The following is a 112,022-nucleotide window of genomic DNA, read 5'->3' on the forward strand; positions in this document are numbered from 1 at the left end:
GACCGCGGTCCATCGCGGCGTTGCGCCGTACCTGCCCAACAGCCTCGGGCAGGAGGGTGAGCCGGTCGCGGCCGAGGTGGATGAGGGCGCCTTCGTCCACGTTCCGCGTGAGGTCAGCGGGCCCAAGGTGCGGGCGAATCCCGCGTCGTTCTCCGACCACTTCTCCCAGGCCACGCTGTTCTGGGCGAGCATGACCGCGATCGAACGCGCGCACATCATCGAGGCCTTCACCTTCGAGCTGAGCAAGTGCTACGAGCAATCGATCCGCGAGCGGATGCTCGGCGTACTCGCGAACGTCGACGCCGGCCTGTGTACGGCGGTCGCCGCCGGCCTCGGCCTGCCCGCACCGAAGGGCACTCCGGCCACAGATCCGGTCCCCTCCCCCGCGCTGTCCCAGATCGTCACCACCTCCGGACCGATCGCCGGCCGCGTGATCGGCGTGGTCGCGACCGACGGAGCCGACCTCGCCGGCATCACCAAACTCCGCCGAGCCGTCGAGGCCCAGGGCGCCGTACTCCGCCTGCTCGCACCGTCCGGTGGCACGATCAAACGCGGCCGCTCGACCCAGACCGTCGATCGCACCTTCCTCACCACCCGCTCGATCGAGTACGACGCCGTAGTAGTTGCCGCAGGCAACCCTGCACTGAGCGACATCAAGCTGACGGTCCTGCTCGGCGAACTCTTCCGGCACTGCAAGGTCATCGGCGCCTGGGGCGACGGCGCCAAGGTCCTCACCGCGGCCGGCATCGACACCACCGCCCCCGGCATCATCCTCGGCGACACCATCGCCAAGCCGTACACCACCGGCCTCTTCGCCGCCCTTGGCCTTCACCGGGCCTGGGCCCGCTCAAAGCTGGTGATGACCGAGTAGAGGCGCGGTTCTACGTGGTGCAGACGGGGGCTGCGGCGGACCGCCTGGTGAGGAGGAACTGGTCGGTCGCGTCGCGGGCGCAAGCTGAGGTGTAGTAGGAGGTGTGCCCGTCGCCGAGGCGGGAGAGGACGCTGCTGCCATGGATCTGGGCGGCCAGGCCGAAGGCCCACTGGTAGGAGACGGACGGGTCGTGGGTTGCGTGAACGATGAGGGTGGGCACGCCTTTCACGTTCAGGCTGCGCTGTGGGTTGGCGACCTTGAACGGGTAGCCGATGCAGAGGCCGCCCTGCCAGAACTCCGAGCCACCTTGCAGGTGCGGCGCGAGCTGCCGACCCATCTCGATGCGTTGCTGCATCTCGGCGAAGGTGTGGATGTCGGCCACGTAGTCACCGCAGTGATTCGCGATCCGCGCGAACAGGAAGTCGGTCGGACCGCCAGGCGGTGGGAAGGCGAAGAACTGGGCGTCCCCGGCGACTGCTCGCCGGAGAACCTCCGAGAAGACCGGCCAGGACAGGTCGCCCGCAAGGACGTTGGGTGTCTTCGCGGCGAGCCAGTTCGGGGTGTTCATCCGGATGTCGTCGCCGCTGACGGGACGCAGGGCTCCTTCGACCGGAATCGGATTCTGGTCGGCGCTCTGGACGAGGTTGTCATAGACCGCACGGACATCCTGTCCCCGCAAGACGCAGTCGGGGGCGGTGTCACACCAGTCGGCGAACCGTTCGAATGCCTCCTCCACGGTCTTGATCGCATCAGCGGTCAGTTGCACCTCCGGGAGGCTGTGGTCGAGGACAGCGTCCAGGACCATCGCCCGCGTGCGGTTCGGGTAGAGCTGGGCATACTGCGCACCGACCTGCACGCCGTACGACAGCCCGAGCCAGCTCACCTTCGAGACGCCGAGGGCGATGCGCACGGCCTCGTGGTCGCGGGCAACGCTCACAGTGTCCGCATGCAGGAACAGCGGGCCGGTCTGCTGCAGGCAACTCCTCGCGACCGCGCGATTGTGCGCGACCATCGCGTCGAACTGTTGCTGCGTACGCGGGAAGAACGTGTAGTCGGGGGTCAGCGCCGGCACGCCGCACCTGATCGGGGTGCTTCCACCGACGCCCCTCGGATCGAGGCCGACGATGTCGAAGCGCGCTCGCAGCGTGGCGGAGAAGAAGGTATCGGCGGCGATGACGTTGTCGACGGCGCCGTCGCCCGGTCCACCGGGGTTGTAGAACAGCGTGCCGATCCGGTGAGCGGGGTCGTCCGCGGGACGGCGAGCCAGAGCCACAGTGATCTTCGGACCCTTCGGATTTGCCCAATCCGCGGGCACGCGCACCGTGCCGCACTGGACCACCGCCGATCCCGGACAAGGCGCGAAGTCGATGTGGTACAGCGAGGTCGCGGTGTCGGACTGCGCCGCCGACACGAACGTCGTCGAAGCGAGCACGCCGGCACAGAGGACGGCCAGGACCTTGCGAATACGTCGGATCTTCATCGGAAATCCCCACCCCCGCCTTCGACCCTCCTCGCGACCCGAGACAGAGTCAAGACGATCGTGCAGTCTGGTTAAGGCCTCGAACACTGTGAACCAGGGAGAGCTCTGATGGATGTTGGTATCGGTCTGCCGTCCACGATTCCGGGTATTCGCGGGCGGCTGGTCCTGGATTGGGCGCGGGCGGCCGAGGAGGCCGGGTTCTCGACCCTCGGGACGCTCGACCGGGTTGTGTATGGGAATCTGGAGCCGATCTCGACGCTTGCCGCCGCGGCGGCGGTGACCGGGCGGATCGGCTTGACGACAGCCATCATGATCGGCCCGTACCGCGGCAACGGTGCGTTGCTGGCCAAGCAGTTGGCCACCGTGGATCGCCTCTCCGAGGGCCGGCTGACGGTCGGCATCGCGGTCGGATCGCGCCCGGACGACTTCGAGGCGACGGCATCGCCGTACGAGAAGCGCGGAAAGGTGTTCGACGCACAACTCGCCGAGATGAGGGCGGTGTGGGCCGGTGAGCCGCGGGGGTACGCCGGTGCGATCGGGCCGGCCCCGATGCGACCAGGCGGTCCCCCGCTGCTCATCGGTGGTGGGTCTCCCGCCGCCTTCCGCCGGATGACCGAGTACGGCGCCGGCTGGATCCTCGGCGCCGGCGGGCCGGACGCCTTCACCGCGGCAGCTGACAAGGCCAAAGATGCGTGGCGCCAGGCAGGACGTGAAGGTGAGCCGCGCCTGGTCGCCATCGGATACGTGAGCCTCGGCGACGAAGCCGAGCAACACGCGCGGAGCTATCTCGGCGACTACTACAGCTTCGCCGGTGCGTACGTCGACCGGGTCGTGGCCAGCGCCCTCATCACCCAGCAGGCGGTCGCCGACACCGTCGCCGGCTTCACCGCCGCGGGCTGCGACGAGTTGATCCTGTTCCCGGCCAACCCCGACCTCCAGCAGATCGAGCTGATCGCCGCTGCGGCCGGCCTGAGCTGACTCAGGCCTCGGGGATCACGATTCGGCTGAAGTTCTCGCGGGTGATCTGCTCCGGCTGCGGCCCGCCGCGTACGCCGGTGTCGAGCGCGTCGATCGCGGTCAGCTGCTCGGCCGTGAGCTCGAAGTCGAAGACGTCGAGATTCTCCGCGATCCGCGCGGGGGTGACCGACTTCGGGATCGCCTGACGACCCTGCTGCAGGTGCCAGCGCAGCATCACCTGCGCCGGCGTCTTGGCGTGTGCCGCCGCGATCTCCTTGATCGTGGCGTCCTCCAGGGTGCTGCCGTGAGAACCGTCGCGGTAGAACGTGATCCCACCGATGGGTGACCACGCCTGGGACAGGATCCCGTGCTCGGCGTCGACCGCCAGCACCTCGGACTGGCGGAAGTACGGGTGCACCTCGAGCTGGTTGACGGCCGGCACCACGGAGGTTGCCTCGAACAACCGGGCCAGGTGGTCGGCCATGAAGTTGCTGACCCCGATCGCGCGGACCTTGCCGTCGGCCAGCAGCGTCTCCAGCGCCTTGTAGGCGCCGATCGTCAACTCGAACTCACCAGGAAACGCCTGGTGCAGGATCAGCAGGTCGATCTGCTCGATCCCGAGCTTGCCGGCACTCTTGTCGAAGGCGTGCAACGTCTCGTCGTAGCCGTAGTCGGTGATCCAGACCTTCGTCTCGACGAAGACCTCGGAGCGGTCGAGGCCGGAGCGACGGATCGCCTCGCCGACCTCGCGCTCGTTGAGGTACGCCGCGGCCGTGTCGACGTGCCGGTAGCCGGCGGCCAGCGCTGTCTCGACGGCGGCGATGGTCTCGTCCGGCGGCGTCTGGAAGACACCGAAGCCGATGGCCGGCATCTCCACGCCGTTGTTGAGCTTGAGCAGAGGAACGTTCATGCCGGCCACGCTAGTCAGGCTCACTCCGGCGCGGGAGTGACTGCCGAACCACGCATTGGCAGTACCTGGTTCAGGACTGTGGAGCCCGATCCGTCTGCTGCCGCTCGGTGGCGGACCAAGTGGCCAGGAGCTTGAGCTGGTCCTCGGCGTGGCTGCCCGCCTCGGCCGAGTACGCGACGACGATCAGGTCGTCGCCGGTGAGCTCGAGCGCGTCACCGGTCAGCTCGATCTCGCCGACGACGGGGTTACGCAGGCGCTTGCGGGCGGTGCTGTGAATACGGACGTTGTGCCGGGCCCACCGGCTGGCGAACGGATCGCTGCGAGTGGTCAACTCGCCGATCAGGTCGCTCAAAGCCTTGTCCTCGGGGTTGCGCCCCGCTTCGCGACGCAGAGCCGCGACCAGATCGTCGGCGACGGTGTTCCAGTCGGCGAAGAACCCCGCCGACCGCGGATCGAGGAACACGAACCGCGCCACGTTCACGGGCAGCGTGTCGAGAACGCCGTCGTACAGTGCCACGCAGAGGTCGTTCGCGGCGACGATGTCCATGCGGGCGTTCCGGACGTACGCCGGCGTACCGGTCATGCCCGTAATGATCGCGAGGATGCTGGGCCGCACTCTGGCCGGTGCCTTTTTCGACCTGGCGGCCCGGACCGGCGTCGACGCCGCGTGGGCCAGGTCGAACAGGTGCTGGCGCTCGGCGTCGTCCAGCCGGAGCGCAGCGGCGAGCGCCTCGAGCACCGGCTCGGACACCCCAGCGAGGTTGCCGCGTTCGAGCCGGGCGTAGTAGTCGAAGCTGACGCCTGCGAGGGAGGCGACCTCCTCGCGGCGCAGCCCGGGCACGCGCCGCTTGTCGTCGTACGTCGGCAGGCCCGCCTGCTCCGGCGTGATCCGGGCGCGACGGCTGACGAGGAAGTCCTGTACGTCCTTGCGGTTGTCCACGTCATCGACCGTAGAGGCGTCCGGCGCCACGGAACAGGCATTGCCAGTGCCTGTCTTCACTCCTCGGTCAGGACGATCAGCGCCTTCACGAAGCCGTCCGGCTTGGCGCGGAGGTCGGCGTACGCCCGGTCGAGGTCGCTCAGTGCATAGCGGTGCGTGAACAGCGACGCGTAGTCGATGCGGCCGCCGGCGGCGACATCGAGGCCACGGCGGATGCTGTCGGTGAGCCGCCGCTGGTCCCGAACGTGGCCGTTGACAACGTCGAGGGCCTTCCAGTTCCAGGCCTGCATGTCGACCGTACGCACGCCCTGGTGGTAGCCGACGATGTCGAGCGTGCCGCCCGATCGCGTGAGCCTGGTGGCCAGGTCGAGGCCGCCCTGCGTCCCGCTCACCTCGAACACCACGTCGAACGCGTCGGCCAACTGGGCCACATCATCAGGGTCGAGCGCGGCTGAGGCGCCGTACCCCACTGCGGCCCGCTTCGCGTCCTCTCGTACGTCGATCGCGACGAGCTCGCCAATTGCGCTGGTGGCGAGCAACTGGATCAGGCACAGGCCCATGAAGCCGGCCCCGACCACGGCAACGCGATCGCCGGTGTCCAGCCGGGCGCGCCGCAACGCCTCGACGACGCAACCGAGCGGCTCACCGATGCCCGCCTCGACGCTGAGTCCGGCCGGGACGACGACAGCGTCCTCGGCCGGTACGACGATCAGCTCGGCGAACGAATCCGTCAGCCGGCCGGTGACGACGTCGCCGATCGCGATCGTCTCGACACCGCCGCCGACCTCGACGACCCGGCCGACCGGTTCGTGCCCGAGAGTCATCGGAGCACCGTCGGTCGGACCGTGCGACCAGGCCGGTAGCTCACTGGCACACAGGCCGTTCGCGACGACCTGGATCAGGAGTTCGCCTGGGCGGGGCGCACGGACCTCGATCTTCTCGAGCAGCGAGGTCGCCGGTGCGACGACGACGCTGCGGCGGCGACGTACGTCACTTCACGGCTCCTTGCATCAGGGCTTTGACGAAGTTGCGCTGGAAGATCAGGAAGATCACCAACGAGGGCAGGATGATGAGCAGCGATCCGGCGCACAGCAGCACGATGTCGGTGCCGTACTGGCCCTGGAAGGCGCCCAGCCCGCCGGCCACGGTCCGCTTCGTCGGGTCGTCGACGAGGACGAGCGGCAGCAGGTACTGGTTCCAGCTGGCCAGGAAGAAGAGCACAGCCAACGCGGACCAGGCGGACGTGGCCAGCGGGAGATGAACACGGCGGAACGTCTGCCAGGTGGTGGCGCCGTCGACCTTCGCGGCTTCGGTGAGCGCCGGCTCGGCGCCGAGGAAGTGCGCGCGCATCCAGAAGACGCCGAAGGGCATCAGCAGTCCGATCAGCGGCAGCACGATCGCCAGCCTCGTACCAAGCAGGCCCATGCTCCGGATGTCGTAGTACAGCGGGGTGATCAGCGCCTCGAACGGCAGCGTGAGCCCGACGATCAGAAGACCGTAGATCGCCTTGCCGAAGGGCACGTTCAGCTGCGCGAGGGCGTAGCCCGCGGCGGTGGCCATGGCGACCGTGGCCGGGACGACGCCGAGCACGATCAGCGTGCTCGAGCGGAACAGGGCGAGGAAGTTCGCCGCGTTCCACGCGTCCACGAAGTTGTGCCAGTGCGGGTCGCTCGGCCAGGTCAGTCCCTGGGGCGAGCTGCCCGGCGCCGCGAGCGCCGTGGTGAACATACTCAGCAGGGGCACGATCGCGAACAGCATCAGCGCGAGCAGGATGCCGGTGCGCGTGACGCGGTGAGCCGTCATCTCTCCCTCCCGAGACGCTGGATCGGCCAGATGAGCACGAGGACGAGTGCGGCCAGGAACACGGCGAGGGCCGAGGCCTGACCGACGTGCTGCTGCAGGAAGGTCAGCCGGTAGATCTGCACGCCGGGCACCATCGTCTGGTAGCCGGGGCCGCCCTGGGTCGAGATCTGGATGATGTCGAAGCTGGCCAGCGCCGCGATCATCGTGAACGTCGTACAGACGACGAGTTCCCGCCGCAGCCCGGGCAGTGTCACGGCGACGAACTCGCTGATCCGCCCGGCGCCGTCCAGCCGGGCCGCCTCGTACAGCGCGGGATCGATCTTGCCGATGCCGGACAGCAGCAGCACCGTGCAGAAGCCGAGCATGACCCAGACCCCGATCACGCCGACCGCAGGCAGGGCGAACGTGAAGTCACCGAGCCAGGCACGGGTGTGGCGTTCGAGGCCGACCGCGCGCAGGACCTGGTTGACCAGACCGTTCGACGAATACATCCAGGTCCAGGCGATGCCGGCCGCGACCAGCGGCAGCACTTGCGGAATGAACAGCACCACCCGGGCGGTCGTGTTGAACGCGCTTGGCCGGAGTTCGCGGATGAGTGAGGCCGCGATCAGCCCGAGCCCGACCGGCAGGACCGTGTAGAAGACGATCAGGATGAATGCGTGCTCCACGGAGTGCAGCAACTCCGGCCGGGTGAAGATCGCCTTCCAGTTGTCCAGCCCGGCCGGCCTCGACGGGCCGATGCCGTCCCAGTCGTAGAACGAGTACTGAACGGACTGAAGCATCGGGTACAGCACGAACACGGCGTACATCGCGAACGCCGGCGCGACCCAGAGCAGCGCGCTCCACTGCCTGGGCCGCCGTACGTTCCGGGGTCGGTTCGCCACCGTCACTGCCCGAGGTCGCGCTCGTAGTCGGCCTGCACCTTGGCCGCGTACGCCTCGGGAGTCGTCTTGCCCGCCAGCAGCAGCTGTGTTTGCGGGATCAGGCTGTTGACGTGGATCGAGGCCGTCGCGTCAGCCATGAAGCCGACGAGCCCGTTGCTCTTCAGCAATTCCTGGAACGCGCTGACGGTGGCGGCAACCGCCGATCCCTCCGGCGCGGTCGGCGCCGAGGCATCCGATGGGCCTGCCGGCACCAGGCCGCCGAGGTTCACTGTGTCCTGCCGGGCCTTGTCGTTCGTCTGTACGAAGTCCAGGAATGCGGCCGCGACGTCGGCATGGGCCGACTTAGCCGGGATCCCCAGGTTGGCGGCGGCGGTCATCGCGTACGACGGTCCACCGACCTCACCCGACGGGAACAGGAAGAACCCGAACTGACCCGCCCCGCCCTTGTCCAGACCTGGCGCCTGCCAGTTGCCGCTCGGGAAGAACACGCCGTTGCCCTTGAGGAACTCGACCGGCGCGCGGGTCTGGTCGATGTCGTTCACATCGGCCGGCAGGTATCCCGCTTGTCCCCAACGCTGCAGCGTGGTGGCAGCCTTCACCGTCTCCGGCTTGTCGATACTCGCTCCGGGCTTGGCGTAGTTCCAGTCCTGGACGGCTTGCGCAGCCTCCGCCGACGACATCACCAGGTTCTGCAGTGGGTAGACGCTGCCGCCGTCCTTGCCGTTGATCATGATCGGCTGCAGCCCGGCACCCTTCGCCTTGGCGAGCAGCTGCTCGAACTCGGCCACGGTCGCCGGGGGCTGGGTCATGCCGATCTGCTGCGCGAGCTTCTTGTTGTAGTACACCCCGGTCAGGCCGAAGCCGGCGCCGGCAGCGTAGAGCGAACCTGTCCCCCGCTGCTTGCCGTCCGGCCCGACCCGGGTGGAGTCGAACTGCGACTGCGGCCATTTGTCCCATCCGTACGCCTTGGCATACGGATCGAGACTGGTCAGCAGATGGTCCCCGATCAGGTTGCCGAGCTGCGAGACGCGGACGAGGTCCGGAACGTTGCTCCCGGCAAGGATATGCGCGATGTTCGTGGTCAGGGTGGCGTAGTCCTGGTTGTCCACCTTGACCGTGACAGTGGGGTACTTGGCGTGGAACAGCTCGCCGAGGGCGGTGTAGAACGGCACGTCGACGCCGCTGTTGACGAGCAGCTTCAGCGTGACGGGCTCGGTGCCGACGCCGGTGGACACCGGCCCGGACGACGCCGGGCCGGCTTCGGAACTCCCACCGGGCGCGCAGGCGGCGAGGAGCAAGCTGGCGGTCGCGGCTACGGCGACCACCCGGACGATTCCGCGGTACTGGGTCAGCGATCGCACGAGAACTCCTTCGAAGGCTGGATGGATGGGAAAGCACGACGTACGGCGTCGCCGGCCACGTTGACGGCGCGCTGCGCGTCGGTCATGACGCTGAACATCTCGAAGAAGCCATGGATCTGGCCCGCGTACTCGGCCACCTCGACCGGTACGCCGGCTGTCCTCAAGCGCTGGGCATACTCCTCGGCCTCGCCGCGGAGGAAGTCGTGTTCGGCGGTGATGATCGTCGCCGGCGCGACGCCGTACACCGACTGAGCGTGCAACGGGGACGCGTACGGCGCCTTGCGGGCCGCTGGGTCGGGGACATACGTCTCCCAGATGTGCTCGAGCCGCCGGTAGCTGTTGGCGCCGAAGCCCGGCCGGCCCGCGAAGGTCGCGTACCGCTGCCGGAACGCGACCTTGTAGTCGGTGTCCTCGGTGCTGTCGAGCACCGGGTAGACGAGCAATTGGGCCGTCAACTCGACACCTTCGTCGCGTGCCTTGAGCGCCGCCGCCGCGGCGAGATTGCCGCCCGAGCTGTCGCCACCGACTGCCACGCGGCCGAAGTTGCGCCGTGCCCAGGCGATGGCGGTCCATATGTCGTCGAAACCGGCCGGGAAGGGATGCTCGGGCGCGAGCCGGTAGCCGATCGACAAGACCGCACAGGCAGCCCGGTTCGCCAGCGCGCGGGCGACACAGTCGGCGGTGTCGAGGTCGCCGTGCATCCAACCGCCGCCGTGCGCCCAGACCAGTACCTCTCGCTCCGCACCCGCAGGCCGGTAGAGCCGAGCCGGTACGCCGTCCACGTCGATCGACTCGACGGACGCCACCGGCGCGGGCTCGCCGGACACGGCCAGGACCTTCTCGCGCGCGTCCGCCCGCACGATCGCGATCTCAGCGCTCCACGGGTCGGGCGACGGGCCGGAGCTGTCCAGGAACGCCTGGACCTGCTCGTGCGGCCGTGGCGTCCAGTCCTCGTCATGGCCAACGTCGCGCATCGAATCCGCCTTTCGTCATTCCAGACTGAGTACTCAGTCTGTTTGCAAAAGCTACCGAGTACTCAGTCGGTTGTCTATGCTTGGCGACATCCGTCCCGGCCACCGCGAGGAGATCGACCGTGCCCGCCACCCAGAAGCCCAAGACCTCGGCCAAGGGCCTCGAGACGCGGGAGCGCATCGTCGACGTCGCCGTCCGCTTCATCGCCCGCAACGGGGCGCGCGGCACGAGCCTGGCCGACATCGCGGCCGAGGCGGGCGTGTCACAAACCGGTCTGCTCTATCACTTCGGCAGCAAGGAGGCGCTGCTGAACGCCGTCCTGGACCGCCACCTCGCCTTCACCGAGGAGTGGCTGTGGAGCGACGGCCCCGACCCCGGCATCAAGATCGTCGACATCATCGCCCGGCACATGGTGAGCTGGCCGAGCCAGCACGACGACAAGGTCTACAGCCTGCTCGGCATGAACACCGTCGTGCTCGGGGAGAACGTCAGCCCCGAGACCGACCTCCATCCGCGCCTGGTCGAGGGCTACCGGACGACGATCGAGCGCGTGACCGCGACCCTGCGGTCCGCACAAGAGCGCGGCGAGATGCGCGACGACCTCGATCCGCAGCTCAAGGCGATGGAGATCATCGCCTTCTGCTACGGGCTCGAGGCCGCCTGGTTGGTGAACCCGACGATCCCGGTCGCCGACGCCGCCACCACCTGGGCCGCACAGCAGACGGCACAGATGGCAGCAGGCTGATCAGCCGCTGCCCTCGCCGCCGTATCAGAATCACAGCGGTGAACGCTGCCCACCGCCAGGCCGGATATGGTTTCGGCAACGTTCTTGCACAACTAGGTGGGGGCTGATGCTCGACCGGTCCGAATCTGCGCTGCGCGTTGTCGTCCGGTCGAAGTTCTATCGCTCGGCGTTCCTGGCCTTGTTGATCGCGGGGATCGGGTTGTCGGCCGCGACGCCTCAGCTGACCCTCTTCCTGGTGCGTGACCTGGGTACTCCCCTGCCCGTGGCCGGGTTGTACTACGTCACCAACCTGGCGGCCCCGGTGGCGGGCTTCCTGGTCGGCCGGCTGTCGGACCGGAGCCATGATCGACTGCTCTGGTTCCGGGTGTGCGCGGTGATCGGGGGTGTCGGTTGGCTCGCCATGGCGGCTGCGAAGACGGTGTGGCTTCCGTTCGTCATCAGCACCGTGGCGCTGAGCCTGGCCGGGGGGTCGATGGCACAGCTGTTCGCGGCCTGCCGGGATGAGCTGAGCCGACACCCGACGAAGGCCGAGAACCGGGTCATCGCGACCATCCGGATGGCCTTCACGGTCGGCTGGATCCTCGGACCGGTGCTGGGCAGCTGGTTCGGCGGTGTCTTCGGGCTGCGTGCACTGTTGGTGGCGACCGCAGCCTGCGTCTTCGCGCAGATGCTCCCGCTCGGTGGCCAACGGGTGGAGCGCTACCAGGATCCGGCGATCTCCCCGCACCCCGAGGGCCGTCGACGGCTCGACCACATGATGCCGTTGCTGGTCTTCACCGCGATCTGCGTCCTGGCGATGACCGGTGACACGATCAAGTTCGGCTATCTGCCGATCTACATGGCCGAACAGCTGCATGCCTCCGACGCGGTGCGCGGTGCGGTGATCGGAATTCAGCCGCTGCTGGAGCTGCTGATGCTGCCGGCGGTGGCCCGGCTGGCCGACCGTTACGGACCACTGCGGATCATGACAGTGGGAGCCGCGCTGGGCCTGGCCGGGAACCTCGCCTACGCGACCAGCAGCTCGGTCGGCGGACTGTTCCTCGGACAAGCGCTGACGGCCGGCTTGTGGGCGTGCGTCGGTGCGCTCGGAGTGTCGATCGCACAACAGCTCTACCCCGAAGGCGTCGGCACTGCGTCCGGCATCTTCCTCAGCTCCATCCCACTCGGCTCGGCCATCGGCGGCGCGATCGGCGGCATCGGCGTGGCGATCATCGGCCTCCCCCATGTCTTCTTCGTCCCGGCCGGCCTGACCACCGTCGCCCTGGTCGCGTTCGTCGTACTGACCGCCCGGCTCAGCCTGCGCATGAAGACCTGACGGATCGCAGGCAGGGCACTAGGCTCCGACGATGGAGCGAAGTGAGGCGGCGGAGACCCGCGTGCGGGGTGATCGGCGGTCACTGTTCGACCGGTTCGTGCAGGCGGCGTACCTCCGGGTCAGCCAGGCGCCGTTCTTCTTCCTCTGCGTCGGCATCGTCGTCCTCTGGGTGGCAAGTCTGCCGCTCTGGGTGGATCTGAAATCCTGGCAGGTCGCGATTCACACGGTGGCCAGCGTCGTCACCCTGCTCCTGCTGGTGCTGCTCGAGAACGCCGCTCGCCGCGCCGAGGAAGCATCCCAGGAGAAGCTCAACGTGATCGCCGAGGCCCTCGCGGACTTGATGACCTCACACGCCCGCACAGACCCAGACCTCGCCGACGCCACCCAGAAACTCCGCGACGCCATCGGCCTCGAAGCCCGCCACTGACACTTCCGGGGATACGGGCACGAGGGCTCCTTCAGGTGCGCCGGGCGGGTGCGGAAGTTCTCGGCGTTGGAGCTGCGCGAGGGACTGACCGCGGTCCCGGGCGATCGGGTTGAGGGCCGCGGCGCGCTCGCGGTAGACGTCGTCGATCTGCTCGGGCGAGAGGAAGGTGCTGTTGGCGGCCCGGGCACCGGCCGGGATCCGGCCATCGAGGTACTTGTCCGTCAGCAACCCCTGAGCCAAGGGGCTGTAGGCAATGAGTCCGAACCGGTCGGCGGCGGCGAGCTTCAGCACCCGGACTTCTCCGGCCCACGATCGAAGATCGAGTACCTCGGTTGATGCGCGAGCAGCGGTACGCCGGCCGCACGCAACAGCTCGGCGATCGCATGCGCCTGCTCGGTCGGGTAGTTCGACACTCCGACGTACAGCGCCTTCCCCTGCTGGACCGCGCTCACCAAGGCACCGGCCGTCTCCTCCAGCGGAGTCGAGGGATCTGCGCGGTGGTGATAGAAGATGTCGACGTACTCGGTGCCGAGGTCGCGCAGACTGCGGTCAGCGGCAGCGCGGTAGGTCGTCACACCGGCGATTCTTCCCGATGTCCCCTGTCCGATGGGCCCTGTCCGCGATGCGACCAGGTGGTTCAGGCGTCGGTGGCAGTTTCCCGGCGGAACGCTTCGACCGCGGTGGGAAGCGTGTAGAAGATTCGGTGCGGGCCGAGCCGCTCGAGGAACCCGGCTGCTTCGAGGTCGTCGCGGAGGTCCTGTTTGACGCGCGCCAGGGCGAGGACGATGCCGCGTCCGGCGAGCTCTTCGCGCAGCGAGTCCAGGGCGTCGAGGGCGGTGATGTCGATCTCGATGTTGGCCTCGGTGTTGAGGAGCAGCCAGCGGACCGGGGGCTCGGCGGCGTCGACGGCGGCGATCGCTCGGGTGCGGAAGTTCTCGGCGTTGGCGAAGAACAGCGGTGAGTCGTAGCGGTAGACGACCAGGCCGGGGACCGGGCGCGCGTCCGGATAGTCGTCGACGTCGTGCATGCCGGCGATCCCCGGCACATACCCCAGGATGCCGTCATGCGGCCGCGCGACTCTACGCAGTACGTCGAGAACCGACAGCGCGACCGCGACGAGTACCCCGGACAGGACGTCCAGAGCGATCACACCGATCGTCGTTGCCACCGCCAACCACAGCTCACTGCGGCGGAAGGCGGCGATGCGGCGGAACTCGGCCACCTCGATGAGCCGGAGGGCCGCGTAGACGACGAGCGCGCCCAGCGCGGGGATCGGGAAGGTCGCCAGCAACGGGCCGGCGAACAGCAAGGTCGCGACGATGACCGCGGCGGCCACCAGCGAGTACACCTGGCTCTTCGCGCCGGCCGCCTCCGCGACCGCGGTCCGGCTGCCGCTACTGCTGATCGGGTACCCATGCACCAGACTTACGGAGAGGTTGCCCAGCCCGAGGACGAGCAACTCGCGACCCGGATCGAGCGGCTCACCACCGCGCGTCGCGAACGCGCGACCGGTCAGCACGGTGTCGGTGTAGCCGACCAGCGCGACACCCAGCGCGGGCAACGCCAGCAACCCGATGTCTTCACCCGTCACCGACGGTAGGTGGGGCACCGGGAGGCCACTCGGCACCTCCCCCACGACTGCCACTCCCTTGTCCGCCAGCCCAGCTGCCCACGTCACCACCGCGGCCAGCGCCACCACGATCAGCGGCCCGGGGAGCCACGGCGTCCAGCGCGCCGATGCGAGCAACAGCGTCAAAGCGGTCACCGACAAGAGCACCGGTGCCAACTGCCATTCGCCGAACAACTGGATCGCCGACCGCACCAGGGCCCGCGGAGAATCACCATGCACCGGGGCGCCGGTCAGCCGCCCGAGCTGACTGGTCATCATGATCACCGCGATACCGGCCAGATAGCCGATCAGTACCGGCTTGGACAGCAGATCCGCAAGGAACCCCAGCCGCGCCAGCCATCCCACCACACAGATCGCGCCGACCAAGAGCGCCAGTACGGCGGCCAGCACCGCATAGCGAGCCGGGTCACCAGCAGCCAGCGGACCGATCGCCGCCGCGGTCAGCAGTGCCGTGGTCGACTCCGGGCCAAGCGACAGCAACCGCGACGACCCGAGCAGGAAGTAGAGAACGAGCGGCCCCAGCGACGCCCACAACCCAGTCACGGCGGGTAGTCCGGCCAACTCGGAGTAGGCCATCACCTGCGGCACGAAGTACGCCGCCACCGTGATACCCGCGATCAGGTCCGACCGCAGCCAGCCCCTGTGATAGCCGCGCAGAAGGGTGATACCGGGGGCAGACAACGACCAGCCGGCCACCCCGCACCTCCCCTCGCAGACCGCTCCCTGCTCATAGTGTCGTGGAGTCATGGACTTTTTCGGTGCTACAGCGCCGTGCAAGCCGGACGTGAATGCGAGATGGTTCAGAGATGAGCAGTGCGAAGAAGATGAGTGGTGCGCAGAAGAGGTTGCCGAAGAAGCTGTACGAGCGGGAGCTACTGCGGCTGCAGGCCGAGTTGGTGAAGCTGCAGGAATGGGTGCGCGTCGAAGGCGCCCGGCTGGTGGTGGTCTTCGAGGGCCGGGACGCCGCCGGGAAGGGCAGCACGATCAAGCGGGTGACACAGTTCCTCAACCCGCGGGTCGCGCGGATCGTGGCACTGCCGGCGCCGACCGAGCGGCAGCGGTCGCAGTGGTACTTCCAGCGGTACGTCGAGCTCCTGCCGGCCGCCGGCGAGATCGTCCTGTTCGACCGCAGTTGGTACAACCGGGCCGGCGTCGAGCGGGTGATGGGGTTCTGCACCAACCAGGAGTACGCGCGGTTCCTGCATCAGTCCCCGATCTTCGAGCGGCTCCTGGTCGAGGACGGCGTACTGCTGCGCAAGTACTGGTTCTCGGTCAGCGACAGCGAGCAGGAGAACCGCTTCCGCCGCCGCCTCGAGGACCCGATGCGCAGCTGGAAACTGTCCCCGATGGACCTCGAGTCGATCACCCGCTGGGAGGACTACTCGCGCGCCAAGGACGAGATGTTCGTCCACACCGACATCCCCGAGGCGCCCTGGTACGTCGTCGAGAGCGAGGACAAACGCTCGGCGCGGATCAACATGATCGCCCACCTGCTGTCCACCCTCCAGTACCACGAGGTCCAGCGGCGACCGATCGACCTCCCACCCCGCCCACCGCAGAAGGGCTACGAACGCCCGCCCCGCGAGATGCAGACCCAGGTCCCCGACCACGCCGCCGCCCTGCGCCGCTGACGGGGGATTGACCTTGGTTCGGCCGAGGAGGACTGTCGGAAGCAACAGGGGGGTCACCTGCCACAACTCTCGCGCCACCGGCCTTCGATCATCGATGCCGCCTGCCCTGGCCCTGGACCGCGCCCTCCCTCGCAGTGGGAAACCGGCGTTACCGAGGAGGAGACATGGCCAGAAAGGTGTTTGAAGACAGCGTTGTCCCGTTGCCGCCCGATGATGGACTCGTGGCCGGCGGGCTGGTCGTCCAGGCGGCGGCGCCGCGCAATCGGGCCGAGACGATGGAGGTCATGTTCTCCCTCGCGCTGCCCGCCGATTCCCAGCGCAGCCTGGAGGAGGCGGTCGCCCGCGGCGACGTCGTACCGGCCGGTGAGCTCGCCGCGATCCGGGCAGCGGATGGTGAACGCACCAAGCTCGAGACGTGGTTGGAGGGGCACGGATTCTCCGTCGAGCATGTCTCCGAGGACGGGACGAGCGTCTACACGACCTCCACGGTCGCGAACCTGGCCAAGCAGTTACAGGTCGACATGGTGCAGGTGACGAAGGACGGGATCACCTTCACCGCGGCCCGCAATGCGCCGAGCCTGCCGGAGGCCGTCGGCGAAGGCGTCCAGGCGATCATCGGGTTGCAGCCGTTCCGGCACGCCAACAAGCACTTCCGATCGGTCGTTCCTCCCATCCCGGCCGCGGAGGCGGCGAGGGTCCTGAATTCGCCGCCGTACCTCGTATCCGAGATTCTCGCGGCGTACGGCGCCGGTGGCCTCGCCGTGGACGGCACCGGGCAGACGATCGCGATCCTGATCGACACAGTCCCGAAGACGTCGGACATCACGGCCTTCTGGAAAGCCAACGACCTGAAGACCAAGGCGTCGCGGATCAAGAAGATCAACGTCAGCGGGGCGGCCCTGGGACCGCCCGAAGGCGAAGAGACACTCGACGTCGCCTGGTCGAGCGGCATCGCGCCAGGTGCCAAGATCCGGGTCTACGCCAGCGGATCGCTGTCCTTCGTCGCTCTGGACCGCGCGCTCGACCGGATCATCGCCGACCTCCCGCGGAATCCGGGCCTACGGCAACTGTCCATCAGCCTGGGCCTCGGTGAGACCTTCCTGGGCGGTCCCCAGGGTGAGGTCGCCATCCAGCATCAGAAGTTCCTCCGGCTCGCCGCGGCCGGCGTCAACGTGTTCGTGTCGAGCGGCGACGCGGGTTCGAACCCCGATCAGACCGGTCACGGCTCCCACGGACCGTTGCAGGCCGAGTACGAGTCGTCGGACTCGGCGGTCATCGGTGTCGGCGGAACCTCGCTGCATCTGACCCCGCAAGGCGCGGTCAGCGCCGAAACGGGGTGGGCCGGCAGCGGTGGCGGCGCCAGCATCTTCTTCGGCCGGCCGGTCTGGCAGACCGGCGCCGGAGTGCCCGCCGGCGACCGCCGCCTCGTGCCGGATGTCAGCCTCGTCGCCGACCCCGGCACCGGCGCCCTGCTCATCCTCAACGGCGCGGCGACTCAGATCGGTGGAACGAGCTGGAGCGCACCCGTGTGGGCAGCGTTCTGCGCCCTGATCAACGAGGCCCGCACCCAGGCCGGGAAGCCGGCGCTCGGATTCCTGAACCCGCAGCTCTACCCACTCGCGGGCGGCCCCTGCTTCCGAGACGTCACCGCCGGGACGAACGGCGCGTTCCAAGCCGGCGCCGGGTACGACGAGGTCACCGGCCTCGGCGTCCCCAACGTCGGCCGGCTCATCGCGGCTCTCACGACCTAGCTATCTCGGCTGACCACCTGCGCGGCGAGCGGTCAGCGGAAGAGGTCCAGGCTGTTGCCGATCATGACGGTGGCGAGGACGGCCAGGAGGATGACGGTGATGGTGTTGAGGTTGGCCAGGAGCCAAGTTTCGACGCTCTTGAGGGTCGGGACCGATCGGTCCGGGCCCAGGATCGCGACCGCCAGCAGTGGGGTGAGGACTGTTGCCGAGGCGGCGAGGACGAAGATGGCCGCGGCGATGACCGTAGTGCCGGGGGCGAGGCCGGCGCCGCCGATGTAGCTGGCCGCGCTCACAACGAGCGGGAGGTTCTTCAGGTTCGCCAGGGCTGCGCCCGCGCCGGTCAGGACCAGGGCGGGTGCGGCCATCGTGGCGATCCGGTCGACGATCGCCGGGCGGGGTGGCGGCACGCCAGGCTCCGGCCGTTTGCGCCAGTACCGGACAGCCAGTACGGCGAACAGGACGCCGACCGCGAGCTGGATGAGGTCGACCCCGTCACGCGCCGCCTCCCCGTTCTTCTCCGCGACCGCGTCAGTGAGCCACGCGACGAGTCCGACCGCGATCGCCAGGGCGCCGACCCAGCCCGCGGCGAAGCTCAGCCCGGCACGCACCGGGTGGCGCGACATCAGCACCAGCACGATGCAGACCATCGGCACGGGACTCAAGGCGATCGCCATCGCCTGGGGAAGCACCGCACCGACGACGGGCCACAACCTCACCACTCCTTCGAGAGCTCAGGCACTCTTCGGCGGCCGGGTCGGCGGGACCTGCATGACCTCGAGGATGTCCACCCCCAGCATGTCGAGGTGGTTGAGGATACCGGCCAGCGCCGCCTGGTCGTCCAGGTATCCATGCAGGACGGTCTGCGCCGGTTCCGAGTCGGCGGCCAGCGAAGGAAACGCGTCGGTCAGGTCAGGTGACAAGGTGCCCTTCACCCGGATGACGTAATGGCCCATAGGAACGCCCCCTTTCACGGCCCCTCGACACGACTCTCCAGCGTCCGGCGCCGGGAGGCATCACCCTTCCTGGACGACGAGCCGTCCGACTGGCGAACGCTCACCCAACTGGGCCGGGGCGGTTTGCCCGTCGTACGGTCGAAGCAAGCATGGACCCGGGCAGTCAGGGGGAGGGATCACCTGGATCGGGTGACCTGGCCTGTCTCGGTGAGTCGGAGACGGATGGTGCGCGGACCGCTTCGGCGTGCGCATGCTGTCGCCATGACGGCCCGCGCTTGGAGGAAGGCTCTGCCGCTGGTGCTGTCCGCAGTGCTGGCAGTGCTGCTCGCCGGCCGCGCCGATGCGGCCGTCGCCGCGGGTTCCCCGGAGGATGCAGCCGGGCAACTGCTGGCCGACCGCTACTCCCCCGTCGTCCGGCTGCAGCTGGATTCGTCGAGATGCGAGGACGGCGAGCAGTTCCAGCCCACCGACGTCGAGGCCGTCCTGGGTGACCAGCAGGTCGCGCTCCGTGGGCCGTGGCGGCCACCCGACCTGGTCAAGACGCAGCCGCGGGACCAGGACCTCGGCCGTGGCTACCCGGGTCACTTCCTGGACTTCCCCGGCGATCCGCTGCGCCCGGGGTGCGACTATGCCGAGTGGTCGGCGCGGATCAACGCGGTGCATCCGGCGACCGTCTATGCCCATGTGGCCACGGACCCCAAGTTCCCCAGGCAGATTTCGCTGGAGTACTGGTTCTTCTACGTCTTCAACGACTACAACAACACTCACGAGGGCGACTGGGAATCGATCCAGCTCGTCTTCGACGCGCCGACGCCCGCCGCCGCTCTGGCCACGCACCCGACCGCAGTCGGGTTCAGCCAGCACGGCGGCGCCGAGCGGGCCCGGTGGGGCGACGCCAAGCTCGAGATCGTCGACGGAACCCATCCGGTCGTCTATCCGGCCGCGGGTTCGCACGCGAACAAATTCGGTCAACGTCTCTACCTCGGTCGCGGCTCGGAGGGGCTGGGTTGTGACGACACGACCAGGCCGAAAGCCCCGATGAGTCCGTACGTCGCCTATGTGCCGATAGCCACCGCGGACTACGTGAAGGAGTATCCCTGGCTGGCGTTCGAGGGACGGTGGGGCGAACGGCAGCGGTCCTTCTTCGACGGACCCACCGGGCCGAACATGAAGGACTCGTGGACCGCTCCCATCCAGGATGCCGAGACGACCTGGCGGGACGACAGCGGTGTCGTCCCGGCCGGCTCCCTGCTGGGCCCGAGCAGCACCGGCGCCTTCTGTGCGGCGGTCGCGGCCGGATCGAACCTGGTCCGCGAAACCCTCGACCGGACCTGGCTGCTCGGCCTGATCCTCGCCGCGCTCGTCGCGTTGATCTGGTTCGCGGCGAGCCGGACGCGGTGGAGCGATGCCGAACCGCTGCCGGCCCGGAAGCGGCGGGCCTGGGGGCAGGCTGTCACCGCCGCGCTGCGGTTGTTCCGGCTTCGGCCGATCCTGTTCGCGGGCTTCGCGGCGGCGTTCGTCGTACTGAGCCTTTGCACGGCCTTCCTGACCGAGTTTCAGATGGCCCGACGCGACGCTCCCACCGACCTCGGCGCTCCGACCGAGAACGCGCCCGGTCTGTGGGCGTCCCTGGTTGCCCTGGCGGTCACGATCCTCACGATTGCGACGTACGGCGCCCTGCTGGCGACCGTGACGACGACGCTCGACCAGCTGGACCGGAGCGTCCAGGTGACAGCCGAGCGCACGGTGCGCGAGGTGGTCTCGAACCGGCGGCCACTGGCCCGCGCGGCTGTGCAGTACTGGGTCGTGTTCACCGTCCTCGCACTGTTCATCGCGACGATCCCCGTGGCCATCTACTACGCGGTCAGCCGGGCGTTCGCCGTACCCATCGTGATCGCGGAACAGGTCTCCGGACGTACGGCGCTGAGACGCAGCCGGATGCTGGTCAAGGGCCGGTGGTGGCGAACCGCGGTGCCACTCGCGATCATCATCGGGCTCGGCCTGGCCGCCGGCCCGATCGCCGGGATCGTCCTGCTGCTCGCCACCGACCTGGCCCCCACGCTGATCAACCTCGTGACGTCGATCATCTTCGCCCTCGCGATGCCGATCACCGCCGCGGCCGTCGCCTACCTCTACTTCGACCGCGCCGCCTTCGCGCTGGAATCACCCGGATCGGGTGAGCTCCCGGACGCGGGCGAAACCTATTCTCAGGGTGGCGACGGGAGCGTCGAGCAAGACCTACCCTCGGTGCGCTCCGACTCCTGAGCGGACCGGAGGAGGTCCACATGGTCCAGGCCGACAGCGAACCGCCGACGCCGGCACCCACACCGCCGGACGATCGGCGCCACGTGCTGTGGATCGCGATCGCGACCGGCGTGATCGTCGTGGCCGCGCTGATCATCGTCGCCGTGCGGAGCGACGACGATACCTCCGGCGCGTCGTCCTCGGCTGATGCCGGTACGGCGATGTGCCCCGCGATCCCGCTGGCGGACCAGGTCCTGCCGTCGATCGTGACGATCGCGGCGAGCCGCGGCGCCCAGGCCGGCACCGGGTCCGGCCAGATCTTCCAGGACGGTGGGTACATCCTCACCAACGACCATGTCATCTCGGTCGCCGCGGGTGGGGGCAACGTCTCGGTCCGGTACAGCGACGGTCACAGCTCCGACGCCACGATCGTCGGCCGTGATCCCAGCACCGATCTGGCGGTGCTCAAGGCCGCCGACGGCGCGAAGGACTACCCCGTGATCACGCTCGGGTCGTCGGCATCGCTGCGGGTCGGCCAGCCCGTCGTCGCCCTCGGCGCTCCGCTCGGCCTCGCCAGCACGGTCACCTCCGGCATCGTCAGCGCACTGGATCGCTACGTTCCGGTGCCGGGCGCGGGTGTCACCCACCATCTGATCGGCGCGATCCAGACCGACGCGGCCATCAACCCCGGCAACAGCGGCGGCGCCCTGGTGGACTGCTCCGGGCGTCTGGTCGGAGTCAACGCGGCGATCGCCACGGTGCCGAACGAGGCCGGGGTCAGCGGCGGCGGCAGCGTCGGCCTCGGCTTCGCGATCCCGGTGGACCTGGCGAAACCGATCGCCGACGAACTCATCCGGACCGGCCAGCCGGGTCACCCGACGACCGGCCTGCAGGTCCAGGAGATCCCGCCCGCGGTCGCCGAGGCGGCGGGCACCCAGACCGGCCTGTTCGTACTCGCGGTCGACCCCGGCGGCCCGGGTGCCGAGGCCGGCCTCCAACCAGGCGACATCATCACCGAGGTCGACAACGCACCGGCCGTCAGCAGCGAGCAGATCGTGGTCGCGACGCTGACCCGCAAGGTCGGAGACACCATCGAGCTGACCTACCTGCGGGGAGGCAACTCGGCCACCACCACCCTCACCCTGGGCGCCCCGTAGGGCTCAGGCGGGCGGGACCGTCTGCGAGGCCAACAGGTCGAAGCCGAGCCGGCGCGCGAGAAACTCCGCGGCCAGCTGACCTTTGATGCTGTTGCCGGCCTGATCCAGCCTGTCGGCGTTCGGCACGTCAGAACGGCCAGACCAGCGGGACGATGACCAGGGCCGTGAGGAGCCACCAGGCCATCACGACGAGACCGAGCTTCCAGTAGTCACCGAAGCGGTACCCGGCGGGACTCATGATCATCATGTTCGCGGGCGTCGAGATCGGGGTCAGCAGCGACGCCGCTCCGGCCACGGCGATCAGCATCAGGACCGGCTTGACGGAGGTCCCGGTCCCCTGGGCGGCAGCCACCGCGATCGGCGCCACGATCAGGACCGTCGCGGTGTTGCTCACCATCTGTCCGAGGGCGGCGGTGAGGGCGAAGAGTGCCAGCAGCAACAAGTACGGCCGGCCCGGCCCGATCGCGTCGATGATCAGGTCCGCGATCCGGTCCGCGCCACCGCTGGACTGGATCGCGGCCGACAACGGGATCAGGGCTCCGATCAGTACGACGATCTGCCAGGAGATGGCGCGATAGGCCTGTTGCGGTCCGACCACCTTCGTCAGCACCATGGCGGTGGCGGCGAGCAGACCCGCCATCGCGGGCGGGACCGCGCCAGTGGCGAGCAGGACGACCATCGCACCCAGGATCGCGACGGCGATCGATGCCTTCGGCCCCCACGGCACCGCTTGGCGCCGGACGAGTTCCGGCGAGTCCACGAGCAGGAGGTCCCGGTCCCTGGTCAGCTCGTCGAGCGCCGGCCACGGGCCGTGGACGAGGATCGCATCGCCCTCGGCCAACTGCGTCTGCCGGCTGCCGCGGTCCTTGCCCATCCGCTGCACGGCGATGATGACGAGGTCACCGCTGCGGCGCATACCCGGAAAGACTGTCTCGCCGACGAGGGACGATCGCGGTGGGATGACGACCTCGACCACTCCGGCTTCACGAGTCATCAGGTCGTCGACCGGCGTCGGCGCCATTCTGACCGCGAGTGCCGAGTCGGCGGTCAGGCTGCTCACCTGCGCCGTCGGACCGGTCACCACCAGGACGTCACCGACATCGATGGCCGCATCCGCGCGGTACTGTCCCTGCCCGTCCTGCACGCCGACGATCACCACGTCCGGGTATGCCGTGAGGTCGAGCTCACCGACCCCCCGTCCGAGCAACGGCGAGAGCTCACGCACCTGGAGCCGGTAGAAGCCGTCCGCCCGGTCGTAGTGCTCATCGAGCGTCTGAGCATGGACGGCGAAGTCGACAGCCGGATTCGCGGGCCGGGCCGCCGGCAACAGCTTGGGGCCGAGCAGGACCGAGATCGCGATGGTGCCGACGACGAGCGGAACACCGACCACCGCGAACGAGAAGAACGGGAAGGCGCCCGCGCCGGCATCGCTGGCCGCCTCGGAGACGATGATGTTGACAGGCGTGCCGGTCAGCATCAGCAGGGATCCGGCGCTCCCCGCGAAGGTCAGCGGCATCAGCATCCGCGACGGTGGCTGACCGATGCGCACGGCAAGCATCACGACGAGCGGCAGCAGGGCCGCGACCGCTCCGTTGAGCGTGATCAGGGCCGCCAGCAGAGCACACAGACCGGTGACGGCGATCAACAGCCGCGCTCGCGTCGTTCCGGCGTACCTGACGATCGCCTGGCCGGCCCAGGCGGTCACCCCGGTGGAGTCGATGCCCTCGCTCACCACGAACAACGTGGCGATGAAGATGACGACCGGATCGCCGAACCCCGCGAGTACGGCGGTGAAGCCCAGGACTCCGGTCGCCCACAGGGCCAGGGCGACGAGCACCGCGACGACGTCGACGGGCAGCCTGTTCCACACGAACAAAGCGACGGCGAGCCCGAGGATGATCAGGCTCACCGTGCCGTCATCCATGACGCCTCCTAGCCAAGATGCACCGGTGCATCCGGGCCCCACGGAATGCCGATGGCGTACCACGCGATGTAGAAGAGAGTCCACGTGACCAGGACGATGAACGTGTACGGGAGCATCATCGACACCACGGTGCCGATCCCGGCCTTCTTCCGGTACCGCTGACAGACCAGCACGATGAACGGCAGGTAGACCATCAGCGGGGTGATCACGTTCATCGGACCGTCGCCGACCCGGTACGCCGCGATCACGGTCTGCGGCGCGATGCCGAGCCGGTAGAACAGCGGGACGAAGATCGGCGCCAGGATCGCCCACTTGGGAATCACCCCGGGCATGATCAGGTCGATGATCGCGACGAGCAGGATGAAGCCGATCAGCAGCGGCAGGGCGCCGATGTCGGCCCGCTCGAGCAGGTCCGCCAGGCCGGTCGCGGCCAGCGTCGAGATGTTGCTGTAGTTGAAGTAGGCGATGAACTGGGCGATCAGCAGCATCAGGAAGATCAGTCCGCCCAGCCCGTTGAACGTCTTCACGATCGCGTTGATGACGTTCGTGCTGCCGGCCAGAGACTTCGCGCCCCGGCCGTACCCGAGGCCGGCCGCGAGGAACAGCATCGAGATGATGAAGAGCAGACTGCTCATGAACGGCGAGTTCCCGAAGATCTCGCCGGTGTCAGGGTTGCGCAACGGTGCGCCCGGGATGAAGGTCAGCGCCGAGACGATGGCGACGGCGACCAGCAGGTAGTAGACCGACCAGCGCAGTCCGCGCGACTCCAGCGCCATCTCCTCGTCGGTGGGCTGGTGATCGACCGGTGCGTCGGACGGGGCCTCGGACGCGTCGTACTTACCGAGCCTGGGCTCGAGCAGGCGCTCGGTGATCACCGTCATGACGAGCGCGCAGAAGATCGTCGAGGCGATGCTGAAGTAGAGGTTCTGCGTGACGTTGAGATGCACGTCGGGGGCGACCAGCGCGATCGTCTCGTTCGTGACCTCGGTGATGATGCCGTCGGCCGGGGTGATCAGGATGTTGACGAAGAAGGCCGCGCTGACCCCGGCGTACGCCGCGGCGATGCCGGCCAGCGGATGTCGTCCGAGGGACGCGAATGCGGCCGCACCCAAGGGAATCAGGACCAGATAGCCGGCATCGGAGGCGACGCTGGAGATCCCGCCGAGTAGCACGATGATGAAGGTGATCGCACCCCTGGGCGCCACTTTCACCATCTTGCGGATCAGGGCCGCGATCAGGCCCGCCTCCTCGGAGACACCGACCCCGATCATCGCGACCAGGATGACCGCGACGACACCGAAGTCGTTGAAGTTCTGGACGGCCGTGGTGAAGATGAAGCGGATGCCGTCGCCGTCGAGCAGGCTCTTGGCAGTGATCGTCTCCTTGTGCACCTCGAAGTCTGGCACGGCCGGCGCCGGAGGCGCGTCGTTGCCCGGGACACTGGTTCCCCCGGGGTACTCCGGCTCGACCTGGGCCGTCCCGGGCTCGGCGACCTCGGTGGTCACGCTCGTCCCGGACCAGGCCAGGATCTGCGAGGCGACGATGACGATGACGATGAGCCCCAGGAAGATCAGCGCCGGGTGCGGAACCTTGTTGCCGGCCTTCTCGATGCCGTCCAGAACCTTCTGCATCCCGCCCTTCTTGACGGGCTTCTCGGGGACCGCCTCGGCAGTCATGACGCCGCCGCGGCAGAGTCGGCGTCCGCGGGGCGGGCGAATCCGAGCGCGAACTCGATCAGCAACTTGGTGCCGAAGCCGGTCGCGCCCTTGTTCCGCCAGGTTCTCGGCGCCGGCAGCTGAGCCGTGCCCGCGATGTCGACGTGGGCCCAGGGCCGGCCGTCGACGAACTCCTCGAGGAACAGCGCGGCGGTGATGGATCCGGCGTTGATGCCGCCCATGTTGGTGAGGTCCGCGATCGAGGAGTCGAGCTGGGACCGGTACGGCCGGTGCAGCGGGAGCTCCCAGACGGGCTCGTCGACGACGTCACCCGCGCGCCTCAACTGCTCCACCACTGCCGAGTTGTTGCCCATGACACCGGCGATCTCGACACCGAACGTCCGCAGGCAGGCGCCGGTCAAGGTGGCGATGTCGACGATCGCGTCGACCGGTTCTTCGGTTGCCAGCGCCAGCGCGTCGGCCATCACGAGACGTCCTTCCGCATCGGTGTTCAAGACCTCGACCGTCGTACCGTTGCGCATCCTCAGCACGTCACCGAGCTTCATCGCCGACCCCGACGGCATGTTGTCGGTGCACATCAGATAGCCGGTCACAGCCGCCGTACATCCCAGCGCCTGCAGGGCGGTCATCGAGGCGAGCACGGCCGCGGCACCGGTCATGTCGTTCTTCATCTGGGCGTGCGACTCGTCGCTCGGCTTCAGGCTGATCCCGCCGGAGTCGTACATGACGCCCTTCCCGACCAGTGCGATCCGGCCCGTCGGGTTCTCGGGCTGGTAGCGGAGCCGGATCATCCGGGGCGGCTCCACACTCCCCCGGTTGACTCCGAGCAAGCCTCCGCAGCCCAACTCGATCAGCTGGTCCTTGTCGAATATCTCGACCACGAGACCGGCCGGCGGACCGACTTCCTGGGCGACCTGTGCCATCCGGACCGCCGACAGGGTGGTCGCCGGGCAGTTGGCCAGATCGCGGCCGAGGCAGTAGGCCTCGGCGATGATGCGACCGCGCTCGACGCCGCGGCCGATCTCCTCGGCGTCCTCGTCGGGTGCGACCACCAGCAGCGATTCGAGCGGAGCCCGGTCAGCGCCCTTGCCGACGAAGTACCGCCACCGAGCCAGCAGCACGCCTTCGGTCACCGCCTGCGCGAACTCGGCCCGAGAGATCCCCAGGTCCCGGGACGGGACCTCGATCGCGAGGCGCATGTGCCACGGGACGGCGCGGGCGAACTCCGCGGCCAGGTCGCGGGCGAGCGTGGCGTCGATCCGCTCCGGCGCACCGGTCCCGACGGCGACCCGGACCGGACCGTCCTCCCGGGTCCGGACCAGGGTCTGGCCGCGCTCACCGGTGAATCCGGCAGACGCCAGCCCGGCCGCGTCGGTGCCCAGCTCGTCCGGAGGCTCCTTGCCCAGGGCAACCGGCACGGCGAGCGCGTCCGCCGCCTCCTCGGCCTGCTTCAGCGAACCGACGCCGACCGGTATCCGGTGACGCGTCGAAGGGATCGGATCGAAGTCGTCTCGGGTCGTGTTCACGTGATCTCCTCCGGCCGGAGCTCGGCAGCGGCCGTGGACGACGCGCCCACCGTTCCGCGACGCTCCATCCCATCAACCGGGCGCGCCCCTCGTCCTCCTCCGATTGAGGTGACCTGAGAACGCCGCAGCGGCCGTCGGAAAGCTACCGGGGTCACCCGGTGCGGGGGATGAATCAGCCGAAGGGCTGTCCGCCGCCCTGCGTCAGGCCGGCGGCCCGGGCTACCCGAAGGGCCGCCGAGCGCTTCTCCACCCCCAGCTTGCGGTAGAGCGACATCAGGTGGGTCTTGACGGTGTTCTCGGTGATGTAGAGCGCCTGGGCGATCTCGGCGTACGAACTGCCGAGGGCGAGCTGGTCGAGCACATCCGCCTCGCGGGCGGTCAGCCGGATCCGGGCACCGTTGACCACGGCGTCCAGGCGGCGCGGCGGCGGGGCATGCCCGTCCGGCCGGGTCCGCGCCAGCAGGGTCAGGCCGCGGGACTCGCTCGACGCGGCCAGGTAGTCGGTCAGTTTCCCGAGCGCGAGAGCGGCGAACGGATGCGGGTTCGGTCCGTCGACGTGCCTGCGCAGCTGGTCGAGGAACCCCGGTTCACCACTGGCCGGGACGAAGGCTTGCAGAACGCGTTGCGGAGCCACCCGGTTCAGAGTGTCCACCAGCGAGACATCGGCAGCGGGCACATCGCCCATCCGGGCCAGCAGGACGGTGCGGAACGCGGCCGCCGCGGACGCGATCGGAGGATACGGGTCGGGTCGATCGAGGATCTGATCGATCCTCGCCACGGTTGCCTGCAGGTCGCCCCGGCCGATCGACAGCATGGCCCGGAGCAACTCGGCCTCGGTCGCGCTGCCGGTCCGGTCGAGCTCCCGGAGCTGCGCCTCGATGCCGGCCCGGTCCCCGAGCAGAATCGCCAGCCGGACCCGCAGGAGTGCGAGGTCCCGGGACAGGAACGACGGCAGCGGTCCGGCCCCCGCGGGATCGGTGGTGAGCGCGGTCAACGCCTCGTCGAGGCGACCGGCCTCGATCAGGAGCTCGGCGTGCAGGATCGAGCGCAACGCCGTGACCACGGTGTCGGAGTCGGCCAGGTCGGTCGCGACCAGGAGCTGGTGCCAATGCCAGGCGCTGTCGAGATCGAGCTGGCTCATGGCCGCGAACCCCATCACGACGTGGGCCCGGACGGCGTACTCCTGCGGTAGCCCGTCCTCGCCGACCACGTCGAGGGCGGCCTGCGCCGACCGGGCCGCATTCTGCAGCTGGCCGCGCGCATACTGCACGACGGCCCGGTGCGCGAGACCACCCGCGACCAGCCGCGTGTGGCCGGCCATCCGAGCCGTGACGAGGGCTTCGTCCAGGTGGCTGAGCGCGGCGTCGAGTTCGTCGGCCCAGGTCTCCGCCGCCGCAAGCTCGATCAGCAACCACGCCAGCCGTTCGGGCGCGAGTACGGCGCGGCGCCCGGGGTCGCCATCGATGGGCTCCAGCGCCAGCATGCACCGTGCCCGGCCGATCGCGGCGTGGACGTCCTGCCAGCCGTAGCGGGATTCCCACAGCTGGAGCAGTACGGCGTCCGCCTCCAGGGCGTCGTCGTCAGGTGTCACCGGCTGCCGCGCCGTCGCGCCTACCAGGTCGTCGGCCGAGGCTGCGTCCATGACTGCTCCGGTGACGTCCCCGGACACGCGTCGCAGCAACCCGCGGACACCGATCAGGTGCGGGTGAGCGGCCAGATAGCCGTCCGGGAGAGCCTCGAAGCCGGCCGTGACGAGGGCGAGATCCCCGGCGGCCAGGATCTCCGGCCCGTGCCCGAGCAGGATCCGGGCGACGAGTGCCGGGTCGTCGGCGCCCAGCGCGCTCCGCAATGCGGTCCCGCCGTCGCCCCGGTTCTCGTAGTACAGGGCCGACCGGCGCTGCGCCGCGACGACCGTGCGCGCGTCTTCGTTGCTGCCGGCAACCCGGCGGCGGAGCAGCTCGACGAGCAGTGGGTGGTACCGATACAGCGGGTCGCTGCGCTGGCCGTCGGCGTACGCCGTCACCAGTAGTCCGCTGCCGGCGAGATCCGCGAGCATCGCACCGGCGTCCGCGTCGCTGCTGAGCATCACCGCGAGGTGTCCGGTCACCGCAGTGGCTCCGAAGGTACTCAGCAACATCGCCTGGACCCGCGCGTCGAGCGTGCTCAGGGTCTCGCCGAGGAGCAGGTCGAGCACCGGCCGCTGGTTGGCGAGCGGCCAGACGACGGCGCCGGACGCGGCGAAGGCCCGGGCCGCGAGCACCAGCGCGGCCGCCCAGCCGGCCGTCTGCTCCTGGAACAGGGAGATGTCCTCCGCGGTGGCATTGCTCGCATGTGCCTGCACGAGCGCGGTGGCCTCGGCGTCGTTGAAGCGCAGATCCCTCGAGCGCAGGGTCAGCGCCATACCGCCCAGCTCGAGCTCGGGCACCGGCAGTGGGAGGTCGTACCGGGTCGCCAGCACGAGCCGGACCGCGTGCGGCGACTTCTTCAGCATCTGGGACAAGTCGGCGACAGTCTCGGCCGGGAGCAGGTGAGCGTCGTCGACGACGACCGGATCGGGAGGCCTCGTGCCGTCGGCGCCGGCCGCCTCGTCGATGGTTTCGGCCAGCGCACCGGCCGCCTGACCCGGCACCCAGACCACGGACTCGCCCGCCTGTCTTCGGCGTGCGACCCAGTCCGACAGGAGGACCGTCTTGCCGGTGCCGGCGGGCGCCACCAGCATCGTCAGCGGTGCTCGCGCGCCGAGGTCGAGAGCGGAATGCAGCCGCTCACGAGTCACCAGCGTCAGCGGCGGCCGCGGGACGCGACCACCTGACGAGCGCTGGATCTCCTCGCTCGTCTGGTCTGGCGTCGGGGTCGTCACCCTCGTCGCCCTCCCCTGGCCGACGTGTGCTGCTCTGCTCGGGTCCTGCTCCTTCTACGCCCTTAAAATAACGAGACTAACCGGTTCAGCACGGTAACGGCAGGCCCATTCGACCCTTTGTCACCCTTTTGGTCCCTCCTGGTCGCGCTTCACGCGAGGCGTCTTGGCCCCGATCCACACCGCCACGCCGATCAGCGCACCGATGCCGAGCAGCCAGCCCCACAGTCCTTCGGCCACCGGCCCGAGCCGGCCGAGACCGAAGCCCCCGGGGTCTTCCGACTGTTGCAGACTGACGAGGTAGGCGATGACAGCGCGCTTGTCCTCCGGGGTGAACACGCCATCGGAGAAGACCGGCATCTGCTGCGGACCGGTCAGCATCGCCTGGTACATGTTCTTGGGCGTCGTCTCCATCAGCGACGGTGCATAGCGCCCGTTCGGCAGCGCACCACCGCGCCCGGCGAAGTTGTGACACGCCGTGCAGTTCGTCCGGAACAGCTCACCGCCGCGGACGACCTCCTCCTGTGTCGCCTTGCTGACGTCGTACGACTCCGCGGCCGGAATCGCGGGTCCAGGGGCGAGGGAGGCGACGTACGCCGCCAGCGCCGCGATCTCCTCGGCCGTGTACGCCGGAGGCTTCTGCGGCACCTGGGCACCGGTCTGAGCGGCCGGCATCCGTCCCGTGCTGACCTGGAAGTCGACCGCGGCCGCGCCGACGCCGATCAGCGACGGCCCGGTGATGTGTCCCTCGCCGTCGGTTCCCCCCTCGGCGTGCGCACCGTGGCAGCTCGAGCACCCGACGGCGAACAGCTTGCGTCCTTCCTCGATCTGCTGGGACTGCGGCCCGTCCGCACCGGCCGCGCCGTCCGGCACGAGTACGGCGTACGCGAGGCCGACCATGACCAGCGCCGAGCCCACCACCAAGGTCCTTGCGAACTTCGTCCTTCGCATCTCCGCACCTCCCGTCGCGGGACAAACTGACATGACCGCAAGCCGGCTGGGATCCCCCGATTCGGGCGAGCCCTCAGCGGGCGTCGCGCTTGGCCTGCCTACGCGCGCCGGTGGCCCGGGTGGAGGCATCCTTCTTCAAGCCACCCGTGGTCTTGGTTGCCCGCGCCCTGGTGCGCGCCTCCGGCTTCGGTTGGTCGACGGCACGCATCGTCGGCGCACCGGCACCCGACTTGGCCGCCCGTGCCGCCTCGAGCCGCTCGCTGCGCAGCTCCATCGACGCCCGGTTGGCGACCACGGCGACCTCGCGGCTCACCCTCGCCAGGACCGACTCGAACAGCTCCGCCTTGTCGCGGTCGCGCTGGTTCTTCGGGTAGGACATCCCCCGGCCGCCGGTCTGCGCGACGGCGGCACTCGCGGTGCGCCGGTAGTTCTTCACGTATTTGGTCCGTGCCCGTCGGATCCGCTGGTGCAAGTCCAGGAGTTCGTCCTCGTCCAGGCGCTTCAGCTCGTCGCGCTCGGTCTCGGCCACGAGCAGCCGCTCGGCGTCGGTCAACGAGTTCAGCAAGCCACGGTTCATCGCAGTCTCCTCCCCGCTGACGGCAGACTACGTGAGGTAACTCAACCCTGGTAGAACCGACGCGTCCCGATTAACCTTGAAATCAGGGCCGGGTGGCCGGCTGTGGCCGGCGGCGGAGGGGCGTGGACCCAGGCTCTAACGGGGTTCTCCCGGGGGATCTGATGACGTGGGTGCTCGACCTTGGCGGAGGTTCACGTACCAAGGCCATCGCGCGCGCGATCTGCGGTTCGCACCCGGATCTGCGGTCGGTGACCGCTCCCGAACCGGGCGAACTCACCGGCGTCGTCGTGTGCTCGGCCTTCTCCCGCGATCTCGAACACACGCTCGCGCTGGCGGCGTCCACCAACGCCCACGTGATCGTCGTATCCGAGGCAGGACATAGCCTCGAGCCCTGGTCGCTGCTCGCCTGCGGTGCGACCGACCTGATGATCTGGGCCGGCGATCCGCTGCCGATCCAGGCTCGCCTCGAGCGACTGATCGAGGTCGAGAACGTCGTGAAGTCGGCGCCGGTGGCCGACGTGATCCGGGGTACCAGCCCGGCCTTGCGCCACGCCTTGCGGGATCTGGTCACGGCCGCCAAGTTCGGCGGTGGACCGATCCTGATCACCGGCGAGACCGGGACCGGGAAGGAACTGGCCGCGAAAGTGGCGCACACGGTGAGCGCGGCGGGCCGGTCCGGGCACCTCGTGGTGGTGGACTGCACGACCATCGTGCCCACGCTGTCGGGCTCGGAGTTGTTCGGCCATGAGCGGGGAGCGTTCACGGGCGCGGTGAGCGTGCGGACCGGCGCCTGCGCCGCCGCCAACGGCGGGACGCTGATGCTCGACGAAGTGGGTGAGCTCCCCCTCGAGTTGCAGCCGGAACTGCTGCGCGTCGTCCAGGAGGGCATGTACAAGCGGGTCGGCGCCGACACCTGGCAGCACACGAGTTTCCGGCTGATCTGTGCCACCAACCGCGTCCTGGAGGACGACGTGATCGCCGGACGGTTCCGGGCCGACTTCTACTACCGCATCGCGGCGTACTCCGTGCAGTTGCCGCCCTTGCGGGACCGGCCCGGCGATCTGATCCCGTTGTTCCGCAGCTTCGTGTCCGAGGCCCAGGGCCAGGCCGAACCGGCCGAGGTGACACCGGAGGTGGAGATCGCGTTGCGGCGGCGGGACTACCCCGGCAATCTCCGCGACCTGCGGCAGCTCGCCCATCGCGTCGCGTCGCGGCACGTAGGCCCGGGCCCCGTCACGCCAGGCGATCTCCCGCCCTCGGATCGCCCGGTGACCGCGGACGGTACGGCGGACAGCCGGGCGCCGACCCTGATGGAGTCGATCCGGCAGCAGCTGCGGCAGGGCATGACGCTCAGGGAACTGCGCGACCATGTCGCCGATCTGGCGGTCACCGCGGCGATCGAAGAATCCGGGGGCAGCGTCCGCGCCGCCGCCGCGCGTCTCGGCGTCACCGACCGGGCATTGCAGCTGCGCCGGGCGAAACGCCGTACCGGTGAGTGAGCTAGGCGGCCATCGCCTCCAGCTCCGACGCGATCTCGGCGTACAACGGATCCCGCAACTCGTGCGCCAGCTCCCGATAGAACTGGGCAAGCTCGCTGTACTCGATATCGGGGCCGCGCCCTGGACCTCCCAGCGGCACCCACCTCCGGTTCTTGGTCTGCAAGTGGGCCATCTGCATGACCTGTCGCTGGACGATCGGCTCGACGGCCCAGCCGAAGGCGGGTGCGTGATCCACCGGTGGGTGGTCGACCTTGGGAGGCACGGGAGCCAGGCCGAGGTAGAACCACTGCGCGGGCCGGCTGTACTGCGCCGTCGTGGGTACCGGTGTCGTGCCCAGGTCCACGAGCGTCGCGTTCACCCGAACGAATCCCGGCCGGCCCGTCCGGATCGGGCGGCCGCGGGCGTCGACGCCGAGGTAGGTCGCGAGGACCCCGACCGTGCGTCCTGCCCCGCGGAGGCGGCCGGCGAGTTGGGTCAGGCCGGACTTGATCCCACTGGCCGTGTGGGGCTTGATCTCCACGAATCCCGGCGCCGTCAGCACCAGCCGCGGGTGGGGCTGGCCTGGCCGAGGTGCGGCGGGGCCCAGCGGGGACCACGTCCGGGCCTCCGATTCCTGCAGTGTGGTCATCGTCAGTACCTCCGGTTCCGGGGTGTCGCTGGATGAGGCGGCGACGGCCGAGCCGAGCGGCGGGCGGTCCGGGTCAGTCGCAGGAGGTTGCCGCCGAGCACGAGCGCGGCGTCCGCCGGGGTCAGGTGCAGGGCGTGGATCTTGCTGATCTCCACCACGGGATGGAGGAACGGGCCGTCGGAGCCGAAGAGCACCTTGTCCGGTCCGGCCCGTCGTACGGCATCAGCCAGTACGTCGAAGTAGCGCACGCCGGCGGTGTCGGTGAAGAGGTTCGGCAACCGGACGAGCTGGTCGACGAAGGCGATCTGGGCTTTCCAGTCGTCGGAGAACGACGACAGGTGCGGGATGATCCAGGCGACCTCCGGGTACGCCGTCGCCGCCATCTCCACGGTGGCGGTGTCGCCGGCCGGGTCGTACAGGATCGGCAGCTTCCGGCGCCGGGCCACCTCGGCGATCTCCCGGGTGATCCGGCCGTCCTTCCAGTGCACCTTGATGCCGCACGCACCCCAGGCTCGTGCCTCGTCTACCATCACAGCGATCCGCCCTCGATCGGTCACCGGATTGACGAAGGCGAAGCCGAGGTAGCGTTGCGGCTCGGCGGTCACCATCGCGCCCACCGCCCGATTGGCGGAGCGGTAGTCCGAGGTCAGCGGAGCCAACAGCACCGTCCGGTCGATGCCCGCCTCCAGAGCCCGGTGCCGATACTTGCCGAGCGATGCGTCCGTGTCCCACGGACCGGTGAATCCGTCGCCAAGGCCGGCGTGGCAGTGCGAGTCGATGATCGGGGGCCGTCTCATGCCGCACCTCGCCGTCCAACCAGCCCTCGCAGCGCCACGGCGAGCCGGTCGAGATCGGCAGGCGAGTGATCGGCACGCACCAGGACGGTGAGCATGACGCCGCGCCGGCACCGTGATTGCTGGAGTACGGCGCGAATGCCCGCCGACTGCAGATGCGACCACCAGCTCTGGGCATCTGATCCCGGCAACCGGATGCTGACAACAGGAAACGGGAGGCCGTTGACCGACAGGCCGATGTCACGCAAGCGGTTGCGCAAACGCAGTACATGCCCTTGCAGCGTCGTACGGCGAGCCCGGTTGTCGCTCCCATCTCGCAGAGCGGTGCTCGCAGCCCCGAGGTCGGCAGCCGAGGGCGGGCTGCTGTGCACCCGGTTGCCGCCATCCGCAGCCAGTCGCCTGATGGTGGACGCGTCGCCGGTCGTCACCGCCAGCGGCGCCCCGTAGGCCTTGGCCAACGACGCGACCCAGACGATCGCCGGGTGATCCAGCCCGCACCATCCCGGCGTACCGCTGCCGTCTCCGAACACCTCACCCCGAAGTTTGTTGCCTAGGACACCGAACGCCAGTGAGTCGTCGACGATGAGTTCGCCCCCCGTGTCGCGGGCTAGCCGCCGCAAGTCCGGCAGCGGCGCCGGCCGGTTGCAGCCGGGGCACCACCCGTCGGTCAGCACGAACAGCCGTCGCCCGGGCTCGGCGACGATCGCCTCCGGACGGTGATGCGGAAACCTGCGCACCACAGCACCGTTGGCCGCTGCGCGCAGTGCGGCCCACTCGGCGAGCGAGTAGGCCGCCGCGTCGATGGCGACGAGGTCGCCGCGTTGCGGGATCATCCCCATCACGTCCATCAGCGCATGCAGCGCGGAACGGCCGACCACGCCGGCCGGCGCACCCTGCGCTGCCGCGACGGCGGCAGCGACCCGACGCGCGACCGGCGCCTCGTGCAGCACCGCGGGTACGCCGGTCGTGAGCGAAGCCCATGGCGGCAGCGAACTGCTGCCATGCTGCAGGCCGAGGAACAACGACGACGTGAAGTCGAGCCTCGGGTCCGTCGCGACATGACCGGTCACGCTCGTCGGATTTGCCGCGCACCGCGGCGAGCCAGCAGAACCGAGGGCATGGTGGCGTCGACCGAGGTCTGCAGATCGACCCCGGTGACGGTCCGGTAGGCGTGGATGTAGCGCTGGATCTCGTTGCGCCACGTCAGTGCCCAGTTCGCGGCGTCCTCGCGGGTCCGGCTCGACTCGTTCCAGCGGCCGTGCCGGATCGAGAGCAGGATCTGCTCGCCGTGGACGGCCAGCTCGAAGAAGTGCGTGATGCTGGCCTCGGGCCACCCCTGGATGCTCTTCATGGTGTCCACCCGGTCCATCCAGTCCTCTTCGTACGGGACCATGGTCGGGCCGCCGAGGAACTCCCGCATCTCCGGCTGGGCCAGGATCCACTGCATCGTCAGCATCTCCGCGCGCGCCACCAGCGGCAGGTCGGCGAACTGGTTGTGCGCCCCGTGCGCCAGCACCAGATGGACCTCGCGCAGGCTGCTCAGCAACGGGAACGCGTCGGCGTCGACGGTCTTGTCGTCCCGCTCCTTGTAGAACTCGTGCGCCGCGTGCAGCAACGCGTGGAAGCCCTCCAGGAACTGCGTCCGCCGATCCACCATCGTGTACGGCGGTGGCACGGCACGACCGACCAGCGGCAGACCGTACTGCACCATGTACTCCGCCGCCCGCCGGCGCACGGTCAGCCGGCTCTGCTCGTCCTCGGTGAATCCCCAGAGCAGGTTGCGCAGTGGCAGCAGCGGATTCAGGTCGAACCGGGCCAGAGCGTCGTACTGCGGTCCGATCCGGCGGTTCTGGAACCGGGCGAGGATGTGGTTCATCGTCTGCACGAGGCCGCCTTCCTCGTGCCAGTAGTTCCAGATCAACTCGACGAACGGCACGTTCGGCAGCGGGAACTGCGCGGCAGGTCCCCCGCCGCCGCCCCTGGCCGCCACCCCCTGGTCGTTCCGGAACTGGACATCGGGGGCGAACCGCAGGAACGGCTGCGCCAGGTCGTCGCGCTCGCTGCTCACGTACGACCGCTCGAGCCCGCCGGTCACGGTTCCCAGCGAGATCTCGTCCTTGAGCAGCCGCCGCTTCTCGATCGCGCGCAGCGGGTCGGCGGCGGCCTCGACGAAGGTCTCAGCGGCCCGGAAGAGCCGGCGGTAGGCGTCGGTGCCGAACCACTCGGGCCCGGACAGGCCGGTGAGCTTGGGCTCGACGAACTCGTGGAACTCCTCGAACCGCAGTTGCCCGGTGAGCTCACGGATGAAACTCCAGAGCACCTCGTCGGCGCTCTGCGGCGGGTCGCCCGCCACCAGGGCGACCGTCTGGGTCGGCACCTGCGGCGTGAGCGTGGCGAGCACCGGGATGACCACTTCCGGGTCTCCCTCGTTGGGGCCCTCCTTTCCCCTGGTGATGGTCAGCGTCTTGTTTCCCTCGACGGCGAACAGCACCTCGGGTTCGAAGTCCAGGCCGCGCCGCATCCGATGGGTCTCGCCGGTGCCGAAGGGGTTGACGTCGTCGGCCGCGACAGTGAGCCGGAAGGTGTAGTCGCCCGGGTCATCGGTGTCCTCGAGCAGGATCTGCAGGACGGCCCGCTGGCCGGCCCGGATGGGATCCGGTGTCCACGAAACGTGCACGGTCGTGTCCTTTCGATAGTTCGTTATGACGCCCGTCGCGCGGGCTGTGCGTGGTTGGTGGTGGGCCGCTGGACGACGTCGAGACTGCTGCGGACCGCCCAGGCCTGGAGCAGGACCGACAGCAGTCGGCTCTCCTCCTCCGGGCTGATCAGGCCGGCCAATTTGGCCTGGCCGATGACCGCGAACACCAGCGACGGGGGCTGGCGCGCCATCACCGCGATGTCGCCGGCCCAGTCGTGGTGCAGCCGGATCAGCCGCGCCGGGTGGCGTTCCCGGCTCGGCCAGATGTCGCCGAGCCGGTGACCATGCAGAGCGGCCGAGCGGTGTCCGAGCAGCAGCCGGACGAAGTCCGGGATCGCGGTCTCGAGCCGCTCCAGTTGGGTACGCCGGCCGGCCGGCAGCTCGCTGGTCGGGTACAGCTGCTTCCAGGTGTGCCGCATCGCGGCCCACTGCGGATGCGGATAGACGGCCTCGCCGATCGTTGCGCTGACCAGGACCCGCAGGTACGGAACGGGATGCGGATCATTGCCGGACGGCCGGAAGACGAAGAACGCCGGCAGGCTGACGACGGCGAGCAGACCGATGGTGGACGTGATCCCGAGCTTCCCGACCGACCAGCAGTCGGCGACGATCTCACTGATCCACTTGTCCCACGTCGGCCAGCAGCCCTGCGGGTCCTTGCTCGCCGCCCGGGCGAGGTCGCCGCGCAGCGACTCCACCAGCCCCAGTTGCGCAGCTCCCTGATGCCCCACTTCGTGCACCAGTGAGCTTGCGATACCGCTGCCCACCATGCGTTCCCTGGGGACCCGGATGATCGCGACCGGGTTCGACTCGCCGCCCGGCAACCGCGTGCGGGCCCGACGGATCGCGGCGCCAGGTCCCCGGGCGAGGTAGCACACGGCCGGCACCTGCTCGTAGCCGTCGAGGTCGACCCGGAGCGCGTCCCGCGCCAGTACGTCGAGGCCGGACAGCCAGACGCCCGTCTCGTGTTCGCTGCGCTGGGTGATGACCTCGGTGAACAGATCGAACTGGGACAGTACGTCGTTGAACCCCAGCCGGATCAGCACGAACCGCCGCTGCTGCTCGGCCGCGCCGGCGTGCCGGCCCTGGCCGTGCAGCCAGTCGAGGTACCCGTGGACTTTCTCCCGAAGGCGGCCCCGGCTCGCGTGCAGGAAGCGCTCGATGATGAGCTGCGCGTCGTACGGGAGGGCCGCGGCGGGCACCATCGTCTCGTGCAGAGCGAAGGGCCGCACCTGGTCCAGACGGGTCAGCAGCCCGCGCGCCTCATGCTCGAGCAGGCGAGTCGCCAAGCCTCCGGGATCGGCCATCGGAACCCCTCAGGCACCGAGGATGACGATGCGGCCACCCCGGCGGACCCAGCGCCCGGACATGGCTCGCGACCCGTTGCTGCTGGGCGGACGGCCCTGGGCCTCGCCCTCGCCCTCGCCGGACTCGTAGTCGTCGCCCTGCCACCACAGATCGGGCTCGCCGTAGCTGCCGCCCGCGTAGTCGTCGCCACCGCCGAACCACGGCACCGGCTCGGTGAAGGCCCACGGCGGTCGGGACCGGCCGCCGCCGTACGACCGCCGGCGCGAGCGCCACGGAGACATCCGCTGGTCGGAGCCGAGCAGGCTGGGCGCGTACCGCCGGGCGGCGCTGATCCCGGCCGCCCGGACGGCTGCCCGGGTCGGGATGTTCTGCGGCGCCCGCGCAGCGTTGGAGTAGGCGCCGCGCGCGAAGCGGACATAGCGGCTTGCGGCCTCCCACTCGGCCTCGACCTCGCCCATCGACTCGGCCTCCTGCGCCTCGAGCAGGCCACCTGCCATCGATCCCAGCTTGGCGCCGATCGCGGTCCCGGCCCCGGGCAGCACCAGCGAGCCGAGCGCTCCGCCGACCATCGGCAGCGCCGTCTTGGCGACGTTCTTCAGTACGCCGCCCAGCGCCTTGCCGATCGGCGACTTGACGAACTGGGACGCGCCTTTCATCACGCTGCTGGCCAGCTTGCCGAGGAACCGGTCCAGCTCCGCCTCGGTGGTGATCTCCAGCAGTTCCTGGACGAGTTCGGCTTCCATCGTCTCGGCTTCGCTCTCGTACGCCTCGCCCGATTCCCACTCGGACTCGGCCTCACCAGGAAACTCGTAGCTCTCCCCCGGGATCTCAAATGCCTCGTACATGCCGCTGTCCCTTCTCTCTTGGCTGTGTCACGCGTCGAGGACGATGATTCGGTTGCCGCGACGGATCCAGCGGCCCTCGGTGCCGCGACCACCGCCTGCTGCTCCTTGGGCTCCCACCAGTCCGGGGAGATGGCGCTGTGCTGCGGCGAGGGCGGCCCGCTGGGCAGCCACCGCGGGCGGCACCGTGGGAGGCGCCTGCGCCGCCCGCCGCGCCGTCTCGTCCGCGAACCGGACGAACGCGCGCGCGACCTCGTACTCGCGGTCCTCGGCCGACAGCCCTTCGGTCTGCAGCCCGAGCTCCAGCTTGCCGCCCAGCCACTGCCCGGCGCGCTGGCCGATCGCGCCGCCCCGGCCGGGGGCCACAACGTCCCCGACCGCCCGCCCCAGTTGCGGAAGTGCCTGCTTGGCCGCCGATTTGAGGATCCCGCCGACGGCCCGGCCGGCGTCGGATCCGGCGAAGCCGCGGGCCGCGGAGATCGCGCCGCTGATCAAGCTGCCGAGGAACCGGTCGAGCTCGGCCTCGGTCGTGACTTCCAGCAGCTCGGAGGCCAGCGCCAGTTCGCGTTCCGACGTCTCGCCGAACTCCTGGTATTCGTTCTGCTCACCTTCGCCGAAGGCTTCGGACTCGAACAGTGCCCGGTCGATGTCGTGCATGGATGTCTCCCTCTCGCGTGGTCTCACCCACCTACTGCACAATTCATGCCAACTCGGCGGAGCGCACGCAGCCGAAGCACTCTTCGCATGGCGGGGCTGGAGCGACCCGCGGCCGAAGTCAGGTTCGGCGCAGACCGCCGGCGGCGATGCCCAGCTCGGCGCGGTACTTCGCCACCGTCCGGCGCGCGACCTTGTGTCCGCTGTCCGCAAGGGCGCGACACAGTCGGGCATCGCTGACCCGGCCGGCCGCGGCCAGCTCCGCGATCCGTGCCTTGATCGCCACCGCGCCACCCAGCAGATCGGCCAGTGCGACGATCTTCCCGTCGGGGCGGCGCAGCAGCTTGCCGGCGACGCAGCGACTGACCGTGGAGGGGTGCAGCCCCAGCTCGACGGCGACGTCGGTCCGGTTGAGCGGGACATGCCCCGCCGGGCCGCGCTCGAAGTAGCCGGCCTGACGATCGACCATGTACGTCGCCACCCGCCGCAACACACTGCCACGTGTGTCGAGCTGGCGCAGCAGCTCTCGGGCAGCCCGTTCGTGTCCGCCGAGCCAGGCGACTGCTTCAGAGTCGGCCCGCACCGCAGACGTCACCTCGGCCACGCGCAGACCGAACCAGTCACTGTCCGGCACCTCGACCTCGAAGGCACCCGAATCGGTGCGATAGACGAACACGTCGGGGATCCCGGACGCCTCCGGCCGTTGCGGCACCTCGACGACAGCGACCGGCCGCAACCGGGCCCGGACGAGCCGGAACGCATCTTCTACGTCCTCCCGCGAGACCCGGAGTGCTCGGACAACGGTGGCGGTATCCCCCGTGGCGACGGCCTCCAGGTGATCCCGGACCAGGTCGACGATCCAAGGCTCGGCGGCACCGGCCGCCACGAGTGCGCGGGACTGGGCGACCAACAGGTCGACGACCGAGGTCTCCGCGACCCCGACCGGTCCGGCCGCCTTGATCGCTCGTACCGCCTCGTCGACAGCTCGCGGCGCAAGGCCGTGCGCTGTCGCGATCTGGTCCGGCTCGGCGTCGAGCAGCCCACGACTGGTGAGGTGCGCGATCACGACCGGCAGCACCTCGCGGCAGTCGGACCGGATCTCACAAGCGGCCGCTGCCTCCAGGGTGTCGAAGGGCATCACGGCCGGGTCGTTGCCGGCATACCGGAGTACGCCGGAGCACCGCGGGCAACTGTCCGACGTACGGTGACGCCCGCACCCCGGGCACGGGGACCCCGGCGTTCGCTCGAGCATCGGGTTGTCGGCGAGCTCCCGCTCCACAGTCCCGGTCAGAGCGTCGTACCCGAGCGGCAACAGCCGCAACGAAAGCAGCAGCCCAGGAACAGCCCGAAGCTCCGCCCGGACCCCCAACTCCAGCCCCACTGCCGGGCCACCCGGCCCCATCCCCACCTGTCAACAGTAGCCATCCGCCCGGTACGCCGGAACCCAACCGCGTGCCGTCCTGAGACGTCGGTGTTCGCCGAAGCGACGGGCGGATAGCGTCGTACCGAGCCTAGAGAGAGAAGGACCTGTGACCGAGCTTCTGGTGATCGCCAGGCACACGATGAAGAAGGGCGAGGAGGACGCGGTGCTCGCCGTGCTACCCCGGCTGATCGAGGCGGCACGGACCGAACCCGGGAACCTCTCGTTCGTCGCCTATCGCCAGCTGGACGACGAACGCACGTACGTGCTGCTCGAGCGGTACAAGTCCCGCGAGGCCTTCGCCGCGCACCAGCAGACCACCCACTTCAAGGAGCTCGTCCTGGGGCAGATCGTCCCCCGCCTCGACAACCGCGTCCTCGAACTGCACGACGTCAACGATTGATGCAGGAAGGTGATTGCGGGCCCGCTCCCCCTGCCCCCTCCGGAGAGGGACGGGCCCGCAATCGGACAGTGGGTGAGGGATCACGCCACGCAGGACAGCTGCAGGCGGCGACGGCGCAGTTCGCACAGGGTCGAACGTTTGCGTCGGATCAAGGCGGTCAGCTGATCGAGATCGGCGGTGCAGCGGGCCGCGCGCAGCTCGGCCTCGACGGCGTGGAAGGCGGCAATCAGTTCGCGGACAGTGCTGGTGTCAGCATCGCGCATAGAAGCCTCGGCAGGTCGACGAAATCGGTGCCCGGCTGTCTGAGGCTGAACCACTATGACCGCTGGAAGCGCTTAGATCAACCCCAGTGCTCGAGCAAATCGCCAAACCCCTGGACTGGAGTGCCTCGCGGTGCTACCCAGGAAAGCAGGAGTGCTCGTGGCCGATCGCCGCAGTTCGGGGGGTCTAGGGCCGGCACCGCAAGACACTCAGTCGGAGCCGGGCCAGCTCGCCCATGCGCTGAGCGAACTGGCCCGGGAACTTCACGAAGCCGATGATCCTGATGCGGTACTGCGAGAAGTCGTGCAGGCGGCCATGGATCTCGTCCCCGGGGCAGAGGCTGGTTCCGTGACGGCGCTCGTCGGTGGCAACCGGGTGGAGCACAAGGCTGAGTCGGGCGTGCTGCCGGCCCGTGTCGACGCCGTGATGACGGAATTCGACGAGGGGCCGTGCCTGGACGCTGTGCTGCACGAGCGCCGGATCATCCGGGTCGACGACATGCGCCGGGAGGTCCGCTGGCCGCGGTTCGCTCCCCGCGCGGCCGAGCTGGGAGCCCTGAGTGTGCTGGCCTTCCCCATGTTCGTGAAGGACGACAGCCTGTGCGCGCTCAACCTGTACGCCCAAGAGGCCAACGCCTTCACCGACGAGTCCGAGCATGTCGGCAGGTTGCTCGCCGCCCACGCGGCCGTCGCCTACGCGGGTGCGCAACGGGAGGAGAACCTGCTCGCCGCCATCGAGACCCGCGACCTGATCGGCCAGGCGGTCGGCCTGCTGATGGAGCGCTACTCGATCAGGTCCGGCCGTGCCTTCGACACTCTGATCCGCTTCAGCCGCCAGACCAATCGCAAACTCCGCGACGTCGCCACCGAGCTGATCCGCGATGCCGAAGCCGGGGCGAGCAAGTAGCGAGGGTTCAGCGGTAGCGGCGCGAGTGGTTGGAGGCCTTGGACTCGCCCGGTTGCCAGGCGGCGATCCAGGGGCCGGTGCCTTCGGACGGGTCGATCACGCCGTCCTCGAGCCAGGTGTACCTGCCGTCCAGCACTCGATCCGCCAAGCGCCGATCGCTGTCGTCGGTGTTCGACCACAGTTGGTCGAACAGGTGATCCACCCGCAACCGCGCCTGCTCGCAGAACGCCCCTGCCAGCTCGTACGCCGCTTCGCCGCGGACCGGATCGTCCGTCCGGAGCATCTCGGCCCGCGAACACGAGGCCGCCATCGCGAACAACTCCGCACCGATGTCCACGATCCGGCCGAGGAATCCCTGCCGGTATTCGAGTTTGGCCTGCCACCGGCTCATCCCGTAGAAGGTCTGCCGGGCCAGCCGGCGGGCCGCGCGTTCGACGTACCGGAGCTGATTCGCCAGCGGGCCGAACTCGGCGTACGACGTCGGCACGGATCCCTTGCCCACGGCAAGTTGTGGCAGCCACTTCGCGTAGAACCCGCTGGCCTTCACGGCGGCTCTGGCCTTGGCCCGCAGATCCGCGTCGGCCGAGGCGAGGTCGCCGGCCGCAGCCAGGTGCGCGTCGACCGCCTCCCGCGCGATCAGCAGATGCATGATCTCGGTCGAGCCTTCGAAGATCCGGTTGATCCGCACATCGCGCAGGATCTGCTCCGCCGGTACGGCGCGCTCCCCGCGGGCGGCGAGTGAGTCGGCCGTCTCGTAGCCACGGCCGCCGCGGATCTGCACCAGTTCGTCGGCGACCTTCCAGGCCATCTCACTCGACCACAACTTGGCGAGTGCGGCCTCGATCCGGATGTCCTTGCTCCCCGCATCGGCCAACTGCGCCGACAGGTCGAGCACCGCCTCGAGCGCGAACGTGGTCGCCGTGATGAACGAGAGCTTCTCGGCCACCGCCGCGTGCTTGCCGACCGGACGGCCCCACTGGACCCGCTCCGACGACCATTCGCGGGCGATCTTCACGCACCACTTGCCGGCCGCGGCGCACAGTGCGGGGATCGACAGTCGTCCGGTGTTCAGCGTCGTGAGAGCGATCCGGAGGCCCTCCCCCTCGCGGCCCAGCCGGTTCTCGGCCGGCACCCGGACCTGATGGAAGCGGGTCACGCCGTTCTCGAGCCCGCGCAGGCCCATGAACGCGTTGCGGTTCTCCACCGTGATGCCGGGCGAGTCCGCCTCGACCACGAACGCCGTGATGCCGCCGCGCTGACCGTCGTGCTCGGGAACGCGAGCCATCACCACGACGAGTTCGGCGATCACGCCGTTCGTGGTCCACAGCTTCACCCCGTCGAGCAGGTAGGCCTCGCCGTCGTCGGTCGGCGTCGCGGTCGACGCCATCCGCGCCGGGTCGGAGCCGACATCAGGCTCGGTCAGCAGGAACGCGGTCACCGCACCACCCGCACAACGCGGCAGGAAGCGCTGCTTCTGCTCGTCGGTGCCGAACTGCTTCACCGGTTCCGGTACGCCGATCGACTGGTGCGCGGACACCAGCGCACCGAGAGTCGGGTGCACCGACCCGATCAGCATCAACGCGCGCCCGTAGTACGACATCGGCAGGCCGAGTCCGCCGTACTCGGCCGGAATCTTCAGGCCGAACACACCCAGGTCGGCGAATCCCTGCAGATACTCGTCCGGGACGCGGTCCTCGCGCTCGATCAGCAGGCCGTCGAGGGTCTCGCAGTACGCCGCGAGCCGGCCGAGGAACTCGTCCCCGCGGACGGTGTCGTCGGGCGTGGCGCGTGGATGCGGATGGATCAGCGACAGGTCGAAGTCCCCCAGATACAGCTGCTTGGCGAAGCTCGGTCGCACCCACACCGTCTCGCGGGCCGCCTCAGCAGTCTCCCGAGCCTCTCGCTCACCAACATCCCGCACGACCCGCTCGCCAGTAGTCACACCACACCCCTTACTCCGCAGTAGCCTCCTCTAGGCCTGTACCCGGACAGGCGCAGTCCACACCCCGACTGGCCGCCGCTAGGTGCTGTGGAGCTCTTCCGGGCCGCTAGACCGAGGCGCGGGTTGCGGTGTTCTTCGCGCGGCTTTCGGCGTGGGTGGTCGTGCCGGAGCCGTGCTGTTCGTGCGACGGCGTCCTCGGAGCAGGACACACCGGGCCGCGGCGGATCGGTCCGCCGCCGAGCCTCCGGCTCTTCCACTGCTTCTCGTCGTAGTCGTAATAGGTGTCGACGCCACCAACCGCCATCATGTCCCCCAGTCACCCCGGCTGCTGACTCCCCAACAGCCCGCCAACCGCAGTCTGCCACCGCCCCCCGCACCGCACTACCCCCTCACCCCATCAACCGGATTACGGACTCCGCTCACCAATCCGTGCCCTCGGGCAACTTCAGCGGCGGCCAGCACCCCGTAAACGCCCGAGGGACCGCATCTGGCTGGATGGGGTCCCTCGGGATGCTGAGGTCAGTCCTTGAAGGCGTCCTTGGCCTTTTCGCCGGCCTGCTTCAGGTCGGCCTTCGTCTTCTCCGCCTGGCCCTCGGCCTGCAGGTCGCGGTCGTCGGTCGCGTCGCCGACCTTCTCCTTGGCCTTGCCCTTGGCAGCGTCCGCGACGTTCTTCATCTTGTCTCCGACACCCATCGGTCTCTCCTTTACGGGTTCGGGGTATCCAACCCCGTCCGGGTGCCCGCGATCCCCGGATCCATGCGTTGGACCGGATCTGTAACGACTCGTGCTCTCCACGCGATGGGTGGGGAGAGGGGTCTCGGCGTTCAGACCTGCAGCGCCGTCCACTTCGTCTGCTTCGAGCCGAGGCACGGTTGAGACGGCGGCTGGGATCAGGAAGCTACGACGCTGGGCGGAGGGACGATCATGTGCGAGACGACGCAGCGCCTGCTCGCTCTGCTGCGCATCGTCGAGCGGGGCCCGGCCCTCTTCGACGTGCTCGGCGACGACGCCGTACTGGACGCCTGGTTCGGAGCCCACTCGCGGCTCGCCAGGTCCACCGACTTCATCCCATCGACTGAGCAGGAGGCGGCGCAACCAGCCTCACTCTGACTGTGTGTTCGCCGAGCGTCCGACTGGCGTGCGTACCGCGTGCGATCGTGAGGCCATGAGCATCGAGATTCGCCCGGCTGCGGTCTTCGAGGATGTTCGTGCTGTCCTCGGCCCGAGATCGCCTGGGTCCAACGTCTGCTGGTGCCTGAGCTACCGGATCCCGTCCAAGCTGAACAACGAACTGCGCGGTCCGGCCCGAGGCGAGTATGTCGCCGAGCTCTGCCGAGCCGAGCCCGCTCCGGGAGTACTCGCGTACGACGGCGACACCCCGGTCGGCTGGGCCGCGATCGCACCACGCTCGGCGACCTCCTTCGCCCGCAACCGCAAGATCCCGCACGTCGACGATCTGCCGGTCTGGTCACTGTGGTGCATCCGCGTCCGCCCTGGTCATCGCAAGCGGGGCATCTCGCACACCCTCATCACCGGCGCAGTCGACTTCGCCCGCGACCACGACGCGCCCATGATCGAGGCCTATCCGCTGGACAATGGCGAGGCCAAGGTCGACCTGACCATGGCGTACGCCGGACTCCGCAAGAACTTCGAACACGCCGGCTTCACCAAAGCCGCCGGCACCACGTCCGTCCTGGCCGGCCATCCCCGCATCCTCATGCGACTCGACCTGCGCTAAGCGTGCGGAGTCGTCCCGCCGGCATTCATCCGTTCGCCGGGGCGGCCGAAGATGCTGAGGATCTCCGCGGGCTCGTCGCCGGTGCTGCCGAACCAATGCGGCTCCTCGGTGCTGAACTCAGCGACCTCGCCGGGTCCGAGCACCGACTCCTCATCGCCGAGGATGAGACGCAGGTGGCCGGACAGCACGTAAATCCATTCGTGGCCGTCGTGCGCCCGGAGCTCCGGGGGCGCCTTGCTGGCCGGAATGACGATCTTCCAGGCCTGCGTACCGTCGGGCTCTTGGGTCAGCGGGATCACCGTCCGCCCCTTGACGAGACTGGGCTTGAGCCGGATCCGCGGATCGCCCTGCGCCGGCGCCGCGACGAGGTCGTCCAGTGGCACCCGATACACATTCGACAACGCCAGCAACAGTTCCAGGGTCGGCCGCCGCTGCCCACTCTCGAGCCGCGACATCGTGCTCTTCGAGATCCCCGTCGCCGTCGCAACATCGGTGAGCGTCAGCCGGCGGCGCGCGCGGAGTTGCTTGAGCCGTCCCCCGACCCGTTCGAGCACCACGGCGATCTCCGCCGCTGAGGCGTCCTCCATGACTCATCTGACCCCCATTTCCCACAAACAGCAACCTTCCTAGGCGAACCCCCCACCCACCCCCAGCCTTGGGGCATGACCACACGAAGCAGGACTGTCGATCACGACGAACCACGCGGACCAACCTCCAGCACCTCTTTCGACGAAGGGCTGACTACCCGGCAGCTGAATGTCATGCGGTTCGGGTATGCGTTCATGGGGATCGGGCTGGTGGTCGTCAAGTGGCCGGTCGTGGTTCAGGACGCTCGATCGCTCCCGGTGATGGAAGGGGTTGTCGCCTGTCTGCTGACGGCCATGTCGCTGCTCGCGTTCCTCGGGCTCAGGTACCCCGTGCGGATGCTGCCGATCCTGCTGTTCGAGGTGATCTGGAAGGTCATCTGGATCGGTGCGGTCGCGATTCCCCAGCTGGTCTCCAACGACCTGAACGCCGAAGCGCGGGACGTGCTGTTCAGCTGCTCCTTCATCGTCGTCATCGTTGCCGTCATCCCGTGGCGCTACGTCTGGCGACGCTACGTCCGGGCCCCTGGGGATGCCTGGCGCTAACGTTCGACCATGAGCACAGGCCAGGCGGGAGTGATCCTCGGGTCGAAGCTCCACGTCCCGTTGCCGCGCCGCGAACTGGTGGCCCGCCCGCGACTGACCGCATCGCTCCGGATGGACCAGGGATCGCAGCCCCGACTGGTCTTGGTGTCTGCGCCGGCTGGATTCGGCAAGACAACCCTGATGAGCCAATGGCTGACCGCGACCGGCCGCGAGGCCTGGCTGTCGCTCGACAGCGAGGACAACGACCTTCGCCGGTTCCTCGTCCACCTTGTCGCGTCGCTGCGGCACCTGGAAGTGGGCACCGACGCTGCCGCGCTGTTGAACACCGACAGAGCCCTGCCCACCGAGGCGATCCTGGTCAGCCTGATCAACGATCTGGACCTGCTGCAAGGATCGACCGTTCTCGCGCTGGACGACTACCACGTGATCGAAGCGCCCGAGGTCCACGCAGCGATGACCTTCCTGCTCGACCATCTTCCACCGCGGGCCACGATCGCCATCACGACACGCGCCGACCCACCGCTGCCACTGGCCCGCCTGCGCAGCCGTGGCGAGCTCATCGAGCTGCGAGCCGCGGACCTTCGCTTCACCCCGGCCGAGACCGACGCGTTCCTCAACCAGGTGATGGGACTCGACCTCGCTCCCGCGCACGTCACCGCCCTGGAGAACCGGACCGAGGGCTGGGCCGTCGGCCTCCAACTGGCCGCCGTGTCAATGCGTGGTCAGGACGATGCGGCTGCGTTCATCGAGGCGTTCGCCGGCAGCCACCGCTTCGTCCTCGACTACCTCGTGGAAGAGGTACTGCGCGGCCAGCCGGACGAGACGCGCGAGTTCCTCCTCGGCACCTCCGTCCTGCGAGAGTTGAGCGGCCCGCTGTGTGACGCACTGACCGGCCGCACCGACGGACAGAAGACGCTGGAAGCTCTCGAGCGAGGCAACTTGTTCCTCGTTCCCCTTGATGCGTCGCGCCAGTGGTACCGCTACCACCACCTGTTCGGCGACGCACTCAGTGCACGACTCGCCCAACAGCATCCAGCCAAACTGCGCGAGCTGCACCGGGCCGCAAGCCAGTGGCACGCCGAGAACGGCACGGTCGCCGACGCGGTGACGCATGCGTTGGCCGCCGGCGACTCCGAGCGAGCAGCCGATCTGGTGGAGCTGGCCATCTCCGAACTGCGACGGCACCGCCAGGACCGCACCTTGCGTGGATGGCTCCAGTCCTTGCCCGACGACGTCGTACGCCGACGTCCTCTCCTGAGCGCGTATCTCGCCTGGACGCGGTTGTCCGAAGGCGATCTCGACGGTGTCGACGCCTGGCTCGACCACGCCGACGCAGCAATTGCGTCCGGACAGTCGTCGACAGCGCCCGTGGAAGGGACGGGATCCGAGGACGCGCGCCTGGACGAACTGCGGCTCCTGCCGGCCACGATCACGATCTACCGAGCCGCGGTCGCGCAGGCGCGCGGTGACGTCGACGGCACGATCGCGCACGCCCGGCACGCACTCGACCTGGCCGGACCGCAGGACCATCTCACCCGCGGCGGCGCAGCAGGCTTCCTCGGCCTGGCGGCCTGGGCGTCGGGCGATCTCGTCACGGCAGTCGACACGTTCAGCGAAGCGGTGAGCAGTCTGCAGGCCGCCGGCACCATCGCCGACGCGCTAGGCGCGACCGTGGTGCTGGCCAACATGTGGCTGGCTCGTGGGCAACCGATCGAGGCACGCCGTCTCTACGAGCGAGCGCTGGCAACCGCGGAACGTCGTACCGGTCCGGTGCTGGCCTCCATCGGTGATCTCCACGTCGGCCTCGCCGACGTACTTCGCGAGCAGGGCGACCTGGACGCCGCCGAGCACCATCTGCGGCTGGCCAGGGAGCTCGGAGAAGCAGCGTCCCTGCTGGAGAACCGGCATCGCTGGTACGTCGCCATGGCCGGACTTGTCCAGGCACGCGGCGACCTCGACGGCGCACTGGACATGCTTGAGCAAGCCGAACCGCTCTACCTGCCTGGGTACTTCCCGAACGTACGCCCCATCCCGGCCGCGAAGGCCCGGCTACGGATCGCCCGGGGACAGCTGGCCGACGCCTGGGACTGGGCGCGGGAGCATCGGGTCGCGGTCACCGACGAGCCGGCATACCTGGCCGAATTCGACCAGCTCACCCTCGCCCGTCTCCTGACCGCCCAACACCAGCCCGAGGATGCCTTGACCCTGCTCGACCGAGTGCACGGCGAGGCGCAAGCAGCCGGTCGCGGCGGCGGCGTGGTCGAAACCCAGATGCTGCGAGCGCTCGCCCACCACGCCCGAGGCGACGCCGACCAAGCGCATGCCGCGCTGGCGCCGACTCTCGCCCAAGCCGTCCCGGCGGGCTACGCGCGGCTGTTTCTCGACGAGGGCCCAGCCATGCAGGACCTACTTCGGGCCGCAGAACAGCGGCCGGACAGCGCTGAGCACGCGACCCGGCTTCTGCGGACAGCCGTGCCCGACACGGGAGCTGCGACCATCACCAGCCCGTACGGCGAAGCCCTGAGCGACCGTGAACTGGACGTCCTGCGGCTGCTGGCGACCGACCTGACCGGTCCGGAGATCGCCCAGCGGTTGTTCGTCTCGGTCAATACGTTGCGGACCCACACCAGGCACATCTTCACCAAGCTCGACGTGAAGACGCGGCGAGCCGCCGTACTTCGCGCCACCGAACTCGGCCTGCTGTAGCCGCCAATCACCAACTCGGTCGCATCGCTTGGTGATGTGTGGTCATCACCGCGATTCCTACTGTCGTGGTCATCGCCAGGCTCTCCGGGCCCGGCCTCCAGAACCCCAAGGAGCTCGTCATGACCGTGACCACCACCAGCCTCACCCGGGCCGCCGGCCTTTCCGCCGCGGTCGCCGGACTGATCTTCTGCACTGTGCAGATCAACCACCCCGCGATGGAGGTAGCGTCCGTCACCACTACCGAGTGGGTCGTCCGCAACGGCCTGAAGTTCGTCATGGCCGTGCTGGCACTCGCCGGGATCACCGGGATGTATCTGCGGCAGGTCCGGCAGATCGGGATTCTCGGGCTGATCGGCTACCTCGTCTTCAGCGCCGGCTACATCGTCATGCTGGGGATCGAGTTCGTCGCTACCGTCGTGTTCCCAACGCTGGCCGACACCGCGCCCGGCTACGTCAACGACGTACTCATCAAAGCCGCGGGTGGTACGCCGGCCGGCGACATCGGTCTGATGCAGACCGCACTCTCCGCCGAAGGCGTGGGCTACCTGGCCGGCGGTCTCCTCTTCGGTATCGCGTTGTTCCGCGCTCGCGTCCTCGCGCGATGGGCCGCCGCACTCCTCGCCATCGGCACGCTAGCGACGCTGGCTCTCGCCGTCCTGCCGGAGTCGTTCAACCGGCCGCTCGCGATCCCGACCGGCGTGGCTCTGATCGGGCTCGGCATCTCCCTGTGGCGCAACCAGCGACACCCGCAGACCGCCAACGCCGACCGTACGACGGCCGCACTCGACCAAACCGCAGTCCGTTGACCAGTGGCCGGCGCTACCAGTTCACAGTGGCCGGGCACCTCGACGACCACTGGCCGGCCTGGCTCGGCGACCTCACCATCACTCGTCAAGATGACGGTACGTCGACCCTCACCGGGCCGGTCGTGGACCAGGCGCAACTCCACGGAGTCCTCGCCGGCATCCGCGACATCGGCGCCACCCTCCTGTCCGTCCGCGCGCTGCCGACCGAAGAGCCCCCGCGGGCTGGGTGATCTCCCAGCCCGCGGGGGCCGCGGCGCTTACTTTCCTGTCGTGTAGCGGATCAGGTCGTTGCGTAGTACGTCGCCCGAGACCTTCACGATGCGCAGAGTGTGCGAACCGTCCTTCAGGCCGGACTGGGTGAACACCGGTTGGGTCGTGACCCGCGCCGGGTTGGCGAGGTTCACCCGCTTCACGAGCTTGTTGTCGATGTAGACGTCGGCGTCGCCCTGGTCCGGGCCGAGCGCCGTGACCCAGTCGACCGCCGTGCCCTTGAAGGCGAACTCGATGGCCGCGCCGTTCGCGGTCGCCGCGTGGACGTCGTCGCGGTAGTCACCGTGGAAGCTGAAGTCCAGCTTGGTGCTGCCGGTCGGCTGCGCCGCGAGGTACGCCTGCTTGATCGTCACGACCTTGCCGTCGACGGTGTAGTCGGTCCCCTTGACGAGAGCCTTGCCGGCGTTGGCGATCGACACCAGCTCACCGGGGTCACGCCCGATCTCGGTCGTGACATCGGCCGGCGCTGCCTTGTCGAACGCCGCCGTACCCGGGTTCAGCAGGCTCTCCTGCCGGATGACCAGCTTGTCGACCAGCATGAACTGTCCCGACTTCTTCACGCCGCGGATCGTGTGGGTCCCGTTCGGCAGGTCCGAGATGCTGTAGACCAGCTGCTGCGCCGAGCGCGAGTCGGCGTGGGTGTCCACGGTCGCCTTCAACGCACCGTCGACGTAGATCTCGACTTCACCCTGTGACGGGTCCTTCTCCGTGATGTAGTCGACGCCGTTGCCGACGAAGCTGTACGTGAAGGCGTCGCCGTTGGTCTCCGACCAGTGCACGTCGTCCTGATAGTCGCCGAGCCCGCGGCCCGCACTCGCGCTCCACGAACCGGTGTAGACGATCCCCGGGTCGTTGTCGTTCAGCTCGACAGTCCGCACGCCGGAGGTGGCGGCCGCCTTCGGAGCGGCGGCACCCGAGTCGGTGACCGCGACCGTCAACGGCTCCGACACTGCCGGCACCTCGTTGTTGCCGTTGCGCTGCCAGGCACCGTCGTACCCGACGCGCAGATCGTCGTCGTTGACGCGGATCGTCGCGCCCTTCTGCGGCGTGACCTTGAACAACCGGACGCCGTGCGGGGGAACGGTCGCCGCGGTGTAGCTGGACGTGAACTGTCCCAGGTCCTTGCGGGCCCAGAGGTCGCGCACCTTGGCGGAGCCGTCCAGACCGAGGTCGGCGAAGTTCGCCGTCATGTCGGCCTCGGTGGTCCCGAGGTTGAACATCGCCACGGTGTACGAGCTGTCTGCGTTCAGCGAGTACCACACCTGCCGGTTGGTCTTGGTCGACACCGGCTGCGCGGGACGCCCGGCCTGGTTGACCGCGATGACCTCGGGGTTCGTGAGCAGCTCCACGCCGTACGAGTCGAGCTTGGTCATGTCGTTGCCGATGTAGAACGGAGCGGCGGAGACGGCCCACAGCGTTGCCGCCGTACGGCGCTCGTCCTTGGTCAGACCGTCCATCGTGCCGTTGCCGACATCGAGGGAGTCGAAGTCGTTCCAGCCACCGGGCCCGGCGTGCCTCCACCAGTCGGCCGCCTTCGGGAAGAGTCGCGCGATGTTCGGCCAGGCCGTGAGCGCCTCACCCGGGCAGTAGCACTCGACGTCCCACTCGACCCGCCAGCCGTTCGCGACCGACTTCCAGTAGTCCGCGTAGTTGATGTCGAGGGCCCAGGAGAGCTCGAGCCAGATCTTGTGCCGGGCGAGCGCCTGCGACCAGCCCTTGACCTCCTCGCGCGCATCCATCGACAGGTCGTTGTGACCCGAACCCGGCGTGACGCTGTCGAACTTCAGGAAGTCGACACCCCACGACGCGTAGAGATCGGCGATCGAATCGATGTATGCCTGGGCGCACGGGTTCGCCATGTCCATCCGGTACCCGAAGCCCCAGTAGTCGCCTTGCTGCAACGGCTGCTTGGCCAGGTTCGCCGTCGTACACCCCGGGTGGCCGTAGATCGGGTAGGCAGCGTCCATCATCCCCTTCGAGATGCCCGGGATGCTGTAGAGCCCGACCTTCTGGCCGTTCGCGTGGATGTGGTCGATGACGGCCTGCAGACCGTTCGGGAACAGCTTCTTGCTCGGCACGGGCCGGCCGTACTCGTCGGTGCCGCCGTTCCAGGCCGCGTCGATGTTGATGTACTTGTAGCCGTACGGCTGGAGTTTCTTGTGCATCGCATCCGACTGGGCGATGATCTGGTCCGCCGAGATCCAGTTGCCGCCGTCGTTCGAGTACACCTGCATGCTGTAGCTGCTCCAGCCCATGTAGGGCTTCGCCGCGGCGTCACCCGCCGGCCCGAGCGACGGGCTCGCACCTGCAGTGACGGTCGCCGGGGTGCTGATGCTCGCCGCGCTGGTCTTCGTGGTGACTGCTGCACCCGTCTTCGTGGCGACGCCGCGCGGCCCCTGCGGTGGCCCACTCGCGCCAGGTACGGCGGAAGGCGTCGCCGCCGCGCCCGCCGGGAGCAGCGCGCCGACGGCGACAAGCGCGACGACGCCGCGCGTAGCCCTCTTGCGAAGGGATCTGGTCATGAGCGGTGACCTCTCTGATCATCTGACAGCCGAGACCCCTGATGCGCGCGGTCTTCGCCACACGCTCCCAGGAACACGGATCCGATAGGATATTGGAGCCTTTACTTAACTCTGTCAAGATTTCGAGGGCCCGCAGCTCCAACCTGTCAGCCGCGCCTCCCCCTGACGCCCATCACGACCACGACCAGACCGATCACGAGGATGACCGGACCGGCGATCGCCCAGAAGGTGGTGCCACTCATCGCGCTGCCGCCGATGACGTCCGTGCCCTGCAGGGTGAACAGCAGCCCCAGGACTGCTACTACCCCACCGACGACAACCCACAGGGGTTTCTTCATGTGCCGCTCCCTTGCATCACTGACCACGAATGGATGAGTTCAGCATCCCCGGTCGAGTGGATCAGTAGCCGGAGTTCCCGGAAGGGGTGCTCGACGACGCCTGGGTGGTGATCTTCTGGCCGTTGGCACCGTCGACCCACCAGGTGCCGCCGACGGCCTGACCGGTCGCATCCCCGGGCTTGGCGTCGTTGGCGTAGTAGTAGAGCGGCCAGCCGGCGAGAGTGACCTGCTTGGTTCCGTCCGAGCGAGTCACCGTACCCACCAGCGAGGCGGACACCCCGCTCACCTGCGTCGTACCGGTGCCGGCCAGCAGCGGTGGCCAGGCCGTCGCGCACGCGCCGTTGCAGTTCGACTTCGAGGGCTTGGCGGTGTCCACGTCGTACACGTACAGCGTGCGCCCGGCGCCGTCGACAACCACCTTGCCGAAGTTCCCCACGGTGGCCGTGGACAGCTTGGCCGCTCCCGACGTGGCCGGCGCCGACGAGCTGGGACTGCTCTGCGGGGCGCTCGACGAGGCGTTGGAGTTGCCGCCGCAGGCAGTGAGAGTGGACAGCCCGATCACGGCCGTACCGACGAGGAAGGCGAGGCGTTTCATCTCAGGTTTCTCCTTGCTGTGTTGACCAACTGACACCTCGCACACGAGGGTTTGCGACAGCCGGGTTCAAGCAGCAAGAAAGGACTACGGTTCACCCCCAGGAAGGATTCCTGCTAGCAGGTAGACCGTTCGCCAAGAAGATCGTTTGCGGCCGTTCAGATGATGTACCGATCACCAGGGCGTACGACGCGGAGCCAGCGGCAACCGTAGGGCGCGAGCTGGAGCGACAGCAGGCCGTCGCTGCCGACGTCCGTCGTACCCTCGCAGAGCAGATCGACCGCGCGGAGACCGGCGCCGGCGCCTGCCACCGCCAGGGTGATCTCGGCCGGCTCCGCCGCGAAGTTGTGGACGGCAACGATCGTACCGTCCTCGTGGTCGGAGCGATGCGCGAACACCGACTGTGCTTCGGTCTCCAGGATCGTGCACTCTCCCCAGGACAACTCAGGGCACTCGCGGTAGCGCTCGATGAGCAGCTTCATCCAGTTCAGCAGCGAGTCCGGATCGTGCCGCTGCGCCGCGACGTTGACGTGCTCGGGCCCGTATTCGCCCTCGACGACCGGCGTGGCCAGCTCGTCCGGATCGGCCATCGAGAAGCCGCCGTTCGGGTCTGTCGTCCACTGCATCGGCGTCCGCACGGCGTACCGGCCTTCCACGGCAAGGTTCTCCCCCATGCCGATCTCCTCGCCGTAGAACAGCACCGGCGTGCCCGGCAGCGAGAACAGCAGGCTGTAGACCATCTTGAGCTGGGCCTGGTCGTTGCCCAGCATCGGTGGCAGCCGCCGGCGCAGGCCGCGACCGTAGAGCTGCATGTCCTTGTCCGGGCCGAACGCGTCGAAGACCTCCTGACGCTCCGCGTCGGACAGCTTGTCCAGGGTGAGCTCGTCGTGGTTCCGCACGAACGTGCCCCACTGCGCGTCCTCCGGCACCACCGGACGCGCGCGCAACGCCTTCACCAGCTCGGCCGGCTCGTGCCGCGCCAGCGAGAGGAAGAGCCGCTGCATCCCGATGAAGTCGAAGCACATCGTCAGCTCGTCGCCGTCCTCGTCCCCGTAGAACCGCCGGACGTCCTCATACGGCAGGTTGACCTCGCCGAGCAGGATCGCCTGTCCGTACCGCCGGTCCACGAACGCGCGCAGGTCGCGAAGGTAGTCGTGCGGTTTGGGCAAGTTGGCCGCGTCCAGCGCGCCGGCCGTGTCGATCAGGAACGGTACGGCGTCCACCCGGAACCCGGACAGCCCGAGCTCGAGCCAGAAGCCGATCACGCGCTCGATCTCCTCGCGCACCTCCGCGTTGGCGATGTCGAGATCCGGCTGATGCTTGTAGAACTGGTGCAGGTAGTACTGCTTCGCCTCCTCGTCGTACTGCCACAGACTGGTCTCCTGGTCCGGGAAGACGACGCCCTTGTCCGCGTCCGCCGGCGGTTCGTCCCGCCAGACGTACCAACCTCGGTACGGCGACTCCCGCGAGGCCCGCGCACTCTGGAACCACGGATGCTGGTTGGAGGTGTGGTTGACGACCAGATCGGCGATCACCCGGATGCCACGATCCCGGGCGAGCGTGATCAGCTCCACCACGTCCCCGTGCGTACCCAACCGCGGATCGACCCCGTAGAAGTCGGTGATGTCGTACCCGTCGTCGCGGTCCGGCGTCGGATAGAACGGCATCAGCCACAGGCAGGTCACCCCGAGCTCGGCCAAGTGGTCGATCCGCTGGCTCACTCCCCGCAGGTCGCCGCGTCCGTCGCCGTCGGTGTCGAAGAACGCCTCGACGTCGAGGCAGTAGATCACCGCGTTCTTCCACCAGATGTCAGCAGTCTCCGTCAAGCGCATACCTTCCCCGTGCCCATCGGCATGCGTCGTCCGGCTGTTGACGGAACGTCAATCCGTAGGCACGTAACGTATGTGCTGTGGTGGGGCCGACCTGTCATCGTCGACTCGTTGTTTCCGCCCCGAGGTCCCGCCGTACGCCGGCCGGACCTGACGTTCCTGAAGGAGCGATGCATGCCCGAATCCGCCCCGCCTCCGCCACGCCGGCGTCGCGCCAAGCGCCTGCTCGGCGTAGTGCTCGCCACCACTGCGCTGATGGTCACCTCCGCCGCAGCCGCGTACGCCGCCCCGCCGCCGAGCCTCCCGCAGAATGCGAACGGGTACGAGCAGTCGTTCTCACCGGCGTACGACTACGACACCGACGGGTGCTACGCCACGCCGGCCATCGGCCCGGACGGCACGCTCAATCCCGGCCTCAACCCGACCGGCGCCGTGAACGGCAACTGCCGGGACCAGTCCGACCTCGACAACTCCCAGACCTACGCCCGCTCGAAGTGCAACAACGGGTGGTGCGCGGTCGTGTACGCCAGCTACTTCGAGAAGGACCAGGCCGTGCCCGGCAGCAGCCTCGGCGGCCACCGGCACGACTTCGAGCACGTGATCTCCTGGATCAACCAGTCGACCAACCAGGTCGAGTACGTGACCACCACCCAGCACGCGAGCCAGGTGACCTACGCGCGGTCACAGGTGCGCTTCGACGGCACGCATCCCAAGGTCGTCTATCACAAGGACGGCGCCAGTACGCACTTCTTCCGGCTTGCCAGCAGCAACGACGAGCCGCCGGAGAATCACTACCACGACTGGCGCTACCCGCCGCTGGTCGGCTGGGACGGCTGGCCCAGCACCTCGCTGCGTGACACGTTGATGAGCGCGGACTTCGGCTCGGCCACGATCAAGATCACCGACAAGGACGACCGCTTCCGGTCCCTGCTGACCAACTCGAAGCCCGCCGGGATCCCGTTCGACCCCTCGGCCTGACCCGGCGGTGCGCGGCTCGGTCAGCTCAGGCCGGGCCGCGCACCAGCCGCGGCGTGGTGAGTGACTCGGCGATCAGGTCGATCATCGCCGCGTGCCGCTTCACCGCCGAGTCGGCCTCGCCGAGCGCGACGATGTCGAGGAACACCCGGCTGACGACGAGCTCTGCAGCGGTCCGCACCCGGGCCGGGTCGGTGACGATGTCGTCGGCGCCGCTGAGTACGTCGGCAACCGTGGCGGTCGCTTCGGCGAACAGTTCCGCGGCCCGCTCGGCGATCTCGGGACGGGCCTGAGCCTCGCGGAAGACGATGATCCGGGCCGCGCGGTTGTGTTCCAGCTCCTCCGCCATCATGGCGACGACGGCACGCAGCCGCCCGCGCACCGAGTGGCCGCGCGTCGCGGATCGTAGTACCTCACTGGGCGTCGGCCGTTCGTGCACGATGGCGAGCAACAGATCCAGTTTCGTCGCGAAGTGGTAGAACACCAGGCCGGACGGTACGCCGGCCTCGTGAGCGATCCGCGCCGTCGACGTGGCGTCGTACCCGTGCTCGGCGAACAGGCGCTCGGCGGTCTCGATGATGGCCTGACGCTTGGTACTCCGCGCCGCGGCCTGCGCGGTCACGGTTCACTCCGTCCGGCGGTAGGCCGGTGTCCCCCCTTCAGGTTCGCGGCTGCCCTGGCGGCGCGCCGAAGTTCCTTGAAGACGTAGTCCGGCACGCGCAGACCCTGCCGGTTCGCCCACAGCAGTTCGTGCTCGACCCGTCCGACCTGGCGGGCGTAGTGCCGCAGATCCGCATCGCCACCGGTGCTGATGCCCAGCGCGCGCATCAGCTGACCGAACTGGGCGCGTTGCCGCTTGTTGTACACGCCGACCGGCTCGAACGACTGCCGCCGCAACGTGCGAACCAGCCACCGCTGCCATGACGACAGCTGCGACCAGAGCTCGCGGGCTGCCATCTGGTAGTACGCGAAGTGCCCCGGTTCCTGCCGACGGATCGGCGCGACCACAGTGGCGGCGACGGCCCGTTCGCCGAGCTCGACCAGGCCGGCGTGAAGCTTGTTGTAGGCAAGCACAGCCGACCGTTCGGTGGTCAGTCCGGTCAGGTAGTAGAGCATCCGGCTCACATCCTGTACGCCGTGCACCCGGCCGAGAGCACCAAGCAGCTTGAGCTTGAACGACACTTCGGTCAGGTTGGGCTCCGTGGGTGGGAGACCGGCCAGCACCTGCAGACGATCGAGGATCAGGCCATGATGCGTCTCCTGCGGGAGCCACACGTCGGCATAGAAGTGCCGATCGACCTCCGGCGGATCCGGCATCAGCAGGTTGAGCTCGATCACGTTCCGCTCGACCTCGAGCTCGACCCGCGACATGAAGTTCAGCACCGTGCCGAACCGCTCGGCCAGCAGGCCGGGCTTGTGCATGGTGTAGTCGACGCTGTCGAGCGGGATCGGCGGATGTTCCGCCCCCAGCCGATCGACATGCTCGGCAAGCCTCGAATCGTCCCGCCGGCGTCCCCTCCGGCGGGAAGCGGTCGTATCCGTGAGCGCCATCCCCGGCACCTCGCTCCATCGAAAGGGATGCCCGATCGATCCCCCTACCTGATCGTAACAAGGTAACTGACTGATCAGTCAGTCAACGCCTGTGACCTCGCCGACAACGCGGCGACCGGTCACCCTCGGTGTCACCTTCCCAAGCGGGGGAAGGTGACTAGACTTGCGGGATGCCGTGGGCGCCAGAGTTGTTCAGTGCGCCGGCCCTGGAGCGCCTGCTGGAGAAGCGGCGCAGGGCCGAGCTGCTGGCTGTGCCGTTCTTCTACGGGTTGACGGCCGGCGAGCTCGATGCGCTGATCGACTCGTTCGCGGACGAGCCGGTCGTGCACGACCCGGTCCGGGGCAGGATCAGGGGCATTGCGGAGTTCGAGGCCTTCGTCATCGAGATGAAGGGCTGGCTGGCGGAGCACAACGTCTCCGTCGAGAACGTCGACCACGTCATCCTCCCGGCCCGCGGCTTCGAGGAGGTGATCCTGCACCTGCACGGCGAGAGCGGTCCGGTCGATCTGCCCGTCGCGATCGTCGCGGATCGCCGTAGGCGTGGGCGGATCCAGGAACTCCGGATCTACTACAGCGGCTGGCAGCTGACCGGAAGTCACATCAACCGCCCACCGCTGCTGCAGCCCGACCCCGCGCTGCGTCCGCCCGACTACGTGACTGCCTATCTCAGCGCACTCGCGGCCGGCGATGTAGACGCGATCGTCAGTGCCTTCGAACCTGACGGCTACGCCCGCGAGCCCGCCGGCGGATCGTTCGTCCACCGAGGCCACGAGCAACTGCGAGCCTTCTACGAGCAGTGGTGCTCCAACAGCGGCGGCATCCCCTTGGAGCGCTGTGCGCTGATCGAAGGCGGAGACACCTGCGTACTGGAGTACAACATCGTTCAGTGGGGCGCCACCAAACTGTCCCCCCAAGCCGGTGTTGCGGTCTTCACGCGGGGCCCCGGCGGCAGACTGTCCGCCGCCCGCATGTACGACGACTCCGACCCGCCCACTCGACCGTAGGTTTCGAAGGAGTGAGCTGGCGATGGACAAGGTTGCCAAACAGCAGGTCAAGGACGCGCTGATCGCCCAGGCCGAAGCCGAGCTGCGGACGTCTCGCGCGGACGTCGCGGAACACGACTCCGCGGCCCAGCTGGACCAGGACGTCACGGACTCGGTCGACGCGCTGTCCCAGTCCGACGAGGCAGGTGACCTGGGCGGCCTGCTCGACGACGTCCACGACCGGCAGAAAGCAACCCTGACCCGCATCGAGAACCTCGACTTCGGCGTCAAGGACGCGGTCGCACCCGGGGCGCTCGTCGGCTTCGACGGCGCCCGCTACGTCGTCGGCGTCGTGGCCGCAGCCTTCGACTGCGACGGCGTCACCTACGAAGGCCTGTCCGCCGACTCACCGATCTACGCCGCGCTCGAAGGCCTGCGACTCGGCGACAGGTTCACCTTCGCCGGCCACGAACACCGCATCGACTTCCTCGCCTGAGCCGGCCGATCCTCAGGACGTCAGTACGACGCTGGACTCCGCCGTCAGGGCCAGGAACGTCAGCGACTCCTGCAGGTAGAGCTCGACCCGCTCGGCGTCGTGCGACAGGTAGCCGATCGACAGGTCCTGGCCGAGGTGCAGCTCGTAGTCGCCACCCCGCGTCGACACCAGCAGCGCGCCGTCCAGAGCGGGCGCCCAGATGATCTCGCCGTCGTGCAGCAGCCGGGCGAGGTGGTCGCGGATCGGGTAACCGTGGTCGGTGGTCTCCGCGACGGCGGTGTACAGGTCGGCGGAGAGCAGCAGGCTGTACGGTCCGTCGACGCCGGCGAGCCGGAGCGCCCGCAGCCCCTGGGCGATGGTGTCGGGAAGGTTCCGGGCGTCGCCGGGCAGCGGCAGGGAGTCGTTCGAGCTGCTCGGCGCGAGTCCGAGGATCCCGGCCGGGCCGGAGCCGTGGAAGACCAGGCTGTCCTCGGCGAACGCGATCTGCTTGGCCGCGTCCTTGACCGGCTGCCAGTCGGAGTCCTTCGCGCCGCGCTCGACGTCGTCGACGGCCTGCCGGGTGACGGAGAACGGCACCCGCAGCTCGATCACCGGCTGGGCCTGGCGGCGTCGCGCGATCACGCCTTCGGCCGCGAACTCGACGGGCTCGACGTGCCCCGTGCCGACCGCGGACAGTTCCGGGCCGGACGGGCCGACCAGGTCGACCACGCGGCGGCCCGCCACGTCACGGGTGAAGGTACGCCGGGCCTCCTGCTCGATCTCGACCCACGCGGCGTCGGAGACCGGGGCGAGCTCGCGGTGCAGGTTGTTCGTCATGTGCGACTCCTTTTCAGGCTGCCGATCCCCAGCGAGCCGTCCGCAGTCGACGGACGGCCGGGACGAGTCGTGGCCGCGGCGGGTGCCGCGGCCGGTGCTGCTGACACGGGCGGGTTCTCGAGGAAGTCCGCGGCCGGCACGAAGAACAGGGTGCCGGTGATCGCGGTCGAGAAGTCGAGGATGCGGTCATGGTTTCCGGGCGGGTCGCCGACGAACATGTTGCGCAGCATCCGCTCGATCACGTCCGGCATGGCGGCGTACCCGATGAAGTAGGTGCCGAACTCCCCCGCGCCCAGCTCGCCGAAGACCATGTTCTCGCGCACGATCTGCCGCTCGGTGCCGTCGGTGTCGACGATCGTGGTCAGCGCGACGTGCGAGTCGGACGGCTGCTCCGCGTCGTCCAGCTCGATGTCGCTGAGCTTGCGCCGGCCGATCACGCGCTCCTGGTCGGCGACGGGTAGCGCCTGCCAGGCGTCGAGGTCGTGCAGGTACTTCTGCACGACCACATAACTCCCTCCGGCGTACGTCGGGTCCTCGCCACCGATCGTGATCGCGGCGACCGCGGCCGGGCCCTCCGGGTTCTCGGTGCCGTCGACGAAGCCGAGCACATCGCGCTGGCCCAGGTACCGGAATCCGTGGACTTCGTCGACGACCTCGACGTCGCCGGCGAGCCGGGACAGCAGCCGGCGGGCCAGCTCGAAACACAGATCGATGCGCTGGGCACGCAGGTGGAACAGCAGATCACCGGGCGTCGCGGGCGCGGTGTGCCGCGCGCCGGTCACCGCCCGGAACGGATGCAGACCGGCCGGCCGCGGCAGCCGGTAGAGGCGGCCCCACACGGAGGCGCCGATGCCGACCACGCAACTCAGCTCGTCGTCCGGCGCCTTGAAGCCCACGGAGCGAGTCAGCGCGGCCACGTCGGCGAGGACCGCGCGGACGGCCTTCTCGGCGCCCGGACGCACGGTGAGGACCAGAAAGATCGCGCCCTTCGGCGGCGCCCCGAGGACCTCCTGCGCCTGAACTTCCTGCGCCATGCACCCCCCTGCCACCCGTGGCCCGGCTCCGTCGACCGCCAGCCTAGCGCCACCGCCGGCCGCGGCCGTCAGAGGACGTAGAAGCCGGTGATCGCGGTGGGGAGGATGCCGGCGACGAGCCACAGCGACAGCACGGAACGGCGGAAGATGGCCAGCACGCCCGCGACCGTGAGGAGGCCGATGACGCCGGACATGATCCACAACCCGACGCCCTTGCCGTAGTCGGTGCCGGCGACGCCGATGCTGTAGACGGCGAGCGTGACGGCGGGCACGCTGCCCACGTGGATGAGGATGACGGACGCGACCCATCGCTGGACGGTCTCGATGTTCATAGGCTTTCTCTGGCGCCTAGACCGGATTCCTGCGCTCACGTTCTCCATCGTACACGAACGATTAGTGCCCTAACTATTCGCACGGTGTGAGACGTTGGCCTCATTCGCGGCGCCGATCACGCGGGTCAGCACCTGATGCAGGTGCTGCAGCTCGGACACCTCCATCCCAAGCCGGCCCACGATCGCCGCAGGGATCTTCTCGGCCTCGTTGCGCAGCCGCCAGCCCGCCGGTGTGAGCGTGACCGCCAGCGAGCGCTCGTCGGTTCGCGCCCGTGGACGTTCGACGTACCCGCTGGCCTCGAGGCGCTTGAGCAGCGGCGACAAGGTGGCCGGCTCGAGCTGGAGCAGCCGGCTGAGCTCCTTGACCGACAGCGGCGCGTGCTGCCACAGCGCCAGCATCACCAGGTACTGCGGATGGGTCAGCCCCATCGGCTCCAGCAACGGCCGGTACACGGCGATCACGCTCCGCGAGGCGACCGCGAGCGCGAAGCAGACCTGGTTCTCCAGCTCCAGCGGATCGGCGATCTCACTCAACGGGACCTCCAAGAGACGTCGTACACAACGAACCATTAGTACAGTAACCGACCCATCCACGCCGTACGGCAGCGTCGAAGTGCTGGTGTCCCTGGCACCCGATGGATGGAGTCGTTCGCGATGATCACGCTGGCTCTGATCGGACTTCTCGGTGGGCTGATCACCGGCGTCTCGCCGTGTGTGCTGCCGATGCTGCCGATCATCTTCTTCGCGGGAACGACCGGACGGCCCGTCGCGGCGGGCGGTGTGCTGGTCGAGACCGAGAGGACGACGCGCGATCTGCGGCCGCTCAAGATCATCGGCGGGATCGTGGTCAGCTTCAGCCTGTTCACGCTGGCCGGCTCGGTGATCCTGTCCGCGCTCGGTCTTCCGGACGACTTCCTGCGCTGGGCCGGGCTCACGGTCCTCACCGTGGTCGGCCTCGGCCTGATCTTCCCGGCGCTGGGCCACTGGATCGAGAAGCCGTTCTACCGCCTCCCGAAGGTGAACCGGAACGGCAACAGTGCGTTCGTCCTGGGCCTGGGGCTCGGCACGCTGTACGTGCCGTGCGCGGGCCCGGTGCTGGCCGCCATCACGGTGGCCGGTGCCACGGGCAACGTCGGGTGGCGGACCGTCGTACTGACAGTCTCGTTCGCGATCGGTGCGGCGCTGCCGTTGCTGATCTTCGCATCCGCCGGTTCGCGGATCTCGCAGCGGGTGAAGGCCTACCGCGACCACGCTCGCGGGTTCCGGATCGCCGGTGGCGTGGTGATGATCGCACTGGCGGTCGCGCTGGCGTTCAACATCACCGACGTGATCCAGCGGGCGCTGCCCAGCTACACCAGCGGCCTGGAGAAGAAGGTCGCCGAGAACAAGACCGTCCAGGGCGCCCTGGCCCCAGCGATCGGCACCGGCAGTGAAGAACTCGCCAAGTGCACTCCCGGCGCGGCCCAGCTCGCCTCCTGCGGCGCCGCCCCGGCGTTCCGTGGCACGCAGATGTGGTTCAACACCCCCGGCGGTCGGCCGGCGACCCTCGCCGGGCTCAAGGGCAAGGTCGTCCTGGTCGACTTCTGGGCCTACTCGTGCATCAACTGCCAGCGCGCCACCCCGCATCTGCTCGCCTGGGACAAGGCCTACCGGTCGCTGGGACTCGAGATCGTCGGCGTCCACTCGCCCGAGTTCGCGTTCGAGAAGTCGGCGGCGAACGTGCGGTCGGCGATCGCCAAGGAGCAGATCACCTATCCCGTGGTCCAGGACAACAACCTGGCCACCTGGACGGCGTACCGCAATCAGTACTGGCCGGCGAAGTACCTGGTCGATGCCGAGGGCAACGTTCGGTCGATCACCTTCGGCGAGGGCGGCTACGGCCGGACCGAGGACCAGATCCGCGAACTGCTAACCGCCGCGAACCCCGAGGTGAGGCTGCCCGCTCCGGTGGACGGCACCGTCCACACCGACTCGATCGGCGCCGACGGCACCACGCCGGAGACCTACCTGGCCTACTCCCGGTCGACGAACCTGAAGGGCACCGGGGAGCTCACGCCGAACAAGACGGTTGCCTTCGGCCTCAACCCCGCCCAGCCCGACGACAGCTACAGCCTCGGCGGCGACTGGGCTGTCGGCACCCAGAGCGTGACCTCCACCCAGGGATCCCAGGCACGGCTCAACTTCCAGGCGGCGAAGGTCTACCACGTCCTGGCCGGCGAAGGCATTGTCACCGTCTCGGTCCCCGGCGAGCCGGACAAGACGATCAAGGTCTCCGGTACGCCGAACACCTACCAGTTGATCGACACCCCGGCAGCGCAACGCCGGACGATGACCCTGACCTACTCCCCCGGCATCTCCGCGTTCACTTTCAGTTTCGGCTGAGCCACTCCAGACTCGGTCCATGACGGTGATCACGGCCGAGGGACTCCGCAAGTCTTACGGGCAGCACGAGGCGGTGCGCGGCATAGACCTGGAGGTCCGGGCGGGCGAGATCTTCGCCTTCCTGGGCCCGAACGGCGCCGGCAAGACGACGACGGTCGAGATTCTCGAGGGCTACCGGAACCCGACGGCCGGCAAGGTCCAGGTGCTCGGCGCCGACCCCGCCCACGCGGACGGCGGGTGGCGCGCTCGCATCGGCGTGATGCTGCAGACCTGGCAGGTCGAACCGACGCTGACCGTGCGCGAGTCACTCGCCCAGTTCGCGGGCTACTACCCACAGCCGCTCCCGGTCGAGGAGGTGATCCGGCTCGTCGGTCTCGAGGCGCAGCGCGACACTCGCGCCGGCCGGCTGTCCGGCGGTCAGCAGCGCAGGCTCGACATGGGCATCGCGTTGGTCGGCGATCCCGAACTGCTGTTCCTCGACGAGCCGACGACGGGATTCGATCCGGCGGCCCGGCGAGGGGCTTGGCAGATCATCGCGGCGCTGCGGGACGCGGGTAAGACCGTGCTGCTGACCACTCACTATCTCGACGAGGCGCAGGCGCTCGCGGACCGCGTCGCGATCCTCGTGGACGGCCGGATCAGGACCGAGGGACCGCCCGATTCCCTGGTCGCCGGCCACGCGACGCGGATCACCTTCAAGCATCCCGACGGCGTCGAACTCCCGGCCCTGCCCGAGCCCGTCGAGGTCTCCGACGGCCGGGTCGAGCTTCGCTCGCACGAGCCGCTGCCGCTGGTCCACACGCTCACCACCTGGGCCGTGCAGAACGGTGTAGACCTGGCCGACTTCGAGGTACGGCGGCCCAGTCTCGAGGATGTCTACCTCGACCTCACCACGGCACCCCAGGCGCAACCGTGAGTACGGCGAATCTCGTGCGGCACCAGGCCCGCTACGACTGGAAGACGTTCTGGCGCAGCCCGAGCACCGTCTTCTTCGCCTTCGTGCTGCCGATCATGTTCCTGATCATCTTCGTCACCGTGTTCGGCAACCAGCGGATGGAGCTCGCCGACGGGCAACTGGTCCAGGGCGCGACCTACTACCTGCCGGGGATCGTGACCCTCGGGGTGATCCAGACGACCTTCACCAACCTCACCGTGTCGCTCACCGCCTCCCGCGAACGTGGCCTGCTGAAGCGGCTCCGCACCACACCGCTCCCGACCTGGACCTTCATGGCCGGCCGCATCATCACGGCGGCGATCGCCGCGTTCCTGCTCGTCGTCATCCTGGTGGCGATCGGGCGCCTCGTGTACGGCGTCGCCGTGCCGACCACCACGATCGCGGCCGGGCTGGTCACGCTCGTCGTCGGCACCTTCACCTTCTCCGCCCTGGCGTTCGCCGTGTCCACAGCGATCCCGTCCCAGGACGCGGCCGTGCCGATCACCAACGCGATCACCCTCCCGCTCTACTTCATCTCCGGGATCTTCATCCCCCAGGAGCTCATCCCGTCCGGCGTCCGCGAGGTCGCCCAGCTCTTCCCGGTACAACGGCTCTACGACGCGTTCCTGACGGTCTTCGACCCGGCGACCACCGGCGCCGGATTCGAGTTCGCCGACCTCGGCGTCGTCGCCCTCTGGGGCGTCGCAGCCACGATCATCGGTACGACGACCTTCCGCTGGGCACCGCGGACAGGCTGAATCACCTGGCCTCGAGGATGGCCATCCGAGTGGGAGTGTCGACGACCCGGGTCAGGTGCAGGCCGGCGGCGTCGAACAGCGCGGCGTACTCAGCCTCGGTGCGTTCCCGCCCGCCAGGCAGCACGAGCATGTTCAGATCGGAGAACGCCGCAACAACCTCGTAGCCTGGGCGGTCGAGGACCAGCTCGACCACCAGAACGACGCCGTCCGGGTTGAGCGCGGCGGCGCAGGTGCGGAGGATCTCGACGCAGCGGTCGTCCGGCCAGTCGTGCAGGATCGACTTCAGCAGGTACGCGTCGGCAGCAGGCAGTGATGCGAAGAAACTCCCCGCCACCGCCGACCACCTGGACTCCAGAGCGCTCGACTTCGGTTCCTTCGCGACGACATGCGGAAGGTCGAAGACGGTTCCGGTGAGGTGTTCGTGCCGAGTCAGCACGGCCTCCAGCAAGGCGCCCTGACCTCCGCCGACGTCGACAACACTCTGCAGCCCGGAGAAGTCGTACGCCTCCGCTACCGGACCGGCGACCGACCAACTGAGCGCGGCCATGTTGTCGTTGAAGATGGCGTTCTGCTTCGGGTCGCCCAGCCGATGCGTCCACACGTCCTCACCGTGCAGATCCTGGAACGCGTTCTCGCCGGTCCGGATGCTGTGACCGAGATGTCCCCAGGCTGCCCACAGCGCCGGATCCTGAAGGGTCCGGGCCAACGGGCGCAGGCTGTCCGGCCGATCGGATCGCAGCCCTTCACCCAAGGGCGTGTTCTCGACCAGGCCTTCCTTCTCGGCGTACACCCCGACCGCGACCAATGCCCTCAGCAACCGGCCCAGGCTGTCCTCATCCACCTCGAGCGCGACCGCCAGGTCGCCGACCGTGCGCGGTCCGCCCGCCAACTCGTCGGACAGCCCGAGTTCGGCCGCAACACTGAGCGCCGCCGAGACGCGGAAGCCCGTCACCATCGCCTGCAGACCACCCGGGTTGCTCATGGCCCGATCATCCACGCGACCGGCCGCCGGGGACAGACCGCGGCCCGTGCTGGACTTTCGGCAGGTTCGGCAGTTCCCTGGAAGGGTGGATTCCGTCGACCGGTGGCTGCACCGCCGACACGAGGAGTTCCTCGACGGTGGGGGCCGGAACGTGCGGGGCCTGGTCGCGGCCTCGTGGGGGCGATCGATTGCGGCCGGGCTGCAGTCCGACGCCGCGGCGCCGTTCGCCTTCGAAGCCGACGAACTCGCGGCGTACCGGGCCGAGCACCCACTGTCCGCGGTCTTCCCGATGCTGTACGACGTACTCGGTCGAGCCGCCGAGGACAGTGACTACGTGATGGCTGTCGGCGACAGTGACGGCCGGTTGCTGTGGGTGTGTGGACGGCCCGAAGCGATTCGCGCGGCGGACGGCATCCACTTCACCGAAGGCGCGTGGTGGGCCGAGCGGCACGTCGGCACCAACGCACTCGGCACGTCCCTGGAGGTCTCCGGCGCGGTGCAGATCCGGTCCGCCGAGCACTTCACCACCCTCGTGCAGCCGTGGTCGTGCGCCGCGGCCCCGATCTACGACCCGGAGACCCAGCGCGTGCTCGGCGTCGTCGACATCACCGGCACCGCCGACGCCAGCTCGCCGCAGTCGCTGGCGATGGTGCGGGCTGCCGCCCGGATGGCCGAGGCCGAACTGGGCCGGTTGATGATCCTTCGCAAAGTCGCCGGCGACTCGACCCGCCGGATGCGAATCGCCGCTCTCGGCCGGCCGGACGCCGAGGTGCGGGTCGACGGCCGCGATCTCCGGCTGAGCCGCCGGCACAGCGATATCGTCGTACTCCTGGCCTCACACCCGGAGGGCCTGAGCGCCGAGGAGTTGTCGGACGCCCTGTACGGCGAGGACGACCACCGTTCCTCACTCCGCGGCGAGGTCACCCGCCTGCGCGCCCTGCTCGGCGCCGACATCGTCGAGTCGCGTCCGTACCGCCTGCACCCGGACATCGCCGCCGACTGGCTCGAGACCGCCGACGACCTCGACTCCCACCGGTTGTCGTCGGCCCTGCGTCGCTACGTCGGCCCCTTGCTGCCGCAGTCCGACGCGCCCGGTGTGGTCGCCTCCCGGAACCGGCTCGAGAACCGGATCCGGGCCGCTGTCCTGCAGACGTACGACGTAGACCTGGTCGCGGCGTGGACCCGCTCGTACGCCGGTGTCAACGACCTGGCCGCGTGGGAACGCCAACTGTCGCTGATGTCGCCCACTTCACCGCTGTGGTCCGCGGCCCAGTCCGAAGTACGCCGGCTTCGCGCGGACTACGGACTGGGCTCCGCCGGGACCGAAGGCTGACCACTCAGAAGACCCGGATCGCGATCTCCGCCGGAGCATCGAGCAGGCGGTTGATCTCGTCGTCGAGCTTCACCAGGGTGACCGAGGCACCGGCCATGTCGAGCGACGTGCAGTACTCCCCGACATAGTTGCGCCGTACGTTGATCCCCCGATCGGTGAGCACCTGGTGCGCGTGACCGTAGAGCAGGTAGAGCTCGCTGATCGGCGTACCGCCCAGCCCGTTGATCATCAGTGCGACGTCGTCGCCGGACTCGTAGGGCAGGTCGGACCGGACCGCCTCGAGCAACGTGTCGACGATCTCGTCGGCCGACGCGAGCTTTTCGCGGCTGCGACCCGGCTCGCCGTGGATGCCGACGCCCATCTCCATCTCGTCGGCGCCGAGCTCGAACAGCGGCGAGCCCTTCGCCGGCGGCGTACACGCGGTGAGCGCCATGCCCATCGTCCGGGTGACCGAGTTGACCTTCGACCCGATCCGGACGAGCTCGTCGAGATCCGCACCTTCCTCGGACGCCGCTCCGACCGCCTTCATCACGAAGAAGTTGCCGGCCACACCGCGCCGGCCGACGGTGTACGTCGAGTCCTTGACCGCGACGTCGTCGTCGATGATCAAGGTGCGGACGTTCAGCCCGTCGGCCTGGCTCAGCTCCTGCGACATGTCGAAGGCCATCCGGTCACCGGTGTAGTTGTTGACCAGCAGGAGCACGCCCTTCTCGGACGCGAGCAGCTTGGTGGTCTCGTACACGTAGTCCATCGGCGGCGCCGCGAAGACGTCGCCAGGACACGCGGCGTCGAGCATGCCCTTGCCGACCGTCATCACGTGGGCGGGTTCGTGTCCGGACCCCGAGCCCTGCACGATCGAGACCTTGTCGTCGCGGGGTGCGTCGGTCCGCATGATCAGGTTGTACTCCGGCACGTACTTCAGCGTGTCCGGGTTGGCCAGCGCGATACCGCGCAGCATCTCCGGCACGTAGTTCTTCGGATCGTTGACGAACTTCTTCATCGGGACTCCCTTGTCTTCCAGACCTCTGCGATCTGCTCGATGATCACGGCGACGGCGGTGGCCCCGGCGTCGACCGATCCACGGCTCCGCTCGCCTGTGTAAGCGGCTCGGCCACGCTTCGCGACCAGCTCCGCGGTCGCGTCGGCGGCTGACCGGGTCACGACCGCGGCCCGGTCGACGATCTCGTCACTACTGGCCCCGGCCGTGAGTGACTCCTCGATGGAGTCCGTCGTCGGTACCAGTGCGTCGAGCAGGGTCTTGTCGCCCAGCTCGGCACCGCCGCGCGCCATGATGCCTGCCACTGCGGCACGCAGCATCGCCACCACGTCCGCCCCGTCCAGGGAGGTGGTCGCGCCGGCCGTCATCCCCGCGCGCAGGAACGCGGTCCCCCAGATCGGTCCCGAGGTGCCACCGATCCGTGACGTCACCAGCATCCCGACCTTCTTCAGGAACGTGCCGATATCGGTCCGGTCGAGTTCGCCGTACTGCGCCTGCACCTTCTCGAAACCACGGGCCAATGAGTAGCCGAAGTCGCCGTCGCCGACCACCGAGTCCAGGTCGCCGAAGTACTTCTCGTTGTCGAGGCAGGTGGTGATGATCGTGGTCATGACGAGGTCGACCTCGCCCCAGCTGTCCGTCATGTCTGACCTCCTTGGGTGTCGTGCGGTGGCCGGCCGGCCAGCCGGGAGAGCTCGGAGAGGCCGAGTGCGTCGACCGGCCGGACTCCCCAGGGGTCCGCGAGTACCTCGAGCCGCTCTCCGTCCGGGTCACCCAGGCTGGTCAGGACCAGGGCAGCTTCGGTGAAGTCCTCGTCCCGGGTGTAGCCGCTGACCGTCACCACCGTCGCGAGCCCGGCGCCGAGGGCGGCGAGCAGGCCGTTGCGCGAGTCCTCGATGACGACCGTCCCGGCGGGATCCAGCGCGAGCTGGTCGACGGTCAGCTGGTAGACGGCCGGGTCGGGCTTCTTACGCGGTACGACGTCGCCCGCGAACACCGGGATCGTGGCCGCGACCTCGTCGCCGACCGCCCCGGCCAGCACGGCCCGGACCGACGGCTCCGCCGACGTCGACGCCACCGCCACCGCCCATCCCTCTCGCAGTGCGTCGGTGATGACCCGTCGTACGCCGGGACGCGGGGGGACGACGCCCGCGGCGACCAACTCGGTGAAGGTCTTCGTCTTGGCCTTGTGCCACGTCGCCACGACCTCGGCACGATCCTCCGCCGTTGCCGGGGACCCGGCCGCCCGCCAGACCTCCGGATCGTCCAGCACGGTGGCGAGGCGTTCCTTGCCACCACCGATGCGGAGCAGGCGGCCGTAGTCTTCGACGGACCAGCGCACCGGCAGGCCGAACTGCTCGAAGGTCGCGTTGAACGCCGGCAGGTGCCCGTCCCGCTCGGTGTCACCCAGCACGCCGTCGCAGTCGAAGATGAGTGCTGTCATGCGTGACCGCCGCTACCGAAGATCTCGATGTACTCGGCAGCCATGGCTTTCACGGCCGCGTGGATGTGGTTGAACAACGACGGCGGATCCCACTTGTCCGTGGCCTGCGCCTGCTCGAGGTGCTCGAGCGACGACTTCATGTAGGCGACCTTGAGCGCGGTGGAGATATTGACCTTCGCGCAGCCCCGCCCGATCAGGTCCTGGAACTGCTCACGGGTCAGTCCCGAACCGCCGTGCAGCGCCATCGGGATGCCGGTCGCGGTCACCAGGTCGGTGATGCGCTGGTTGTCGAGGTCAGGTGTGGAGTGGTAAATGCCGTGGGCGTTGCCGATCGCCGGCGCGAAGACGTCGACCCCGGTCGTCTCGATGAACCGGGTGGCGACCTCCAGGGACTGACGCTGCGACTCCGCGTCGGAACCCACGCCGTCCTCGACCCCGGTGATGCCCTCGATCTCGCCCTCGACGTTCGCGCCGTACCCCTTGGCCTCGGCGACGACCTCGACGGTCTGGCGCTGGTTCTCCTCGACCGGGAGCGCCGAGGCGTCGAAGAGGACCGAGTTCCAGCCCGCCTCGAGGCAGGAACTGATGACCGCGCGGTCTGGACAGTGGTCGAGATGGAGACTGACCGGCACCGGAACCGGGGCGACGGTCGCGTCGAACATCGCCTTGAGTACGTCGCGGCCGACCGACTTCACGGTCTTCACGGAGGTCTGGACGATCAGCGGTGACCGCAGCTCGACCGCGGCGTCGATGACCGCCCGCAGGCTGAGCTCGTCCACCACATTGATCGCCGGGACCGCATACCCCTTGGCCAGTGCCTCGTCGACCAGTTCCTTCAGCCGTGCGACAGGCATGATCTCCCCTCTCCGCGGCCCGAACACCGCTTGGAGTCAGCCTGCCTCGCCGAACGCTGCAAGAATGCTGCACCGCCGTCCGGGCGAGCTACGCTCGGTGAGGTGGCTGAGACGCGGGTGGCGATCGCGGATGACGACGTACTGCTCCGCGAAGGGCTGGCGAGCTTGCTCGAGCGGTCGGGCTTCGAGGTCGTCGGCCAGGCCGGCAACGCCGCCGGGCTGCTCGCGCTGGTCCGGCGGGATCTCCCGGATCTCGTCGTCATCGACATCCGGATGCCACCGGGCCACTCGACCGAGGGGCTGGAAGCGGCGCAGGTGATCCGCCGGGAGCGCCCGGACACCGCCGTCCTGCTGCTGTCCGCGCACGTCGAGGTGGAGCACGCGATGCAGATCCTCGCCAGCGGGCACGGAGTCGGCTACCTGCTCAAGAGCCGGGTCACGGACGTGGACGAGTTCATCGAAACCGTGCGGCGGGTCGCCAGGGGCGGCTCGGTGGTCGACCCGGGGCTGGTGAAGGAACTGGTGGACGCCCGCCACCGGCACGACCCCCTCGCCGCGCTCACCGAGCGCGAGCGGGAGGTCCTGGCGCTCGTCGCCGAGGGCCGCTCGAACGCCGGGATCAGCCGGCAGCTCTGGGTCACCGAGGGGACGGTGGAGAAGCACGTCCGCAGCATCCTCACCAAGCTCGAGCTCCCGGAAGCAGAGGACGACCATCGGCGCGTCCTCGCGGTCCTCACCTACCTCGACGGCCGGTAGCAGTTCCTTGCTGTCAGCCCCTATCGCGCAAGTCACCAGCTAGCGGGAATGCGATCGGCCGGTCACTTTGAGAGTCTGGGCACATGCTTCGCTGCCTGATCGTCGACGACAGCGACCGCTTCCTCGCGGTCGCGCGGACGCTATTGGAACCCGACGGCATCTCGGTGGTCGCCACGGCGTCGACCGGAGCGCAGGCGCTGAGCCTGGCCGCCGAGCTGCGACCCGACGTGACGCTGGTCGACATCGACCTCGGCGGCGAGAGCGGGCTGAAGCTGGCCAAGCGCCTGGCGGACCAGGCCGACGGAGCTCCCGCTCCGATCATCCTGATCTCCATGCATTCCGAGGAGGACTACGCCGATCTGATCGCCGCCAGCCCGGCGATCGGGTTCCTGCCGAAGACCGCCTTGTCCGGTGCCGCCATCCGAGGGACCCTCGATGGTGTCGGTGAACCGTGAAAGACCTGGGCTGACCCTGCGCACGATGATCGCGAGCGGCCTGCTCGCGGTGATCATCGGCGCCACGTTCGCCGTCCTGTTCTCCTCCGTCGCGGAGCTGCAGGAGATGGAGCACCGGGCCCAGGACTCCGAAGACGTCCTGGTGGCCGCGAACCGGCTGGAGCGGCTGGTCGTCGACCTGGAGACCGGCCAGCGCGGGTTCCTGTTGACCGGGTCGGATCAGTTCCTGCAGCCGTGGATCGCGGCCCGGGCGGCGTTCCCGCAGCAGGCGGCCGGCTTGGAGAGCCTCGTCGCAGGCAATGCCGAGCAGCACGCCCGGGCTGTGCGTCTCACCGAGGCCGGGACCTCCTATCTGAAGGACTACTCCGAGCCGCTGGTCGCCGCCGCCCAACGGAACCGGAGCTCTGTCGACGTGCTGGCGGCAACTCAGGAGGGCAAGCAGCGGACCGACGCGATGCGGATCCAGTTCGATCAGCTCATCGCGGCCGAGGACCAACTCGCCACTGCTCGGGAGGGCACGGCCGACGCTGTGGCCCATCGCGCGATCGTCGCCGCCGCCGCGGGGCTGACCGGTTCGGTCGTGCTGGTGGGGCTGTTCACCTGGTACCTGAACTCGAGAATCCTTCGCCCCGTGCGCCGAACCGCCGCCATGGCCGGGCAACTCGCAGCAGGCGATCTGGGCGCCCGGGTTCCCGACGATGGCGTGGGCGAGATCGGCGTACTGCAGCGGAGCTTCAACACTATGGCCACCGCGGTCGAGCAAGGACGGCGGGAGCTGGCTAGTTCGCGGGTCCGGCTTGTCGCGGCCGCCGACCGGGCCCGGCAGCGGATCGAACGCGACCTGCACGACGGCACCCAGCAGCGGCTGGTGTCGCTCGCACTGCAGCTCAGGGCGGGCGAGGCGGCGGCGCCACCCGAGGTGCGCCCCCAACTCCGCAACGCCGCGGACGAACTGACCCTCGCGCTCGAGGAACTCCGTGAGCTGTCCCGGGGGATCCACCCTGCGATCCTGACCGAGGGTGGTCTCGGCCCGGCCCTCAAGTCGCTCGCCCGGCGTTGTCCGGTCCCGTCGGAGGTGACCGTGGACGTGCCGGGCCGACTGGCCGCACCTGTCGAGGTCTGCGCGTACTACGTCGTGTCCGAAGCGCTTGCCAACACGGCCAAGCACGCGGGCGCGTCGGCGGTGTGGATCGACGCCCGGGTCAGCGACGATCGCCTGCGGCTGTCGGTCCGCGACGACGGCTGTGGCGGCGCGGCACCCGATCGCGGGTCCGGCCTGACCGGGCTGGCGGATCGTGTCGAGGCGCTCGCCGGCACGATCTCGGTGACCAGCCCGGTCGGCGCGGGAACCACCGTGCTGGTCGACCTTCCGATCGAGCCGCACGACGAGGTATGAGGGCGATCGCTCACGCCGTCCGCCCCCGGCGTACCACCGCGTCGAAGCCGGCGGCGAGCAGGAGGACGGCGCCGGTGACGATCCATTCCCAGCCGGCGGAGTTGGCGCCCTGGATGAGGTCGCTCATGCCGTTGATGATGACGGCAACGACCAGGCCGCCGAGCACTGCGTCGATGATCCGGCCGTGCCCGCCGAACAGCGAGGTGCCGCCGATGACCGCCGCACCGACGGCCAGCAACAAGGTGTTGCCGGCGCCGGCGTTGGACTGGACCGACTGCAGCAGCGAGGCCGCGACGAAGCCGGAGATGGCGGCCATGCCCGAGCAGATGACGAACACCGAGATCCGGATCCGGGACACCACGATGCCCGCGCGCCGGGACGCCTCCTCGTTGCCGCCGACGGCGTACACGTGCCGGCCGTAGCGGGTGCGGCTGAGGACGAAATGCCAGACCGTGAACAGGATCACCAGCAACACCACGACCCACGGCATGCCCTGCGCCTTGTTGCTGAAGAACGCGTTGGTGGTCAGGTTGCGGTTGACGCCCATCTCGTAGGTGAACGCCGCCCCGAGCACCGCGAGTACGACGACCTTCGCAGCGATCACGGTGAACGGCGGCCGGGACAGCCCGGCCCGCCGGCGTCCGTTGGCCGCGCTGATCTTCATCGCGGCGTACCCGATCACGACCACTGCCAGCAGGACCCAGCCGAGCCACAGCGGCACGAAGCTGTTCTCCAGCTTGATCAGCGGTGAGGTGTCGGGGAGGATTACCGACCCCTGGCCACCGATCAGGATCAAGGTGATGCCCTGGAAGGCCAGGAACGTCGCCAGCGTGATCACGAACGACGGGATCCCGACCCGCGCCCGCAACCAGCCCATCCCGAACCCGATCGCCACACCGGTCAGCAGCCCGACGAGCAGCGCCAGCCACCACGAGACCCCGTGCCGCAAGATCAGCACCGCCGTGATCGCCGAGCATAGCCCGCCCGTCGTCCCGGCGGACAGGTCGATCTCGCCGAGCAGCAGCACGAAGACCAGCCCCATCGCCATCACGATGATCGGCGCCGCCTGGATCACCAGCGCCTCGAGGTTGTAGGCGCTCAGGAAGCCTTGGTGCACCAGCGCGAACACCACGGTGATGACGATCAGCCCGACCACGGCCGGGATGGAGCCGAGTTCGCCGCCACGCACCCGCGCGAAGTAGTCGCGGATGTAGGCGCCCAGCGCGCCAAGACCCTCGCTCGGCTGGTCCGGTTCGGGCTGGTCCTGCCTGACCAGATCGTCGGTCGCGGCGCTCATACCGTCGCCCCCGACGACTCTTCGGGCGACAGTCCCATCGCACCGGAGCGGCCCGCGGTGATCAGCTCGACCACCTGCGTCTGGGTCACGTCCGCGCGTCTGACCTGGGCCGCCATCCGGCCCAGGAACAGGACGCCGATGGAGTCCGCGACCCGCATCACGTCGTTCATGTTGTGCGACACCAAGATCACCGCGACGCCCTGCTCGGCCAGCCGGCGGACCAGGTCGAGCACCTGCTCGGTCTGGGCCACGCCGAGGGCCGCCGTCGGCTCGTCCAGGATGACGACCTTCGACTCCCACAGCACCGACTTGGCGATCGCCACCGTCTGGCGCTGGCCGCCGGACAGGCTGGCAACGCGCTGCCGGATCGAGCGGACCGTCCGCACCGACAGCGAGTCCAGCGCCTGGCGGGCCAGCTTCTCCATCGTGTTCTCGTCCAGGGTCCGGAACCGGCTGATCCGCTCCCGGCCGAGGAACATGTTGTCGACGATGTCGAGGTTGTCGCACAGCGCCAGGTCCTGGTACACGATCTCGACCCCGAGCGCCGCGGCGTCGCGGGGACCGCCGACCGAGCGGGGCGTGCCGTCGAAGATCAACTCCCCCGCGTCGACGCGATAGATACCGCCGATGCACTTGACCAGGGTCGTCTTGCCCGCCCCGTTGTCGCCGACCAGAGCGGTCACCTCACCGGCCGTGGCCGTGAAGTTCACCGACGACAACACATGCACCGGGCCGAAGGACTTGTCGACGCCCCGCAACTCCAACGTTGGCTGTGACGTCATGGCATCTTGATGCCGTTGGCCGTGCACAGCGCCACCAGCGCCGGGGTGGGGCAGACCGCTGCCGCGCCCACGTAGCCGTCCGTTACCGGCAGGGCGACGTTCGCCTTGGTGATGACGGTCGGGTCGGCCAGGTACGACGGGACCTCGCGGCCACTCGTCGGGTCCTTGATCGTCGTCGGTGCGGTCGGCTTCTGACCCGCCAGGATCTGGCCGGCGAGCTTGATCGCCACGTCCGCCTCACCGGCGACCGGCTTGTAGATCGTGAAGGCCTGCGTGCCCGCCATGACGTTGTCGAGTCCACCGGCGGTGGCGTCCTGCCCGGACACCGCGACCTTGCCCGCGAGGCCCTGGGCCTTGAGCACGTTGATGACCGACTGCGCCATGGTGTCGTTGGCAACCATCACCGCGTTGATGGTCGGGTGCTGACCGAGCATCGTGGTGAACACGGTCTGCGCGGTCGCGGCGTCCCAGTTGCCGGTCTGGTCGGCGAGCTTGTGCCAGCCAGGCTGCTTCGACAACACCGAGTTGTAGCCCTGGGCAAACAACGCGGCGTTGTTGTCGGTCGGCGCGCCGTCGATCTCGACGTAGTTGACCGAAGACTTGCCCTTCACCTCGGGCGCCTGGGTCAGCGCGGTGCCCTGGTCCTCACCGACCTTCACGTTGTCGAACGACACGTAGTACGACGCGGTGCCGCCCGCGGTCAGCCGGTCGTAGTCGATCGTGACGACGTTGTGCTGCTTGGCCAGCGCCTCGATCGCCTTGCCGGAACCCGAATCCAGGTTCACGACCAGCAAGACACCGACGCCCTGGTTGATCAGCGCCTGCGCCTGCGACTGCTGAGTCGTCGGGCTGCCGTTGGCGTTGTCGATGTAACAGGTGAGCTTGTTGTCGGCGCACTGCTTACGCAGTTCGGTCGGATCGGCCGAGACCCAGCGCGGCGAGGTCGCCGTGTCGGGGAGCAGCACGCCCACCTTCGTGTTCGCGGGCGGGGCGCTGCTCGACGACGACGCGCTCTTGTTGTTGCCACAGGCGGTGAGTCCGGCCGCCGCAGCGACGACTCCCGTCATCGCCACGGCCGTACGGAGTACGTGCAAAGAAGATGCCCTCATACTCCACAACAATCGACCGACCCACCGCGCAGATCATCCCGGCAAGCGCCCATCTCCCCCACCTGCTAGCGCCTATCCCGCCGTACCGGAGAACTGCAATGGCCTGCTAGCTGTTCGCGGCTTGCTTGATCAGCTCGGCCACTGCCTGCGGCTGCGACACGTAGATCGCGTGACTGCCGGGGACCTCAACGACCGTCGAGCCGGCCCGCTCGGACATGGCTCGCTGCGCCGGCGGCGGGATCATTCGGTCGTCGCTGGCGACCAGGTACCAGCTCGGCTTGACCCGCCACGCGGGCTCGGTCACCGTGCCACCCAGCGCGTCCACTCCCCACGGCACCTGCGCGTCGGCCATGAACGCGGCCAGCTCGCTCGGTACGTCGGCCGCGAAGGAGTGGGCGAACTTCTCCCGGTCGAGGAACAGGAAGCCGTCCTGGGGCGGCAGGATCGGCGGCACGGGGGCACCCGGCGGCGGGTCGGCGATCAGCGTGTTGACCGACTCACCCTTGTCCGGGGCGAATGCGGCGATGTAGCCGAGCGCCACCACGTTCTCGTGCGTGCCGGCCTCGGTGATGACCGCCCCACCGTAGGAGTGCCCGACCAGAACGGCCGGACCGTCCAGTTGGTCGAGGACCCGGGTGGTGACGGCCACGTCATCCTCCAGCGAAAGGGTCGGGTTCTGCACGATGCTCACGCGGTACCCGTCCCGGACGAGCAGGTCGTACACGCCCTGCCAACCCGAGCCGTCGACGAAGCCTCCATGCACGAGGACGACGTTGCGTACGGGCGTATTTGTCATGATCATTTCTCCTTCGGTCACCGGATTTCGGTGCCTCGAAGGTAGGTCGGCGAGGTCGTCGATCGCTTACGTCATCTGACTGGTTCCTTCGGGTGGATGCTCGGCCAGTGCATCCCGGAGCGCGGCACGCGACGTGACGCCGAGCTTCGGGAACAGCTGGTAGAGGTGAGTTCCGACCGTCCGCGGCGACAGGAAGAGCCGGTCGCCGATCTGCTTGTTGGTGAGTCCGGCCGCGGCGAGCAAAGCGATCTCGCGCTGCTGTGGCGTGAGTACGTCGATCTTTCGCGCGGCGTCCTCGTGAGTCGACGGCAGACCGGTGGCCCGAAGTTCGGTGCGGGCCCGCTTCGCCCACGGTTCAGCACCCAGGCGATCGAAGATGTCGCGCGCGGCGGCGAGCTGACTGCGTGCCAGGCCGGCGCTCTTGGCCCGCCGCAGGCGTTCGCCGTAGGCAAGGTGTACGCGCGCCAACTCGAAGGGCCACCGGTCCGCGCCGGGAACGGCCAGCGCTGCTTCGAACAGCTTGCCGTCCTCCGGCTGACCGGCCACCAGGGCAGCCGCCGCGGTCACCACGAGGGCGAGCCGTGGCGAGATCCGGTCGATACCGGCGGCCTGGGCCGCGGCAACGTGTGCAGCTGCCTCCGCGTGCCGCCCCGTGCGACCGGCGGCTTCGACGAGGTCCAGGATGACCCACAACGCATGCGCCGCATGGGGTACGAGCGTGCCCGCCGGAGAGATCGCGGTCACCTGCTCGAAGGCGGTCTCGTAGTCAGCGTGGCCCAGGGCTGCCAGGGCCTTGGCGTGATACGCGTAGTTGAGAACGAACCCGCTCCGGCGCGGTCCGGCCCACTGGATCATCTGGTCTGTCAGAGCGGTCATCGTGGACTCGTCGCCGCGGGCGGCGGCGATCAGCGCGTGCTGGAATCGCAGCAGATACGAGAGCAGTTCGTAGTTGTGCTTCTCGCACAGGGCAATGGCCTCGTCCGCCAGCCGAGTGACTTCGTCCCACTCCCCGGCGAGCAGGCCGTCGCATCCCAACAGCAGCAGCGCCTCGATCCCGGCCGTGATCGCGCCACCGGCTCGGCCATGCTCGACCGCCCGCCACAGAGCAGCTCGGCAGGCCGGCAGCCGATCGACGTACAGCGCGGCGACGCCGACGCGGATGATGTGTCCCGGATCGGACTGCTCGGTCAGCCCGGCGACCATGGCATCGAGCCGGTCGAGCACCGGCAACGCCAGCCGCGCGGGCTCGATGTACGTGCTGCCCAGCAGATCGATGAGCTCGGGAGGTCGCGGCCGCAGTCGTGCCATCACCATGTGGAACGACTCGACGAGTTCAGGCCGCGAACCGAAGGAAACAAGTGCCTGCAGGACCCACAGCGCCTCGAAGAGAATCTCGTCCGTTGCGTCGCTGGGATCCGGCGAGGTCTCGATCGCGGTCACGATCAACTGGTGGGCTGTATCGATGGCGCCGTGGGCGTTGAGCAGGTACGCCGCGCCTGCCAAGGCAACTGCGAGTGAGGGCGGCTCGCGCAGTACGCCTGGCTCGAGAACGTCCTGCATGTTGCGGAGATCGCCGGTGACGTCGACGCCGATGTAAGCGGCCATCACCGATCGCCGCCTGCGGTCATCTGGCCTGGGACTCAGGTCGGCAGCGCGGAGCAACAGAACCATGGCACCGACGGGGTCGCCGCGCCGTTGCACCCTGGCAGCGGCCTGTTCGAGCAGGATCGCGACGTCCTCGTCGGGGCCGGTGGTGGCTTCGGCCAGATGCCAGGCATGCCGCTCGGAGTCGTCGGCATACTGCTCGGCCAAGGCTCGGTGGGCCTGGCTGCGTTGCTCACTGGTCGACAGTTCGACCACGGCGGCGCGGGTCAATGGGTGCCGGAACATCAGTCGTCCCGCTCCGCTGTCGACCTGGATCAGCCGGGCCCGTTCGGCCGCGTCGAGCGCCGGTCTCCCCCACTGCGCGGCTGCGGCGTCGCGCACGATGCGTAGATCACCGGCACCCTCCAGGGCGGCCAGCAGGAGGGGGCCACGCGTCTCGTCCGGCAGGTTGCTGATCCGCGATGCGAACAGGGACTGCAGGCGCCTGCTGAGTGGCGGAGGTGATGCCGGAGGTCCACCGGGCCGGTGGCCGCTGAGGGAGATCGGCAGCTCGAGCAGGGCCAGCGGATTGCCTTGCGCATCCTCGAGCAGACGCTGCCGGACCCGTGGTGACAACGTGGGAAAGTGGTCATCGACCAGCGCGGCGGCAGCGTCGCTCGCAAGTGGCTGCACCTCGAGCTCCGGCAAGCCGCCGCGATCGAAGAAGCTGACCTCGTCGGAGCGGAACGCGGCCAGGAACCCGACCCGGCTGCCCGCCAGCCGACGGGCGACGAACCCCAGTACGACGGCGCTGACGCGATCCAGCCACGGCATGTCGTCGACGATCACTACCAACGGCCTGTCCCCGGCCGCAGCTGTCAGCAGGGCGAGCATGGCGCTCGAAACCGTCAACTGATCCGGCGGCGTCTCTTCGTTCAGCCCGACCGCGGTCTCCAACGCCCGGCGGTATCTGGCGCTGAGCCGCGGGAGTACGTCGACGAGCGGATGAACCACCTGGTGGAGTCCCGCGAAACTCATGTCCGCTTCGAACTCGACCCCGGCGGCCCGCAACACGCGGGCTCCTTGCGCTGCCGCCCGTACCGCCGTGGCATCGAGAAGCACGGACTTGCCGACGCCGGCGTCGCCGGTGAGCAGCAGACCCCCGCCACTGACAGCTGCGGTAGCGACGAACGCGTCCAGCTGCTCGAGCTCGGCGTCCCGGCCGAACAGTTTCTCAGCGGCTCCCCCACGAGTCACAGCACCGAACTTTACTCTCGGCCAGTTTGACCGAACCCTGCAGCGCGTCGGTCGGCGCCTACAGGTGGCGGCGGGCGAGGTGGGCGGTGATCTCGGCGTTGAGTTCCACGGTTTCGGGGAGGACCTGGAGGATTCGGCGGAAGACCTGGTCTCGGTCGGCGGGCGGGAGCATGACGTACGCCGAGATCGTCGAGAGTTGTCCGATGTAGTCGTGGGCGCTCATCGTCAGGCGCCGTTCGATCACCGACTGCCGCACATCGGTGAACCACTCGGACTGCTGGAGCTCCGTGCCGGGCCATTGCATCGGGCGATTCGCGGGCGTGCCGTCGGGCGACGGGACGCCGTCGGTCTCCAGGTACGGCGCACGTGCCGCGCGCACGGCCTCCTTGAGGTCCGGGTCGGCCAGCTCCATCGGTCCACCGAACGAGGCGAACACACCACCTGGTTGGGCGAGTGCGGCCATGCGGGCCCACCGGCCTTCAGGGTTGGTCCAATGGAGCGCGGCAGCCGAATACACCAACTCGTACGACGAATCCGTCGGCAGGTCCTCGAATGCGGCTCGCACGGTTATGACGTTTGCCGGCAGGTGTTTGCGCAGCTCCGCGAGCATGGCCGCGTCAGGGTCTGTCGCCGTGACCGCGATCCCTCCCTGCGCGAACAGGCGCGTTGCCTTGCCTGTCCCGGCGCCGATCTCGAGGGCGGTCCGGATCGGCCCACCGGCGTACGCCGTCACCAGATCGAGGAGTTCCACGGGATACCCAGGCCGGAACCGTTCGTACGCCTCCGCCACCGCCCCGAAGCTCAACGCGCGCACAACCATGCCGCGCATCCTGGCACCTTCCACGCCCCAGCGCTCGCCATTTTCCCCGCCGACGTTCAGTAGAGCTCAGCGGCTCGTTTGGGCTCGGAGAAATTCGACGACGCGATCCATGAGCTCGGCGCTGCTCCACATCTGCGGGGTGTCCGACAGCTCGCCGTGTCCGCCGCCCTTGAGGACATAGCGGGTGCTGTCCACGCCGGCTGCTCGCAGTGCCTGGTGCAGGCGAGCCGTCTGGGCCGGCGCGATGATCCGGTCGTCATCGCCGTGCAGGATCAGGAAGGGCGGGGTCTGCGCGGTGACACGGTTGGCCGGATCGGCTTCGCGCATCTCTTCGGGATGATCAGCCGCCGCTCGACCGGGGCCCAGGATGTACGCCGGAATCGCGGACTTGGGACCCGTATAAGCGGCCACGGTCGGCGGGTCGAATCCGGCGGCGACTTCGGCGAGGTTGGACGCGCCGAAGAAGTCGACCGCGGCGTTGATCTTGTTGTCCGGCTCGGTCGCGGCCATGGACGCCATGTAGCCACCGGCCGATTCACCCCAGACCGCGACCCGGTCCGGGTCGACGCCGTACTCACTGGCGTGGCCGCGCAGGAACTGCAGCGCGGTGGCCACGTCAATGAGCCCGTCCCGGTAGGTGGCGCCGACGCTGGTGGTGCGGTAGTCGATGCTGGCGACCACGAACCCGGCGTCCGCGACGTACCGGCGCTGTTTGGCCGCCATCATCCGGCGCGCGGACACGAATCCGCCACCGGGCAGATAGAGCACCAGCGGGTGTGGACCCGGCCCTTGCGGAGTCAGGATGTCCATGCGCAGCTTGGGCGAGTGGTCGGCGTACGCAATGCCCTTGTAGGAGCGGCTGTTGCGGCTGGGCCTGATCTTGGCGCGGGGATCCGGCGCGATGACGATGCTGTCCGGATCGATGTCGGGGGCAGCCACGCTCGACATCCGGATCGGCTGCCCACTCAGCGCCGCCAAGGCCCTGATGAGCTGCATCGTGAGCTTCACGTCAGCATCCTTCCGACGAACTGGCCGCCCCGAACCGTCTCCGCTCTGGAAACAAGGTAACTCGACGATCGGTCAGTGGGCGGAGTGGCCGCCGTCGGCGTTGAGGATGTGTCCGGTGATGTAGGACGCCCGATTCGAGGCGATGTAGAGGATCGCGTCGGCGACCTCCTCCGGGCGGCCGAGGCGCTGAAGTGGGACCTCCGTCACCAGGGCCGCCTTGTTCTCCGGCGTGCCGGTGAAGCGGGTGAGCATGCCGGTGTCGGTCGGTCCGGGCGCCACGCCGTTCACGCGGATCCCGGCGCCGGCGACCTCCAGGGCCACCGACTTGGTGATGCCTTCGACAGCGTGCTTGCTCCCGACGTAGATGGAGGCACCGGCCGCACCCTCGTGCCCGTAGGTCGAGGAGATGTTGATGATGCTTCCGGAGCCTTGCCCCTGCATCACCCGGACCTCGTGCTTCAGGCTCAGGACCACGCCGAGAACATTCGTGTCGAAGGTTTGGGCGTAGGTATCCGCGGTCTGGTCCGTGATCGGGCTGGGCCGGCCTTCGGTGCCGGCGTTGTTCACGGCGACGTCGAGCCGGCCGAACAATTCGACCGTCCGGTCGACCAGGGCGCGGACGTCGTCCTCCCTCCGGACATCGGCGTTGACGAACTCGGCCTCCGCGCCGAGCGACCGGAGTTCCTCGGCGAGCATCTTGCCGACCTCGTCGCGGCGGCCGGCGACGACCACGTTCGCGCCCTGCTTCGCGAACGCGATGGCACTGGCCCGCCCGATGCCGGTGAGGCCTCCGGTGATCAGAACGACCTGCTTCTCGGACATATCTTCAACTCCTCTGAGGTATGACTTGATAGGTATGGAACGACCTCATCAACGTAGGCTCACCTGGTTGAATTGAAAAAGACTTTGTACGGTGGGGGCATACCTCACAAGCATGGGAGCGCCATGGAGCTGCGGCACCTGCGGTATCTCGTCGCGGTCGTCGAAGCCGGCAGCCTGACCGAGGCGGCCCAGCGACGGCTGCACACGTCCCAGCCTTCGCTCAGCCGGCAGATCCGCGACCTGGAGAAGGAGGTCGGGGTCGAGTTGCTGTCGCGCAGCGTTCACGGGGTCGCGCTGACGCCTGCGGGCGAAGGCTTCATCGATCATGCCCGCCAGGCGCTCATGCACGTCGACGCCGCGGTCGAAGGCGCCCGGAAAGCCGCGCAGCCCGCCCGGAAGACCTTCGCCATCGGCTTCCAGACCGGCCACGAGATGAATTGGTTGCCGTCGGCAATGAGAGTGCTGCGGGACGAACTCGCGAACGTCGAGGTCACGGTCGTCAGCGACTACTCCCCCGACCTCGCCGGCGCGTTGGCCCGCGGCCGGCTGGACCTGGCCTTCCTGCGCGTCGAGCCGGGCTACGACCTCGAGTACGTCGTGGTGGACCGGGAGCCACTCAGAGTGCTGATGCCGAACGACCATCGCCTCACCGCACGGGACGCCGTCCGCCCGGAGGATTTCGTCGGCGAGATCTTCATCGGCGGTTCGAAGAAGGCCACCGTGCTGCACGCCGTCACCGACGAGTACTTCCGCGGACTCGGGCTCGACATCCCGCTGGATCACGGCGTCGACAACATGGCGATGGTGATGTCCCTGGTCGCCTCGACCCGCGGCCTGGCGCTGATGCCGGCGTACGCCGAGAACCTTCTGCCGGCGTCCGTCGTCAGCCGCCCACTCGACGGCGAGGCACCGACGATCGAGGTCGCGATCGGCTTCAGCCGGTCGAACACCTCGCCGACTCTCCAGCTGTTCCTGTCGCGCCTGCCCGAACTGACCGCCTGACACCAGGGGTGGGCCAGGGGGTCCCACTGGTGTGAGCGGTGGCTTGGTGGCGAGACGGTAGGGCCAAGGCACAAACGGTCTTGGAGGCGTGGGATGAGGTTGTTTCGCGGGTTGCAGGGGGCGAGGGACGCGTCGCGCGCGGTCGTCGGCCGGGACTCGTCTCGGGATGGGCCGGATAACGGGCCCGTCATCGTGCTGGTCGACAGTCCCCGCGGTGATGCGGACACGCTCGAGTGGGCCGCGGCCGAGGCTGCGGCGCGGGGGTCCGAGTTGCGGATCGTGCATGCGTTCCGCTGGCCGCACGTCTTCGACCCGTTCGGCAATCTGAGCGTGGATCTGCAGGCTCGCGGAGCGGCTGAAGGGGTCGTCGTCGCGGCCATGCGCCGCGCCCGCCGGATCGCGTCGTCGGTGCGCATCACGACCCGCGTGTATCCGGGCGGAGCCAAGGCCGCGCTGGTCAGTGAGGCCCGGAAGACCACCCGAGCGCTCGTCGTGGTCGGCCGTGACCGCCGCGATCGGTCGCTCAGTCGGCGGCTGGCTCGCCGTACGTCGGCCTCCCTTGCGGTGATCGGGTTGTCGGACCAGGCCGCCGTCGGGCCGTCGCTGGGCCGAGTGGTCGTCGGCGATGGCGGCCCGCAGGCACTCGAGTTCGCCTTCCGGGCCGCGAGGCGCCGCGGCACCGGAGTGACGATCGTCGACGCCACACCCCCGAACGGCGACCTCGAGGACGTGGTGCGGCTCTGGCGGATGGCCTACCCCGAGGTCGACGTACGGTGGCGCGTCGCGCGCGGGCCGACCGACGGTGCCGTGCTAGCCGAGTCGGCAGCGGCCGCACTGACCGTGCTCGGGCCGGTCCGGCGGCGGCGGATCAGCGGCTCCAAGTCGGACGACGTCCTGCGACTCGCCCGTGGCCCAGTAGTCATGGTCGGGACGGGAACCGCCTGAGCGGTCTCAGCCGAAGGTGAAGGCGAACACCTCGGCCCCGCCGTCCAGGAAGGTGATCTTGAAGGTGCGCTCGTCGATTGGCCCGCGCTGGCGGATCAGCTGATGCAGGCGCTGCTCCGTCAGTGTCCCGCGGCCGTCGGCATCGACATCGAGACCGTGGTCCTGGCCCGGGGGCCGGTCGTCGACGGTGACCTGGAAGCGGATCTCGGCGCCACGGGCCGCAGGTCCCATCACCAGGTGGAGGTCACGCGCGCGGAACCGGTCGACGAGATAGCCGTGCGGTGTGTTCAGGCGCGCGGCCTGTTCGCCGACGGTCCACTCACCCGCCAGCGCCCACTGGTTCAACGACAGCTTCGACGGGACCGAGTACGACGCGTCACGCCCGGACCGCAGTCCACCGGGTGAGGCGAAGTACTCGGACCGCCCGGAGCCGGTGTAGTTCTCCGGCGACCCGAGTGAGTTCCAGTCGGCCTGCGCCTCGAATCCGGCCGCGGACACGGCGACGAGGTCGGAGCCGACCTCCACCCCCGCGTCGGTCAGCAACTCCTGGATGACGGTCTCCGACCGCTCGTAGTCACCCTCACCGAAGCTATGGTGGCGGATCGCGCCCTCCGCGTCGACGAAGTACAGCGCCGGCCAGTAGTGGTTGTCGAAGGCGCGCCAGATCGCGTAGTCGCGGTCGACCGCGACCGGATACCCGACGTTCAGGTCTCGCACAGCTCGTACGACGTTCTCCGGGTCCTGCTCGAATCCGAACTCCGGCGTGTGCACCCCGATCACCGTCAGCTCGGCGTACTTCTCGGACCACGCCCGCACGTACGGGAGCTGACGCAGCCAGTTGATGCAGGTGTAGGTCCAGAAGCTGATCAGCACCGGTCTCCCCCGCAGACCCTCGGTGGTCAGCGGCGCCGAATTCAGCCAGCCGGTGGCGCCCGTCAGCGCAGGCATCCGGCCCTCGAACGATCGTGATGTCATGATGTGTCCTCGACCTCCGAGCCCGGTCCCTGGGTCCGGATACCCGGCCAGGGACTCTCACTGGTGCGAGGTAGGCCCGCAAGCGCGATTGTAGGTGCGTACCAATCACAACGCGGAGGGGTCACACTCTGATGGGCGACGAACTGCAGGGCCAGACGGTCGTGGTGATCGGCGGTAGCGCCGGAATCGGCCTGGAGACCGCGCGACAGGCTCGAGCCGCCGGAGCCGCTGTCATCCTGACCGGCCGCGATCCAGAGCGGTTGAAGGTCGCGGCGGCCGAGGTGGGAGCAACCGGTGTCGTGTCCTTCGACGCCAACGACTCGCACGCCCTGGAGAGCTTCTTCGCCGGTCTGGGCGGCCCGATCGACCACGTGATGGTCACCGCCGGTGGCCCGTACTACGCCGCCCTCGCGGACATCGACTTCGACGAAGCCAGGCGCGCGCTGCAGGAGCACCCGATGCTGATGGTCGGCGTGGCCCGGTTCGCGAAGGTCCGTCCCGGCGGCAGCCTGACCTTCATGGGCGGCACCGGTGGACGCCGGCCGGACCGCGGGATCGGGATCACCTCGGCGATGACCGTGGCCTTGCCGGCCCTGGCCGCCAGTCTGGCTCTCGAGGTCGCACCGGTCCGCCTCAACCTGATCGCCGCGGGCTTCGTCGACACCCCGTTGTCGGCGTCGCTGCTCGGTGACCAGCTCGACGAGCGCCGTACCGAGCTGCGGACCACACTGCCCATCGGTCGCGTCGTCCAGCCGGACGACGTCGCCGCCCTCGCCGTGCACCTGATGACGAACACCGCCCTGACCGGGGCGACGTACGACATCGACGGCGGTCAAAGCCTCCTCCGGTGAAAGGCGTTCCAATGCGATCCGACATCATCCCCGGGAGCACCTTCCCGGACTACGAGCTGCCCGACCACACCGACGTACCGCGCAAGCTCAGTGAGCTGCAGGGCGACGATCCGCTGATCCTCACCCTGGCCCGCGGGCACTACTGCCCGAAGGAACACCAGCAGCACCGCGAGCTCGCCGAGTTCTACCCGAAGATCGCGGTCGCGTACACGCAGGTGGTCACGATCGCCACCGACGAGCACCACACGCTGCAGGAGTTCCGGGCCGCGGTCGGGGCGCAGTGGCCGTTCCTGTCGGATCCTGGCCGGATCGTCCAGCAGGATCTCGACATCCAGGAGTACACCGACCCGGAGAACAACCCGATGATCCCGCACACCCTGGTGCTCAAGCCGGGTCTCGTCGTGCACAGCATCTACAACGGCTACTGGTTCTGGGGCCGGCCGTCGGTGCACGACCTCTGGCGCGACCTGCGCGAGGCGAGCCGCGAGATCCGCCCGGACTGGGACCTCAGCAAGCCCGGTCTCCGCGAGGCCTGGAACGCGGGCGATCTGTCGGCGTTCCACGGCTGGGAGACCAAGCCCGCCGACTCCTAGGAGAAGCCGTCCTTCAGGCGCTTCGGGGTACGACGGTGTAGCCGCGGCCCCGGATCGCCTCGAAGCTCTGCTCGCGGATCTCGGCCGTCGGGAACGCCGCGACCACCCGCTTGGTCTCGAGGTCGATCCCCGTCACCTGGACCCCGAGCTCCTCGAGCACACCGGTGATCGTGTTCCTGCAGTGCGAGCACGTCATGTCCGGCACCTCGAACACCTCGTCGGGAGTATCCACGTCCACTTCCTCCTCCGGATCGGATGTGCCGGCGACCTGCACCAGGTCGAGCAGCCGGACGAATGTCTCGACGAAGGTGTCCACCACGCCTGGCAGCAGCCGTGAACCCTCCACCGACATGTTGGCCAGGCATCGCGGCAGCTCCCCCGCGGGCAACAGCTCGTACTGCTGAGTCATCGCATCGGCGATCGCGACGTCTTTCATGGCGCGCAGCATCGACGTCGTCTCGCCGGTGTACCGCACGGTCCCGTCCGGCTGCGCCCCGAGCCGGACGGGGATCATGCCCCGGCGGAACGTCGACGACTGCAGACCCCAGAACCACGTGTTCGCGACAACCGCGAAGATCCCGGACTCGCGCAGTCCCCGGGCGAAGTCCGAAGCGCTCCGGTACGGCGTCTGGTCGGCAAGGTAAGCGTGCTGCACCAACGCGCGCGCCGTGGTGTCGACGCCCACGCGGAGAATCTCGACCGGATCCTTGTCCGTCGTCGTCGCGGCCATGACGTCTCGCGCCACACCGGACAACGACTGCGCCGCGCGTACGACGTCCTCGTTGGCGGCCAGCGCACGCCACAACGCGAGCGTCGTTTCCCGTGCGACGATCGGGACTACCGGACCGAGCGGACCACAGTGCGCCACATTGGCCACACCACCGCTGTCCCGCCAACTCACGCCGTACGCCGCACTCGTCACCAAGTCGGCGGGACACGGTCGCATCCGGGTCTGCAGATAGTCCAACTGCGCCGCAGTGAGATGACTGCCGGGCGCGGCGACCAGCGGGACGAGTTCGGGCTCGATCCGCACCGCCGCCCCGAGGAAGCGCGACTCCGGCGATCCGAACACGCCGGCGCCGGCGACCTCGGCGAGCACCCGGGCCGCGGCGGCGCGATCATAGGCGGCAGGCATTCCCGGCGTACCTCCCCCAGCGAGCGTCGCGATCTGCTCTCTCAAGTCTAGAAAGCCGTCCCGCGGCTCGTGGTCCACCGCGTGTCCCGGACAAGTGGTTGACTGTGCCGATGGATGCTCAGTACGGACCGCACCGGTTCTCAGGTGGCGGTGAAGAGACCGATGCCTTTCGTGGTCAGGAGTTCCGCGTCGCGGACCTGCGCGGCGCGCGTTTCACCGACTGCGACCTGTCCGGGATCAAGGTCGTCGACGGGTGCCTGGTGGATGTCGAGATCTCCGGGTACGTCGAGCGGCTCGTCGTCAACGGCATCGACGTGACCGAGTACGTCGACGCCGAGCTCGATCGCCGCCACCCGGAGCGCGTGCAGCTCCGCGAGATCCGGGACGCCGACGGGTTCCGCGCGATGTGGGACACCGTCGAGCGGCTCTGGTCGGAGGCGATCGCCCGCGCCGAACGCCTGCCCGAGCCCGCCCGGCACGAGCGGGTCGACGGCGAGTGGTCGTTCGTCGAGACCCTGCGCCACCTGGTCTTCATCACCGACGCCTGGTTCAGCCGCACCGTCCTCGACCAGGAGCGGCCCTACCACCCGCTCGGCGTCGTCCAGTCCTGGTACGCCGACAAGGACGCCGTTGCCCTCGGCATCGACCTTGACGCGGCGCCGTCGTACGCCGAAGTCTTAAGCCTGTATGCCGATCGGACGGAGCTGGTACGCCGTACCCTCTCCGGCCTCACCGACGCCGACCTCGGCCGGGAGTGCGTGCGCACCCCGGCGCCCGGGTACCCCGAAGAGCCTCGGGCGGTCGCCGAATGCCTCGCGATCCTGATGGACGAGGCCATCGAGCACTACCGCTTCGCGGGCCGCGATCTGGCCGTCCTCGAAGCCCGCTGAGCCCGGCCGACACGAGCCGGCGGGCGGGCTGTCGCGCGGCCGGGTGGTCGCGGTGCATCATGGTGCTAGGTCCGCTCCAAAAGTGGGTGCGCCCTTGTTTGCGACCCCTGGGGGTGGCGGTGTCTTTGGATCAGTCGTCGGCCGAGGCCTTCGGCAAACTCGCTCTTGACCTGCACGACCTCGAGGGGGTCGAGGAGACCGTCGAGGCGGTGGTGCAGTTCGCCCGCCAGGCGGTCCGGTGCAAGCACGCCTCAGTCGTGCTCGTCGCGCACGGACGGCACCTGGAGCTGATGGCGCTCACCGACCCGGAGCTCGCCGGGCTCTACCACCAGCAGATCGAGGCCGGCACCGGACCGCTGCTGACCGCGATCGAACAGAAAGACGTGCTGCTGATCCCCGACACAGCGGCGGAAACCCGATGGTCACCGCGCTGGACCGAGGAGGTCACAAGCGCGGGCATCCGGTCGGCGATGCACCTGCCGCTGATGGTGGCCGGGCATGCGCAGGCAGTGCTCAGCCTCTACAGCGACCAGCCGGACGCGTTCGACACCGACGACCTCGCGATCGCCCACATCCTGGCCCAGCACGCCTCGGTCGCAATCGCCTCAGTACGCCAGGACGTCTCGATGGCTCAGGCGATCGACGCCCGCAGGCTCGTCGGGCAGGCGATGGGGATCCTGATGGAACGCTACGACCTCGACGGCGACCGCGCCTTCGAGGTGCTCAAGCGCTATTCCCAGGACACCAACCGCAAACTCCGCGACGTCGCGCAGGAACTGGTCGATACTCGCAAACTCCCCCGCTGATCGCGAATACTCCAGCTCTCGTCGGGCACCGGACGTGCAGAACGACCCGGGCTCTCGGGGGTTTGAGCCGTTCAGGGCCCCGGTGTTGAAGATCAACAGCACCGGGGCCCATTGTCACGACCTCTGCGGCACCGGAGGCGCGTACGGCACGTCCGGGAGACCGAGGTTCCGCCAGACGAACCGCGGGATGCGGGCCAGGAAGCCGTGCAGGAAGAGCGAACTGTGGGCGATCGCCGGCTGGCTGTGCACGCCCGGTGAGAACCACGCCCAGTCGTCCGCAATCCGGAACGACGCCGGTGGGTTCGCCATCAGGTACTCCATCTGGCGTGGATGGATGACGTCGTACGCGAACTTGGTGTCCTGCGCGGTGACCGCGAACTGGTCGTTGAACGCCTCACTCTCGAAGCTGATCCCGCGGCCGAACCCGCGACGCGCGACCTGGATCCACGGCATCCGGGCCGGCAATTGGAACCCCAGGATCGGTTCACTGTGGTTCTCGACCACGGTCCGGGTCTGACTCCGGCCCTCGCTGTCGGTGTAACTCTCCGTCCGGGTGGTCTTCCACTGGTGCGTGAACGCGACGAACGGCGGCCCGTCACCGTCGCGACCCCGGACCACGTCGCTGGTGCGGTGATCGTGGCCGGACCGCGTCACCGGGGTGAACTGCAGCAGGCTGTCGTCGACGTCGATCCAGTACCACTCCGGGTGCTGGTAGAACGTCAGCCGTTGCGGCCGCTCCGGCTGGATCCAGCCGTCCAAGGGGGCGGCGTCGATCGCTGCCGCGACAGTGGCGAGCTGCTCCAGCCAAGGCCCGAGGCGATCGATGTCCTTGCGCGGCGGGTCGAGCACCACCAGTTGGTCACCATCGACACTCAAGTTCACCCCAGGCTGGCCCGCTGCCATCGCGCTCAGCTGCCCACACAGCTGCGGGGTCAACGCCGCCGCGGCGAACGCCGGGTCCAGCGCACCGATCTGCCAGCCCGGTCCGAGCTGCGCCGGGGACGGTACGCCGGTCGCCAAGACGCCGTACCGCGGCTGCGTCTCACCACCGGTGATCCACAGCTCCGGCAGCCGGCGCGAGAGGCCGACCATCCCGACCCAGCCCGACCAGTGCTCGGAGCTGTACTCGATCACCTGGAACGGCCGGCCCCCGCTGGTCAGCCCGGTGATCTGGTCGTCCGGCCGCCGCCGGAACCCGATCCCGAACGGCGGATTCCCCAGCCTGGCCACCGCATCGAACGTCGGGCTGTTCACGAACGTCCAGCCCCGATCCCGCAACGACCGGATGTACTGCTGCCGGCGTACGAGCGCGACGATCCCCCAAACCACCCCCGCCGCCACCAGCAGCACAACGATCAGCCCGACAATCCCCAGCCCACTGGCCATGCCCACCTCCTTCCGGAGAACGCTATCGGCTGAGGGGGTTCGGAAGCGGCTGGGCGTGGATGATGTGGAGGCGGCTGACGGCTCGGGTCAGGATGACGTAGAGGCGGTGCAGGCCGCGGGGTTCGGCGGCGACGATCTGGGCTGGTTCGGCGACGATGACGGCGTCGAACTCGAGCCCCTTCGCCAGGGTGGCGGGGACGCAGACCAGTCTGGTGGTGTCCATCTCATCCTCGGTCTCACCGAGGAGAGCCGGCTCCAGGCCGGCGGCGGCGAGGGCGTCGCGGAGGTGGGAGATCTGGTCGTCGGCTGCGATCAGCGCCACCGAGCCTTCGCCGCCCAGGGCGGTCTTGCACGCGGCAACGAGCTCGTCGGCGAACGAGTGCTCGTCAGTCTGGACGATGGCCAGCGCATCGGCGACGGTCCGGACGCCGCTCGGGATGCCGAGGGTGGGAGCGATCTGTGGGAGGAGCTTGGCCGCGAAGTCGATGATCTGGGCCGGGACGCGGAAGCCCCGGTCGAGTTCGGCGACCACGGCGTCCGACTTGTCGAGATGACCGAGGACGCGGTCCCACGAACCGGCGGCCCACGCGGTGGTTGCCTGGGCCAAGTCCCCCAGGACCGTCGCCGAGCCGGTGCGGCATCGCCGGCCGAGCGCACGCAACTGCATCGCCGACAGGTCCTGCGCCTCGTCGAGGACGAGATGGCCGAGCGAGCCGGTACGGCGCTCGATCAGGTCCTCGAGTTCGTCGAGCAGCACGGTGTCGGCGAACGACCACTTCGCCGACTTCCACGAACGCGGCGGCTTGGGCCACAGCAACGCCGTACGCTCGTCCTCCGTCAGCAGGTCGCCTGCCACCCGCGCGAGGAAGCCGGCATCGGACAGCAGCCGGTGCAGCACCTGCTCGGGTACGACGCGCGGCCACACCGCGTCGATCAGTTCCTTCACGGGCTTCGAGCGGGCCACCGCGTTCTGCACGCGGTCGTCCGGCGACTCGGCACGTTGCTCCATCCGGACCAGGACGACGTGCGCGATCCGCTGCGCCAGGGCGTTCCGCCCCGGCGCGTACCTGGTCGACTCGCGCAAGTCGGACACGATGTCGACCACCTCGTAGTCGTGCACCCGATAGCGCCGGGATCCCTTGCTGTAAAGGATTCCCTCGGTCGGCGTACCGACGTACGACCACAACGCCCGGTGCAGCACCTCGGCCATCCGGGCGTCACCCTTGACCCGCTCGGCCTCCACTGCGTCAACCGCCGCGGCCGGCCGGCTGATCAGCTCCTCGATGATGATCTGCCGTACGTCGACCTCGCCGAGCGCGGGCAGGACCTTGCGGATGTACGACAGGAACGAGCGGTTCGGCCCGACGATCACGACACCGCCGCGGCTCAGCCGCTCCCGTTCGGTGTAGAGCAGGTACGCCACACGGTGCAGGCCGACGGCCGTCTTCCCGGTGCCGGGCGCACCCTGCACGCAGACGGACGGATGCAGTGCCGCGCGGACCAGGTCGTCCTGCTCCGGCTGGATCGTGGCGACGATGTCGCGCATCGGCCCGGTGCGCGGCCGCTCGATCTCGGCGCGCAGGAACGCGTCGGCCTGATCGGTCACGACCGTCCCGATCAGCGGCTCGTCCTCGAACCCGGTCAACTCCGCGTGATCGGAGAAGCCGTAGCGGCGGCGCATCAGCACCCGCTGCCGGTCGCTGCGGGTCGCCCGGTAGAACGGCACCGAGACCGGCGCCCGCCAGTCGATCACCAGCGGGACGCCGCTGCCGTCGTGCACGTGCCGGCGACCGATGTAGATCTGGTCCAGGTCCTCGATCGTCCCGGCCTCGTAGTCGATGCGGCCGAAGAACAACGGCACGTCGGGGAGATCGAGCAGGGCCTGCGTGCGCATCTTCTTGGCCCGCTCGTTGGCCTCGTTGGTGAAGCGCTCGTCGTTGTCCTCGCCGCCGATCAGCGGGACGTCGCGGGCCTCCACCTCCTGGTACATCCGGGCGAGCGCGGCGCGGGCCGTGGTGAGGAAGGCGCGTTCGGTGTCGAGTTCTGGTTCGGCCATCGGAGAGAGCCTCGAATCGTGGAGAGCTTCGGATGGGGACGATCAGCAGGGTCCCGCCCCGGAGCACAATCATCCGGTTCGATTCGATCCCGAAAAGACAGGTCGAGGACGCTACCAGCGGCCCCGGCAGCCCGCCACCGAATATCCGGCCGATGGACGGAATGCCACGCGCCGGCCGCTCTACGACCGTCAGGTGCTGGCGGGCTTCGGGCGTGACCAGGCCATGACGTCGGTCTGATCGCCGCACGGCTGGGCAGCGGCCCCCGTCCGCCGTTTGCTCGATGCAGATCTGCTTCGACCGGGTCACCGAAATGGGTCAGAGAGCGCAGCCGGGGATTGGTGTCCGAGGGGTTGGAGGCGCCTTCCGACGTACGGTCCGCGACCGCACAGCGACCCTGCGATTCACCTATTGTCCGGGCGCACGCCGAACGTGTCGTCGTCCGAATAGTCAGTGTTGCGGGGAGCGCGCTCGACGTGAGCCCGTCGTGCCGACGCTTGATTCAGAACGCAGCCAAGCCCAGCACTTAGGCCGCCGTCGAAGTGGAAGCGGACGAGGTGGCGGCAGACGCGCCAGTGGTCGCGGCAGTGGTCGCGGCAGTGGTCGCGCCAGTGGTCGCGGCAGTGGCAGTGGGGGGCGCCGCGAGGGCGCCAGGGGGCTTTGTGGAATCGCCCCAGGGCCCTGAGAGGCTGCGCCCGGGTCCCGGCTGATCGTCAGCAGAGTTGTGCTGGTCGGCGTCCAGCGCGAGGTCGCCCCAGGGGTCGAACGTGCCGCCGGAGCGCGTGGCGAGCTCGCCGCGGCGATCAACCGTCGGGGGCGGCTCCACTGGATCGCCCCAGACGTCGAGGCCCGTGGCGGCCGGGGCTTTGCCGGCTGGCTCTTTGGGTACGCCGCAAGGCCGGCCGCCGGAGCCTTCACCCCACGGATCGACGTCGGTGGCGGGTGGGCGCTTGGCGCGGGTGGGTCGTTCGTCGGGGGTGTCGCCCCAGGGATTGAGGCGTGCGGTGTCGTCGGGGGTGATCCAGGGTGGGTCGGTGTCGCGCGGCCAGGCGCGGGTGACTGGCCCGCCCGCGGCTGCGCCGGTCGTGGATGCGCGACCGGTAGCTGCGTCAGTCGTGGATGCGCGACCGGTAGCTGCGTCAGTCGTGGATGCGCGACCGGTAGCTGCGTCAGTCGTGGATGCGCGACCGGTAGCTGCGTCAGTCGTGGATGCGCGACCGGCAGTTGCGTCAGTCGTGGATGCGCGACCGGTAGCTGCGTCAGTCGTGGATGCGCGACCGGCAGTTGCGTCAGTCGTGGATGCGCGACCGGTGGTGGTGCTGATTGTGGGTGTGGCGTGGGGTGTGGTGGTTGGTGGCCGGTATCTGCCGCAAGGGATCGGGTTGGGGGTGGCCCAGGCGGGGCGGGCGACATCGACGATGCCGTTGGTGATCTGGATGGTCCAGTGTCCGGCGTGCAGGTCGCGGTGACACCGTTTGCAGAGGAGCACGAGGTTGGTGATCTTGGTTTCGCCGCCGTCGATCCAGCTGATGACGTGGTGTGCGTCGCAGTACAGGGGTGGGGCGCCGCAGCAGACACAGCCCTTGTCGCGGGTGATGAGGGCTTTGCGGATCGGTCCGGTCGCGAGCCGCACGGTGGTGCCGACGTCGAGGGGTTGGGAGTCCGAGCCGAGCACGATCGGGAGGATGTGGGCGTCGCAGGCCAGCCGCCGGATGGTGGCCGCGGACAGCGCGTCGCCGTAGATCAGGTGGCCGAGTTTGTCGGCGGTGGCGGCCTTGAGGTCGTTGAAGTCGATGGTGACGGTGATGTGCGGCTTCGAGCCGTGCCCAGGGATGAACCCGGGCGGGCGATCCTTACCGGCACCGATGTCGCTGGTGGTCGACGGTGAGCGGGGATCGGTGGGCATGTGCGGCAGCATCACGTCGGGGATTCGCGCGGTGTCGGTGGTTGCGGCGGAGGTGCGCGGGGTGTCGGCGGCAGTGGAAGCGCCGGTGCCATGGTTGCCCGCGGCCACTGCTCCGGCCGTGGTGTTGGTGGTGGCGCCTGTGCCCGCGGTGACGCTTGCGGTGGTGAGGAGGGTGGTGAGGGCGTCGGCTTGGCGTTTGGTCCGGGGGCGGGGGTCGAGGGCGCCGTCGATGGTTTTGTGGGGTTTGGCGTGGGTGTGGATGAGGCTGCGGAACAGCTCGGCGTTCTCGTTGGCCAGGTAGTCGGTGAACGCGACGCCGTTGTCGGCGTTCTTCAGGGTGAGCGACTCACGGTCGTAGGCTTTCTGTTCGGCGGGTTCGGGGCCGTCGGTGTCGAGCCGGTCGCGAACGAGCCGGCCGGCCCGGCGCAGCTCGAGCGGACCGTGCGTGCGGGCCAACTCCACCATCTCCCGCTCGGCGACCTGCAGGTCTTCGGCCCGGACCGTGGTGGGGACCTTGTCCAGCGCGGACACGATCGCCTCGGCCTGCGCCGGGTGCAGGAGCACTCCACTGCCCGCACCGTTCTCGCCGGTGTCGGTGTCTGCCGTGGTGGCGAGGGCGTGGGGGTTGGGGTTGGGGTTGGGGAGGGCGGCAGCGACTGCCGGGAACTTCTCGAGGCTGGTGGCGAGGTGGACGTCGCGGCGGGCTTTGGTGGCATCGATGCGGTAGCGGAAGGTCAGCAGCCGGGCGGTGGTGCCGGCACCGAGCTCTTGGGCGTAGCCGGTGGTTTCGAGGCCGCCGATGAGCTGCAGGACAAAGGTTTCCAGCCGGGCGATCTCGGCGAACGCGGCGTCGAGAGACGACAGCATCTCGCCACCGCTCATCGACCAGACCGGCCGCTCCCCGAGAATCTCCATGCACTGACTCTAGACATTGCCTCCGACAGTTTCCAACTCGAAAGTCCTTATTTTCAAGGGATTCTATTCACAAGAGACTATCCACAGCGGTCCAGCGCTGTGGATAGTCGGCTCTTCTGCTGGATGTGTGGGCGAAGTGAGCGAGGTCGACTGGGCGTGCCAGCCCGACAGGAGGTGTCCGTCCTGGCGTGCTGGTCGGGCGAGGCATTCACGCCTTGCCCCATCCGCCCAGGTCGGGGCCAGGGCGGACACCTCCTGTCCAGCTGGCACACCCTCAGCCACGTCCGCACCCCCACGAGCCACCACCCGCACCCGACCAGCCCGCACCGGCGGGCAAGTGCGGTGACTGGATAGGTTCGTCGTGCCGGCGGTGGGACCGGTGGCGATCCCCGGGACCTGGGACACGAACTGGGTGCCCCGGACAGGCTGTGCGGACAGGCTGTGCGGTGTCCGAGGTCCCCAGTACCTGTCCGAGGTCGCGGCAATCGCGCCGATCAACACTCCGGGCGGCGCAAGCATTTCAGGACTCCGGCGTCTGGGCGTCTGGAGGCTGCCGGGAACCGGGGGCCGCGACTCGACCACGGGCCTACTCAACTCACCGGATCCGGGTCCGCCCACCGACCTCGACACGGCAGGCCGACCACCACCCACACATCGAGCAGAAGAGCCGGACAGTCTCTTGCGTGAGGCGGGCAGCTCGCGTACTGCCCGAATGTCAGAATGATTGCCGCTAGCAACCACCTCGACTGTACGTGACGGCCCGGTCGGATCACTCGCAGGTCAGCGGAATCCCAGCAGGAGGTGGCGCGGGTCAACCGGAGCTGGTCCGCAACCAGTCCGGGATGTACTGGTCGTCCCGCGGGAACTCAGCGAGGTCGGCGGCGTAGATGCCCGCGTCGACAGGGATCGACCAGGCAGGTTCATGGTCGTAGTCGAAGTCGGTCGTGAATCGCCCGTCCGCGGTGACGCCGACGCGCGCGGTCAGCCACGCGCCCTTGCCCGGCTGGTACATCTGTCGCCGCAGGGCCTCGAAGAGGTCCTCGAGCCCGTCGGGCAGCGGGTCGAGCTGCGTCGGCTCACCACCCGGGCCGACCAGGGTCGCATCCAGTTCGGCGTACGGCGCTGTGGCCCGGTAGACCGCGCTCACTTCACGCCATCCTGCGGGCAGCCCGGCGGTCAACGCACGGGCGATCGCGTCGATGGTGCCGATCTCGCTCATTCTCGTCCCCGGGCCGGCGGCGGTTTGGTCTCCTTGAAGATACGCCGTGGGGATCGCCGGCCCTCGTGCCGGTCGACGACGGTCCGGGTCGACGGGCGGCGCGACGTACCGTTCGGGTGCCGGACATCGATGGCGGCGTGCACCTGGATGCCGGCCGCCCGCAGCGCCTGCCAGGTCTCCTCCATCCGGCGCCAGTTGTCGCTGGCCTTCACCGCGCGGTTCTGCGTCCGCGACTGCGCGGTGAGATTGATCGCCTCGCCGGGGCCGTCGAACACTGTCGCGAACAGATGACCACCGTCGTCGGTGCGCTGGCGGTCGGGCTCGCCGGCCTCGCGCTGCGCGTCCAGGTCGCGACGCTCGTCGTTCTGCTCCGACGGCAGCCAGCCGAGCCACCCTTCGGCGTGGGTGACCCGGCCGGCCTTGTCCGTCGCGTACAGGTAGCGGTCGTCGACCACGTAGACCGACGACGGCTCCGGTGCGGACAGGTTGTCGTTCCAGTGATCCGCCCGTCCCGACTTCTCCTTGTGGACGGGCAGTTCGGCGTACCGCTCCGGCACTTGCACCACGTCGCCGGGGCCGTACCCGACCGCCCGGACGTCGACCGGATCGGCAGGTTGCTCGATCCGGCCGGACGCCCGGCGCGATCGGTCCGTCATACCTCGATCAGCCGTCGTTCTCCGCGGACGGGATGACGGCACCCGGCACGTCGGCCGGAGCGACGATCTTGTCCTCGCCCGGGTACGGCGTGGACCAGTCGTGCGCCTGGTACCAGTCGAAGTGGTTCATCTGCGCCGGGTTGGCGAAGTCGGCCTTCGCGTTCGGACCGGTGGTCCGCTGCTGCGACTTCCAGGCCTCCCACTGCGCCGCCATCGCCTGCTGGTCGGCCGGCACGGTCGCCTTCGGCGCGGGGGCGGCGGCCGGGTTCTGCGCCGCGGGAACATCCGCGCCGCAGGTGGGCAGGGTGGCCAGACCCGCGGTCAGCGACGTCCGGTTCGGGACGACGTTGAACGGAGCGAGGTTGGGCTTCTGCGTGAACGCGCCGGCCATCGGGGTGGCCGCGGTGTCCTTCTGGTTCATCGGCTTGATCCCGAGGATCTGCTCGATCGTCCGGATCATCGTGATCTGCGTGTAGTAGTGGCTGTCGACCGCGCCGTGCTGGGCGTACGGGCTGATGATCTGGATCGGGGCCCGGTGGCCGTCGATGTGGTCGAGACCGGCCTGGGAGTCGTCCTCGACGATGAAGATCGCGGAGTCCTTCCAGTACTTGCTGTGCGAGATCTCGTCGACGATCTGGCCGGTGGCCAGGTCGTTGTCCGCGACCTGGGCAGGTCCGCTCGGCGGCCCACCGGTGTGGTCGTTGGACAGCCAGAACATGTTCAGGTTGGCCGGACCATTCTTCTCGAAGTCCTGCTTCCAGATCTGCGTCTTGTAGATGTCCGGGACGCTGGTGTCGAAGAGCGGGAAGCCGGGCACCGACACCGCGTTGAGCGACGGGATCGCCGAGCCGGTCTGGATCGGGTACGCGGTGTTCTGCCCGGTCGCGACCATGTTCTTGGTGTCGCAGTACAGGTTCTGCCAGGTCGCGCCGGCCGGCTTGCTCTCGATCGACTGGAACTCGCCGTAGTCCTTGACGGTCTTGCCGGCTGCCTGGGCGCCGGTCCAGATGAAGCCGCTCTTCTGGTGGCCGAGCGCGTCGTTCTCGGTGTCGTAGCTGCGCAGGTACTCACCGGCCGAGGACTCGGTGTATTCGGGGTTGTCGGCCTGCATCAGCCAGTTGTGACCTTCGGCGGAGTTCGTGCCGATGTCGTAGGTGTTGTCGTACAGGCCGAACTGCTTGGCCATCGCGTGCTGGTTCGGCGTCACGTTCTCGCCGTACTGCGCCAGCGCCGGATCGCCGTTGCCCTCCGGGATGTCGCCGTACACCTGGTCGTAGGTCCGGTTCTCCTTGACGAGCAGGAACACGTGCTTGATCGTCGACGGGTCGCCGAGCTTTGCCGGAACCGGCACCGGGTTGCGGTGGCCCTTGTCCGTGGCGAGCTGGGCCGAGCCCTTGGTCCAGCCGTTCTGCGCGAAGACCGTGGCGGTGCTCTTCTTGATGGCGTGGTCGTCGGGCAACTGGAACTTGGTCAGGCTCGACGTGGTGTCATGCGTGCCGCGACCGGCGGCGGTCGTCGTACGACGGGCGTCGATACCGCGGGTGTTGGACACGACGATGTCCTTGCCGACCGTCGCGATCTCGGCCGGGAAGTAGTCGGTCGGGAGCAGACCGACGTAGCTCACCGGCTCCAGCGGGTTGTTGTACTTGTAGACGGCGACCGCGTTGGCCCGGCCGAGCGACACCAGCAGGTGGCCGTCGTCGGTGAGCGTGACGCCGTCGGGCTCGTAACCCACCGAGGCCTCCGGCCAGGGCTGGGTGGCGATGGTCTGGACCAGCTTGCCGCGCCGGGTGTCGATGACCGACACGCTGTTGCTGGCGGTGTTGGTGACGAAGACCGCGTTGTTCTTGGCGAACAGAGCGGTCGGGTGCAGGCCGACGTCGATGCTCGCGGGCGCGGCGGTCGGCGTCGACAGGTCGATCACGCTGACCGTACCGGTCGTGGTGGCCGCGGTGACCTGGGAGGCCACCACCTGCGTGCCGTACGAGTTGATGGTGGGATCGCCGGGTTTCGCCGGACGACCACCCTCGTTGCTCACGTAGAGCTTGTTGCCGACCATGAGCATGTCGCGCGGCGCGTTGCCGACGGCCCAGCTCTGCTTGATGGTTCCGGTCGCGGTGTCGATCGCGACGACCCGGTTCTGGCCGTTGACCGCGGAGTACACAGTGGAGCCGTCCGCCGAGAACACAGCCTCACCGACCAGCGCGTGCTTCGCGCCGTCGGCCGCGATCGTGACGAACGTCGGGTTGGCGAGCGAGCCGTCCGGGTTCACCGTGAACTTGCGGTAGCCGTCGGTCTGGCCCAGCCACACCTGCGACCCGTCGGGCGAGTACGTCGGGCCTTCCTGGCCGATGTCGTTCCCGGGGATCTTCAGGTCGGCAGCGGCGTTGTTGCCGACGTACTGCTGCACCTTCCAGTTCTTCAGGTCGATGATGGCCAGAGCCATCCCGCCGTCGGTCACGGAGGCGGCCATGTGGCTGCCGTCCGGGCTGACCGCGGACGACATGATCTTGCCCTTCTGGAGGACAAGCCGGTCGCCGAGCGGCTTGATGTACTGGTCGGCGGACACGACCTGGCCCTTGTCGGTGACCTGACCGACCTGGTCGTCACCGAATTGATGCGTCGATGCAACTGCAGTGCCGGCAAGGGCCACGGCGGCGGCGGTCGTACCTGCCGCGACCAGTGGTATCCGGCGGCGAAGAAGGGTAGTGAGACCCTTCTCGTCACGCCTGCGGCGGCGTGTTACCTGCATGGGGTTATCCCTTCGGGGTGGACGGAAGCAGTTCGATGTTGCCGTCGAACTGCCAGAGCGGATTCGGTTCGTCGCCTGCCGGGGTCCGGACCAGGAAGAAGCCGTTGACTTCTTTCGGTCCGTCCCCGTCGGCGACGTACCGTCCGAGTGGGTTGATGTCGAGTTGGTAGATGGCCGAACCGGCCGCTTCGACACCAGGGATGTGCCAGCTCACGACGCAACGCCAGTCGTTGCCGGCACCGACGGCGGCGACCTGGTCGCCGCCCTTGGTGCAGGCGGCCGAGGTCTGGAGCTGTGCCTCGGTGACGTCGGGCCGGTTGAGCTGCTTGGTCTGCAGGCGATAGAGGTGCGCGAACGACGTGGCGACCGACCGCTGCACCTTGTCCTGGTCGATCCCGGAGCCGACCCCGGCCACCGGGGCCAGCACCCCGGCGGTGAGGCCGAACAGTACGACGAGCGGCAGCAGACCGGCGGTGATCGCCAGCCGGCCGGACCCGTCGTGGACCGGGTTGGTGAAGTCACGCCGTACGAACAGGAAGTAGGCCAGGGCGGTCGCGACGACGACCCACACCAGACTGACCGCGATGCCGATCAGCAGTGGTCCGCGTTGTGCCGGGCTGGTGAACAGGCCGTTCCAGCTGATGAAGGCGTAGCCGGGCAGTGCGTAGCGGATCGCGACGGGGACCGGGAGCTGCTGAACGATCTGCATCGCCAGAGCGACCACGGCCGGCAGCAGCAGACCCATCGGCGACCGGCCCATCGCGACGGACCCGAGCAGGCCGATCGCGGCGAGAGCCAGCGTCGGGGCGAGCGCGCAGACCCAGGCGAGCAGGACTCTTCCGGCCGCGTCGCCCGGCGACAGCAGGTGGCCGTCGAGGCCGTTCAGGGATCGGTTGCCGACGACAACGAGCCCACTGATCGTGCTCGAACACACCAGCCCGATCACGAGCACTACGATCGCTGTGAGGCTGGACAGTGCCTTCGACACGAATATCCGTCGCGGCGACCGCACCGCGACCAGGAGATGGCGCCAGGTGCCGAGCCGGTCCTCGGAGGCGAACACGTCACCGGCGATCAGCGAGGTCAGCAGCGGGAGCGCCCAGGATCCCGAGAAGCCGAGGATCACCAGCGGTCCCGCCCACCCGGTCGCATGCATCCAGCGGCCGAACAGGGTGTCGACCGGGAGCGAGGCCTGCTGGCTGATCACCGCGACGAAGAGCGCCGGCGCGAGCCAGCACGCGACGATCAACAGGCGCACGCGCCACTGCGAGAGCAGTTTGACCAACTCGAAGCGGTAGGCGCGCGGGACCGAGACGCTGCGGGCGACGGGAGCCGCAGTCTTCTTGGTGGCTTCGGCGACGGTGGCGGTCATCGGTCCGACTCCTGCTGTTCGGTGAGATCGAGGAACGCTGCTTCGAGTGGCGACACGACCGGTGCGAGCTCGCGCACCGCGACCCCCGAGTGCACGAGCCCTTTGACCAGCTCGTCCAAGGCCGGCACCGAAGCCGACACCACCAGCATTTCGGCGCCTTGCCGTACGCCGCTGTCGTCGACGACCCGGATCCCGGCCGTCTCACCGGCCAGCCGGTGGGCGGCGTCGGCGTCGGAGGTGACGAGCCGGTAGTCGAGCTCCCGGCTCTCGGTGGCCAGCTTCGTCATCGGGCCGGAGAAGACGACTCGTCCGGTGGCCAGGATCGTGACGTCCGAGCACAATGCCTCGACGTCGTCCATGCGGTGACTCGAGAGCACCACGGCGGTCCCGTCGGCGGCGAGCCGGGTCAGGACGCCGTACACGTGCTTCTTGCCGGCGGGGTCGAGGCCGTTGGACGGCTCGTCGAGCACGAGCAAGCGCGGCTTGGTGAGGAGTGCGGCGGCGAGGCCGAGGCGCTGACGCATGCCGAGGGAGAAGCCACGAACCCTGTCGTCGGCGACGTCGGTCAGCCCGACCTGGTCGAGCGCGTCGTCAATGCCCATCGTCGGTGCGTCATCGCCGCGAAGAGCGGCCAGGGCGGCGAGATTCTGCTTCGCCGTCAGCGACGGGTAAAGACCAGGACCGTCGACGAAACCCGCGACGCCCTCGGGGACCGCGAGCGCCCGGCCGACCGGCGTACCAAGGATCTCCAAGCTGCCGCTGTCGGCGACGGCCAGCCCCAGCAGGAGACCGAGCAACGTCGTCTTGCCCGCACCGTTCGGCCCGACCAATCCGTGGAGCTGTCCCTGCGCCACATCCAGATCGATGCCGTCGAGGGCGACCACCTCACCGAAACACTTAGTGATCCCGCGAGCGCGGACTGCGATACGTGAGTCCATGGTTACCTTTCTTCCCAACCTCAAGGAATTTAGGCATCGGATCACGAAGCGCACAGCGTCGCCGAGTTGAACGTTCTACAAACGGCACACGTCCGGCTCCTCCGTCGCTCTCAGCGGGCTCTCAGCGACCTGAGAACGGGCTGAGTTCTCAGCGGTAGGCACGGGCCTGGAGTTCGAAGAGTTCGGCGTACCGGCCGCCGTTGGTGAGGAGGTCTTCGTGGGTGCCGACCTCCTCGATGCGACCGTTGTGCATGACAACGATCAGATCGGCCATCCGGACGGTCGAGAAGCGATGGGAGACCAGCACGGTGATACCTCCCGTCTCGGTGGCTGCGATCCGGGTGGCCGCGGCGTACTGCTCGTAGAGCCGGTGCTCGGCCTCGGGGTCCAGCGCCGCGGTCGGCTCGTCGAGGAGCAGCAGAAGAGGGCGTTCGCGCATGAAGGCCCGGGCGAGAGCGAGCCGCTGCCACTGGCCGCCGGACAGCTCGACGCCGTCGGTGAACTTCTTGCCCAGTTGCGTATCCAGCCCGCGCGGCAGTCCGGCGATCACCGACTCCGCGTCACCTCGTGCGATCGCAGCGCGGACCGCGGCCTCATCGTCCGCCCGCTCGACGTCGCCGATCCCGACGACCAGACCCGCCGTCAGTTCGAACTTCACGAAGTCCTGGAAGCCCGCCGACAGCTGTGACCGCCACGCGTCCGGCGAGATCGTCGCCAGGTCGACGCCGTCGACCAGGATGCGTCCGGTGGTCGGGTCGTACATCCGCGCGAGCAGCTTGACCAGTGTCGTCTTGCCGGCGCCGTTCTCCCCCACCAGCGCGACGGCCGATCCCGCGGGCACGCTGAGATCGATCGCGCTCAGTACGGCGGAATCCGAGCCAGGATAGGAGAATCCGACGTTCCGCAACTCGATGCCCGACCTCAGCCGCGCCGGCGCCGGCGCGATGCTCTGCTGCCACGCGTTCTCCTTCGCGTACTCGCGCAACCAGTCGTATCGGCTGAAGCTCCGGACCACCTCGCCGACCCAGTACACGTTCTGCGCGATGCCGCCGGTCATCTGATCCACCTGCGGCGCCAGCAACAGCACGAGGACGACGTCGCCCGCGGTCTGCAGCCCGTCCCTCGCCCGGGCAATGATCCACACAACGGCCGCGGCGTACGCGAGACCGAAGGCCAGGCGCACGACCCCGTCGACCTTCCCACCCCAGCGCGCCGCCGCGACCCGGCGCTGGAACCGCTCCGTCTGCAGCGCGAAGATCTTGTCCAGCAGGACCCTCCCGAGCCCGAACACGCGCAGCTCCAGCCCTGTCCGCGGGTCCTTCGCCACCTCGATCAGCCGGTCGACCAGGCGCTCCTGCGGCAGCGAGTCCTCCCAGGCCTTCTGCTGCCGCGTGCTGCTCAGGTACGCCGACCAGATCCGCGTCGCACCGAGCAACGGCAGAATCAGCAGCAACGGATTCACCGAGCCGAGCAGCGTGAGCACGGTCGCCGTGTTGGTCACCGTCGCGAACACCCACAACAGCACCTCGGCACCGACGCCCATCCGCCACGCACGCTCGCGGACCAGCTCCAGCCGGTCGGCGACGTCCGGTCGCTCATGATGCGACAAACCTGGAACACCAGTCGTCACGTCCAGCAGGTCGGCGTGGACGCGGCCAGCCATCCGTTCCTGCGCGGTGTCCTGCAACGGCCAGCCCACGACGTCGGCCACGAACGAGACCGCGAGACCGCCGACGATGATGCCGATGCCCAGGGCGATCGTGCTCGACTGGTGCGCCGCGATCCCGTCGACGAGCCGGCTGACGCCGTACGTCTGCAAGGGCGCCGTGATCGCCCGCGCCGCGACGAGCACGGTCGACATCGCCATCAGCCCCGGCGCGGCCCGGAAGGACGTGGCGAGCCACAGCCAGAGGATCCGCAGGCTACGCATCGACGGCCTCGCTCTCCGGGTCTTCCGGCGCCGTCACGTAGCGCTCGGCCTGCAGGCGGAACATGGCGGCGTACGTCCCACCGTGCTCGAGCAGTTGCTCGTGCGTGCCGTCCTCGATGATCCGTCCGTCGGCCAGCACGCAGATCCGGTGCGCGTTGCGGACCACCGAGAACCGGTGCGAGATGATCAAGGACGCCACTCCGGAGGTGAGCTCGAGATACCGCTCGACCAGTTCGGCCTCGGCGCGGACGTCGAGCGCCGCCGCCGGCTCGTCCAGCACGAGCACCCCGGCCCCGGCATGTACGGCGAACAGGGCTCGGGCCAGCGCGATCCGTTGCCACTCGCCGCCGGACAGGTCGACACCGCCGTTGAAGGTCTTGTCGAGCACCGTGTCCCAGCCGGTCGGCAGTCCGCGCACGACCTCGTCGATGCCCGACTCGCGGGCGACCTTGGCAAGGGTGATGTCGTCACCGGCCCGCTCGATCGCGCCGAACACGACGTTGTCCGTCACCGACAACGGGAACCGCAGGAAGTCCTGCACGATCGCGGCGATGCGCCGCTGCCAGGCGGTCAGGTCGAGCTCCGCGAGGTCCACGCCGTCCACCATGATCCGGCCCGTGGTCGGCCGGTACGCGCCACCGAGCAGCTTCACCAGCGTGGACTTGCCGGCGCCGTTGACGCCGACGAGCGCGAGCGCCTCGTGCGCGTGGATGGTGAGGTCGAGGTCGCGCAGCACGTCCACGTCCGAGCCGGGATAACGGAAGCTGACGTTCTCGAAACGGATCTCCCGCGCAGGCATGGTCTCCACACGATGGCTGCTGACCGCGGCCGGCTCCGGGTGGCGGTCGGCGATCGTACCGGGCAGATCCTTCATCGCCCGGTACGCCGACAACCCGCGCCGCACCTGGACGACGCCGTACCCGTTGCTGGACACCCCGATCGCGAGGATCGCCGGCACGGTTGTCGCGACCTGGGTCAGGGGCAGGTCGCCGTCGAGTGCGGCCCGGCCGACCAGGAGGATCGCGATCCCGTTCGCGGCCAGGTGCAGACCGCCGGTCAGGACCGACCACTTCACGTTCTTGCCGCGCCGGTCCCAGACCGCGCGGAAGCCCGCGGTCCACTCCCGGACGTAACGTTGGACCAGCCAATCATGCAGTCCGAAGACGCGGAGCTCCTTGGGCGCATCGCGCATGCCGAGGTCGAACAGGTAGTTCGCCCGCCGCTGCTCCTCGGTGTTGCCCCACCACACGTCGATCTCTCGCTCGATCAGGCGGCCGCCGTACCACTCCAGCAAGGCGGTGACCGCGACGAGCATGCCGGCGACCCACCAGGAGAACATCACGCCGACGATGACCGCGGAACCGACCAGCGTCACGCGGCTGGCCATCAGCCAGGGCAGATTCGCCAGGCCCTGTGCGAGATGGAAACCGCCCTTGCCCTTGGCCCGATCCTGAACGTCCAGCACCTCCGAGTCCTCGAGATGCGTGACCCGGCGCGGACGGAGCAGCGGCTCGGTGATGCCGGTGCCGATCTCCCGGACGAGCGCGGCGTCCATGATCAGCGAGGCCACCCGGTGGATCGCGGGCGTCAGGCTGTCCAGGACGAAGACCGTCAGCAGCGCCCCGAGCAGCCAGCTGAACTCTGTCATCGACATCGCTCCCGGGGCGTCGTCGATCACACCTGGAACAGCCCCGACCACCTGACCGGTGAGCAGCGTGACCCCCATGCCCAGGACAGAGCCGAGGACAGCGAGACCCATCGTCAGAGCGGTGCTCCCAGGTGCCACCCGCAAGGCGTACCGCAGCAGAGTCAGCACCCAACCGACCGTAACGGCGACCACCGACAAAAGCATCCGAGTTTCGGTCAGCCCCGCAATCGCCGGGCTTACCCTCGTCTCAACGACGTCGAACGGGATGGGGTGTGATGGCCGGCCCGCTCGTCGAGACCAAGCTCTACCGCCCGCGAACTCGCCGGGGTCTGGTGGCACGGCCACGTCTCGACGACCGCCTGCGGCGGAAGGACGGCGTCGGGCTCACGCTCGTGTCAGCCCCGGCCGGGTTCGGCAAGACGACGCTGGTCTCGTCGTGGGCGGCCGAGCGTGCGGCGTGGGTCGCGCTGGAGGAGAGCGACCAAGATCCCCGCACGTTCTGGACGTACGTCTTGACCGCGTTGGAGCGCGCGGCACCGGGCGTTGCCGAGGGAGCGCTTGTGGTGCTGCAGTCGAGTCCGACGCCGATCGAGACGATCCTCGCCGGCGTCCTCAACGAGCTCAGCGTGCTCCCGGACGATGTGGACCTCGTCCTCGACGACTATCACCTCGCGGACAGCGTGGAGATCAGTCGAGGGATGACGTACCTGCTCGACCATCTCCCGCCCCAACTGCACCTGCTGATCAGCACGAGGGCCGACCCCGCACTCCCGCTGGCGCGCCTGCGCGCTCGGGGCGAGCTCGTCGAGATCCGCGCCGCCGATCTGCGCTTCACATTCGACGAGGTGAGCTCTTATCTCAACGGTGTGGCCGGGTTAGGTCTCGACGCGACGGCCATCGCGACGCTCGAAGAACGCACCGAAGGCTGGATCGCCGCGCTCGGCCTGGCAGCTCTGTCGTTGCAGGGCCGCGGTGACGCGGCCGGGTTCATCGACGGCTTCGCGGGCGACGATCGGTACGTCGTCGACTACCTCGTCGAGGAGGTCCTCGACCGCCAGCCGGAGAACGTCCGCCGGTTCTTGCTCGAGACCTCCGTGGTCGACCGGCTGACCGGACCACTCTGCGACGCCGTGACCGGACAGCCCGGGGGCAAGGCGATGCTCGAATCACTCGAGCGCCAGAACCTGTTCGTCGTACCCCTGGACGACCATCGGCGGTGGTATCGCTACCACCACCTCTTCGCCGATGTCCTCCGGGCGCATCTGCTCGCGGAACGCGGCGACGTCGCTGAGCTGCATCGACGGGCCAGCCGGTGGTACGCCGACGCCGGCGAGACGGTCGCGGCCGTTCGGCACGCCGTGGCCGCCGGGGACGTCGACCGGGCCGCCGACCTGATCGAACTCGCTGTCCCGGGGTTGCGGCGGGAGCGGCAGGAGGCGACCATCCGGCGTTGGCTGGACGACATACCCGACGACCTCGTCCGGAGACGGCCGGTCCTGGCGATCGGATTCGTCGGCGCGTTGATGGCGAGCAACGACTTCGACGGTATCGAGGATCGGCTCGAGGACGTCGAGCGACAGCTGACCGGACCTGCCGATGCCCTGGTGGTCGTGGATCGCGGCGAGGTCGAGCGTCTTCCCGGCGCCATCGAGACGTACCGGGCCGCGCTCGCCCTCGTCGCCGGCGACCCGGCCGGCACGATCGAGCACGCCGGGCTCGCGCTCGAGCGCGCCGTCGACGGTGACCACCTCACCACCTCGGCCGCCTCGGCGCTGTCCGGCCTCGCCTCCTGGGCCGGCGGGGATCTCGAGGCCGCGCATCGCGGCTACAGCACCGCCTCCCAGGGTCTCGAACGGATCGGGCACATCTCCGACGTCCTCGGCTGCTCGATCACCCTGGCCGACCTCGAGATCACCCGAGGCCGGCTCCGGCAGGCGCAGACGAGGTTCGAGCGAGCCCTCGAGCTCGCCGGTCACGAGAGCCCGGACCTGCGTGGAACGGCCGACATGTACGTCGGGTTGAGCCGGCTGGCCTGGGAGCGGAACGACCTCGACGCGGCCGGCGACTACCTGCGCCGCAGCGAAGACCTGGGTGCGAAGGCCGAGCTCCCGCAGAACCCGTACCGATGGCGGGTCGCGATGGCCCGGATCCGCGAGGCCGAAGGCGACCTCGACAGTGCACTGGACCTGCTGGATGCGGCCCTGCGGGTGTACGTCGGCGACTTCTCACCGGATGTCCGTCCGATCGCCGCGGTCCGGGCGCGACTGCTGATCGCCCGCGGAGAGCTGTCCGCGGCTGAGGATTGGGCGCAGGAGCTGTCGGTCGACGATGAGCTCTCGTATCTCCGCGAGTACGAGCATGTGACGTTGGCCAGGATTCTGCTGGCCCGGCACGGGGACGCCGTACAGCTCCTCGAACGGTTGCGAGCGGCCACTGAGGCAGGCGGCCGAATTGGCACCCTGATCGAGGTGCTGATCCTGCAGGCCCTCGCCACTCGCGATCCGGCCGCCTTGGAACGAGCACTGACCCTTGCCGAGCCCGAGGGGTACGTTCGGGTCTTCATCGCCGAGGGGCAACCGCTGGTGGCCTTGCTCGCGACACTGCATCGGCGCCGACCCGGCTGGGGCTACCTACGCAAGGTTCTCGAGGCGGCGCGCCGGCCTGCCCGGGTCAGCAAGCCGGCTGTCGAGCAGGACCTCGTCGACCCGCTCAGCGATCGCGAGATCGACGTACTTCGCTTGCTCGCGAGCGAACTCGACGGGCCGTCGATCGCCCGCGAACTCGTGGTGTCGCTGAACACCGTGCGCACCCACACCAAGCACATCTACACCAAGCTCGACGTGAACAACCGGCGTGCGGCGGTCCGGCGAGCCCACCAGCTCGGACTGCTCACCCGTTGAAGATCACCACATGATGTGATGCGTGGTCACCAGGCCCGCTCCTAACTTGCGGCTATGGACCACGACTCAGCTTGGTACGAAATCCGCCTCCAGGGGCGACTCGACCCACGGTGGGCCACCTGGTTCGAGGGGATGACCCTCACCGACCACACCGACGGCACCACCGTCATCCACGGCCTCGTGGCCGACCAGGCAGCCCTGCACGGCCTGCTCCAGCGACTTCGCGATCTCGGTCTGCCGTTGCTCTCGGTCGACCGGCAGACCCAGCACTCAGGAGACTGACATGACGATCACCGTACCGACCACAACCACCACCATCGGCTCCGCAGATCCGACCAGGAACCACGTCCGGGCCGCCGGGATCTTCT

At 68.9% G+C, this 112,022-nt stretch carries 105 protein-coding genes (1 of these 105 running past the window's edge); 37 read left to right on the plus strand and 68 right to left on the minus strand.

Features of this window, described 5'->3' with window-relative positions:
* Positions 1-871, plus strand: an 871-nt coding sequence (locus tag ACXC9Q_RS19300; protein ID WP_457057972.1) for a catalase-related domain-containing protein, incomplete at its 5' end; no start/stop codon positions are given.
* A 10-nt stretch (positions 872-881) separates the two neighbouring features.
* Here the strand turns inward: ACXC9Q_RS19300 and ACXC9Q_RS19305 are convergent.
* The gene (locus tag ACXC9Q_RS19305; RefSeq protein WP_457057973.1) at positions 882-2,351 is read right to left on the minus strand and encodes an alpha/beta fold hydrolase; all 1,470 of its coding nucleotides are present in this window, start codon (positions 2,349-2,351) and stop codon (positions 882-884) included.
* A gap of 108 nt (positions 2,352-2,459) precedes the next feature.
* Between ACXC9Q_RS19305 and ACXC9Q_RS19310 the strand changes: the two genes are divergently transcribed.
* Positions 2,460-3,329: an LLM class flavin-dependent oxidoreductase gene (locus ACXC9Q_RS19310; protein WP_457057974.1), complete on the plus strand. Its 870-nt coding sequence runs from the start codon at positions 2,460-2,462 to the stop codon at positions 3,327-3,329.
* A 1-nt stretch (position 3,330) separates the two neighbouring features.
* Here the strand turns inward: ACXC9Q_RS19310 and ACXC9Q_RS19315 are convergent, their stop codons facing one another.
* The 7 genes from ACXC9Q_RS19315 to ACXC9Q_RS19345 form a co-directional block, all read right to left on the minus strand.
* Complete coding sequence (locus tag ACXC9Q_RS19315) at positions 3,331-4,218, minus strand: aldo/keto reductase (protein WP_457057975.1); 888 nt, start codon at positions 4,216-4,218, stop codon at positions 3,331-3,333.
* Positions 4,219-4,288: 70 nt separating this feature from the next.
* Positions 4,289-5,158 carry an MmyB family transcriptional regulator gene (locus tag ACXC9Q_RS19320; protein WP_457057976.1) on the minus strand — a complete coding sequence of 290 codons (870 nt, stop codon included), beginning with the start codon at positions 5,156-5,158 and terminating at the stop codon, positions 4,289-4,291.
* Between the two features lie 56 nt (positions 5,159-5,214).
* Positions 5,215-6,105, minus strand: a complete 891-nt coding sequence (locus ACXC9Q_RS19325; RefSeq protein ID WP_457058113.1) for an alcohol dehydrogenase catalytic domain-containing protein — start codon at positions 6,103-6,105, stop codon at positions 5,215-5,217.
* Positions 6,106-6,148: 43 nt separating this feature from the next.
* Positions 6,149-6,961: a carbohydrate ABC transporter permease gene (locus ACXC9Q_RS19330; RefSeq protein ID WP_457057977.1), complete on the minus strand. Its 813-nt coding sequence runs from the start codon at positions 6,959-6,961 to the stop codon at positions 6,149-6,151.
* Entirely contained in the window at positions 6,958-7,845 is an 888-nt protein-coding gene (locus ACXC9Q_RS19335; RefSeq protein WP_457057978.1) for a carbohydrate ABC transporter permease, read from the minus strand. Before ACXC9Q_RS19335 ends, ACXC9Q_RS19330 begins: the two co-directional genes overlap by 4 nt.
* Before the next feature lie 2 nt (positions 7,846-7,847).
* Positions 7,848-9,206 (minus strand): ABC transporter substrate-binding protein, encoded by a 1,359-nt coding sequence (locus ACXC9Q_RS19340; protein WP_457057979.1) that lies wholly within the window; start codon positions 9,204-9,206, stop codon positions 7,848-7,850.
* Positions 9,194-10,180: an alpha/beta hydrolase gene (locus tag ACXC9Q_RS19345; protein ID WP_457057980.1), complete on the minus strand. Its 987-nt coding sequence runs from the start codon at positions 10,178-10,180 to the stop codon at positions 9,194-9,196. The genes ACXC9Q_RS19340 and ACXC9Q_RS19345 overlap by 13 nt, the downstream gene beginning before the upstream one ends.
* A gap of 119 nt (positions 10,181-10,299) precedes the next feature.
* On the opposite strand from ACXC9Q_RS19345, the gene ACXC9Q_RS19350 reads away from it, so the two are divergent.
* From ACXC9Q_RS19350 to ACXC9Q_RS19360, 3 genes are all read left to right on the plus strand, one after another.
* Positions 10,300-10,923, plus strand: a complete 624-nt coding sequence (locus ACXC9Q_RS19350; protein ID WP_457057981.1) for a TetR/AcrR family transcriptional regulator — start codon at positions 10,300-10,302, stop codon at positions 10,921-10,923.
* Positions 10,924-11,029: 106 nt separating this feature from the next.
* Positions 11,030-12,238: an MFS transporter gene (locus ACXC9Q_RS19355; protein ID WP_457057982.1), complete on the plus strand. Its 1,209-nt coding sequence runs from the start codon at positions 11,030-11,032 to the stop codon at positions 12,236-12,238.
* Positions 12,239-12,269: 31 nt separating this feature from the next.
* Entirely contained in the window at positions 12,270-12,665 is a 396-nt protein-coding gene (locus tag ACXC9Q_RS19360) for a low affinity iron permease family protein (RefSeq protein WP_457057984.1), read from the plus strand.
* Here ACXC9Q_RS19360 and ACXC9Q_RS19365 read toward each other — a convergent pair.
* The 3 genes from ACXC9Q_RS19365 to ACXC9Q_RS19375 form a co-directional block, all read right to left on the minus strand.
* Complete coding sequence (locus ACXC9Q_RS19365) at positions 12,585-12,956, minus strand: aldo/keto reductase (RefSeq protein WP_457057985.1); 372 nt, start codon at positions 12,954-12,956, stop codon at positions 12,585-12,587. The two genes, ACXC9Q_RS19360 and ACXC9Q_RS19365, sit on opposite strands and share 81 nt — an antisense overlap.
* Positions 12,950-13,240: an aldo/keto reductase gene (locus tag ACXC9Q_RS19370; protein ID WP_457057986.1), complete on the minus strand. Its 291-nt coding sequence runs from the start codon at positions 13,238-13,240 to the stop codon at positions 12,950-12,952. Before ACXC9Q_RS19370 ends, ACXC9Q_RS19365 begins: the two co-directional genes overlap by 7 nt.
* Before the next feature lie 62 nt (positions 13,241-13,302).
* Positions 13,303-14,991 (minus strand): SulP family inorganic anion transporter, encoded by a 1,689-nt coding sequence (locus ACXC9Q_RS19375; RefSeq protein WP_457057987.1) that lies wholly within the window; start codon positions 14,989-14,991, stop codon positions 13,303-13,305.
* A gap of 110 nt (positions 14,992-15,101) precedes the next feature.
* Here ACXC9Q_RS19375 and ppk2 point away from each other — a divergent pair, with 110 nt between their 5' ends.
* Both ppk2 and ACXC9Q_RS19385 read left to right on the plus strand, forming a co-directional pair.
* The gene (gene ppk2 / locus ACXC9Q_RS19380) at positions 15,102-15,926 is read left to right on the plus strand and encodes a polyphosphate kinase 2 (RefSeq protein ID WP_457057988.1); all 825 of its coding nucleotides are present in this window, start codon (positions 15,102-15,104) and stop codon (positions 15,924-15,926) included.
* A 164-nt stretch (positions 15,927-16,090) separates the two neighbouring features.
* Positions 16,091-17,677 carry a S53 family peptidase gene (locus tag ACXC9Q_RS19385; RefSeq protein WP_457057989.1) on the plus strand — a complete coding sequence of 529 codons (1,587 nt, stop codon included), beginning with the start codon at positions 16,091-16,093 and terminating at the stop codon, positions 17,675-17,677.
* A gap of 32 nt (positions 17,678-17,709) precedes the next feature.
* Here the strand turns inward: ACXC9Q_RS19385 and ACXC9Q_RS19390 are convergent, their stop codons facing one another.
* Both ACXC9Q_RS19390 and ACXC9Q_RS19395 read right to left on the minus strand, forming a co-directional pair.
* Entirely contained in the window at positions 17,710-18,393 is a 684-nt protein-coding gene (locus ACXC9Q_RS19390) for a GAP family protein (protein WP_457057990.1), read from the minus strand.
* A 15-nt stretch (positions 18,394-18,408) separates the two neighbouring features.
* Positions 18,409-18,630: a hypothetical protein gene (locus tag ACXC9Q_RS19395; protein WP_329476534.1), complete on the minus strand. Its 222-nt coding sequence runs from the start codon at positions 18,628-18,630 to the stop codon at positions 18,409-18,411.
* A gap of 261 nt (positions 18,631-18,891) precedes the next feature.
* Here ACXC9Q_RS19395 and ACXC9Q_RS19400 point away from each other — a divergent pair, with 261 nt between their 5' ends.
* Positions 18,892-20,895 carry a hypothetical protein gene (locus ACXC9Q_RS19400; protein WP_457057991.1) on the plus strand — a complete coding sequence of 668 codons (2,004 nt, stop codon included), beginning with the start codon at positions 18,892-18,894 and terminating at the stop codon, positions 20,893-20,895.
* Positions 20,896-20,915: 20 nt separating this feature from the next.
* Positions 20,916-22,031 carry a S1C family serine protease gene (locus tag ACXC9Q_RS19405; RefSeq protein WP_457057992.1) on the plus strand — a complete coding sequence of 372 codons (1,116 nt, stop codon included), beginning with the start codon at positions 20,916-20,918 and terminating at the stop codon, positions 22,029-22,031.
* A gap of 3 nt (positions 22,032-22,034) precedes the next feature.
* Here ACXC9Q_RS19405 and ACXC9Q_RS19410 read toward each other — a convergent pair whose 3' ends face one another.
* The 7 genes from ACXC9Q_RS19410 to ACXC9Q_RS19440 all read right to left on the minus strand — a co-directional run bounded on the left by ACXC9Q_RS19410 (position 22,035) and on the right by ACXC9Q_RS19440 (position 31,542).
* On the minus strand, positions 22,035-22,157 hold the full coding sequence (locus tag ACXC9Q_RS19410; RefSeq protein WP_457057993.1) for a hypothetical protein: 123 nt from the start codon (positions 22,155-22,157) through the stop codon (positions 22,035-22,037).
* Position 22,158: 1 nt separating this feature from the next.
* Positions 22,159-23,955, minus strand: coding sequence for an SLC13 family permease (locus tag ACXC9Q_RS19415; protein ID WP_457057994.1), 1,797 nt, complete (start codon positions 23,953-23,955; stop codon positions 22,159-22,161).
* An 8-nt stretch (positions 23,956-23,963) separates the two neighbouring features.
* Complete coding sequence (locus ACXC9Q_RS19420) at positions 23,964-25,631, minus strand: AbgT family transporter (protein WP_457057995.1); 1,668 nt, start codon at positions 25,629-25,631, stop codon at positions 23,964-23,966.
* Positions 25,628-27,157: a leucyl aminopeptidase family protein gene (locus tag ACXC9Q_RS19425; protein ID WP_457057996.1), complete on the minus strand. Its 1,530-nt coding sequence runs from the start codon at positions 27,155-27,157 to the stop codon at positions 25,628-25,630. The genes ACXC9Q_RS19420 and ACXC9Q_RS19425 overlap by 4 nt, the downstream gene beginning before the upstream one ends.
* A gap of 172 nt (positions 27,158-27,329) precedes the next feature.
* Entirely contained in the window at positions 27,330-30,017 is a 2,688-nt protein-coding gene (locus ACXC9Q_RS19430) for a LuxR C-terminal-related transcriptional regulator (protein WP_457057997.1), read from the minus strand.
* A 120-nt stretch (positions 30,018-30,137) separates the two neighbouring features.
* Entirely contained in the window at positions 30,138-30,965 is an 828-nt protein-coding gene (gene qcrC, locus ACXC9Q_RS19435) for a cytochrome bc1 complex diheme cytochrome c subunit (RefSeq protein ID WP_457057998.1), read from the minus strand.
* 73 nt (positions 30,966-31,038) lie between these two features.
* Positions 31,039-31,542 (minus strand): hypothetical protein, encoded by a 504-nt coding sequence (locus ACXC9Q_RS19440; protein WP_329476527.1) that lies wholly within the window; start codon positions 31,540-31,542, stop codon positions 31,039-31,041.
* Between the two features lie 161 nt (positions 31,543-31,703).
* Here ACXC9Q_RS19440 and ACXC9Q_RS19445 point away from each other — a divergent pair, with 161 nt between their 5' ends.
* Complete coding sequence (locus ACXC9Q_RS19445; protein WP_457057999.1) at positions 31,704-33,041, plus strand: sigma-54-dependent transcriptional regulator; 1,338 nt, start codon at positions 31,704-31,706, stop codon at positions 33,039-33,041.
* Between the two features lies 1 nt (position 33,042).
* Here ACXC9Q_RS19445 and ACXC9Q_RS19450 read toward each other — a convergent pair whose 3' ends face one another.
* The 8 genes from ACXC9Q_RS19450 to ACXC9Q_RS19485 all read right to left on the minus strand — a co-directional run bounded on the left by ACXC9Q_RS19450 (position 33,043) and on the right by ACXC9Q_RS19485 (position 41,367).
* Complete coding sequence (locus tag ACXC9Q_RS19450) at positions 33,043-33,669, minus strand: hypothetical protein (RefSeq protein ID WP_457058000.1); 627 nt, start codon at positions 33,667-33,669, stop codon at positions 33,043-33,045.
* Between the two features lie 2 nt (positions 33,670-33,671).
* Positions 33,672-34,466, minus strand: a complete 795-nt coding sequence (locus tag ACXC9Q_RS19455; protein WP_457058001.1) for an amidohydrolase family protein — start codon at positions 34,464-34,466, stop codon at positions 33,672-33,674.
* Positions 34,463-35,533: an aminotransferase class I/II-fold pyridoxal phosphate-dependent enzyme gene (locus tag ACXC9Q_RS19460; RefSeq protein ID WP_457058002.1), complete on the minus strand. Its 1,071-nt coding sequence runs from the start codon at positions 35,531-35,533 to the stop codon at positions 34,463-34,465. Before ACXC9Q_RS19460 ends, ACXC9Q_RS19455 begins: the two co-directional genes overlap by 4 nt.
* Positions 35,530-37,140, minus strand: coding sequence for a hypothetical protein (locus tag ACXC9Q_RS19465; RefSeq protein ID WP_457058003.1), 1,611 nt, complete (start codon positions 37,138-37,140; stop codon positions 35,530-35,532). The genes ACXC9Q_RS19460 and ACXC9Q_RS19465 overlap by 4 nt, the downstream gene beginning before the upstream one ends.
* 23 nt (positions 37,141-37,163) lie before the next feature.
* A complete protein-coding gene (locus ACXC9Q_RS19470) occupies positions 37,164-38,468 on the minus strand; it encodes a hypothetical protein (RefSeq protein ID WP_457058004.1) in 1,305 nt (434 codons plus the stop codon).
* A gap of 9 nt (positions 38,469-38,477) precedes the next feature.
* Complete coding sequence (locus tag ACXC9Q_RS19475) at positions 38,478-39,314, minus strand: hypothetical protein (protein ID WP_457058005.1); 837 nt, start codon at positions 39,312-39,314, stop codon at positions 38,478-38,480.
* Positions 39,315-39,341: 27 nt separating this feature from the next.
* The gene (locus tag ACXC9Q_RS19480) at positions 39,342-39,968 is read right to left on the minus strand and encodes a hypothetical protein (RefSeq protein WP_457058006.1); all 627 of its coding nucleotides are present in this window, start codon (positions 39,966-39,968) and stop codon (positions 39,342-39,344) included.
* Positions 39,969-40,086: 118 nt separating this feature from the next.
* A complete protein-coding gene (locus ACXC9Q_RS19485) occupies positions 40,087-41,367 on the minus strand; it encodes an RNA polymerase factor sigma-54 (protein ID WP_457058114.1) in 1,281 nt (426 codons plus the stop codon).
* A 127-nt stretch (positions 41,368-41,494) separates the two neighbouring features.
* On the opposite strand from ACXC9Q_RS19485, the gene ACXC9Q_RS19490 reads away from it, so the two are divergent.
* Entirely contained in the window at positions 41,495-41,788 is a 294-nt protein-coding gene (locus ACXC9Q_RS19490) for a putative quinol monooxygenase (protein ID WP_457058007.1), read from the plus strand.
* Between the two features lie 80 nt (positions 41,789-41,868).
* Here ACXC9Q_RS19490 and ACXC9Q_RS19495 read toward each other — a convergent pair whose 3' ends face one another.
* The gene (locus ACXC9Q_RS19495; protein ID WP_457058008.1) at positions 41,869-42,051 is read right to left on the minus strand and encodes a hypothetical protein; all 183 of its coding nucleotides are present in this window, start codon (positions 42,049-42,051) and stop codon (positions 41,869-41,871) included.
* 157 nt (positions 42,052-42,208) lie between these two features.
* On the opposite strand from ACXC9Q_RS19495, the gene ACXC9Q_RS19500 reads away from it, so the two are divergent.
* Entirely contained in the window at positions 42,209-42,955 is a 747-nt protein-coding gene (locus ACXC9Q_RS19500; RefSeq protein ID WP_457058009.1) for a GAF and ANTAR domain-containing protein, read from the plus strand.
* Between the two features lie 7 nt (positions 42,956-42,962).
* Here ACXC9Q_RS19500 and ACXC9Q_RS19505 read toward each other — a convergent pair whose 3' ends face one another.
* The 3 genes from ACXC9Q_RS19505 to ACXC9Q_RS19515 all read right to left on the minus strand — a co-directional run bounded on the left by ACXC9Q_RS19505 (position 42,963) and on the right by ACXC9Q_RS19515 (position 45,590).
* Complete coding sequence (locus ACXC9Q_RS19505) at positions 42,963-44,897, minus strand: acyl-CoA dehydrogenase family protein (protein ID WP_457058010.1); 1,935 nt, start codon at positions 44,895-44,897, stop codon at positions 42,963-42,965.
* Positions 44,898-45,003: 106 nt separating this feature from the next.
* Entirely contained in the window at positions 45,004-45,204 is a 201-nt protein-coding gene (locus ACXC9Q_RS19510; RefSeq protein ID WP_457058011.1) for a hypothetical protein, read from the minus strand.
* A 212-nt stretch (positions 45,205-45,416) separates the two neighbouring features.
* Positions 45,417-45,590 (minus strand): CsbD family protein, encoded by a 174-nt coding sequence (locus ACXC9Q_RS19515; RefSeq protein ID WP_457058012.1) that lies wholly within the window; start codon positions 45,588-45,590, stop codon positions 45,417-45,419.
* A gap of 231 nt (positions 45,591-45,821) precedes the next feature.
* Here ACXC9Q_RS19515 and ACXC9Q_RS19520 point away from each other — a divergent pair, with 231 nt between their 5' ends.
* Both ACXC9Q_RS19520 and ACXC9Q_RS19525 read left to right on the plus strand, forming a co-directional pair.
* Positions 45,822-46,007 carry a hypothetical protein gene (locus ACXC9Q_RS19520; RefSeq protein ID WP_457058013.1) on the plus strand — a complete coding sequence of 62 codons (186 nt, stop codon included), beginning with the start codon at positions 45,822-45,824 and terminating at the stop codon, positions 46,005-46,007.
* Positions 46,008-46,062: 55 nt separating this feature from the next.
* Entirely contained in the window at positions 46,063-46,635 is a 573-nt protein-coding gene (locus ACXC9Q_RS19525; RefSeq protein WP_457058014.1) for a GNAT family N-acetyltransferase, read from the plus strand.
* Here the strand turns inward: ACXC9Q_RS19525 and ACXC9Q_RS19530 are convergent.
* Positions 46,632-47,222 carry a helix-turn-helix domain-containing protein gene (locus ACXC9Q_RS19530; RefSeq protein ID WP_457058015.1) on the minus strand — a complete coding sequence of 197 codons (591 nt, stop codon included), beginning with the start codon at positions 47,220-47,222 and terminating at the stop codon, positions 46,632-46,634. The genes ACXC9Q_RS19525 and ACXC9Q_RS19530 overlap by 4 nt on opposite strands.
* A 174-nt stretch (positions 47,223-47,396) precedes the next feature.
* On the opposite strand from ACXC9Q_RS19530, the gene ACXC9Q_RS19535 reads away from it, so the two are divergent.
* The 4 genes from ACXC9Q_RS19535 (at position 47,397) to ACXC9Q_RS19550 (ending at position 51,507) form a co-directional block, all read left to right on the plus strand.
* The gene (locus ACXC9Q_RS19535) at positions 47,397-47,765 is read left to right on the plus strand and encodes a hypothetical protein (protein WP_457058016.1); all 369 of its coding nucleotides are present in this window, start codon (positions 47,397-47,399) and stop codon (positions 47,763-47,765) included.
* Between the two features lie 9 nt (positions 47,766-47,774).
* Entirely contained in the window at positions 47,775-50,471 is a 2,697-nt protein-coding gene (locus ACXC9Q_RS19540; protein ID WP_457058017.1) for a tetratricopeptide repeat protein, read from the plus strand.
* A gap of 119 nt (positions 50,472-50,590) precedes the next feature.
* Positions 50,591-51,277, plus strand: a complete 687-nt coding sequence (locus tag ACXC9Q_RS19545; RefSeq protein WP_457058018.1) for a hypothetical protein — start codon at positions 50,591-50,593, stop codon at positions 51,275-51,277.
* The gene (locus tag ACXC9Q_RS19550) at positions 51,274-51,507 is read left to right on the plus strand and encodes a hypothetical protein (protein WP_457058019.1); all 234 of its coding nucleotides are present in this window, start codon (positions 51,274-51,276) and stop codon (positions 51,505-51,507) included. The genes ACXC9Q_RS19545 and ACXC9Q_RS19550 overlap by 4 nt, the downstream gene beginning before the upstream one ends.
* A gap of 27 nt (positions 51,508-51,534) precedes the next feature.
* On the opposite strand, the gene ACXC9Q_RS19555 is transcribed toward ACXC9Q_RS19550, so the two are convergent.
* From ACXC9Q_RS19555 to ACXC9Q_RS19570, 4 genes are all read right to left on the minus strand, one after another.
* Positions 51,535-54,069 (minus strand): X2-like carbohydrate binding domain-containing protein, encoded by a 2,535-nt coding sequence (locus tag ACXC9Q_RS19555; protein ID WP_457058020.1) that lies wholly within the window; start codon positions 54,067-54,069, stop codon positions 51,535-51,537.
* A 146-nt stretch (positions 54,070-54,215) separates the two neighbouring features.
* Positions 54,216-54,407 (minus strand): hypothetical protein, encoded by a 192-nt coding sequence (locus ACXC9Q_RS19560; RefSeq protein WP_329476513.1) that lies wholly within the window; start codon positions 54,405-54,407, stop codon positions 54,216-54,218.
* Positions 54,408-54,468: 61 nt separating this feature from the next.
* On the minus strand, positions 54,469-55,002 hold the full coding sequence (locus ACXC9Q_RS19565) for a hypothetical protein (RefSeq protein ID WP_457058021.1): 534 nt from the start codon (positions 55,000-55,002) through the stop codon (positions 54,469-54,471).
* Positions 55,003-55,157: 155 nt separating this feature from the next.
* Positions 55,158-56,831 carry an alpha-amylase family protein gene (locus ACXC9Q_RS19570; RefSeq protein WP_457058022.1) on the minus strand — a complete coding sequence of 558 codons (1,674 nt, stop codon included), beginning with the start codon at positions 56,829-56,831 and terminating at the stop codon, positions 55,158-55,160.
* A 171-nt stretch (positions 56,832-57,002) separates the two neighbouring features.
* Here ACXC9Q_RS19570 and ACXC9Q_RS19575 point away from each other — a divergent pair, with 171 nt between their 5' ends.
* Positions 57,003-57,806 carry an NPP1 family protein gene (locus tag ACXC9Q_RS19575; RefSeq protein ID WP_457058023.1) on the plus strand — a complete coding sequence of 268 codons (804 nt, stop codon included), beginning with the start codon at positions 57,003-57,005 and terminating at the stop codon, positions 57,804-57,806.
* A 25-nt stretch (positions 57,807-57,831) separates the two neighbouring features.
* On the opposite strand, the gene ACXC9Q_RS19580 is transcribed toward ACXC9Q_RS19575, so the two are convergent.
* Together ACXC9Q_RS19580 and ACXC9Q_RS19585 are read right to left on the minus strand one after the other, a co-directional pair.
* On the minus strand, positions 57,832-58,425 hold the full coding sequence (locus ACXC9Q_RS19580) for a TetR/AcrR family transcriptional regulator (protein ID WP_457058024.1): 594 nt from the start codon (positions 58,423-58,425) through the stop codon (positions 57,832-57,834).
* Positions 58,422-59,354, minus strand: coding sequence for a GTP-binding protein LepA (locus ACXC9Q_RS19585; RefSeq protein ID WP_457058025.1), 933 nt, complete (start codon positions 59,352-59,354; stop codon positions 58,422-58,424). Before ACXC9Q_RS19585 ends, ACXC9Q_RS19580 begins: the two co-directional genes overlap by 4 nt.
* A gap of 170 nt (positions 59,355-59,524) precedes the next feature.
* On the opposite strand from ACXC9Q_RS19585, the gene ACXC9Q_RS19590 reads away from it, so the two are divergent.
* Positions 59,525-60,358 (plus strand): nuclear transport factor 2 family protein, encoded by an 834-nt coding sequence (locus tag ACXC9Q_RS19590; protein WP_457058026.1) that lies wholly within the window; start codon positions 59,525-59,527, stop codon positions 60,356-60,358.
* A gap of 22 nt (positions 60,359-60,380) precedes the next feature.
* The gene (locus ACXC9Q_RS19595; RefSeq protein ID WP_457058027.1) at positions 60,381-60,833 is read left to right on the plus strand and encodes a hypothetical protein; all 453 of its coding nucleotides are present in this window, start codon (positions 60,381-60,383) and stop codon (positions 60,831-60,833) included.
* 12 nt (positions 60,834-60,845) lie between these two features.
* Here the strand turns inward: ACXC9Q_RS19595 and ACXC9Q_RS19600 are convergent, their stop codons facing one another.
* From ACXC9Q_RS19600 to ACXC9Q_RS19615, 4 genes are all read right to left on the minus strand, one after another.
* Positions 60,846-61,649, minus strand: coding sequence for a family 1 encapsulin nanocompartment shell protein (locus ACXC9Q_RS19600; RefSeq protein WP_457058028.1), 804 nt, complete (start codon positions 61,647-61,649; stop codon positions 60,846-60,848).
* Complete coding sequence (locus tag ACXC9Q_RS19605; protein ID WP_457058029.1) at positions 61,646-62,683, minus strand: Dyp-type peroxidase; 1,038 nt, start codon at positions 62,681-62,683, stop codon at positions 61,646-61,648. Before ACXC9Q_RS19605 ends, ACXC9Q_RS19600 begins: the two co-directional genes overlap by 4 nt.
* 68 nt (positions 62,684-62,751) lie before the next feature.
* Positions 62,752-63,015: a hypothetical protein gene (locus ACXC9Q_RS19610; RefSeq protein WP_457058030.1), complete on the minus strand. Its 264-nt coding sequence runs from the start codon at positions 63,013-63,015 to the stop codon at positions 62,752-62,754.
* Between the two features lie 69 nt (positions 63,016-63,084).
* Positions 63,085-63,549 (minus strand): MarR family winged helix-turn-helix transcriptional regulator, encoded by a 465-nt coding sequence (locus tag ACXC9Q_RS19615; RefSeq protein WP_457058031.1) that lies wholly within the window; start codon positions 63,547-63,549, stop codon positions 63,085-63,087.
* Between the two features lie 120 nt (positions 63,550-63,669).
* Between ACXC9Q_RS19615 and ACXC9Q_RS19620 the strand changes: the two genes are divergently transcribed.
* Genes ACXC9Q_RS19620 through ACXC9Q_RS19630 form a run of 3 tightly spaced genes read left to right on the plus strand, consistent with a single transcriptional unit; the run spans position 63,670 to position 67,089 of the window.
* Positions 63,670-65,397: a cytochrome c biogenesis protein CcdA gene (locus ACXC9Q_RS19620; RefSeq protein ID WP_457058032.1), complete on the plus strand. Its 1,728-nt coding sequence runs from the start codon at positions 63,670-63,672 to the stop codon at positions 65,395-65,397.
* A 19-nt stretch (positions 65,398-65,416) separates the two neighbouring features.
* Positions 65,417-66,313, plus strand: a complete 897-nt coding sequence (locus ACXC9Q_RS19625) for an ATP-binding cassette domain-containing protein (protein ID WP_457058033.1) — start codon at positions 65,417-65,419, stop codon at positions 66,311-66,313.
* Complete coding sequence (locus tag ACXC9Q_RS19630; RefSeq protein WP_457058034.1) at positions 66,310-67,089, plus strand: ABC transporter permease; 780 nt, start codon at positions 66,310-66,312, stop codon at positions 67,087-67,089. Before ACXC9Q_RS19625 ends, ACXC9Q_RS19630 begins: the two co-directional genes overlap by 4 nt.
* Before the next feature lies 1 nt (position 67,090).
* On the opposite strand, the gene ACXC9Q_RS19635 is transcribed toward ACXC9Q_RS19630, so the two are convergent.
* On the minus strand, positions 67,091-68,071 hold the full coding sequence (locus ACXC9Q_RS19635; protein WP_457058035.1) for a methyltransferase: 981 nt from the start codon (positions 68,069-68,071) through the stop codon (positions 67,091-67,093).
* Between the two features lie 85 nt (positions 68,072-68,156).
* On the opposite strand from ACXC9Q_RS19635, the gene ACXC9Q_RS19640 reads away from it, so the two are divergent.
* On the plus strand, positions 68,157-69,404 hold the full coding sequence (locus ACXC9Q_RS19640; RefSeq protein WP_457058036.1) for a GAF domain-containing protein: 1,248 nt from the start codon (positions 68,157-68,159) through the stop codon (positions 69,402-69,404).
* 4 nt (positions 69,405-69,408) lie between these two features.
* Here the strand turns inward: ACXC9Q_RS19640 and dhaK are convergent, their stop codons facing one another.
* From dhaK to ACXC9Q_RS19660, 4 genes are read right to left on the minus strand one after another with little or no spacing between them, the layout of a single operon-like run.
* On the minus strand, positions 69,409-70,404 hold the full coding sequence (gene dhaK, locus ACXC9Q_RS19645; protein WP_457058037.1) for a dihydroxyacetone kinase subunit DhaK: 996 nt from the start codon (positions 70,402-70,404) through the stop codon (positions 69,409-69,411).
* On the minus strand, positions 70,401-71,045 hold the full coding sequence (gene dhaL, locus ACXC9Q_RS19650) for a dihydroxyacetone kinase subunit DhaL (RefSeq protein ID WP_457058038.1): 645 nt from the start codon (positions 71,043-71,045) through the stop codon (positions 70,401-70,403). The genes dhaK and dhaL overlap by 4 nt, the downstream gene beginning before the upstream one ends.
* Entirely contained in the window at positions 71,042-71,845 is an 804-nt protein-coding gene (locus tag ACXC9Q_RS19655) for an HAD-IA family hydrolase (protein ID WP_457058039.1), read from the minus strand. Before ACXC9Q_RS19655 ends, dhaL begins: the two co-directional genes overlap by 4 nt.
* On the minus strand, positions 71,842-72,699 hold the full coding sequence (locus tag ACXC9Q_RS19660) for a class II fructose-bisphosphate aldolase (protein WP_457058040.1): 858 nt from the start codon (positions 72,697-72,699) through the stop codon (positions 71,842-71,844). The genes ACXC9Q_RS19655 and ACXC9Q_RS19660 overlap by 4 nt, the downstream gene beginning before the upstream one ends.
* A gap of 102 nt (positions 72,700-72,801) precedes the next feature.
* On the opposite strand from ACXC9Q_RS19660, the gene ACXC9Q_RS19665 reads away from it, so the two are divergent.
* The 3 genes from ACXC9Q_RS19665 to ACXC9Q_RS19675 all read left to right on the plus strand — a co-directional run bounded on the left by ACXC9Q_RS19665 (position 72,802) and on the right by ACXC9Q_RS19675 (position 75,306).
* Positions 72,802-73,455 carry a response regulator transcription factor gene (locus ACXC9Q_RS19665; protein WP_457058041.1) on the plus strand — a complete coding sequence of 218 codons (654 nt, stop codon included), beginning with the start codon at positions 72,802-72,804 and terminating at the stop codon, positions 73,453-73,455.
* An 83-nt stretch (positions 73,456-73,538) separates the two neighbouring features.
* Positions 73,539-73,910 carry a response regulator transcription factor gene (locus ACXC9Q_RS19670; protein ID WP_457058042.1) on the plus strand — a complete coding sequence of 124 codons (372 nt, stop codon included), beginning with the start codon at positions 73,539-73,541 and terminating at the stop codon, positions 73,908-73,910.
* 25 nt (positions 73,911-73,935) lie between these two features.
* A complete protein-coding gene (locus ACXC9Q_RS19675) occupies positions 73,936-75,306 on the plus strand; it encodes a CHASE3 domain-containing protein (protein ID WP_457058043.1) in 1,371 nt (456 codons plus the stop codon).
* A gap of 10 nt (positions 75,307-75,316) precedes the next feature.
* Here ACXC9Q_RS19675 and ACXC9Q_RS19680 read toward each other — a convergent pair whose 3' ends face one another.
* From ACXC9Q_RS19680 to ACXC9Q_RS19715, 8 genes are all read right to left on the minus strand, one after another.
* On the minus strand, positions 75,317-76,603 hold the full coding sequence (locus tag ACXC9Q_RS19680; protein ID WP_457058044.1) for a sugar ABC transporter permease: 1,287 nt from the start codon (positions 76,601-76,603) through the stop codon (positions 75,317-75,319).
* Entirely contained in the window at positions 76,600-77,385 is a 786-nt protein-coding gene (locus tag ACXC9Q_RS19685; protein WP_457058045.1) for an ATP-binding cassette domain-containing protein, read from the minus strand. Before ACXC9Q_RS19685 ends, ACXC9Q_RS19680 begins: the two co-directional genes overlap by 4 nt.
* The gene (locus tag ACXC9Q_RS19690) at positions 77,382-78,452 is read right to left on the minus strand and encodes a sugar ABC transporter substrate-binding protein (RefSeq protein ID WP_457058046.1); all 1,071 of its coding nucleotides are present in this window, start codon (positions 78,450-78,452) and stop codon (positions 77,382-77,384) included. Before ACXC9Q_RS19690 ends, ACXC9Q_RS19685 begins: the two co-directional genes overlap by 4 nt.
* A gap of 148 nt (positions 78,453-78,600) precedes the next feature.
* Entirely contained in the window at positions 78,601-79,290 is a 690-nt protein-coding gene (locus ACXC9Q_RS19695; protein WP_457058047.1) for an alpha/beta fold hydrolase, read from the minus strand.
* A 66-nt stretch (positions 79,291-79,356) separates the two neighbouring features.
* Positions 79,357-82,131, minus strand: coding sequence for a helix-turn-helix transcriptional regulator (locus ACXC9Q_RS19700; protein ID WP_457058048.1), 2,775 nt, complete (start codon positions 82,129-82,131; stop codon positions 79,357-79,359).
* Positions 82,132-82,189: 58 nt separating this feature from the next.
* Positions 82,190-82,960, minus strand: a complete 771-nt coding sequence (locus ACXC9Q_RS19705; RefSeq protein ID WP_457058049.1) for a class I SAM-dependent methyltransferase — start codon at positions 82,958-82,960, stop codon at positions 82,190-82,192.
* A gap of 57 nt (positions 82,961-83,017) precedes the next feature.
* Complete coding sequence (locus ACXC9Q_RS19710; RefSeq protein WP_457058050.1) at positions 83,018-83,959, minus strand: prolyl oligopeptidase family serine peptidase; 942 nt, start codon at positions 83,957-83,959, stop codon at positions 83,018-83,020.
* Positions 83,960-84,031: 72 nt separating this feature from the next.
* The gene (locus ACXC9Q_RS19715; protein WP_457058051.1) at positions 84,032-84,781 is read right to left on the minus strand and encodes an SDR family NAD(P)-dependent oxidoreductase; all 750 of its coding nucleotides are present in this window, start codon (positions 84,779-84,781) and stop codon (positions 84,032-84,034) included.
* Between the two features lie 123 nt (positions 84,782-84,904).
* Between ACXC9Q_RS19715 and ACXC9Q_RS19720 the strand changes: the two genes are divergently transcribed.
* Both ACXC9Q_RS19720 and ACXC9Q_RS19725 read left to right on the plus strand, forming a co-directional pair.
* The gene (locus ACXC9Q_RS19720) at positions 84,905-85,783 is read left to right on the plus strand and encodes a LysR family transcriptional regulator (protein ID WP_457058052.1); all 879 of its coding nucleotides are present in this window, start codon (positions 84,905-84,907) and stop codon (positions 85,781-85,783) included.
* A 93-nt stretch (positions 85,784-85,876) separates the two neighbouring features.
* Complete coding sequence (locus ACXC9Q_RS19725) at positions 85,877-86,728, plus strand: universal stress protein (RefSeq protein ID WP_457058053.1); 852 nt, start codon at positions 85,877-85,879, stop codon at positions 86,726-86,728.
* A 6-nt stretch (positions 86,729-86,734) separates the two neighbouring features.
* Here ACXC9Q_RS19725 and ACXC9Q_RS19730 read toward each other — a convergent pair whose 3' ends face one another.
* Complete coding sequence (locus ACXC9Q_RS19730; protein ID WP_457058054.1) at positions 86,735-87,703, minus strand: redoxin domain-containing protein; 969 nt, start codon at positions 87,701-87,703, stop codon at positions 86,735-86,737.
* 131 nt (positions 87,704-87,834) lie between these two features.
* Here ACXC9Q_RS19730 and ACXC9Q_RS19735 point away from each other — a divergent pair, with 131 nt between their 5' ends.
* Complete coding sequence (locus ACXC9Q_RS19735; RefSeq protein WP_457058055.1) at positions 87,835-88,554, plus strand: SDR family oxidoreductase; 720 nt, start codon at positions 87,835-87,837, stop codon at positions 88,552-88,554.
* Between the two features lie 11 nt (positions 88,555-88,565).
* Positions 88,566-89,147, plus strand: a complete 582-nt coding sequence (locus ACXC9Q_RS19740) for a redoxin domain-containing protein (protein WP_457058056.1) — start codon at positions 88,566-88,568, stop codon at positions 89,145-89,147.
* Positions 89,148-89,160: 13 nt separating this feature from the next.
* Here the strand turns inward: ACXC9Q_RS19740 and ACXC9Q_RS19745 are convergent, their stop codons facing one another.
* Positions 89,161-90,282 carry a heavy-metal-associated domain-containing protein gene (locus tag ACXC9Q_RS19745; RefSeq protein WP_457058057.1) on the minus strand — a complete coding sequence of 374 codons (1,122 nt, stop codon included), beginning with the start codon at positions 90,280-90,282 and terminating at the stop codon, positions 89,161-89,163.
* Between the two features lie 110 nt (positions 90,283-90,392).
* On the opposite strand from ACXC9Q_RS19745, the gene ACXC9Q_RS19750 reads away from it, so the two are divergent.
* Positions 90,393-91,172, plus strand: a complete 780-nt coding sequence (locus ACXC9Q_RS19750; protein WP_457058058.1) for a DinB family protein — start codon at positions 90,393-90,395, stop codon at positions 91,170-91,172.
* 119 nt (positions 91,173-91,291) lie between these two features.
* A complete protein-coding gene (locus ACXC9Q_RS19755) occupies positions 91,292-91,978 on the plus strand; it encodes a GAF and ANTAR domain-containing protein (RefSeq protein WP_457058059.1) in 687 nt (228 codons plus the stop codon).
* A gap of 114 nt (positions 91,979-92,092) precedes the next feature.
* Here the strand turns inward: ACXC9Q_RS19755 and ACXC9Q_RS19760 are convergent, their stop codons facing one another.
* From ACXC9Q_RS19760 to ACXC9Q_RS19805, 10 genes are all read right to left on the minus strand, one after another.
* Complete coding sequence (locus ACXC9Q_RS19760) at positions 92,093-93,364, minus strand: hypothetical protein (protein ID WP_457058061.1); 1,272 nt, start codon at positions 93,362-93,364, stop codon at positions 92,093-92,095.
* A gap of 22 nt (positions 93,365-93,386) precedes the next feature.
* Complete coding sequence (locus ACXC9Q_RS19765; RefSeq protein ID WP_457058062.1) at positions 93,387-95,420, minus strand: HelD family protein; 2,034 nt, start codon at positions 95,418-95,420, stop codon at positions 93,387-93,389.
* Between the two features lie 524 nt (positions 95,421-95,944).
* Positions 95,945-98,239, minus strand: a complete 2,295-nt coding sequence (locus tag ACXC9Q_RS19770; RefSeq protein ID WP_457058063.1) for a DUF222 domain-containing protein — start codon at positions 98,237-98,239, stop codon at positions 95,945-95,947.
* A gap of 811 nt (positions 98,240-99,050) precedes the next feature.
* The gene (locus ACXC9Q_RS19775) at positions 99,051-99,458 is read right to left on the minus strand and encodes a hypothetical protein (protein ID WP_457058064.1); all 408 of its coding nucleotides are present in this window, start codon (positions 99,456-99,458) and stop codon (positions 99,051-99,053) included.
* Positions 99,455-100,114: a DNA/RNA non-specific endonuclease gene (locus ACXC9Q_RS19780; RefSeq protein WP_457058065.1), complete on the minus strand. Its 660-nt coding sequence runs from the start codon at positions 100,112-100,114 to the stop codon at positions 99,455-99,457. Before ACXC9Q_RS19780 ends, ACXC9Q_RS19775 begins: the two co-directional genes overlap by 4 nt.
* Positions 100,115-100,121: 7 nt before the next feature.
* Positions 100,122-102,866, minus strand: a complete 2,745-nt coding sequence (locus tag ACXC9Q_RS19785; RefSeq protein WP_457058066.1) for a bifunctional YncE family protein/alkaline phosphatase family protein — start codon at positions 102,864-102,866, stop codon at positions 100,122-100,124.
* Between the two features lie 4 nt (positions 102,867-102,870).
* Positions 102,871-104,238 (minus strand): ABC transporter permease, encoded by a 1,368-nt coding sequence (locus ACXC9Q_RS19790; protein ID WP_457058067.1) that lies wholly within the window; start codon positions 104,236-104,238, stop codon positions 102,871-102,873.
* Positions 104,235-105,176 carry an ABC transporter ATP-binding protein gene (locus ACXC9Q_RS19795; protein ID WP_457058068.1) on the minus strand — a complete coding sequence of 314 codons (942 nt, stop codon included), beginning with the start codon at positions 105,174-105,176 and terminating at the stop codon, positions 104,235-104,237. The genes ACXC9Q_RS19790 and ACXC9Q_RS19795 overlap by 4 nt, the downstream gene beginning before the upstream one ends.
* A gap of 148 nt (positions 105,177-105,324) precedes the next feature.
* On the minus strand, positions 105,325-107,106 hold the full coding sequence (locus tag ACXC9Q_RS19800) for an ABC transporter ATP-binding protein (RefSeq protein ID WP_457058069.1): 1,782 nt from the start codon (positions 107,104-107,106) through the stop codon (positions 105,325-105,327).
* Positions 107,099-108,922, minus strand: a complete 1,824-nt coding sequence (locus ACXC9Q_RS19805; protein WP_457058070.1) for an ABC transporter ATP-binding protein — start codon at positions 108,920-108,922, stop codon at positions 107,099-107,101. Before ACXC9Q_RS19805 ends, ACXC9Q_RS19800 begins: the two co-directional genes overlap by 8 nt.
* A 107-nt stretch (positions 108,923-109,029) precedes the next feature.
* Here ACXC9Q_RS19805 and ACXC9Q_RS19810 point away from each other — a divergent pair, with 107 nt between their 5' ends.
* The 3 genes in view from ACXC9Q_RS19810 to ACXC9Q_RS19820 are tightly spaced (at most 54 nt apart) and all read left to right on the plus strand, a layout consistent with a single transcriptional unit that may run on beyond the window.
* A complete protein-coding gene (locus ACXC9Q_RS19810) occupies positions 109,030-111,654 on the plus strand; it encodes a LuxR C-terminal-related transcriptional regulator (RefSeq protein WP_457058071.1) in 2,625 nt (874 codons plus the stop codon).
* A 54-nt stretch (positions 111,655-111,708) separates the two neighbouring features.
* Complete coding sequence (locus tag ACXC9Q_RS19815) at positions 111,709-111,936, plus strand: hypothetical protein (protein WP_329476468.1); 228 nt, start codon at positions 111,709-111,711, stop codon at positions 111,934-111,936.
* 1 nt (position 111,937) lies between these two features.
* A protein-coding gene (locus ACXC9Q_RS19820; protein WP_457058072.1) for a DUF4386 domain-containing protein crosses the window boundary here: on the plus strand, positions 111,938-112,022 show its beginning. It continues 635 nt past the right edge of the window; the window shows 85 of its 720 coding nt (coding positions 1-85); its start codon is at positions 111,938-111,940; its stop codon lies beyond the right edge, outside the window.

This window comes from Kribbella sp. CWNU-51 (assembly GCF_054073265.1).

What these genes read in the sequence shown, in the direction of transcription:
- ACXC9Q_RS19680 (WP_457058044.1), bottom strand. Translation starts at nt 76,603, where the DNA reads ATGAGCGCCGCGACCGACGATCTGGTCAGGCAGGACCAGCCCGAACCG.
- ACXC9Q_RS19800 (WP_457058069.1), bottom strand. Translation starts at nt 107,106, where the DNA reads ATGCGTAGCCTGCGGATCCTCTGGCTGTGGCTCGCCACGTCCTTCCGG.
- ACXC9Q_RS19345 (WP_457057980.1), bottom strand. Translation starts at nt 10,180, where the DNA reads ATGCGCGACGTTGGCCATGACGAGGACTGGACGCCACGGCCGCACGAG.
- ACXC9Q_RS19480 (WP_457058006.1), bottom strand. Translation starts at nt 39,968, where the DNA reads ATGCACGACATCGACCGGGCACTGTTCGAGTCCGAAGCCTTCGGCGAA.
- ACXC9Q_RS19760 (WP_457058061.1), bottom strand. Translation starts at nt 93,364, where the DNA reads ATGGCCAGTGGGCTGGGGATTGTCGGGCTGATCGTTGTGCTGCTGGTG.
- ACXC9Q_RS19525 (WP_457058014.1), top strand. Translation starts at nt 46,063, where the DNA reads ATGAGCATCGAGATTCGCCCGGCTGCGGTCTTCGAGGATGTTCGTGCT.
- ACXC9Q_RS19610 (WP_457058030.1), bottom strand. Translation starts at nt 63,015, where the DNA reads ATGAACATCGAGACCGTCCAGCGATGGGTCGCGTCCGTCATCCTCATC.
- ACXC9Q_RS19540 (WP_457058017.1), top strand. Translation starts at nt 47,775, where the DNA reads ATGAGCACAGGCCAGGCGGGAGTGATCCTCGGGTCGAAGCTCCACGTC.
- ACXC9Q_RS19790 (WP_457058067.1), bottom strand. Translation starts at nt 104,238, where the DNA reads ATGACCGCCACCGTCGCCGAAGCCACCAAGAAGACTGCGGCTCCCGTC.
- ACXC9Q_RS19810 (WP_457058071.1), top strand. Translation starts at nt 109,030, where the DNA reads ATGGCCGGCCCGCTCGTCGAGACCAAGCTCTACCGCCCGCGAACTCGC.
- ACXC9Q_RS19690 (WP_457058046.1), bottom strand. Translation starts at nt 78,452, where the DNA reads ATGACGGGAGTCGTCGCTGCGGCGGCCGGACTCACCGCCTGTGGCAAC.
- dhaK (WP_457058037.1), bottom strand. Translation starts at nt 70,404, where the DNA reads ATGAAGAAGTTCGTCAACGATCCGAAGAACTACGTGCCGGAGATGCTG.
- ACXC9Q_RS19695 (WP_457058047.1), bottom strand. Translation starts at nt 79,290, where the DNA reads ATGACAAATACGCCCGTACGCAACGTCGTCCTCGTGCATGGAGGCTTC.
- ACXC9Q_RS19360 (WP_457057984.1), top strand. Translation starts at nt 12,270, where the DNA reads ATGGAGCGAAGTGAGGCGGCGGAGACCCGCGTGCGGGGTGATCGGCGG.
- ACXC9Q_RS19445 (WP_457057999.1), top strand. Translation starts at nt 31,704, where the DNA reads ATGACGTGGGTGCTCGACCTTGGCGGAGGTTCACGTACCAAGGCCATC.
- ACXC9Q_RS19535 (WP_457058016.1), top strand. Translation starts at nt 47,397, where the DNA reads ATGCGGTTCGGGTATGCGTTCATGGGGATCGGGCTGGTGGTCGTCAAG.
- ACXC9Q_RS19440 (WP_329476527.1), bottom strand. Translation starts at nt 31,542, where the DNA reads ATGAACCGTGGCTTGCTGAACTCGTTGACCGACGCCGAGCGGCTGCTC.
- ACXC9Q_RS19750 (WP_457058058.1), top strand. Translation starts at nt 90,393, where the DNA reads ATGGATGCTCAGTACGGACCGCACCGGTTCTCAGGTGGCGGTGAAGAG.
- ACXC9Q_RS19655 (WP_457058039.1), bottom strand. Translation starts at nt 71,845, where the DNA reads ATGACAGCACTCATCTTCGACTGCGACGGCGTGCTGGGTGACACCGAG.
- ACXC9Q_RS19745 (WP_457058057.1), bottom strand. Translation starts at nt 90,282, where the DNA reads ATGCCTGCCGCCTATGATCGCGCCGCCGCGGCCCGGGTGCTCGCCGAG.
- ACXC9Q_RS19685 (WP_457058045.1), bottom strand. Translation starts at nt 77,385, where the DNA reads ATGACGTCACAGCCAACGTTGGAGTTGCGGGGCGTCGACAAGTCCTTC.
- ACXC9Q_RS19780 (WP_457058065.1), bottom strand. Translation starts at nt 100,114, where the DNA reads ATGACGGACCGATCGCGCCGGGCGTCCGGCCGGATCGAGCAACCTGCC.
- ACXC9Q_RS19715 (WP_457058051.1), bottom strand. Translation starts at nt 84,781, where the DNA reads ATGTCCGAGAAGCAGGTCGTTCTGATCACCGGAGGCCTCACCGGCATC.
- ACXC9Q_RS19725 (WP_457058053.1), top strand. Translation starts at nt 85,877, where the DNA reads ATGAGGTTGTTTCGCGGGTTGCAGGGGGCGAGGGACGCGTCGCGCGCG.
- ACXC9Q_RS19560 (WP_329476513.1), bottom strand. Translation starts at nt 54,407, where the DNA reads ATGAAGAAACCCCTGTGGGTTGTCGTCGGTGGGGTAGTAGCAGTCCTG.
- ACXC9Q_RS19730 (WP_457058054.1), bottom strand. Translation starts at nt 87,703, where the DNA reads ATGACATCACGATCGTTCGAGGGCCGGATGCCTGCGCTGACGGGCGCC.
- ACXC9Q_RS19450 (WP_457058000.1), bottom strand. Translation starts at nt 33,669, where the DNA reads ATGACCACACTGCAGGAATCGGAGGCCCGGACGTGGTCCCCGCTGGGC.
- ACXC9Q_RS19420 (WP_457057995.1), bottom strand. Translation starts at nt 25,631, where the DNA reads ATGACTGCCGAGGCGGTCCCCGAGAAGCCCGTCAAGAAGGGCGGGATG.
- ACXC9Q_RS19385 (WP_457057989.1), top strand. Translation starts at nt 16,091, where the DNA reads ATGGCCAGAAAGGTGTTTGAAGACAGCGTTGTCCCGTTGCCGCCCGAT.
- ACXC9Q_RS19405 (WP_457057992.1), top strand. Translation starts at nt 20,916, where the DNA reads ATGGTCCAGGCCGACAGCGAACCGCCGACGCCGGCACCCACACCGCCG.
- ACXC9Q_RS19740 (WP_457058056.1), top strand. Translation starts at nt 88,566, where the DNA reads ATGCGATCCGACATCATCCCCGGGAGCACCTTCCCGGACTACGAGCTG.
- ACXC9Q_RS19520 (WP_457058013.1), top strand. Translation starts at nt 45,822, where the DNA reads ATGTGCGAGACGACGCAGCGCCTGCTCGCTCTGCTGCGCATCGTCGAG.
- ppk2 (WP_457057988.1), top strand. Translation starts at nt 15,102, where the DNA reads ATGAGCAGTGCGAAGAAGATGAGTGGTGCGCAGAAGAGGTTGCCGAAG.
- ACXC9Q_RS19575 (WP_457058023.1), top strand. Translation starts at nt 57,003, where the DNA reads ATGCCCGAATCCGCCCCGCCTCCGCCACGCCGGCGTCGCGCCAAGCGC.
- ACXC9Q_RS19765 (WP_457058062.1), bottom strand. Translation starts at nt 95,420, where the DNA reads ATGGCCGAACCAGAACTCGACACCGAACGCGCCTTCCTCACCACGGCC.
- ACXC9Q_RS19565 (WP_457058021.1), bottom strand. Translation starts at nt 55,002, where the DNA reads ATGAAACGCCTCGCCTTCCTCGTCGGTACGGCCGTGATCGGGCTGTCC.
- ACXC9Q_RS19310 (WP_457057974.1), top strand. Translation starts at nt 2,460, where the DNA reads ATGGATGTTGGTATCGGTCTGCCGTCCACGATTCCGGGTATTCGCGGG.
- ACXC9Q_RS19415 (WP_457057994.1), bottom strand. Translation starts at nt 23,955, where the DNA reads ATGGATGACGGCACGGTGAGCCTGATCATCCTCGGGCTCGCCGTCGCT.
- ACXC9Q_RS19395 (WP_329476534.1), bottom strand. Translation starts at nt 18,630, where the DNA reads ATGGGCCATTACGTCATCCGGGTGAAGGGCACCTTGTCACCTGACCTG.
- ACXC9Q_RS19770 (WP_457058063.1), bottom strand. Translation starts at nt 98,239, where the DNA reads ATGGAGATTCTCGGGGAGCGGCCGGTCTGGTCGATGAGCGGTGGCGAG.
- ACXC9Q_RS19595 (WP_457058027.1), top strand. Translation starts at nt 60,381, where the DNA reads ATGGACAAGGTTGCCAAACAGCAGGTCAAGGACGCGCTGATCGCCCAG.
- ACXC9Q_RS19570 (WP_457058022.1), bottom strand. Translation starts at nt 56,831, where the DNA reads ATGCGCTTGACGGAGACTGCTGACATCTGGTGGAAGAACGCGGTGATC.
- ACXC9Q_RS19510 (WP_457058011.1), bottom strand. Translation starts at nt 45,204, where the DNA reads ATGATGGCGGTTGGTGGCGTCGACACCTATTACGACTACGACGAGAAG.
- ACXC9Q_RS19355 (WP_457057982.1), top strand. Translation starts at nt 11,030, where the DNA reads ATGCTCGACCGGTCCGAATCTGCGCTGCGCGTTGTCGTCCGGTCGAAG.
- ACXC9Q_RS19775 (WP_457058064.1), bottom strand. Translation starts at nt 99,458, where the DNA reads ATGAGCGAGATCGGCACCATCGACGCGATCGCCCGTGCGTTGACCGCC.
- ACXC9Q_RS19545 (WP_457058018.1), top strand. Translation starts at nt 50,591, where the DNA reads ATGACCGTGACCACCACCAGCCTCACCCGGGCCGCCGGCCTTTCCGCC.
- ACXC9Q_RS19795 (WP_457058068.1), bottom strand. Translation starts at nt 105,176, where the DNA reads ATGGACTCACGTATCGCAGTCCGCGCTCGCGGGATCACTAAGTGTTTC.
- ACXC9Q_RS19495 (WP_457058008.1), bottom strand. Translation starts at nt 42,051, where the DNA reads ATGCGCGATGCTGACACCAGCACTGTCCGCGAACTGATTGCCGCCTTC.
- ACXC9Q_RS19455 (WP_457058001.1), bottom strand. Translation starts at nt 34,466, where the DNA reads ATGAGACGGCCCCCGATCATCGACTCGCACTGCCACGCCGGCCTTGGC.
- ACXC9Q_RS19315 (WP_457057975.1), bottom strand. Translation starts at nt 4,218, where the DNA reads ATGAACGTTCCTCTGCTCAAGCTCAACAACGGCGTGGAGATGCCGGCC.
- ACXC9Q_RS19330 (WP_457057977.1), bottom strand. Translation starts at nt 6,961, where the DNA reads ATGACGGCTCACCGCGTCACGCGCACCGGCATCCTGCTCGCGCTGATG.
- ACXC9Q_RS19305 (WP_457057973.1), bottom strand. Translation starts at nt 2,351, where the DNA reads ATGAAGATCCGACGTATTCGCAAGGTCCTGGCCGTCCTCTGTGCCGGC.
- ACXC9Q_RS19625 (WP_457058033.1), top strand. Translation starts at nt 65,417, where the DNA reads ATGACGGTGATCACGGCCGAGGGACTCCGCAAGTCTTACGGGCAGCAC.
- ACXC9Q_RS19735 (WP_457058055.1), top strand. Translation starts at nt 87,835, where the DNA reads ATGGGCGACGAACTGCAGGGCCAGACGGTCGTGGTGATCGGCGGTAGC.
- ACXC9Q_RS19705 (WP_457058049.1), bottom strand. Translation starts at nt 82,960, where the DNA reads ATGCGCGGCATGGTTGTGCGCGCGTTGAGCTTCGGGGCGGTGGCGGAG.
- ACXC9Q_RS19785 (WP_457058066.1), bottom strand. Translation starts at nt 102,866, where the DNA reads ATGCAGGTAACACGCCGCCGCAGGCGTGACGAGAAGGGTCTCACTACC.
- ACXC9Q_RS19530 (WP_457058015.1), bottom strand. Translation starts at nt 47,222, where the DNA reads ATGGAGGACGCCTCAGCGGCGGAGATCGCCGTGGTGCTCGAACGGGTC.
- ACXC9Q_RS19585 (WP_457058025.1), bottom strand. Translation starts at nt 59,354, where the DNA reads ATGGCGCTCACGGATACGACCGCTTCCCGCCGGAGGGGACGCCGGCGG.
- ACXC9Q_RS19515 (WP_457058012.1), bottom strand. Translation starts at nt 45,590, where the DNA reads ATGGGTGTCGGAGACAAGATGAAGAACGTCGCGGACGCTGCCAAGGGC.
- ACXC9Q_RS19470 (WP_457058004.1), bottom strand. Translation starts at nt 38,468, where the DNA reads ATGGCCGATCCCGGAGGCTTGGCGACTCGCCTGCTCGAGCATGAGGCG.
- ACXC9Q_RS19555 (WP_457058020.1), bottom strand. Translation starts at nt 54,069, where the DNA reads ATGACCAGATCCCTTCGCAAGAGGGCTACGCGCGGCGTCGTCGCGCTT.
- ACXC9Q_RS19620 (WP_457058032.1), top strand. Translation starts at nt 63,670, where the DNA reads ATGATCACGCTGGCTCTGATCGGACTTCTCGGTGGGCTGATCACCGGC.
- qcrC (WP_457057998.1), bottom strand. Translation starts at nt 30,965, where the DNA reads ATGCGAAGGACGAAGTTCGCAAGGACCTTGGTGGTGGGCTCGGCGCTG.
- ACXC9Q_RS19600 (WP_457058028.1), bottom strand. Translation starts at nt 61,649, where the DNA reads ATGACGAACAACCTGCACCGCGAGCTCGCCCCGGTCTCCGACGCCGCG.
- ACXC9Q_RS19485 (WP_457058114.1), bottom strand. Translation starts at nt 41,367, where the DNA reads ATGGGGCCGGGTGGCCCGGCAGTGGGGCTGGAGTTGGGGGTCCGGGCG.
- ACXC9Q_RS19635 (WP_457058035.1), bottom strand. Translation starts at nt 68,071, where the DNA reads ATGAGCAACCCGGGTGGTCTGCAGGCGATGGTGACGGGCTTCCGCGTC.
- ACXC9Q_RS19590 (WP_457058026.1), top strand. Translation starts at nt 59,525, where the DNA reads ATGCCGTGGGCGCCAGAGTTGTTCAGTGCGCCGGCCCTGGAGCGCCTG.
- ACXC9Q_RS19605 (WP_457058029.1), bottom strand. Translation starts at nt 62,683, where the DNA reads ATGGCGCAGGAAGTTCAGGCGCAGGAGGTCCTCGGGGCGCCGCCGAAG.
- ACXC9Q_RS19660 (WP_457058040.1), bottom strand. Translation starts at nt 72,699, where the DNA reads ATGCCTGTCGCACGGCTGAAGGAACTGGTCGACGAGGCACTGGCCAAG.
- dhaL (WP_457058038.1), bottom strand. Translation starts at nt 71,045, where the DNA reads ATGACGGACAGCTGGGGCGAGGTCGACCTCGTCATGACCACGATCATC.
- ACXC9Q_RS19475 (WP_457058005.1), bottom strand. Translation starts at nt 39,314, where the DNA reads ATGTACGAGGCATTTGAGATCCCGGGGGAGAGCTACGAGTTTCCTGGT.
- ACXC9Q_RS19670 (WP_457058042.1), top strand. Translation starts at nt 73,539, where the DNA reads ATGCTTCGCTGCCTGATCGTCGACGACAGCGACCGCTTCCTCGCGGTC.
- ACXC9Q_RS19675 (WP_457058043.1), top strand. Translation starts at nt 73,936, where the DNA reads ATGATCGCGAGCGGCCTGCTCGCGGTGATCATCGGCGCCACGTTCGCC.
- ACXC9Q_RS19720 (WP_457058052.1), top strand. Translation starts at nt 84,905, where the DNA reads ATGGAGCTGCGGCACCTGCGGTATCTCGTCGCGGTCGTCGAAGCCGGC.
- ACXC9Q_RS19815 (WP_329476468.1), top strand. Translation starts at nt 111,709, where the DNA reads ATGGACCACGACTCAGCTTGGTACGAAATCCGCCTCCAGGGGCGACTC.
- ACXC9Q_RS19400 (WP_457057991.1), top strand. Translation starts at nt 18,892, where the DNA reads ATGACGGCCCGCGCTTGGAGGAAGGCTCTGCCGCTGGTGCTGTCCGCA.